This window comes from Jannaschia sp. GRR-S6-38 (assembly GCF_029853695.1).
Classification (GTDB): Bacteria; Pseudomonadota; Alphaproteobacteria; order Rhodobacterales; family Rhodobacteraceae; genus Jannaschia; species Jannaschia ovalis.
Genome location: NZ_CP122537.1, coordinates 115,343 through 225,671, shown reverse-complemented (window position 1 = coordinate 225,671; position 110,329 = coordinate 115,343). Strand labels below are relative to the sequence as shown.

General features: G+C 70.2%; 107 protein-coding genes and 1 tRNA gene (2 of these 108 cut by a window edge). 55 read left to right on the top strand and 53 right to left on the bottom strand.

Annotated features, from left to right (window positions below):
• Window positions 1-409, bottom strand: partial view of a Flp family type IVb pilin gene (locus P8627_RS01070; RefSeq protein WP_279965633.1) — the 5' portion only. Its footprint begins 272 nt before the window's first position; the window shows 409 of its 681 coding nt (coding positions 1-409); the start codon lies at window positions 407-409; its stop codon lies off the left edge, out of view.
• Between the two features lie 89 nt (window positions 410-498).
• Entirely contained in the window at window positions 499-1,188 is a 690-nt protein-coding gene (lipB, locus tag P8627_RS01065) for a lipoyl(octanoyl) transferase LipB (RefSeq protein ID WP_279965632.1), read from the bottom strand.
• Window positions 1,189-1,314: 126 nt separating this feature from the next.
• On the opposite strand from lipB, the gene P8627_RS01060 reads away from it, so the two are divergent.
• The gene (locus P8627_RS01060) at window positions 1,315-2,928 is read left to right on the top strand and encodes a peptidoglycan-binding domain-containing protein (protein WP_279965631.1); all 1,614 of its coding nucleotides are present in this window, start codon (window positions 1,315-1,317) and stop codon (window positions 2,926-2,928) included.
• Between the two features lie 126 nt (window positions 2,929-3,054).
• Window positions 3,055-3,141: transfer RNA gene (locus P8627_RS01055), tRNA-Leu, on the top strand.
• Between the two features lie 74 nt (window positions 3,142-3,215).
• On the opposite strand, the gene P8627_RS01050 is transcribed toward P8627_RS01055, so the two are convergent.
• Window positions 3,216-4,091: a 1-acyl-sn-glycerol-3-phosphate acyltransferase gene (locus tag P8627_RS01050; RefSeq protein WP_279965630.1), complete on the bottom strand. Its 876-nt coding sequence runs from the start codon at window positions 4,089-4,091 to the stop codon at window positions 3,216-3,218.
• Between the two features lie 267 nt (window positions 4,092-4,358).
• Between P8627_RS01050 and P8627_RS01045 the strand changes: the two genes are divergently transcribed.
• Complete coding sequence (locus P8627_RS01045) at window positions 4,359-4,913, top strand: DUF1269 domain-containing protein (RefSeq protein ID WP_279965629.1); 555 nt, start codon at window positions 4,359-4,361, stop codon at window positions 4,911-4,913.
• Window positions 4,914-4,968: 55 nt separating this feature from the next.
• Here the strand turns inward: P8627_RS01045 and P8627_RS01040 are convergent, their stop codons facing one another.
• On the bottom strand, window positions 4,969-6,267 hold the full coding sequence (locus P8627_RS01040; RefSeq protein WP_279965628.1) for an alpha/beta hydrolase family protein: 1,299 nt from the start codon (window positions 6,265-6,267) through the stop codon (window positions 4,969-4,971).
• Between the two features lie 121 nt (window positions 6,268-6,388).
• Entirely contained in the window at window positions 6,389-8,929 is a 2,541-nt protein-coding gene (gene pepN / locus P8627_RS01035; protein ID WP_279965627.1) for an aminopeptidase N, read from the bottom strand.
• A gap of 106 nt (window positions 8,930-9,035) precedes the next feature.
• On the opposite strand from pepN, the gene P8627_RS01030 reads away from it, so the two are divergent.
• The 6 genes from P8627_RS01030 (at window position 9,036) to P8627_RS01005 (ending at window position 14,177) form a co-directional block, all read left to right on the top strand.
• Window positions 9,036-9,995 carry a deoxyribodipyrimidine photo-lyase gene (locus P8627_RS01030; protein ID WP_279965626.1) on the top strand — a complete coding sequence of 320 codons (960 nt, stop codon included), beginning with the start codon at window positions 9,036-9,038 and terminating at the stop codon, window positions 9,993-9,995.
• Window positions 9,983-10,123: a DUF2256 domain-containing protein gene (locus tag P8627_RS01025; protein WP_279965625.1), complete on the top strand. Its 141-nt coding sequence runs from the start codon at window positions 9,983-9,985 to the stop codon at window positions 10,121-10,123. Before P8627_RS01030 ends, P8627_RS01025 begins: the two co-directional genes overlap by 13 nt.
• Window positions 10,124-10,193: 70 nt before the next feature.
• Window positions 10,194-12,419 carry a malate synthase G gene (locus tag P8627_RS01020; protein WP_279965624.1) on the top strand — a complete coding sequence of 742 codons (2,226 nt, stop codon included), beginning with the start codon at window positions 10,194-10,196 and terminating at the stop codon, window positions 12,417-12,419.
• The gene (locus P8627_RS01015; protein ID WP_279965623.1) at window positions 12,419-12,859 is read left to right on the top strand and encodes a methyltransferase family protein; all 441 of its coding nucleotides are present in this window, start codon (window positions 12,419-12,421) and stop codon (window positions 12,857-12,859) included. Before P8627_RS01020 ends, P8627_RS01015 begins: the two co-directional genes overlap by 1 nt.
• 17 nt (window positions 12,860-12,876) lie before the next feature.
• Entirely contained in the window at window positions 12,877-13,302 is a 426-nt protein-coding gene (locus P8627_RS01010) for a GlcG/HbpS family heme-binding protein (protein WP_279965622.1), read from the top strand.
• A 98-nt stretch (window positions 13,303-13,400) separates the two neighbouring features.
• Window positions 13,401-14,177, top strand: a complete 777-nt coding sequence (locus tag P8627_RS01005; RefSeq protein WP_279965621.1) for a gamma-glutamyl-gamma-aminobutyrate hydrolase family protein — start codon at window positions 13,401-13,403, stop codon at window positions 14,175-14,177.
• On the opposite strand, the gene P8627_RS01000 is transcribed toward P8627_RS01005, so the two are convergent.
• The 10 genes from P8627_RS01000 to P8627_RS00955 form a co-directional block, all read right to left on the bottom strand.
• The gene (locus tag P8627_RS01000) at window positions 14,174-14,638 is read right to left on the bottom strand and encodes a GNAT family N-acetyltransferase (protein ID WP_279965620.1); all 465 of its coding nucleotides are present in this window, start codon (window positions 14,636-14,638) and stop codon (window positions 14,174-14,176) included. The genes P8627_RS01005 and P8627_RS01000 overlap by 4 nt on opposite strands.
• Complete coding sequence (locus P8627_RS00995; protein ID WP_279965619.1) at window positions 14,638-15,516, bottom strand: amidohydrolase family protein; 879 nt, start codon at window positions 15,514-15,516, stop codon at window positions 14,638-14,640. Before P8627_RS00995 ends, P8627_RS01000 begins: the two co-directional genes overlap by 1 nt.
• Before the next feature lie 41 nt (window positions 15,517-15,557).
• Window positions 15,558-15,743 carry a hypothetical protein gene (locus P8627_RS00990; RefSeq protein WP_279965618.1) on the bottom strand — a complete coding sequence of 62 codons (186 nt, stop codon included), beginning with the start codon at window positions 15,741-15,743 and terminating at the stop codon, window positions 15,558-15,560.
• Between the two features lie 84 nt (window positions 15,744-15,827).
• The gene (locus tag P8627_RS00985) at window positions 15,828-17,426 is read right to left on the bottom strand and encodes an ATP-dependent DNA ligase (protein ID WP_279965617.1); all 1,599 of its coding nucleotides are present in this window, start codon (window positions 17,424-17,426) and stop codon (window positions 15,828-15,830) included.
• On the bottom strand, window positions 17,423-18,292 hold the full coding sequence (locus tag P8627_RS00980; RefSeq protein ID WP_279965616.1) for an alpha/beta hydrolase fold domain-containing protein: 870 nt from the start codon (window positions 18,290-18,292) through the stop codon (window positions 17,423-17,425). The genes P8627_RS00985 and P8627_RS00980 overlap by 4 nt, the downstream gene beginning before the upstream one ends.
• Window positions 18,289-19,293, bottom strand: coding sequence for a ligase-associated DNA damage response exonuclease (locus P8627_RS00975; RefSeq protein WP_279965615.1), 1,005 nt, complete (start codon window positions 19,291-19,293; stop codon window positions 18,289-18,291). The genes P8627_RS00980 and P8627_RS00975 overlap by 4 nt, the downstream gene beginning before the upstream one ends.
• Window positions 19,294-19,906: 613 nt before the next feature.
• Window positions 19,907-20,887: a FliG C-terminal domain-containing protein gene (locus P8627_RS00970; RefSeq protein ID WP_279965614.1), complete on the bottom strand. Its 981-nt coding sequence runs from the start codon at window positions 20,885-20,887 to the stop codon at window positions 19,907-19,909.
• A gap of 146 nt (window positions 20,888-21,033) precedes the next feature.
• A complete protein-coding gene (locus P8627_RS00965; RefSeq protein WP_279965613.1) occupies window positions 21,034-21,558 on the bottom strand; it encodes a tetratricopeptide repeat protein in 525 nt (174 codons plus the stop codon).
• A gap of 76 nt (window positions 21,559-21,634) precedes the next feature.
• On the bottom strand, window positions 21,635-22,546 hold the full coding sequence (argC, locus tag P8627_RS00960; protein ID WP_279965612.1) for an N-acetyl-gamma-glutamyl-phosphate reductase: 912 nt from the start codon (window positions 22,544-22,546) through the stop codon (window positions 21,635-21,637).
• 67 nt (window positions 22,547-22,613) lie between these two features.
• Window positions 22,614-23,561 (bottom strand): nuclear transport factor 2 family protein, encoded by a 948-nt coding sequence (locus P8627_RS00955; protein WP_279965611.1) that lies wholly within the window; start codon window positions 23,559-23,561, stop codon window positions 22,614-22,616.
• Between the two features lie 206 nt (window positions 23,562-23,767).
• Here P8627_RS00955 and P8627_RS00950 point away from each other — a divergent pair, with 206 nt between their 5' ends.
• Together P8627_RS00950 and P8627_RS00945 are read left to right on the top strand one after the other, a co-directional pair.
• Window positions 23,768-24,988: an ABC transporter substrate-binding protein gene (locus tag P8627_RS00950; protein WP_279965610.1), complete on the top strand. Its 1,221-nt coding sequence runs from the start codon at window positions 23,768-23,770 to the stop codon at window positions 24,986-24,988.
• A gap of 177 nt (window positions 24,989-25,165) precedes the next feature.
• Window positions 25,166-26,224 carry a Hint domain-containing protein gene (locus P8627_RS00945; RefSeq protein ID WP_279965609.1) on the top strand — a complete coding sequence of 353 codons (1,059 nt, stop codon included), beginning with the start codon at window positions 25,166-25,168 and terminating at the stop codon, window positions 26,222-26,224.
• On the opposite strand, the gene P8627_RS00940 is transcribed toward P8627_RS00945, so the two are convergent.
• Window positions 26,221-28,281 carry a molybdopterin-containing oxidoreductase family protein gene (locus P8627_RS00940; protein WP_279965608.1) on the bottom strand — a complete coding sequence of 687 codons (2,061 nt, stop codon included), beginning with the start codon at window positions 28,279-28,281 and terminating at the stop codon, window positions 26,221-26,223. The genes P8627_RS00945 and P8627_RS00940 overlap by 4 nt on opposite strands.
• A 159-nt stretch (window positions 28,282-28,440) precedes the next feature.
• Between P8627_RS00940 and P8627_RS00935 the strand changes: the two genes are divergently transcribed.
• From P8627_RS00935 to P8627_RS00915, 5 genes are all read left to right on the top strand, one after another.
• Window positions 28,441-29,460, top strand: a complete 1,020-nt coding sequence (locus tag P8627_RS00935; protein ID WP_279965607.1) for a carbohydrate ABC transporter permease — start codon at window positions 28,441-28,443, stop codon at window positions 29,458-29,460.
• Between the two features lie 4 nt (window positions 29,461-29,464).
• On the top strand, window positions 29,465-30,628 hold the full coding sequence (locus P8627_RS00930) for a carbohydrate ABC transporter permease (protein ID WP_279965606.1): 1,164 nt from the start codon (window positions 29,465-29,467) through the stop codon (window positions 30,626-30,628).
• A gap of 104 nt (window positions 30,629-30,732) precedes the next feature.
• On the top strand, window positions 30,733-31,542 hold the full coding sequence (locus P8627_RS00925) for a TIGR00282 family metallophosphoesterase (protein WP_279965605.1): 810 nt from the start codon (window positions 30,733-30,735) through the stop codon (window positions 31,540-31,542).
• Window positions 31,543-31,693: 151 nt separating this feature from the next.
• Window positions 31,694-33,475, top strand: a complete 1,782-nt coding sequence (locus P8627_RS00920; protein ID WP_279965604.1) for an SLC13 family permease — start codon at window positions 31,694-31,696, stop codon at window positions 33,473-33,475.
• 20 nt (window positions 33,476-33,495) lie between these two features.
• The gene (locus P8627_RS00915) at window positions 33,496-33,939 is read left to right on the top strand and encodes a hypothetical protein (protein ID WP_279965603.1); all 444 of its coding nucleotides are present in this window, start codon (window positions 33,496-33,498) and stop codon (window positions 33,937-33,939) included.
• A gap of 13 nt (window positions 33,940-33,952) precedes the next feature.
• On the opposite strand, the gene P8627_RS00910 is transcribed toward P8627_RS00915, so the two are convergent.
• Window positions 33,953-34,942 carry a phosphoadenosine phosphosulfate reductase gene (locus P8627_RS00910; protein WP_279965602.1) on the bottom strand — a complete coding sequence of 330 codons (990 nt, stop codon included), beginning with the start codon at window positions 34,940-34,942 and terminating at the stop codon, window positions 33,953-33,955.
• Between the two features lie 157 nt (window positions 34,943-35,099).
• Here P8627_RS00910 and P8627_RS00905 point away from each other — a divergent pair, with 157 nt between their 5' ends.
• Together P8627_RS00905 and P8627_RS00900 are read left to right on the top strand one after the other, a co-directional pair.
• A complete protein-coding gene (locus tag P8627_RS00905) occupies window positions 35,100-36,140 on the top strand; it encodes a glycosyltransferase family 2 protein (RefSeq protein ID WP_279965601.1) in 1,041 nt (346 codons plus the stop codon).
• Window positions 36,137-38,401 carry a glycosyltransferase family 2 protein gene (locus P8627_RS00900; protein ID WP_279965600.1) on the top strand — a complete coding sequence of 755 codons (2,265 nt, stop codon included), beginning with the start codon at window positions 36,137-36,139 and terminating at the stop codon, window positions 38,399-38,401. Before P8627_RS00905 ends, P8627_RS00900 begins: the two co-directional genes overlap by 4 nt.
• A gap of 9 nt (window positions 38,402-38,410) precedes the next feature.
• On the opposite strand, the gene P8627_RS00895 is transcribed toward P8627_RS00900, so the two are convergent.
• Together P8627_RS00895 and P8627_RS00890 are read right to left on the bottom strand one after the other, a co-directional pair.
• The gene (locus tag P8627_RS00895; RefSeq protein WP_279965599.1) at window positions 38,411-39,400 is read right to left on the bottom strand and encodes a hypothetical protein; all 990 of its coding nucleotides are present in this window, start codon (window positions 39,398-39,400) and stop codon (window positions 38,411-38,413) included.
• Window positions 39,397-41,040, bottom strand: coding sequence for an AMP-binding protein (locus tag P8627_RS00890; protein WP_279965598.1), 1,644 nt, complete (start codon window positions 41,038-41,040; stop codon window positions 39,397-39,399). Before P8627_RS00890 ends, P8627_RS00895 begins: the two co-directional genes overlap by 4 nt.
• Window positions 41,041-41,115: 75 nt before the next feature.
• Between P8627_RS00890 and P8627_RS00885 the strand changes: the two genes are divergently transcribed.
• Window positions 41,116-42,009 (top strand): DMT family transporter, encoded by an 894-nt coding sequence (locus tag P8627_RS00885; protein WP_279965597.1) that lies wholly within the window; start codon window positions 41,116-41,118, stop codon window positions 42,007-42,009.
• The gene (locus tag P8627_RS00880; protein WP_279965596.1) at window positions 42,006-42,644 is read left to right on the top strand and encodes a Type II secretory pathway, pullulanase PulA; all 639 of its coding nucleotides are present in this window, start codon (window positions 42,006-42,008) and stop codon (window positions 42,642-42,644) included. The genes P8627_RS00885 and P8627_RS00880 overlap by 4 nt, the downstream gene beginning before the upstream one ends.
• Before the next feature lie 236 nt (window positions 42,645-42,880).
• On the opposite strand, the gene P8627_RS00875 is transcribed toward P8627_RS00880, so the two are convergent.
• The 9 genes from P8627_RS00875 to P8627_RS00835 all read right to left on the bottom strand — a co-directional run bounded on the left by P8627_RS00875 (window position 42,881) and on the right by P8627_RS00835 (window position 51,322).
• On the bottom strand, window positions 42,881-45,073 hold the full coding sequence (locus P8627_RS00875) for a 3-hydroxyacyl-CoA dehydrogenase NAD-binding domain-containing protein (protein WP_279965595.1): 2,193 nt from the start codon (window positions 45,071-45,073) through the stop codon (window positions 42,881-42,883).
• 25 nt (window positions 45,074-45,098) lie between these two features.
• Window positions 45,099-45,545 carry a hypothetical protein gene (locus P8627_RS00870; protein ID WP_279965594.1) on the bottom strand — a complete coding sequence of 149 codons (447 nt, stop codon included), beginning with the start codon at window positions 45,543-45,545 and terminating at the stop codon, window positions 45,099-45,101.
• A gap of 3 nt (window positions 45,546-45,548) precedes the next feature.
• Complete coding sequence (locus tag P8627_RS00865; RefSeq protein WP_279965593.1) at window positions 45,549-46,760, bottom strand: acetyl-CoA C-acetyltransferase; 1,212 nt, start codon at window positions 46,758-46,760, stop codon at window positions 45,549-45,551.
• An 11-nt stretch (window positions 46,761-46,771) separates the two neighbouring features.
• Window positions 46,772-47,407, bottom strand: a complete 636-nt coding sequence (locus tag P8627_RS00860) for a glutathione S-transferase family protein (protein WP_279965592.1) — start codon at window positions 47,405-47,407, stop codon at window positions 46,772-46,774.
• A gap of 81 nt (window positions 47,408-47,488) precedes the next feature.
• Window positions 47,489-47,716: a hypothetical protein gene (locus tag P8627_RS00855; RefSeq protein ID WP_279965591.1), complete on the bottom strand. Its 228-nt coding sequence runs from the start codon at window positions 47,714-47,716 to the stop codon at window positions 47,489-47,491.
• Window positions 47,717-47,723: 7 nt separating this feature from the next.
• The gene (locus P8627_RS00850; RefSeq protein WP_279965590.1) at window positions 47,724-49,502 is read right to left on the bottom strand and encodes an acyl-CoA dehydrogenase C-terminal domain-containing protein; all 1,779 of its coding nucleotides are present in this window, start codon (window positions 49,500-49,502) and stop codon (window positions 47,724-47,726) included.
• Between the two features lie 70 nt (window positions 49,503-49,572).
• A complete protein-coding gene (locus P8627_RS00845; protein WP_279965589.1) occupies window positions 49,573-49,968 on the bottom strand; it encodes a MerR family transcriptional regulator in 396 nt (131 codons plus the stop codon).
• Between the two features lie 317 nt (window positions 49,969-50,285).
• Window positions 50,286-50,711 carry a GFA family protein gene (locus P8627_RS00840; RefSeq protein ID WP_279965588.1) on the bottom strand — a complete coding sequence of 142 codons (426 nt, stop codon included), beginning with the start codon at window positions 50,709-50,711 and terminating at the stop codon, window positions 50,286-50,288.
• Window positions 50,712-50,944: 233 nt separating this feature from the next.
• On the bottom strand, window positions 50,945-51,322 hold the full coding sequence (locus P8627_RS00835; RefSeq protein ID WP_279965587.1) for a MerR family transcriptional regulator: 378 nt from the start codon (window positions 51,320-51,322) through the stop codon (window positions 50,945-50,947).
• 93 nt (window positions 51,323-51,415) lie between these two features.
• Between P8627_RS00835 and P8627_RS00830 the strand changes: the two genes are divergently transcribed.
• From P8627_RS00830 to P8627_RS00820, 3 genes are read left to right on the top strand one after another with little or no spacing between them, the layout of a single operon-like run.
• Window positions 51,416-51,880, top strand: coding sequence for a PaaI family thioesterase (locus tag P8627_RS00830; protein WP_279965586.1), 465 nt, complete (start codon window positions 51,416-51,418; stop codon window positions 51,878-51,880).
• Entirely contained in the window at window positions 51,877-52,386 is a 510-nt protein-coding gene (locus tag P8627_RS00825; RefSeq protein WP_279965585.1) for a PaaI family thioesterase, read from the top strand. Before P8627_RS00830 ends, P8627_RS00825 begins: the two co-directional genes overlap by 4 nt.
• Entirely contained in the window at window positions 52,379-53,722 is a 1,344-nt protein-coding gene (locus P8627_RS00820) for an MATE family efflux transporter (protein WP_279965584.1), read from the top strand. Before P8627_RS00825 ends, P8627_RS00820 begins: the two co-directional genes overlap by 8 nt.
• A 34-nt stretch (window positions 53,723-53,756) precedes the next feature.
• On the opposite strand, the gene P8627_RS00815 is transcribed toward P8627_RS00820, so the two are convergent.
• Together P8627_RS00815 and P8627_RS00810 are read right to left on the bottom strand one after the other, a co-directional pair.
• A complete protein-coding gene (locus tag P8627_RS00815; protein WP_279965583.1) occupies window positions 53,757-54,800 on the bottom strand; it encodes a quinone-dependent dihydroorotate dehydrogenase in 1,044 nt (347 codons plus the stop codon).
• Window positions 54,797-55,132 carry a DUF952 domain-containing protein gene (locus P8627_RS00810; protein ID WP_279965582.1) on the bottom strand — a complete coding sequence of 112 codons (336 nt, stop codon included), beginning with the start codon at window positions 55,130-55,132 and terminating at the stop codon, window positions 54,797-54,799. Before P8627_RS00810 ends, P8627_RS00815 begins: the two co-directional genes overlap by 4 nt.
• 119 nt (window positions 55,133-55,251) lie before the next feature.
• Between P8627_RS00810 and P8627_RS00805 the strand changes: the two genes are divergently transcribed.
• The 3 genes from P8627_RS00805 to P8627_RS00795 all read left to right on the top strand — a co-directional run bounded on the left by P8627_RS00805 (window position 55,252) and on the right by P8627_RS00795 (window position 58,736).
• Entirely contained in the window at window positions 55,252-56,829 is a 1,578-nt protein-coding gene (locus tag P8627_RS00805) for a bifunctional metallophosphatase/5'-nucleotidase (RefSeq protein WP_407932957.1), read from the top strand.
• 148 nt (window positions 56,830-56,977) lie between these two features.
• Window positions 56,978-58,081: a histidine kinase dimerization/phosphoacceptor domain -containing protein gene (locus P8627_RS00800; RefSeq protein WP_279965581.1), complete on the top strand. Its 1,104-nt coding sequence runs from the start codon at window positions 56,978-56,980 to the stop codon at window positions 58,079-58,081.
• Between the two features lie 4 nt (window positions 58,082-58,085).
• Window positions 58,086-58,736, top strand: a complete 651-nt coding sequence (locus P8627_RS00795) for an SOS response-associated peptidase (protein WP_279965580.1) — start codon at window positions 58,086-58,088, stop codon at window positions 58,734-58,736.
• A 235-nt stretch (window positions 58,737-58,971) separates the two neighbouring features.
• On the opposite strand, the gene thrS is transcribed toward P8627_RS00795, so the two are convergent.
• Window positions 58,972-60,924: a threonine--tRNA ligase gene (thrS, locus tag P8627_RS00790; RefSeq protein ID WP_279965579.1), complete on the bottom strand. Its 1,953-nt coding sequence runs from the start codon at window positions 60,922-60,924 to the stop codon at window positions 58,972-58,974.
• A gap of 147 nt (window positions 60,925-61,071) precedes the next feature.
• On the opposite strand from thrS, the gene P8627_RS00785 reads away from it, so the two are divergent.
• The 4 genes from P8627_RS00785 (at window position 61,072) to P8627_RS00770 (ending at window position 67,685) form a co-directional block, all read left to right on the top strand.
• On the top strand, window positions 61,072-61,920 hold the full coding sequence (locus P8627_RS00785; protein ID WP_279965578.1) for a universal stress protein: 849 nt from the start codon (window positions 61,072-61,074) through the stop codon (window positions 61,918-61,920).
• An 82-nt stretch (window positions 61,921-62,002) separates the two neighbouring features.
• Complete coding sequence (gene guaB / locus P8627_RS00780) at window positions 62,003-63,451, top strand: IMP dehydrogenase (protein ID WP_279965577.1); 1,449 nt, start codon at window positions 62,003-62,005, stop codon at window positions 63,449-63,451.
• Window positions 63,452-63,460: 9 nt separating this feature from the next.
• The gene (locus P8627_RS00775; protein ID WP_279965576.1) at window positions 63,461-64,639 is read left to right on the top strand and encodes an RsmB/NOP family class I SAM-dependent RNA methyltransferase; all 1,179 of its coding nucleotides are present in this window, start codon (window positions 63,461-63,463) and stop codon (window positions 64,637-64,639) included.
• Window positions 64,640-64,868: 229 nt separating this feature from the next.
• Window positions 64,869-67,685: an ATP-binding protein gene (locus P8627_RS00770; protein WP_407932989.1), complete on the top strand. Its 2,817-nt coding sequence runs from the start codon at window positions 64,869-64,871 to the stop codon at window positions 67,683-67,685.
• A gap of 734 nt (window positions 67,686-68,419) precedes the next feature.
• On the opposite strand, the gene P8627_RS00765 is transcribed toward P8627_RS00770, so the two are convergent.
• Window positions 68,420-69,001 carry a gamma-glutamyl kinase gene (locus tag P8627_RS00765; RefSeq protein WP_279965574.1) on the bottom strand — a complete coding sequence of 194 codons (582 nt, stop codon included), beginning with the start codon at window positions 68,999-69,001 and terminating at the stop codon, window positions 68,420-68,422.
• A 174-nt stretch (window positions 69,002-69,175) separates the two neighbouring features.
• On the opposite strand from P8627_RS00765, the gene recA reads away from it, so the two are divergent.
• Together recA and alaS are read left to right on the top strand one after the other, a co-directional pair.
• Complete coding sequence (recA, locus tag P8627_RS00760) at window positions 69,176-70,246, top strand: recombinase RecA (protein WP_279965573.1); 1,071 nt, start codon at window positions 69,176-69,178, stop codon at window positions 70,244-70,246.
• A gap of 119 nt (window positions 70,247-70,365) precedes the next feature.
• Complete coding sequence (alaS, locus tag P8627_RS00755) at window positions 70,366-73,014, top strand: alanine--tRNA ligase (protein WP_279965572.1); 2,649 nt, start codon at window positions 70,366-70,368, stop codon at window positions 73,012-73,014.
• Here alaS and P8627_RS00750 read toward each other — a convergent pair.
• The 8 genes from P8627_RS00750 to P8627_RS00715 form a co-directional block, all read right to left on the bottom strand.
• The gene (locus P8627_RS00750; protein WP_279965571.1) at window positions 73,011-73,331 is read right to left on the bottom strand and encodes a DMT family transporter; all 321 of its coding nucleotides are present in this window, start codon (window positions 73,329-73,331) and stop codon (window positions 73,011-73,013) included. The two genes, alaS and P8627_RS00750, sit on opposite strands and share 4 nt — an antisense overlap.
• A gap of 1 nt (window position 73,332) precedes the next feature.
• Window positions 73,333-73,953, bottom strand: coding sequence for a YitT family protein (locus tag P8627_RS00745; RefSeq protein WP_279965570.1), 621 nt, complete (start codon window positions 73,951-73,953; stop codon window positions 73,333-73,335).
• Window positions 73,954-74,080: 127 nt separating this feature from the next.
• Window positions 74,081-75,289, bottom strand: a complete 1,209-nt coding sequence (locus P8627_RS00740) for an NADP-dependent isocitrate dehydrogenase (protein WP_279965569.1) — start codon at window positions 75,287-75,289, stop codon at window positions 74,081-74,083.
• A 280-nt stretch (window positions 75,290-75,569) separates the two neighbouring features.
• On the bottom strand, window positions 75,570-75,992 hold the full coding sequence (locus tag P8627_RS00735; RefSeq protein WP_279965568.1) for a DUF7282 domain-containing protein: 423 nt from the start codon (window positions 75,990-75,992) through the stop codon (window positions 75,570-75,572).
• 89 nt (window positions 75,993-76,081) lie between these two features.
• Complete coding sequence (locus P8627_RS00730; protein ID WP_279965567.1) at window positions 76,082-76,765, bottom strand: VIT1/CCC1 transporter family protein; 684 nt, start codon at window positions 76,763-76,765, stop codon at window positions 76,082-76,084.
• A gap of 5 nt (window positions 76,766-76,770) precedes the next feature.
• A complete protein-coding gene (locus tag P8627_RS00725) occupies window positions 76,771-77,355 on the bottom strand; it encodes an HD domain-containing protein (protein ID WP_279965566.1) in 585 nt (194 codons plus the stop codon).
• Window positions 77,348-77,581: a hypothetical protein gene (locus tag P8627_RS00720; protein ID WP_279965565.1), complete on the bottom strand. Its 234-nt coding sequence runs from the start codon at window positions 77,579-77,581 to the stop codon at window positions 77,348-77,350. The genes P8627_RS00725 and P8627_RS00720 overlap by 8 nt, the downstream gene beginning before the upstream one ends.
• A 10-nt stretch (window positions 77,582-77,591) precedes the next feature.
• Entirely contained in the window at window positions 77,592-78,245 is a 654-nt protein-coding gene (locus P8627_RS00715; protein ID WP_279965564.1) for an alpha/beta hydrolase, read from the bottom strand.
• 116 nt (window positions 78,246-78,361) lie between these two features.
• On the opposite strand from P8627_RS00715, the gene iscR reads away from it, so the two are divergent.
• From iscR to P8627_RS00665, 10 genes are all read left to right on the top strand, one after another.
• Entirely contained in the window at window positions 78,362-78,820 is a 459-nt protein-coding gene (gene iscR, locus P8627_RS00710; protein ID WP_279965563.1) for a Fe-S cluster assembly transcriptional regulator IscR, read from the top strand.
• Window positions 78,821-78,911: 91 nt separating this feature from the next.
• Entirely contained in the window at window positions 78,912-79,949 is a 1,038-nt protein-coding gene (locus tag P8627_RS00705; protein WP_279965562.1) for a cysteine desulfurase family protein, read from the top strand.
• The gene (gene sufB / locus P8627_RS00700) at window positions 79,946-81,457 is read left to right on the top strand and encodes a Fe-S cluster assembly protein SufB (protein ID WP_279965561.1); all 1,512 of its coding nucleotides are present in this window, start codon (window positions 79,946-79,948) and stop codon (window positions 81,455-81,457) included. The genes P8627_RS00705 and sufB overlap by 4 nt, the downstream gene beginning before the upstream one ends.
• On the top strand, window positions 81,457-82,248 hold the full coding sequence (locus tag P8627_RS00695) for an FkbM family methyltransferase (RefSeq protein ID WP_279965560.1): 792 nt from the start codon (window positions 81,457-81,459) through the stop codon (window positions 82,246-82,248). Before sufB ends, P8627_RS00695 begins: the two co-directional genes overlap by 1 nt.
• Before the next feature lie 38 nt (window positions 82,249-82,286).
• The gene (gene sufC, locus P8627_RS00690; RefSeq protein WP_279965559.1) at window positions 82,287-83,042 is read left to right on the top strand and encodes a Fe-S cluster assembly ATPase SufC; all 756 of its coding nucleotides are present in this window, start codon (window positions 82,287-82,289) and stop codon (window positions 83,040-83,042) included.
• Window positions 83,039-84,295, top strand: coding sequence for a SufB/SufD family protein (locus P8627_RS00685; RefSeq protein WP_279965558.1), 1,257 nt, complete (start codon window positions 83,039-83,041; stop codon window positions 84,293-84,295). Before sufC ends, P8627_RS00685 begins: the two co-directional genes overlap by 4 nt.
• The gene (locus tag P8627_RS00680) at window positions 84,295-84,792 is read left to right on the top strand and encodes a YIP1 family protein (RefSeq protein ID WP_279965557.1); all 498 of its coding nucleotides are present in this window, start codon (window positions 84,295-84,297) and stop codon (window positions 84,790-84,792) included. The genes P8627_RS00685 and P8627_RS00680 overlap by 1 nt, the downstream gene beginning before the upstream one ends.
• On the top strand, window positions 84,785-86,005 hold the full coding sequence (locus tag P8627_RS00675) for a cysteine desulfurase (RefSeq protein ID WP_279965556.1): 1,221 nt from the start codon (window positions 84,785-84,787) through the stop codon (window positions 86,003-86,005). Before P8627_RS00680 ends, P8627_RS00675 begins: the two co-directional genes overlap by 8 nt.
• A gap of 121 nt (window positions 86,006-86,126) precedes the next feature.
• Window positions 86,127-88,841 (top strand): [protein-PII] uridylyltransferase family protein, encoded by a 2,715-nt coding sequence (locus tag P8627_RS00670; protein ID WP_279965555.1) that lies wholly within the window; start codon window positions 86,127-86,129, stop codon window positions 88,839-88,841.
• A 39-nt stretch (window positions 88,842-88,880) separates the two neighbouring features.
• A complete protein-coding gene (locus P8627_RS00665) occupies window positions 88,881-89,129 on the top strand; it encodes a hypothetical protein (protein WP_279967519.1) in 249 nt (82 codons plus the stop codon).
• On the opposite strand, the gene P8627_RS00660 is transcribed toward P8627_RS00665, so the two are convergent.
• Window positions 89,126-90,148 (bottom strand): GlxA family transcriptional regulator, encoded by a 1,023-nt coding sequence (locus tag P8627_RS00660; RefSeq protein ID WP_279965554.1) that lies wholly within the window; start codon window positions 90,146-90,148, stop codon window positions 89,126-89,128. The genes P8627_RS00665 and P8627_RS00660 overlap by 4 nt on opposite strands.
• A 149-nt stretch (window positions 90,149-90,297) precedes the next feature.
• Here P8627_RS00660 and P8627_RS00655 point away from each other — a divergent pair, with 149 nt between their 5' ends.
• Complete coding sequence (locus P8627_RS00655; RefSeq protein ID WP_407932956.1) at window positions 90,298-91,662, top strand: class II 3-deoxy-7-phosphoheptulonate synthase; 1,365 nt, start codon at window positions 90,298-90,300, stop codon at window positions 91,660-91,662.
• Between the two features lie 22 nt (window positions 91,663-91,684).
• On the opposite strand, the gene P8627_RS00650 is transcribed toward P8627_RS00655, so the two are convergent.
• Window positions 91,685-92,071: a SpoIIAA family protein gene (locus P8627_RS00650; protein ID WP_279965552.1), complete on the bottom strand. Its 387-nt coding sequence runs from the start codon at window positions 92,069-92,071 to the stop codon at window positions 91,685-91,687.
• A 58-nt stretch (window positions 92,072-92,129) separates the two neighbouring features.
• Window positions 92,130-92,810 (bottom strand): PAS domain-containing protein, encoded by a 681-nt coding sequence (locus P8627_RS00645; protein WP_279965551.1) that lies wholly within the window; start codon window positions 92,808-92,810, stop codon window positions 92,130-92,132.
• Window positions 92,811-92,991: 181 nt separating this feature from the next.
• Between P8627_RS00645 and P8627_RS00640 the strand changes: the two genes are divergently transcribed.
• Genes P8627_RS00640 through P8627_RS00630 form a run of 3 tightly spaced genes read left to right on the top strand, consistent with a single transcriptional unit; the run spans window position 92,992 to window position 95,026 of the window.
• The gene (locus P8627_RS00640; RefSeq protein WP_279965550.1) at window positions 92,992-93,840 is read left to right on the top strand and encodes a YicC/YloC family endoribonuclease; all 849 of its coding nucleotides are present in this window, start codon (window positions 92,992-92,994) and stop codon (window positions 93,838-93,840) included.
• A 17-nt stretch (window positions 93,841-93,857) separates the two neighbouring features.
• Complete coding sequence (gmk, locus tag P8627_RS00635; RefSeq protein WP_407932988.1) at window positions 93,858-94,511, top strand: guanylate kinase; 654 nt, start codon at window positions 93,858-93,860, stop codon at window positions 94,509-94,511.
• On the top strand, window positions 94,508-95,026 hold the full coding sequence (locus P8627_RS00630) for a gamma carbonic anhydrase family protein (RefSeq protein WP_279965549.1): 519 nt from the start codon (window positions 94,508-94,510) through the stop codon (window positions 95,024-95,026). The genes gmk and P8627_RS00630 overlap by 4 nt, the downstream gene beginning before the upstream one ends.
• A 41-nt stretch (window positions 95,027-95,067) precedes the next feature.
• Here the strand turns inward: P8627_RS00630 and P8627_RS00625 are convergent, their stop codons facing one another.
• Complete coding sequence (locus tag P8627_RS00625; RefSeq protein WP_279965548.1) at window positions 95,068-95,631, bottom strand: histidine phosphotransferase family protein; 564 nt, start codon at window positions 95,629-95,631, stop codon at window positions 95,068-95,070.
• A 129-nt stretch (window positions 95,632-95,760) separates the two neighbouring features.
• Between P8627_RS00625 and P8627_RS00620 the strand changes: the two genes are divergently transcribed.
• The 3 genes from P8627_RS00620 (at window position 95,761) to P8627_RS00610 (ending at window position 97,551) form a co-directional block, all read left to right on the top strand.
• Window positions 95,761-95,907 (top strand): DUF3553 domain-containing protein, encoded by a 147-nt coding sequence (locus tag P8627_RS00620; RefSeq protein WP_279967516.1) that lies wholly within the window; start codon window positions 95,761-95,763, stop codon window positions 95,905-95,907.
• Between the two features lie 112 nt (window positions 95,908-96,019).
• Window positions 96,020-96,724: a GNAT family N-acetyltransferase gene (locus P8627_RS00615; protein ID WP_279965547.1), complete on the top strand. Its 705-nt coding sequence runs from the start codon at window positions 96,020-96,022 to the stop codon at window positions 96,722-96,724.
• A complete protein-coding gene (locus tag P8627_RS00610) occupies window positions 96,721-97,551 on the top strand; it encodes a lysophospholipid acyltransferase family protein (protein ID WP_279965546.1) in 831 nt (276 codons plus the stop codon). The genes P8627_RS00615 and P8627_RS00610 overlap by 4 nt, the downstream gene beginning before the upstream one ends.
• On the opposite strand, the gene P8627_RS00605 is transcribed toward P8627_RS00610, so the two are convergent.
• The gene (locus P8627_RS00605) at window positions 97,523-98,131 is read right to left on the bottom strand and encodes a thiamine phosphate synthase (protein WP_279965545.1); all 609 of its coding nucleotides are present in this window, start codon (window positions 98,129-98,131) and stop codon (window positions 97,523-97,525) included. The two genes, P8627_RS00610 and P8627_RS00605, sit on opposite strands and share 29 nt — an antisense overlap.
• A gap of 133 nt (window positions 98,132-98,264) precedes the next feature.
• Between P8627_RS00605 and P8627_RS00600 the strand changes: the two genes are divergently transcribed.
• From P8627_RS00600 to P8627_RS00590, 3 genes are all read left to right on the top strand, one after another.
• Window positions 98,265-99,005: an RNA methyltransferase gene (locus P8627_RS00600; RefSeq protein ID WP_279965544.1), complete on the top strand. Its 741-nt coding sequence runs from the start codon at window positions 98,265-98,267 to the stop codon at window positions 99,003-99,005.
• A 76-nt stretch (window positions 99,006-99,081) separates the two neighbouring features.
• Window positions 99,082-100,212 carry a heme A synthase gene (ctaA, locus tag P8627_RS00595; RefSeq protein WP_279965543.1) on the top strand — a complete coding sequence of 377 codons (1,131 nt, stop codon included), beginning with the start codon at window positions 99,082-99,084 and terminating at the stop codon, window positions 100,210-100,212.
• Complete coding sequence (locus tag P8627_RS00590) at window positions 100,212-101,678, top strand: carboxypeptidase M32 (RefSeq protein WP_279965542.1); 1,467 nt, start codon at window positions 100,212-100,214, stop codon at window positions 101,676-101,678. The genes ctaA and P8627_RS00590 overlap by 1 nt, the downstream gene beginning before the upstream one ends.
• A gap of 12 nt (window positions 101,679-101,690) precedes the next feature.
• Here P8627_RS00590 and P8627_RS00585 read toward each other — a convergent pair whose 3' ends face one another.
• The 5 genes from P8627_RS00585 to P8627_RS00565 form a co-directional block, all read right to left on the bottom strand.
• Window positions 101,691-103,694: an ASKHA domain-containing protein gene (locus P8627_RS00585; RefSeq protein ID WP_279965541.1), complete on the bottom strand. Its 2,004-nt coding sequence runs from the start codon at window positions 103,692-103,694 to the stop codon at window positions 101,691-101,693.
• A gap of 71 nt (window positions 103,695-103,765) precedes the next feature.
• The gene (locus tag P8627_RS00580) at window positions 103,766-104,005 is read right to left on the bottom strand and encodes an N-(5'-phosphoribosyl)anthranilate isomerase (RefSeq protein WP_279965540.1); all 240 of its coding nucleotides are present in this window, start codon (window positions 104,003-104,005) and stop codon (window positions 103,766-103,768) included.
• A 42-nt stretch (window positions 104,006-104,047) separates the two neighbouring features.
• On the bottom strand, window positions 104,048-105,034 hold the full coding sequence (locus tag P8627_RS00575; protein WP_279965539.1) for a methyltetrahydrofolate cobalamin methyltransferase: 987 nt from the start codon (window positions 105,032-105,034) through the stop codon (window positions 104,048-104,050).
• Window positions 105,031-105,933 (bottom strand): methylenetetrahydrofolate reductase, encoded by a 903-nt coding sequence (locus tag P8627_RS00570; RefSeq protein ID WP_279965538.1) that lies wholly within the window; start codon window positions 105,931-105,933, stop codon window positions 105,031-105,033. The genes P8627_RS00575 and P8627_RS00570 overlap by 4 nt, the downstream gene beginning before the upstream one ends.
• Window positions 105,933-106,238, bottom strand: a complete 306-nt coding sequence (locus tag P8627_RS00565; protein WP_279965537.1) for a virulence factor — start codon at window positions 106,236-106,238, stop codon at window positions 105,933-105,935. Before P8627_RS00565 ends, P8627_RS00570 begins: the two co-directional genes overlap by 1 nt.
• Before the next feature lie 228 nt (window positions 106,239-106,466).
• On the opposite strand from P8627_RS00565, the gene P8627_RS00560 reads away from it, so the two are divergent.
• The gene (locus P8627_RS00560; RefSeq protein ID WP_279965536.1) at window positions 106,467-107,618 is read left to right on the top strand and encodes a Ppx/GppA phosphatase family protein; all 1,152 of its coding nucleotides are present in this window, start codon (window positions 106,467-106,469) and stop codon (window positions 107,616-107,618) included.
• A 43-nt stretch (window positions 107,619-107,661) separates the two neighbouring features.
• On the top strand, window positions 107,662-108,426 hold the full coding sequence (locus tag P8627_RS00555) for an RlmE family RNA methyltransferase (protein ID WP_279965535.1): 765 nt from the start codon (window positions 107,662-107,664) through the stop codon (window positions 108,424-108,426).
• Here the strand turns inward: P8627_RS00555 and P8627_RS00550 are convergent.
• The 3 genes from P8627_RS00550 to P8627_RS00540 are packed head-to-tail and all read right to left on the bottom strand — an operon-like array spanning window position 108,376 to window position 109,802.
• Window positions 108,376-108,789: an MAPEG family protein gene (locus tag P8627_RS00550; RefSeq protein WP_279965534.1), complete on the bottom strand. Its 414-nt coding sequence runs from the start codon at window positions 108,787-108,789 to the stop codon at window positions 108,376-108,378. The genes P8627_RS00555 and P8627_RS00550 overlap by 51 nt on opposite strands.
• Window positions 108,786-109,526: an ArsR/SmtB family transcription factor gene (locus tag P8627_RS00545; RefSeq protein WP_279965533.1), complete on the bottom strand. Its 741-nt coding sequence runs from the start codon at window positions 109,524-109,526 to the stop codon at window positions 108,786-108,788. The genes P8627_RS00550 and P8627_RS00545 overlap by 4 nt, the downstream gene beginning before the upstream one ends.
• A gap of 60 nt (window positions 109,527-109,586) precedes the next feature.
• The gene (locus P8627_RS00540; protein WP_279965532.1) at window positions 109,587-109,802 is read right to left on the bottom strand and encodes a hypothetical protein; all 216 of its coding nucleotides are present in this window, start codon (window positions 109,800-109,802) and stop codon (window positions 109,587-109,589) included.
• Window positions 109,803-109,910: 108 nt separating this feature from the next.
• Between P8627_RS00540 and P8627_RS00535 the strand changes: the two genes are divergently transcribed.
• Window positions 109,911-110,329: the 5' portion of an alpha/beta hydrolase gene (locus P8627_RS00535; protein WP_279965531.1), read on the top strand. The gene runs 328 nt beyond the window's last position; only the first 419 of its 747 coding nucleotides appear in the window; the start codon lies at window positions 109,911-109,913; its stop codon lies off the right edge, out of view.

The following is a 110,329-nucleotide window of genomic DNA, read 5'->3' as shown; positions in this document are numbered from 1 at the left end:
TGATGGCGAGATTTCCGGGCGACTCGCCCATGTCGAGAAACTGGTTGCCGTCGAAGGCCTCGATCCCGTTATGGCCGCTGTTCTTGATCTCGAATTTCTCGCCATTGGTCGAGGTCCAGCCGTCGATCTCGGTCGCGGCGAACCCCCATTCGGCGGTGGGAAGGCCGAGCACCGTTTCGAAGGAGCCGTTGGAGATGTCGACGCTGAGGAATTCCGCGTCGCTCTCGCCGGTGACGGCCTCGGAGACGGTCGAGGCGAAGACGCGCAACCCGCCGTTGACGAGGTCGGTGCTGGCGATGGCGATGGCGGCGCCGAGCGCGGTCAGCAGGACCCATTCCACGGTGATCGCGCCGTCTTCGGAACGGGCGAAGCGGTGCAGGAGGGGGACGCTGGCTTGCGGGCTGGGCATGTGTCGGCCTTCGGTCAATCCCCCGATCTATGGTGCCCGACCATGGCCCAAAGATGATCGATCCGTGGCTTAAATAGGCCCATCGGGCATCAGTCGCCCGTTCCGCCCGCCACCGTTTCCAGGCGCCGCCGATCGAGGGACGCGGCGAAGGTCCGGCGCAGCGCGTCGTCGAGATCGGCCATCGTCACCGGCAGGCCCAGATCGACCAGCGATGTCACGCCGTGCCCTTGGATGCCGCAGGGGACGATGCCGTCGAAATGGCCCAGATCCGGTTCGACATTGATCGAGAGCCCGTGGAAGCTGACCCAGCGGCGCAGGCGGATGCCGATCGCGGCGATCTTGTCCTCGCGCGGGGTGCCGTCGGGCAAGGGCGGCTTGTCGGGACGCTCGACCCAGACGCCGACGCGGCCCTCGCGGATGACGCCGGTGACGCCGAACTCGGCCAGCGCGGCGATCACCCAGGCCTCCAGATCGGCCACGAAGGCGCGCACGTCGCGGCCGCGCGCGGCCACGTCGAGCATGGTGTAGACGACGCGCTGGCCGGGGCCGTGATAGGTGTATTGCCCGCCGCGCCGCGCCTCGTGGACGGGAAAGCGGTCGGGCTGGCGCAGGTCTTCCGGCCGCGCCGAGGTGCCGGCGGTGTAGAGCGGCGGATGCTCGAGCAGCCAGAGCGCCTCGTTCGCGGTGCCCGCACGGATCGCGGCGACGCGGGCCTCCATCTCGGAGAGCGCGGTCGCGTAGGCGACGGGCGCGTCGGAGGTGATCCAGTCCGGTGTCATGGGGCGAATTAGGGGGCGCACCGGGGGCTTGGCAAGCCTGCACGAATATTGGGCACCGCGGCATTTCCCCTAGGGCAGCCTGCGATTCTGCCGCAGAATCGACCGGTGTTCTGCTTGGAGAGTGACATGTTTACCAAACCGATCCTGACGGCCGTCACCGCGGCGGCCGTGGCGATGCCCGTGCCCGCGATGGCCGGCAGCAACGATTTCGCAGCCGGCCTGGTGGGCGGAATCATCGGCGGCGCGCTGGTCAATTCGCAGCGCCAGCAGCCCCGGACGACGACCCGCAGCACAACGGTCCGCCGCTCGACCTCGAGCCGCAGCGGCATTTCCAGCACCGAGCGTGCGCAGAACCGCGAGGTCCAGACGGCGCTCAACTATTTCGGCTTCAATGCCGGCACGCCCGACGGCGTGCTGGGCCGCAAGTCCCGCACGGCCGTGTCGGGCATGCAGGCCTTCCTGTCGCTGCCCGTCGACGGCACGCTGTCGAGCTTCGAGCGCGACATCCTGCTGGGCGCGCATGCCCGGGCGCTGTCGGGCAATCCCGAGACGATGCGCCTGGTCTCGACCTCGCCCCTGGGCGCGCGCGCGGCGCTTCAGGCGCAGCACGCGATGATGACCGGCGGCGGCGCGCCCGCGCAGCGCATGACCGGCTATCCCGGCCTGCCGCTGGAGGTGAGCCGGGCCGTGGACGAGATCGCCGCCTCCTCCGACCCCTCGGCGGAGCAGCTTCTGCAGCGCGCGGGCTTCGTGCAGCTGGCCGATCTGAACGGCGACGGCAACAATGACTACATCCTGGACACCTCGGTGTCGGGCTCGTCCTTCTGGTGCTCGGCGGCGCAGTGCAAGGCGCTGGTCTTCGTCTCGACGCCCGACGGCTATGCCCGCAACGACATGCTGGCGCATGGGCCGACCGCCGCCAGCTTCGAATGCATGGGCGCGTCCTGCCGGCTGGCGGATGACGGCGACCCGGTGATGGCCGCCGCGCCCGAACCTGCGGCGCCCGACGCCACGGTGGAGGTGGCGAGCCCCGCCCTGCCGGTCTTCGGCGCGGCCCCAGCGGCCACGCTGTCGCTGGCCAGCCATTGCGGCAAGGTGAACCTGCTGACCGCCACGCGCGGCGGTTTCATCGACGCGGCCGCCGGCGGCGAGCCCGAGGTCGCGCTGGCCGAGCAATTCTGCCTGGCGCGCAACTTCGCCGTCGATGCGGGCGAGCAGATCATGACCGGCATGCCCGGCGTCACGATGCAGAGCGTGCAGGCGCAATGCGCGGCTTTCGGGCCCACCATGGCGGCGCAGATCGGCGCCCTGTCGACCGCGCCGCGCCCGGCGGTGATGCAGGAGGTCGCGGGCTTCGTGCTGGGCACCGGCATGTCGCAGGAGCAGCTGCGCACCACCGCGACGCTCTGCCTGGCGGCGGGCTACGCGGCCGACGATCTGGACGTGGCGCTGGGCGCGGCGCTCCTGATGGTGGCGCTGGGCTCGGCCCCGCATGCGGAGCTGCTGGGCCACCACCTGCAATCGGGCTTCGGCACGGCGGAGCGGCCCGACCTGGCCGCCGCCTGGTACGGCACCGCGATCGAGGCGCTGAAGGGCGGCACCACGCCGGTCTTCGCGCCGAACCAGGCCGGGCGCACCGAATTGCTGACCTGGGCGGCGAGCGGGGTCGGGCAGGGCGCGGCGGCGGCGCAGCCGGTGCCCGCGGCGCTGCCGAATTTCGGGACGGCGGCCACGGACTGACGGGCCGCCTTCTTGCGACGGGCCGAGGATGGCCGGGCGCGGCGCTTTCGGGCGGCGGGGCGAAATCGGGGCTTCCCTTTCGCGCCGCCGCCCGCTAATCCCCGCGCCACGTTCCGAGGGCGTCACGCGGTCGTGGCGGAATTGGTAGACGCGCAGCGTTGAGGTCGCTGTGGGGTAACACCCGTGGAAGTTCGAGTCTTCTCGACCGCACCACCGCCCGACGAACACGAGAGCGCCGCCCCGAGGGGCGGCGTTTCGCGTTTCGGGGTGGGGCGGTCAGGGCCGGGTCAGGCCGTCGTGCGGGCGCCCCAGCGGCGCCAGGCGGGGCGGGTCTCGGTCAGCTTGATCTCGCCGTGGCGCTGGTTGCCCAGCGCGAGCGTCGCGTCGCGCAGCACTTCGATCCCCTCATGCGCGTCCTTCGGCAGCGCCGCGCCGTCGAGCGGGCGGCCGATGGTGACGTGGTAGGGCTGCACGTCCTTGTTCAGCGTCTCGTGGAACAGCGTGATGTCGCGCAGCGTCGGGTGGATCGCGTCGAAGCCGTAGAACATCGCCGAGTTGCGGGCGCGGATATGGACGGGGATGACCGGCAACTCGAACTTGCGGGCGATCATCGCGGCCGAGGCCATCCAGGGACGCTCGTGCAGGCGCAGCCCGCGGCGCTTGGCCAACCGACCCGAGGGGAAGATCACGCCAAGCCGCTCCTCGGCGAAGCAGGCGCGGGTCTGGGTCATCGTCTCGCGGGTCTTGGAGACGGTGCGCTTGTCCTCGCGCCATTCGACGGGGACGATCATCCGCTCGAATTGCGGCAGGACGCGCAGGATGTCGCTGTTGGCGTAGTAGAACGCGTCGGTCCGGCGCCGCGACAGCAGGTCGTGCAGGATGATGCCGTCGGCGATGCCGGTCGGATGGTTCGCCACGATCATGGCCGAGCCGCCCGCGGGCACGTTCTCGAGCCCTTCGACACTGACCCGCCGGGCGATGCGGCGCGCCAGATCGGCCATGATCTGGTCCACGGGCTTGTCGACGTAATGCGTGCCGATTTCGACCGAGCGCTCGTAGGCCAGTAGCCGGCCCAGCACCTTCCAGGCCGCGCGGGCGGTCAGGGTCGGCTCGAAGAGCCAGGGCGCGCGCTCGGCGATCAGCGGATCGAGACGGTCTTTCATGGCGCCCCCCTCAACACGGGTTTGTATCGGGGCCGTGACAGTCCCGGTCGCACAACGCCGCCGATATAGGCAGCGTTCCTACAATTCTACCGCGAAATGGGCGGCCACGTCACGCGCGGGGCGGGCCTGCGGCGGATCGGCGCCCGCGGGCCGCGCGCCCGGCGCCGTCCGGGGACGCGGCGTTTCGTCCGGGCGGGCCCGGGGAACCCGCGCGGGGGGATCGGGATTTCCGCATTAGACTGCAAACACAGACGAAAGGAGTTCGACATGGCCGATCTCATCGCCATTCGTTTCCAGGACCAATCCCGCGCCGAGGAAGCGCTGAAGAAGGCCGGGGAGGCGCAGAAGCAGCATCTCGTCGATCTGGCCGACGCCGTGATCGTGTCGAAGGATACCGACGGGCGCGTGACGCTGAAGCAGAGCTTCAACACCGTGGCGGCCGGCGCGACCACCGGCGGCATGTGGGGCACGCTGATCGGGCTGGTCTTCCTGAACCCGCTGCTGGGTCTCGCCGTGGGCGCGGCCTCGGGCGCTCTGTCGGGTTATCTGACAGATTTCGGCATCAATGACGACATGATGAAGCGCATGGGGCAGGAGCTGCCCGACGGCTCGTCGGCGCTGTTCGTGCTGGTGCGCAAGGCCACGCCGGACCGCGTGCTGCCCGAGCTGCGCGAGTTGGGCGGTGAGGTGTTCCACACGTCGCTGTCGCGCGAACAGGAGGACCGCCTCCGCGAGGCGCTGTCGGGCGAGGCCGAGCGGCGGATGTCGCGGGGCGAGCCGCTGGTCGACGGGGTGCGCGACGACACACCGAACGCGGCCTGATCCGCGCCAGATCGAAGACGGGACGGCCGGGCGCATTGCCCGGCCGTTCCTGCGTCTACTTCCCCGCCGCGCGCCGCTCCAGGCGCAGCCCGTGGGCGCTGCGGTCGGCGAACCCCTTCCAGTAGCTGTGATCGGGCCCTTCCGTCCCGTCCTCGGCGCGGTCGATCACCCCATCGGCGGCCAGTTCGACCAGGTCCAGATATTCCGCCTTCTCCGCCTCGCCCTTGAGATTCAAGTCCATGAAGGCGGTCACGAAATGCTGCAGGATGTTGTTCATCCGGACATTGTCCCAGACCGCGTCGGCATAATGGTCGAAATGGTACTCGCCGGTCGCCTCGGAGACCTGCCACGCGGCCTCGGGGGCGGGCATCGGCGCGGCCGCGTTGTGGTTGGCGTTCTCGAAGGTCAGGAGCAGGCGGTCGGTGCCGGTCGTCTCCTCGAAGATCTGCCGGATCGCGGGGTATGAGCTGACATCGTCCACGCCGCCCGCCACGATCATCAGCGGCTTCGCGACCCCGGCCAGCCCCGCGGCATCCCAGAAGTCGCGGTTGCGGCCCCAGGGCCCGATGGCGACCACCGCCTTCACCGCCGGATCGGCCAGCGCGGCGTGTGCGTCCGCGCCCGCGGCGTTGCGGGCCAAAAGTTCGCCCGGGGCATTGTACCAGCTGGGCTCCCGCCGTTCGATCGCCGCTTGCGAGAGCCCGCCGCCCGCGTAGATCAGCGCGCCGTAGCCGCCCATCGAGTAGCCGACGATGCCGACCGCGTCGTCGTCGATCATCGCACCGACCGGGTGGTCGGCCCAGCCGGTCAAAGCGTCGACCATGAAGGCCTGGTCCACCGGCCGGTTCACCAGGGTCGAGGGAAAGACGCCCATGTCCTGGTACATTGAATCCGGATGGTCGAGCGAGGCCACGACATAGCCCTTGGAGGCGAGGTTCTCGCCCAGATGGCTCATCAGGAAGCGATTGCCGGGATAGCCGTGGCTGATGACGACCAGCGGGAAGGTGCCGCCCGCGGCCTGCGCCTCGCGCGCGGCGCGCCCCGTCAGCGTCACCTCGGTCGCGCCGTCGCGCATCAGCGCGGTGTAGTCGGTGCCGGGTTCGGTGCCCTCCGCGGCCGGGTACCAGATCTCGGCCGTGATGGTGCGGTCGGCGGTGGGGGCCGCGTCATCGGTCGCGCGCACCACGTCGATGCGGTCCGGATCGGTGAAGGATTGCGTCGTCACGCCGACCGGCCGCGCGCCGTAGGGCGCGAGTTCCGGCGCGTCGGGGCGCATCCCGTCGATCGGGTTCTGCGCGACGGCAGGCAGGGCCAGTCCAAGGGCCACGGCCGGCGCAAGGGTCAGATATCTCATGCTCTCTCCTCCCGGGATGAGGGGCGGAGAGTGCCACGCGCGCGGCGGGGAACAAGCCGTTTCGCACCTTCCCCGGGGGCAGGCACGGGCGGAGGGCGGGTTTGCGCCGAGCGCCGCCGCCTCAGCCCAGCATCCGGTCCGTCATCTCGCGCAGGTCGCGGCTGGAGGCGGCGTCGCGCATCCGCTCCAGCGCGGCGCGCATCAGCGTCTGCCGGTCGGCATCGTAGCGGCGCCAGGTCTCGAAGGCGGCGGACATGCGCGCGGCGGTCTGCGGGTTGCTGGCATCCAGCGTGATCAGCCAATCGGCAAGTAGCGCGTAGCCCGCCCCGTCGGCGCGGTGGAAGCCCGCCGGGTTGCCCGCGGACAGCCCGCCCAGCACGGCGCGGAAGCGGTTCGGGTTCGACGCGTCGAAATCCGCGCGCTGGGTCAGCGCCTCGGCCTGCGCGACCGCCTCGGACGGATCGGCATGGGCGACCTGCGCCATGAACCATTTGTCCATCACCAGGCGGTCGTGCTTCCAGTCTTGTTCGAACGCGGCGGCGACGGAGGTGTCGCGCGCCTCGAGCAGGCAGGTGAAGGCGGCCATGCGGTCGGTCATGTTGTCGGCCGCCGCATAGGCCGCGCGGGCCGCGTCGCCGCCGTCGCGCAGGGTCTGGAGCCGCAGAAGCGTCGCGCCGAGCGCGCGCTTTCCGGCATCCGCGGCGCGCGGATCGTAGGGGCCGGGCACGGCCATGGCCGCGCGCAGGGCGGGCAGGTCGTCCGCCAGACGGTCGGCGATGGCGCGCTGGGCCGATTTGCGCGCCGCGTGGATGCGGTCGGGGTCGGGCACCACGGAGGCCGCGTGCAGCGATCCGGCGAGGTCGTCCTCGGAGGGCAGCGCGAGCGCGAGCGCGCGGAAGGCCGGATCGGCGGCCTCGTCGGTGGCCAGCCTGTGCAGCGCGTCGAGCCAGCCCGCGTCGAAGCCCGCGCCATCTGTCACCGCGGCCATCAGACGCGACTTCGACAGCATCCGCCCGGCTTCCCAACGGATGAACGGGTCGGTGTCATGCGCCAGAAGGATCAGCCGGTCGGCATCGGTCTGGTCGTGCTGCAGGATGACCGGGGCGGAGAAGCCGCGCAGCATCGACAGGATGGGCTTCTCGTCGAGGTCGAATTCCAGCCGGTCCGTCGCGGTGTCGAGGGCGTGGATGCGCGTCGCCTGGATCTCGCGCCCGTCGCGGCCCAGCAGGCCGAAGGCCAGCGGGATCACCAGCGGCGCCTTGTTGGGCTGGTCCGGCGTCTGCGGCGTTTCCTGTTTCAGGTCAATTCTGTAGCGGCCATTCTTGAAGTCCTCGCGAACGGTGACGACGGGCGTTCCGGCCTGCGAATACCACAGCTTGAACTGCGACAGGTCGCGGCCCGTCGCCTCGGCGAAGCAGTCGAGCCAATCCTCGATGGTGCAGGCCTCGCCGTCGTGACGCTCGAAATAGAGCGCGCAGCCGGCGGCATAGCCCTCGGGCCCGACCAGCCGGCGCAGCATGCCGATCACCTCGGCGCCCTTCTCGTAGACGGTGGCGGTGTAGAAGTTGTTGATCTCCACGAAGCTCTCGGGCCGGACCGGATGGGCGAGGGGGCCGGCATCCTCGCGGAACTGCCGGGCGCGCAGGGTCAGCACGTCGCCGATCCGTTGCACGGCGGCGGAGCGTTCGTCCTGCATGAACTGCTGGTCGCGGAAGACGGTCAGGCCCTCCTTGAGGCAGAGCTGGAACCAGTCGCGGCAGGTGATGCGGTTGCCGGTCCAGTTGTGGAAATACTCGTGCGCGACGATGCGCTCGATATTGGCGTAGTCGGAGTCGGTCGCGGTTTCCGGCGAGGCGAGCACGTAGCGGGAGTTGAAGATGTTCAGCCCCTTGTTCTCCATCGCGCCCATGTTGAAGTCGTCGACCGCCACGATGTTGAAGACGGACAAGTCGTAGGCGCGCCCGTAGACGCGCTCGTCCCAGAGCATCGACCGTTTCAGCGCATCGAGCGCGTAGCCCGTGCGCCCCTCGTCGCCGGGCCGGACCCAGACGTTCAGCGCGACCTCGCGGCCCTCCACCGTGGTGAACCGGTCCGAGGTGGCGACCAGGTTCCCGGCGACCAGCGCAAACAGGTATGTGGGCTTGAGCCAGGGGTCGTGCCACTTGCCGGGCGCGACCTCGTCGCCATTGGACAGGCGCACGGGCAGGTCGGCTTCGATCTCGACATCGTAGGTCGCCATCACGTCCGGTCGGTCCAGCATCCAGGTGATTCGGCGGAAGCCCTCGGCCTCGCATTGCGTGCAATACATGCCGCCCGACATATAGAGCCCTTCCAGCGCCTTATTGGTCTCGGGCGCGATCTCGGCCTCGGTCTCGAGGATGAAGCGGTCGGGCGCGTCGTGCAGCGTGAGGGCGGTGTCGGTCAGCGTGTAGCGCGACGGATCCAGCGCCGCGCCGTCCATCGCAATCGAGATCAGCTTGAGCTGCTCGCCGTCCAGCACCATCTCACCCGGCTCGCGCCGCTCGCAGGTCAGGCGCGCGCGGATGCGGGTGGCCAGCGGGTCGAGGCGGAAATGCAGGTCGACATGCGTGACCGTGACCGGCGGCGGCGCGTAGTCGGCGAGGTATTTCGGCTGCGGGGCGGTGGGGGCGGCGTCGCGCATGAAGGTCTCCTTTGCATGGCAGAGCTAGGACGTGCATGGCGCCGGCGCCACCCCCGGCCGGATGCGCGGGCTGGACAGCGGTGTTCGCATTCTGTTCCAAGGCAGGATGGCGCCGCCCGTCTCCATCCTGTCGCTGAACCACGCCTTGCGCCTGCCGGCGCGGCCGCGCGGGCCGGCCGTGGCCGTCTTCGCGGTGGAGCCCGCGCGCTGGGCCCGGCCCGAGGCCTCGGCGCGGCAATGGCGCTTCGTGGCCGAATGGCTGGTCGAGCTGCGCGCGGGGCTGGACGCGCGCGGCGTGCCGCTGGTCGTGCGGCGGGGTCCGGAAGCCGAGGTGATCGCGGCCATCCGGGCCGCGCCCGATGCCGCGCCGGGGTCGATCCCCGAGGCGGCGGCGCTGGGCCTGGGCTTCGACCCCTGCCCGCGGCGGCAGCGGGGTGGGGCGGCGGCGCTGGCGGCGGCGCGCGGCGACGCGGCCCGGATGGCGGCGCACCGGGCCTGGGGCTGCGTGCCCGTCCGCGGGCGCGCGAGGTTGGCGGCGTTGGCGGGTGCCCATGCGCTGGACAGCCGGCCGCTGCTCGGGGTCGCGGCGCCCGCATCCGCGGATGACGCGGGTTTCGCGGCCTGGGCGGCGGGGCGAACGGGCTGGAGTATCGTCGATGCGGCTATGCGGCGGGCCCGAGCGAGCGGGGTCTTCGCGCCGGGCGCGGCGGAGCTGGCGCAGGCGCTGGCCGTGCATGTCCAGGGGATCGAATGGCGGCGCGCAGGGACGCATCTGGCGCGGCTCTCGACCGGGTTCGACTCCGCGCCGTTCTGGCTGGCGATGCAGGATGCCGCGGGCCTGACGAATGCGGATCCGGGGCGCCTGCTCGCGCGGCTGGCGCGCGGGGCGCCGTCCGGCGGGGCCGATGCGCTGCGGGCCGCGCGGGCCGGGCTTGCCCGGCGGCGCGCCTGTCCCATCTTCCAAGGCTCCGCCCGCGACCTGGCCATGCGCCTGGGCCGGCCGGAACCGAAGCCCCGCCGCGCCGACGCGCGCCAGATCGAGATGGACCTGCCATGGCCCGAATGACCCGCAAGAGCGACCTGCCGCAGAAGACCTGCGCCGCCTGCGGGCGGCCCTTCGCCTGGCGCAAGAAATGGGCGAAGGTCTGGGACGAGGTGAAATACTGCTCGGACGCCTGTCGGCGAAAGCGGTAAGATTTTCTAACCAATCTTGATTGTCGCGGCGTCAAACTTGCGCTAGCTCCCCGGCAGCAGAGGGAGGGACATGATGTCGCGCACGGAACGTTACGGCCTTCAGGTCGCCGAGGAACTGGCCGAGTTCATCGAAAACGAGGCGCTGCCGGGCACCGGCATCGAGGCGGATGACTTCTGGGCCGGCTTCGCGGCACTGGCGGGCGACCTGGCCCCGAAGAACGCGGCCTTCCTGGCCGAGCGCGCGGCGATCCAGGCGAAGATCGACGATTGGCACAAGGCGCGCGCGGGCCAGCCGCATGACGCCGAAGCCTACCGCGCCTTCCTGGAGAAGATCGGCTATCTCGTGCCCGAGGGCCCCGACTTCACCATCACCACCGAGAACGTCGACCCCGAGATCGCGTCGACGCCCGGCCCGCAGCTCGTCGTGCCGATCACCAATGCGCGCTACGCGCTGAACGCCGCGAATGCGCGCTGGGGCAACCTCTTCGACGCGCTCTACGGCACCGACGCGCTGGGCGACCTGCCGGCGGGCAAGGGCTACGACCCGGCGCGCGGCCAGCGGGTGATCGCGCGGGCCAAGGAATTCCTCGACCAGGCGGTGCCGCTCCACGCCGGCTCCTGGGCGGATGTGGTGGGGCTGCGCCTGCGCGACGGCCAGCTCAAGGCGGTGATCCTGAACGACCAGGACTGGCGGCAGGCGAACACCACCGTCTGGGAGGAGCCGGGCCTGCAATCGGCCCCGCCCGTGGGCATGGAGGTCGACCTGGCCGAGCCGGGCGCCTTCCGCGGCTGGGTGACCGATGGCGACACGGTCCGCATCCTGCTGGTCCATCACGGGCTGGGCATCGTGCCGGTCATCACGCGGGACGGCGATATCGGCCGCGACGACGCGATGGGACTGGACGCGCTGCACCTGGAATCCGCCGTCTCCGCGATCATGGATTGCGAGGATTCGGTCGCCTGCGTCGATGCCGAGGATAAGGTCCTGGCCTATCGCAACTGGCTGGGCCTGATGCGCGGCGACCTGTCCGAGGAGGTGACGAAGAGCGGGCGCAGCTTCACCCGCAAGCTGAACCCCGACATGGAGTTCAACACGCCGGGGGGCGAGGTGATCACGGTCAAGGGCCGGGCGCTGATGCTGGTGCGCAACGTGGGCCACCTGATGACCAATCCGGCGATCCTGATGGCGGACGGTGCGGAGATCCCCGAGGGGCTGATGGACGCGGCGATCACGACGCTGATCGCGATGCACGACCTCCGGAAGACGGACGGGCCGCGCAACTCGGTCCATGGCTCGGTCTATGTCGTGAAGCCCAAGATGCACGGGCCCGCCGAGGTGGCCTTCGCCGACGAGATCTTCACCCGGGTCGAGGCGCTGCTGGGCCTGCCCGCGAACACCGTCAAGCTGGGCATCATGGACGAGGAGCGGCGCACCTCGGCCAATCTGAAGGAATGCATCCGCGCCGCGCGAGCGCGGGTGGCCTTCATCAATACGGGCTTCCTCGACCGCACCGGTGATGAGATCCACACCTCGATGGAAGCCGGGCCGATGCTGCCCAAGGGCGAGATGAAATCGACGCCCTGGATCGCCGCCTACGAGGATCGCAACGTCGATATCGGGCTGGCCTGCGGGCTGAAGGGCCGGGCGCAGATCGGCAAGGGCATGTGGGCCATGCCCGACCTGATGGCCGCGATGCTGAAGGAGAAGATCGGCCATCCGGAGGCCGGCGCGACCTGCGCCTGGGTGCCGTCGCCGACGGCGGCGACGCTGCATGCCACGCATTACCACAAGGTCGACGTGCTGGCGCGCCAGGACGCGCTGGCCGCCGGCGGGCCGCGCGGCACGCTGAAGGACCTGCTGACCATCCCGGTGATGGAGGGGCGCAACCTCTCGGATGACGAGGTCACGCGCGAGATCGAGAATAACGCCCAGGGCATCCTGGGCTACGTGGTGCGCTGGGTCGACCAAGGGGTCGGCTGCTCGAAGGTGCCCGATATCCACGATGTGGGCCTGATGGAGGACCGCGCGACCTGCCGGATCTCCAGCCAGGCGCTGGCCAACTGGCTGCATCACGGGGTGGTGTCGAAGGACCAGGTCGAGGCCGGGATGCGCAAGATGGCCGCCAAGGTCGATGCGCAGAACGCCGGCGACCCGAGCTACACGCCGATGGCGCCGGGCTTCGACGGCGTGGCCTACAAGGCGGCGCAGGACCTGGTCTTCGAGGGACGGGTGCAGCCCTCGGGCTATACCGAGCCGGTCCTGCACCGTCGCCGGCTGGAGCTGAAGGCCGGCTGATGTCGGTCCGGGATTTTCCCGACATCCCCCCGGTCTGGGCGGCGGGCTGTTTCGCCGCCCAGTTCGCCCTGTCGCTCCTGCCCGGGCCCGCGCCGCGCGCGGCCCCGCTGGGCTGGGCGCTGATCGCGGCGGGGCTGGTGCTGATCGCGTGGTCGGCCTGGTGGTTCTGGCGCAAATCCACCAGCATCGAGCCGCGCGAAGTGCCGCGCCGCCTGATCGTCGAGGGGCCGTTCCGACTGAACCGCAACCCGATCTACACCGGCATGGCGCTGGCGCTGGCCGGCACGGGGGTCCTGCTACAATCGCTGCTGGCGGTACTTCTGGTGCTGCCCTTCCTGCTCGTCATCACCCGCCGCTTCGTCCTGGGTGAGGAGGCGGCGCTGCGCGCGGCCTTCGGCCCCGAGGCGGAGGCCTATCTGAACCGAACCCGCCGCTGGTAACTCCGAAAGGACCCGCCATGACCGAGATCACTCACGACCAGGCGCGCACCATCATCGACGCCACGCTCGCCAAGGGCGCCGCGATGGGGCTGAAGCCGCTCTCCGTCATCGTGCTGGACGCGGGCGGGCACCCGAAGGCCTTCGCGCGGGCCGACGGCGCCTCGCCCGGGCGCTTCGCGATCGCGCAGGGCAAGGCCTATGGCGCGGTGATGCTGGGCATGGCGGGGCAGGCGCAAATGGCGCGGGCCGAGGCCCAGGCCTATTTCATGTCCGCGGTGAACGGCGTCTTCGGCGGGCAGGTCGTGCCGGTGCCGGGCGGGCTGCTGGTTCGCGCGGATGGGGTCGTAATCGGCGCGGTGGGCGTGACCGGCGACACCTCCGACAATGATGCCGAGGCCGGGATGGCCGGGATCGCGGCGGCCGGGTTGGACGGCGAGGCCTGAGCGCAGACCTGCGCCCGCGCAGCCGCGACCCTGCGCAAGCGGGGGTTTTCGTGGCGCCCGCGGCCCGGTATTCGTTCGCGTCAAACGAAAGGATCGTCATGCGCCCGCTCGTCGGCATCATCTCGAACAGCTACCTGATCAACGATCAGTACCCGGCCCATGCCAACGGGACGATGAACACCGATGCCGTGGCGCATGTCTCGGACGCGATCGCGCTGACCTTTCCCGCCTGTCCCGACGCCAGCCGCATCGAGGAGCTGCTGGAGGTATTCGACGGCTTCCTGTTCACCGGCGGGCGGCCCAACGTCCATCCCGAGGAATACGGCCATGCCGAGACCGAGGCGCATGGCGCCTTCGATCGCAAGCGCGACGCGGTGGCCCTGCCGCTGATCCGGGCCTGCGTCGCGCGGGGGCAGCCCATCCTCGGGCTCTGCCGCGGGTTCCAGGAGCTGGCGGTCGCCATGGGCTCGACTCTGCATCCCGAGATCCGCGACCTGCCGGGCCGGATGAACCACCGGATGCCGCCGGACGGCACCATCGAGGAGAAATTCGCGCTGCGCCACGAGGTGCATCTGACGCCGGGCGGGCCCTTTGCGCGGCTTCTGGGGGCGGAGACGGTGATGACCAACACGCTGCACGGGCAGGGCATCGACGAGGCCGGGCCGCGCATCGTGATCGACGGGCGCGCGCCGGACGGCACGCCGGAGGCGATCTATGTCGACGGCGCGCCGGGCTTCGCGATGGCGGTGCAATGGCACCCGGAATACAAGGCCGCCGACGACCCGGTGTCGCGCCCCCTTTTCGAAGCGTTCGGCGCCGCCTGCCGGGCGTGGAAGGCGGGCCGCGTGGCCACGCCGATGGCGAAGGCCGGCTAGCGCCAGAGCGCCGAGTCGCGCCAGACCGCCGGCACGCGCAGCTTGCCCGACAGGGCCCCGGTCCGGATCGCCTGCCAGGCGGGCGCCCATTCCTCGGGCAATGCGTAGGGCGGGGCGACCGCGTCCTCCCGCGTGAAGCCGAACCGCCCGTAGAACCCCGGATCGCCCAGCACGCAGACCGGATCGGGCCGAACGGCCGCCAGCGCAGCAGTGACCAGCACGCGGCCCCGGCCACGGCCTTGCCTCTCGGGCGCGACGGCGACGGGGCCCAGCAGCCAGACCGGCGCGTCGCCCACGCGGCAGGGCGTCAGCGCCGCATGCGCTTCGAGCGCGCCGTCGCAGACATGGCGGACCGCGGGATCGGCGGCCAGCGCGGCCACGAGCCCGGTCAGGTCCTCGTCCGGGAAGGCCGCGGCGTAGAGCGCGCGCAGCTCCTCACCCCCGGGGCAGCGGAGCTCCATCAGAACCCGAAGAGCCGGGCGGGATTGCGCACCAGCACGGCCTCGCGGGTGTCGTCGTCGGGGCAGACCCGGTCCAGCGCATCGAGCGCCACCGCCGCCGGGGCGGCCCGCGCGTCGCCCAGCATGATATGCGGCCAGTCCGAGCCCCAGAGACAGCGCAGCGGGTTGGCCTCGAGAAGCGCGGCCACATGCGCGTCGGCGGCGTCGAAGGGCGCGGGGCAATGGCGATAGAGCGCCGAGAGCTTCACCCAGAGATTGCCGTGATCGAGCGTGTCGCGCAGCGCGCGGAAGCCCGGCTCGTCGATCCCCGCGGCGAGATCCGGCCAGCCGATGTGATCGAGCACCATCGGCACCGGCAGGGCGCGGATGCGGGGGGCGAGATCGGCCATGTGGCGATCGGCGCGCAGCAGCATCTGGACGTGCAGCCCGCGATCCGCGAGGCGCGGGGCCATCGCCTCGACGCCCTCCCAGCTCAGCACGCCGCCATGGACGTAGTTGAGCCGCACGCCCTCGATCCCCTGCGCCACCAGATCGTCGAGATCGGCGTCGCTGGCCGCGTCGTCCACCAGCCCGATGCCGCGCGTCGTCTCGCGGCCCAGCGCCTCGATGCCGCGCGCCACGAGGCTGTTGTCGGTGCCGAAGAGGATCGACTGGACGATCACCGTCCGCTCGATCCCCAGCGCGGCCATCTGCACGCGATAGGCGTCGAGATAGGCGTCGAAATCCCAGCCGTCCGCGGGATCCTCGGCGCGCTTGTCCCACAGTTCCGCTTCGCCCGCCGCGCCAAGCAGGTGAATATGCGTGTCGCAGGTGCCCGCCGGCGCGGGGCGATCGGGCGCGATTGGATCGGGGGGCGGGGCGGAGCGGGGCAGGGCCATGCGCCGCAGGCTGGGCCTGCGGCCCCAGAGCGTCCAGAAGCTCAGGTCTGGCGCGGCCCGTTCTGCTGGCGCAGCACGAGACGGATACGATCCCACGCCTTCTGGTTCTCGAGATGGCCCTCGGCCTTCTCCTCGGCGGCGCGCTGGGCCGCGATGGCTTCGGCCCGTGGTCCGGCCACCTCGTGCAACTGACGGGCGTGCCGAATGACGTCGCTTTGACGAAGCATGGTCTTTCCTCCCTCAGGTCTGACGCTTGGCACCCTAACACATTCGAAACCCGAAGAATTGATTGTCGTCAAAACCGGCAAAGTTCAGCCGTATTGTTCCAGCATCTGCAACAAATCGCCGTGGGTATTGGCCTCCTGGCCGGGCTTGTCCCGCCGCCAGCGCAGCATGCGTGGAAAGCGCAGCGCGACGCCAGATTTGTGCCGGGTCGAGCGCTGGATGCCTTCGAAACCGATTTCGAACACCTGTTCGGGCGGCACCTGCCGCACCGGCCCGAAGCGCTGCAGCGTGTTGCGGCGGACCCAATGGGTGATCTGGCGGAATTCCGCGTCCGTGAGGCCGGAATAGGCCTTCGTGAAGGGCACGAGCTCGTTTCCCTTCCAGACGGCGAAGGTGAAGTCGGTGTAGAGATTCGCCCGTCGGCCGTGACCGGCCTGCGCGTAGACCATGACCGCGTCGATGGTCAGCGGGTCTAGCTTCCATTTCCACCAATCGCCCTTCTTGCGGCCGACATGGTAGGGGCTGGCCTTGCGCTTGAGCATCATCCCCTCGGCGCCGGCCTCGCGCGCGGCGGCGCGAATTTCGCCCAGCGCGTCCCAATCGTCGAAAGGGGCCAGCCGCGAGAGGTTGACCGGCGCGTCCGCGGGCAGGTCGGCGGCGAGCGCCTCCAGCCGTTCGCGGCGCTCGGCAAAGGGGCGGGCGCGAATATCCTCGCCCGCATGCTCCAGCAGGTCGTAGGCGCGCAGGATCACCGGCGCCTCGGCCAGCAGCTTTTTCGGAACGGTCTTGCGCCCGATCCGGGGCTGCAGCGCGGCGAAGCTGCGCGGCATCGCGGCAGCGGCGTCCCAGACCAGCACCTCGCCGTCGAGCACCGTGCCGTCGGGCAGGAAATCGACCGCGCGGGCGAATTCGGGGAAGCGGTCGGTCATCAGCTCCTCGCCCCGGCTCCAGAGATGGTGCTGGCCGCCGCGCAGGATGAGCTGGCCGCGGATGCCGTCCCATTTCCACTCCGCCAGCCAGTCGTCGGGATCGCCCAGCGCCTCGGGCCCGTCCTCGACTCCGTAGGCCAGGCAGAACGGATAGGGGCGACTGAGATCGGCCTCCGGGTCCGGGGCCTCGATCAGCGCGGCGTAGCTCGTGGCCTCGGGCGTCCAGCCGCCCATCAGGCGGTGGGCGAGCTCGGCCTCCGCGATCCCGGTGGCCTGCGCCAGCGCGCGGGTCATCAGCTTCTGGCTGACGCCCACGCGGAAGCCGCCGGTGATGAGCTTGTTGAAGACGAAGCGCTCCGCCCCGGCGAGCTGGTCCCAGGCGGCCTCGATCACGCGGCGCTTCTCGGGCTCCTCGGCCTTCGAGAGCGCGCGGATCTCGCCGATCCAGTCGGCGAGGCTGCGCTCGGACCTGTCCTTCGGGTCGGGCAGGACGAGGTGGATCGTCTCGGCCAGGTCGCCCACCACGTCGTAGCTGGCGCGGAACAGCCACATCGGCAGGCCCGCGATCTCGGCCGCCCATTCGGCCAGCCGCGTGGCCGTCACCGTGCGCTTGGGCCGGCGCCCCGACAGAAGCGCGATGGTCCAGAGCCGGTCGGCATCCGGCGCCTCGCGGAAATATGCGGCCAGCGCCTCGGTCTTGGCGCCGGTCTTGGTGGTCTGGTCCAGCGCGGTGAAGAGGGCGGCGAAGCGCTTCATGTGCGAAGGAACGCGGCCATGGCGTCGACGGCGCGGTCGGCCTTGGGCGTGCGGCCCACGGCCAGCTGCCAGACATGCGGGACGCCGGCTTCCTTCTCGACGCGGACCGGCGCGCCGAACTCGCGCAGCCGCGCGGCGATCGCGTCGGCGTCGCGTTCGAGGTACTCGCCCCGCGCGGCCTGGATCAGGACGGGCGGCGCGCCCGCGAAGCGCGCGCGGATCGGCGAGGCGCGCGGATCGGTCGGATCGGCCCCCGCGAGATAGTCGCGCGCCGCGCGCCGCAGCAGCCGCTGGGGCAACAGCATCTCGTCGCAATCCGGCGGCGCGGCGCGGTCGGGCCGCAGGTCGCAGGCGGGCGAGGCGAGGACGAGATGGGTCGGGCGCACGCCTTCGGGCAGGAGCAGTCCCAGCGCGGCCAGCGCCAGCGTGCCGCCCGCGCTGTCGCCGCCCAGCGCGAAGGGCCCGTCCGCGGCCACGGCGCGCAGGACGGCCACGCAATCCTCCAGCCCCGCGGGGAAGGGATGCTCGGGCGCGAGACGGTAATCGGGCAGGATCACGCGATATCCCGTCCGCGCGGCGAGCCCGTGGGCGAGGCTGCGATAGTTGCGGGGCGAGCCGATGACGAAGGCGCCGCCATGCAGCCAGACCAGCGTGCCCGCGGGCTTCTCGGGCGCCACGGTCAGGCAGGGCAGGCCGGCGATGCGCGCCTGCGCCTCGTGGATGCCCGGCGCCCGCAGCGGCCGGGGCGCGGCCAGCGTCATGCCCAGCCGCTGCACCGTCCAGGGCAAGGGCAGCGCGAGGAAGGGCCGGGCGCCGTAGCGCGCCGACAGGACCAGCGCCCGGTCGCGCCAGGACCCGCCGCTCATGCCTCGGCCTCCTCGGTCTCGAGGAGTTCGTCGCCGAACTCGGTCTGCACGATCCGCGCCTCGTAGCCCTGGCTTTCCAGCCAGTCGCGGAAGGTGCTGGTATAGCCGTGGGTGGCGAAGATGCGGCTGGCCCCGGTTTCCTTCACGGCCGCGTTCAGCCCCTTCCAGTCGGCATGGTCGCTGACGACGAAGCCGCGGTCGGCGGACCGCCGGCGGCGCACCCCGCGCAACGCCATCCAGCCCGAGGCGATGCCCTGGCTGGCCCGGCCGAAGCGCCGCGCCCAGGGCTGCGCCAGCGCGCCGGGCGGCGCGATCACCAGCGCGCCGGCATGGGCCTTCAGGTCGGTCTCGGCGGTGACGCGGATCGTGGCGGGCAGCTCCACGCCCTGCGCGCGCAGCACCTCGTTGGTGTTCTCGACGGCGCCATGGGTCAGGATCGGGCCGATCGACGGGTCGACCATCGTCATCACCCGCTGCGCCTTGCCGAGCGAATAGGCCCCGATAAGCGAGAACCGCCCGGCGTCGCGATTGGCGCGCCACCAGTCGTCGATCTGGGCGCGCAGTTCGGTCTCGGGGGCCCAGTCGAAGACCGGCAGGCCGAAGGTGCATTCGGTGATGAAGGCGTGGCAGCGCACGGGCTCCCACGGCTCGGACAGCGCGTCTGGCGCGGTCTTGTAGTCGCCCGAGACCACCCAGACCTCGCCCTTGTGCTCGACACGGATCTGCGCGCTGCCGGGGACGTGGCCGGCGGGGTGGAAGCTGACGCGGACGCCGCCGATCTCGCGCGTCTCGCCGAAGGCGATGCCCTCGGCGGTGATGTCGCCCAGGCGGTGGCGCATGACGGGCAGGGCGGCATCGGTGGCGAGGTAGCGGCGGTGGCCGGGATAGGCGTGATCGGCATGGCCATGCGTGACGAGCGCGCGGTCGACCGGGCGCCACGGATCGATATGGAACCCGCCCGCGGGGCACCAGATGCCGTCATCGGTGAATTCCAGAACCATACCGCCTCCCTTCGAGGCTGCGAGCTAGCGCGCCCCGGGCGCGGGAACAGTCGCGGGACCGTGCGGCGGAGGCAAGGCGGTTGCCGGGGGCTGTCGCGGCGATGTGGCTGCGGGTGGGGCGACGGGCAGGCGCCGCCGGCCGTTGGCGCGGGCAGGGCGGGGGAGACGAACGCGGTTCGGCGCAATCGGGTGCTTCGTTCGAGCGGTTGGCGTTGAGCCGACGCCCGCGGGCCGCATGGGGTTGTCGGGTCGCTCGCAGATGGGGGGAGCGGGTGGCCCGCTGCACGGCAGGGGGCTCCGGAAGCCGGGCCACGGAGGATGCTGGGGCGACGCGTCGGCGCACGCGGTGGGCGGATTCAGCCAAGGGGGCCGGGGCCCCGCCGCCATGGTCACCTCCCGGTCCCGATGGCCCAGCGGTGACGACGGCGGCCAGACAGGACGCGCCACATACCGGATCCGCCGGGCTCGCTTCGGAGGAGCGCCGCCAGATCTTGGAGAAACCTTGCCTATGCGTTGCGACAAAGCGGGGGGACCAGCCGCATCAAAGCCCCGACGGGATCGCGCGGCGCCCCGGCCCCGCCGCGCGCGGATGGGCGCGCCCCGGGGTCGGGGGTCACTCCGTCTCGTCCGCCTCGCCCGCCACGACCAGCATGATCTCCCCCGCCTCCTCCAACTCGCGGATTGAGGCGACCACGGCGGCCATCGCGGCCTCCGCCTCGTCGGGTGCGATCTTTCCGCGTTCGGCGATCTCGTCGCGGATCTGGTCGGCAAGGCGGCTGGAGATCGCGCCGAGGATAAAATCGACCACCGGCGCCATCGCCTCGCCCGCCCCGCCGATCGCGGCGACGACCTGCGCGTTTTCCACCCCGCGCAGGACTTTCGGCACGTCCCGGGGATCGACGCGATCGGGAATGTTCTCGAAGCTGAAGACGGCCGCGCGAACGCGGGCGGCGAAGGGGGCGTCGACGGCATCGAGCCGGTCCATCAGGTCGCGGCGCAGGCCCGAGGTCGCGGCGTTCAGGATCTGGCCCACGCGCGCCACGCTGTCGCCGGCGAAGGCCGGGGCGGGCACGTTCGAGGATTGCAGGCCCAGCGCGCGGCCGATCCGGGCGACGGCGTCGGGCGTCACCTCCTCGGTGCGGGCGAAGGCGGCGGCGATGGCCTCGGCGCGCGGCTTGTCCATCAGCGCGAGCAGGCCGGCGGCGCGGGGCGGCGGCAGCTTCGACAGAAGGACCGCGCAGACCTCCTCGCTTTCATGGGCCATGATGGCGACGAGCCCCTCGTCGGGCTGGCCCGCCACGTCCTGCCAGATCGCGTCGCCGGCCGGCGGGTCGAGGCCCAGATCGGCGACGAGGCTCTCCAGCACCTCGGGGGCGAGGGCCGCGTCGAGACGGGCGATCACCTTGGCCGGATCGCGGGGAAAATGCAGGCCGATCGAATCGAGCTCGGCGGCGAATTCGGCCACGACCGCGGCCAGCGTCGCGCGGTCGATGAAGCGGAGCCCGGCCATGTCGGAGACGAGCGCGCGCTGCTGGTCGGGCGGCAGGTCGCGCAGCCCCGGATCGAGCCCGCCGGAGACGAGAAGCTGGATCACGACCGCCGCCTTCTGGCGCGGCGTGAGACGGCGCCCCGGCGGCGGGGGCGGCATCGAAGTCGGGGCAAGATCCATGACGCGGGCGGGCTCCGGCTGGGTGCGGCCGGTATGCCCGCCCGGGTCTTAACGAAGCGTTGCGCCGGGCGTCAGTAAGCGGCGCGCCCGGTCTCGACCGTCCGGGCCAGCATCCGCTCGGGATAGGTGCCGCGGCCGCCCGCCTCGCGGATCATGGCAAGCTGCAGGCGCGCCGCGTCGATGCGCCCGGCCTCGGCCAGGCCCTGGCCCATGTAGCTGCGCGCGAGGAAGTTCTGCGGATCGAGCGACAGTGCCGCCTCGTAGAACACCATCGCGCGCGGCAGGTCGCCCGCCTTGCGCGTCGCGAAGCCGCGAACGGTCAGCGCGTCGGTCGTCTCGGGCGCGTCCAGCGCGGCGAGGACGCGCAGCGCGTCTTCGGGCCGGCCGAAGCTCGCCAGTTCGCGCGCGGCCTCGATCCGGGTGGCGTCGTCGAGCGAGGAGCTTTGCGGGTCGACGCATGCGCCCTTGTCGGCGTCCCAGACCTGCGCGCCGGTGCAATCGGCGGAGGTCTGGGTCTGCGTGGCGGGTTCGGACCCGGCGGCGAAGGCCGCGAGCGGCAGGAGGGTGGCGAGCGCGGCGAGGGATACGATCTTCATGGCGGAAGCTCCGGTTGGGACATTCCGCATGGTAAGGCGCGCGCGCCGCGCGACAATCACGATCGGGTGACGGGCCTCAGATCAGGCCCGCCGTCTCCTCGGCGCCGATCATCAGGTTGAGGTTTTGGACCGCCGTCCCCGAGGCGCCTTTGCCCAGGTTGTCCAGCACCGCCGCGACCGTCACGCGGGCATTGCCGTCGCCCTGGACGCTGATCGCCATGCGGTTGGTGCCGTTGAGCGCTTGAGGGTCGATCCGCTCGCCCGGCATCTCGACGGAGACGAAGGGATCGCCCGCGTAGAATTCGCGCAGCGCGGCCTCGATCCGGGCATAGCCGGCGATGCCGCCGGGCAGCAGGTCGGCATGCAGGTGCAGCTGCACCGCCATGCCCTGCGCGTAGGCCCCGACGGCCGGCTGGAACAGCGGCTTGCGGTCGAGCCCGCCATAGCGCGCGATCTCGGGCAGGTGCTTGTGACCCTGGCTCAGCGCGTAGAGGTAATAGGCCGGCGCCGCGCCGCGTTCGAACTCGGCGATCAGCGCCTTGCCGCCACCCGTGTAGCCCGAAACGCCGGTCAGGACGACGCCGTGATCGGGCGGTAGGATCTCGGCATCGGTCAGCGGCCGCAGCATCGAGATGGCGGCGGTGGCGAAACAGCCGACATTGGCGACGTGGCGCGCGTCGCGGATGCGGTCGCGCTGGCCGGGCAGTTCCGGCATGCCGTAAACCCAGTCGGCGGCGACGCGATGCGCCGTCGAGGCGTCGATGATGCGCGTGTCGCCCGCCATCGCCACGGCGGCGCGGGCGGCGTCGTCGGGCAGGCAGAGGATCGCGACATCGGCTTGGGCGAAGGCGTCGCGCCGGGCGGCATCGTCCTTGCGCGTGGCCTCGTCCAGCTGGACGAGACGGATGTCGTCGCGCCCCGCCAGCCGGTCGCGGATCTGCAGGCCGGTGGTTCCCGCCTCGCCGTCGATGAACACTGCCGTCGTCATGCGCGCCTCCCTTGGCTCGGGGGCCGGGATAGGGCGCGGGAGGGGGCGGTGCAAGCCGGCTGCGCGCTCAGCGCAGGATGTCCTGGCCCATCTGCCGCCAGAGATCGACATAGTCGAGCAGCACCCAATTCTCGGCGATCCGGCCCCGCGCGCAGCGGTAGAAATCCATGACCCGGAGGGTGAGCGCGCGCCCGCTGGGCGCGGCGCCGAGATAGGGGCCGCGATGGGTCATCGTCATTGAGGGCCAGCCCGAGACCGCGGCATAGGGCCCGTCGCCGATCCGGCAGTAATGGTTGCCGCCCCGACGGTCCGGAAAGGCGGCGAGAAAGGCGGCGCGGTGGTGATCGACGAAGCCGTCCCAGCGGAAGGTCGAGCCGATGCCGCCCGGCCCGTACCACAGGAAGTCCTCGGCCCAGGTGCCGTCCGGCCCGATCTGCCCGGGCGAGGCGGCGGTGGCGGGATCGAAGACGTGCAGGTCGCCCAGCATCCGCTCGACCAGCCGCAGGCTGTCGGCGCCGCCCGCGGGATCGGGGCAGATGCCGTCATGCGTCGCGGGGCCGGGAAAGAGCATCTCGGAGCCCAAGCCCTCGGGGAACGGGTCCCGGCCGGCCTGGCGCATGAGGTCGGGCAGGTCGAGAATGACATGCGCCCGGGTGATGCGCCCTGCGGCGTCGATCTGGTGGAACGCGCCCGCGCGCAGGAAGGCCAACCGGTCGGAGGGCGCGACCCCCCAGAGCGGCGCGACATGGCGGCCGACGTAATGGCCCAACGTGGCGACCCAGCGCCCGCCCGGCGCGCGGGTGCTGTCGCCGCCGATGACAATCTCGTCGCGGGGATGCAGGCCTGAGAGCGCCGCGCGCAGGGGCGCGACGACATCGGCCATTATCGCCTCTGTCCCGTCCACCCGGTCGACCGGCGCCATCATCTCGAACACGGCCTCCGGCGCCAGCACGCCGGGATCTCCGGCGAGCAGCGCGGCCAGCCCCCGGCGGGTCGTGGCGCGGAAATCGGTCATCGAACCCTCCGTCAACTTAAGGCTTGCGCGGTCGCAAACGCCGGCGCTAGCGTTCCTGCAATCGTATGCATGGATCGGTCTGGCATGATGCCGCGTCCCGCGAAAGGCGCTTTCGGTTGGACCTGCCGGGCCGCCATGCCAAATTCGATCCCGACGGGTCGCGCGCCAGAACGCGGCCCTCGAAGAGACAACAAGGGAGATCACCGATGCTGACCAAGAAGATCGCGCTGGCCGGGGCGCTGGCCCTGATGGGCACCGCGGCCGCGGCCGATTGCGCCTTCGAGAACGAGACGCCGATCCGCAGCCTTTCGGCCGGGTTCGAGGCCTGGAAGGCCGTGACGGACGCGATGGCCGAATGCGGCAACGTGCAGGCCGAGCTGGACCAGGAGTTCCGCACCAAGCAGCCCGCCGCCTTCGCCGCGGACCCGTCGCTCTACGAGATCGGGGGCGTGTCGAACGGCACCGTCACGCCGCTGCTGAACGAGGGCACGATCCGTCCGCTCGACGACCTGGTCGAGAAATACGGCGAGAACCTTTCCGCCAACCAGCTGATCCGCGTGAACGGCGACGTCATGGCCATCGCGATGATGGTGAACACGCAGCACCTGATGTACCGCACCGACATCTTCGAGGATCTGGGTCTCGAGGTGCCGACCACCTATGACGAGGTGCTGGAGGCCGCCGCTGCCATCCAGGAGGCGGGCGTGGTCGAGTACCCGCTGGGCGCGACCATGGCGTCGGGCTGGAACCTCGCGCAGGATTTCAACAACATGTTCCTCGGCTTCGGCGGGACCTTCTACAACGACGACTCGACCCCGGCGGTGAATTCCGAAGCGGGGGTCCAGGCGCTCGAAATGATGAAGGCGCTCACCGAATACATGGATCCGGAATACCTCGTCAGCGACTCGACCTACGTCCAGCAGCAGTTCCAGCAGGGCAAGATCGCGATGGCGAACCTCTGGGCCAGCCGCGGCGGCGCGATGGATGACGCGGCCGAGAGCCAGGTCGTGGGTCTCGTCGGCTCGGCCGCTGCCCCCCGCGCCACGGCAGACGGCCCGCCCGCCACGACGCTCTGGTGGGACGGGATCGTGGTCGCCCGCAACATCCCCGACGAGGCCGCCGATGCCGCCTTCCGCGTCGCGATGGAGGGGCTGGATCAGGAGATGGTGCAGGCCAGCAACGACGACGCGATCTGGCTGGTCTCGGGCTACGAGCCGTCGGACATGGCGGCGGGCGCCATCGCCACGGCGACGGCCGATCCCGCGCCGATCAGCTATCCCTCGACCAGCCAGATGGGCCTGATGCACACCGCGCTGGGCAACGAGCTGCCGGCCTTCTTCACCGGGGAGCGTTCGGCGGAGGAGACACTGGCCGCGGTGGAGGAATCCTACATCGCGCAGGCCAAGGAAGCCGGCCTCCTGGAATGACCTGACCGATCACGACCCCGAGGGGCCCGGTCGCCAGCGGCGGCCGGGCCCCTTCGCGTTCCGGAGGAGGGCGCGTGCGACGAAAATCCGGCCAGCAAGAGGTTCGGTTCATCATTGCGAATTAGGAAGGCCACGACGTCGCAGGATGTGGCCCCCGAATTCATGATGCGCTGACCCATGGCCGTTCATTTCTCGGAAATCGGGTATACCGACGCCCCGCCGAATTTCTTCGAGGTCGCCGCGCCGGCCGGCACGGACATGTCCGGCTATTCCATCGCGATCTACGGCGCGTCGGGCGTCCTGCAGACGACGATGACCTTCGGGACGCCGGATGCGACGATGTTCGGCCAGGATGTCTATTCCTTCGACGAAAGCTCGCCGGGCTACGCGGAATACGGGGCGAGCGAGGCGCTGGCGCTGGTCGATGGCGACGGCAACGTCGTCCAGTTCGTGTCCTTCGAGGGCAAGACCGTCACACCGGGTTCGGGCCCGGCCGCCGGGGTGACGAGCGAGGATCTCGGCTTCCTTGAATCCGGCGAGACCTTCGAGACCCGGGACGGCGGCGCGACCTATTCCGCGCAATCCGCGCCGAACCAGGGAACCGTGCCCTGCTTCGCGCGGGGCACCCTGATCGCGACCCCCGAGGGGCCGCGCCCGGTGGAGGCGCTGCGCCCGGGGGACCGCGTCACGACGGTGGATCGGGGGGCGCAGCCGGTCGTCTGGGCGTGGTCGGGCCCGCAGATGCTGGCGGCGGTGGCGGCGGATGCGCGACCGATCCTCATCGCGGCGGGCGCGCTGGGTCCCGGGCGCCCGGCCCGCGACCTGGTGGTTTCGCCGCAGCACCGGGTTCTCGTGGGCGGCTTGGGGCAGATGATGGCCCTTTTCGCGGGCGAACGGCTCGTCGCGGCCAAGGCGCTGACCGCGTTGCCAGGGGTCCGGTTCATGCGCGGTCGGCGGGCGGTGGACTGGGTGCACCTGGCCTTCGCGCGGCACGAGCTGATCCTCGCCGAAGGCTGCATCGCGGAGTCGCTGCTGCTGCGACGCATGGTCTGGGCGGGCCTGAACGCGGCGGATCGCCGGGCCTTGCGGACGCTGTTCGGCTGCATCCCCGCGGGGTCCGATTGCGCGAACGGGCCGCCCGCCCGGGTGATCCTGCGCGTGGCCGAGGCGCAGGGGATCCTCCGGCGCGCAAAGGGCGGCGTCCGGGACGCGGGTCCGGAGCGCATGGCCGGCTAGTCTGCGGGGTCCGGTCCGGCGGCGGGGTCCGGCCCAAGCGCCCGCAGGCGGACCCGCGCGCCGAAGCGGCTTTGTCCGACCGAGAAGGGAAAGGCGTCGAGCGCCGTATCGGGCAGCACGGCCGCGCCGTCGGTCAGCGCATTCAGCCCGGGCCAGCCGTCGCGGATCCACACCGCGCCGGGCGGCATGCGCGGCGTGACCTTGGCACGCGCCCGGAAGGCGCCGCGGGTATTGGCGACCTCAATCGCGCTGCCATCGGCGACCCCGTGCCGCGCGGCATCGGCGGGCGCGATCCAGAGATCGGGCGCGTCCTCGCGCGCCGCGAGCGTCGGCAGGGCGCGGGCGTGGTCGTAGAAGGCGTGGAAATGCGCGAAGGTGCGGCCATGCGCGAGCCGGAGGCCGTCGCCCTCCGCCGTGTCCGGGCATTCGGGCAGCGCGGGCAGGCCCATCGCGGCGGCGCGGGCCGAGACGAACTCGATCTTGCCCGAGGGCGTGGTGAATTCGCGCGTCGGATAGGCCACGTCGGAGACCTTCAGCCGCACGCGCCCGCCGGCGGCGCGCAGATCCGCCACGGTGGTATGACCGGTCGCGGGATGGTCGAGCGCCGCGTCCATCGCCGCCTCCTGATCGGGCCAGGGATAGACATCGGCGACGCCCAGCCGCTCGGCCAGGCCGCGATAGATCGCATCGGCCGGCCGGGCCGCGCCCGCGGCAGGCAGCGCGCGGTCGGAGAGGTGGATATGCGTGTTGGTCGACTTGGCGCCGATCTCCTCCAGCCAGATGGTCGAGGGCAGGACGATATCGGCCGCTTCGCGCATCGTCTGGTTGGGGAAGATGTCGTGGAAGACGACCAGCTCGGCCCGGGCCAGCGCCGCGCGGACCCGGTTGCTGTCGGGGAATGACGACAGGATGTTCGAGCCGATCGAGACCAGCACCTTGATCGCACCGCTTTCCAGCGCCGCGACGATCGCCTCCATCTGGTTGGGAATGCGCCGCGGGGCCGTGCGGCGATCGGCGGCCGACAGATCGGCGAAGCCCGCGCCGTGGCTGCGCCCGCCATGCCGGGGCCCGAGCCCACCGCCGGGCCGCCCGTAATCGCCGGTCAGCGCGGGCAGGCAGGCGATGGCGCGCGCGGCCTGCCAGCCGTTGTCGCCCTTGTGCAGCGACGAGCCGCCCATGACGATCATCGCCGGACGGGTGGCGGCGTAGCGGCGGGCCAGCGCCGCGATCCGCTCGGCGGGCAGGCCGGTCCGCGCCGCGGCCCAGTCGGGCGTCATCGGAGCGAGGTGCCGGGCCAGCTCGGCGAAGCCCAGGGTGTGTTCGGCGACGAGTTCGGCATCGTGGCGCCCCTCCGCCACGATCACGTGCATCATCGCCAGCGCCAGCGCCGTATCCGAGCCGGGACGCAGAAGGATCACCTCGTCGGCCAGCGCCGAGGCTTCGGTGCGGCGGATGTCGATGGCGACCACATGCGCCCCACGCCGCTTGGCGATCTCGACATGGCGCATCGTGTTGGCCTGGCTGACGGTGTTGGCAGCCCAGAGGATCACGAGCTCGGAATTGGCCGACATGTCCTCCTTCGTGGAGGTCTCGATCGCACCGGTCAGGCCCGCCCCGAAGGCGCCGAGGCCCCAGCAGACCATGGCGGGGTTCCAGCCTTCGCAGCCGTAGAGATTGACGAAGCGGTCCATTTGCGCGCGCTTGAGCCCGAAGGCGTAGTCGTTGGCCCAGTTGCCGTGGCCCTGCCAGAAGCCGACCGCCCCGGGGCCCACGGCGCGCATCGTCGCGGCGATGGCGTCCAGCGCGGCATCCCAGTCGGTCGCATGCCAGTCGCCGCCGCGGCGCGACCGCATGAGCGGGGTCAGCAGGCGCCGGTCGTTGCCCACGATCTCATGCGCCGCCTTGCCGCGCATGCAGAGAAACCCCTCGCTGTCGGGGTTGCTGACGTCGCCCGCGATCCCGACCAGCCGGTCATCCGCGACCGTCACCGTCATCCCGCACAGCGTCGGATGGCAGTTCATCGGGCACATCGTCGTGACGGTTCGCTGTCGCGGCATGGCGCGCCCTCCCGGCTTGCGTGATGCTGGGGTGAGCCTGCCCGAAGCCGGGGCCCGGGGCCAGCGCAGGGGCCGACGGAGCGCGCCAAAGAAACCGGGTGACAGTCGCCGAATACCTATGCAACGCTTTCCGCGATCCAGCCGCCGGGGGGCACCGAGGTGAAGTTTCGCACGTTCGCGCTGTTCGTCGGGCCGTCGATCCTGCTGATGGTGCTGTTCATCGCTTTTCCGCTGGCGATGGTGCTAATCAACTCCTTCCAGGTCACCAACCCCGTCTTCACCACCCAATCGGTCGAGACCTGCACCCCCGGCTTCCTGACCCAGACCTGCACCACCGAGATCAAGACGATCCCGGTGCTGGACGAGGCCGGCAAGACCGTCACGCGGACCGAATGGGTGGGGCTGTCGAGCTATGCCAACGTGCTGGGCGGCGACCGCGCGTTGCGGGCGCTAAGCGATTTCGACCTGGGCGCCCTGTTGCAGATCGATTTCTGGAAGGCGCTGCGCTTCACCGTGACCTTCACACTGATCACGCTGCCCCTGGTGATCGGGCTGGGCCTCGCCATCGCGGTGGTCGTCAACAACGCGGCGCGGGCGCTCAAGGGGCCGGTGATCTTCGTGTCGCTTCTGCCCTTCATCATCACGCCAGTGATCGGCGCGCTGTCGATCCGCTGGCTGTTCTACGGCGACGGCATCGTCACGGTCTGGCTCGAGGCGCTCTTCGCGACGGACCTGTCGATCGCGGCCAATGGCTGGGCGATCGAGTTCCTGATGATGTTCTACCGCGTCTGGCACGTCGCGCCCTTCGCCTTCGTGATCTTCTATGCGGGGCTGCAGACGGTGAACCAGGACACGCTGGAATCGGCGATCATCGACGGCGCCTCGCGCTGGGAGCGGTTGCGCTACGTCGTCATCCCGCACCTGATGCCGCTGATCGTCTTCGTGACGCTGATCCACCTGATGGACGCCTATCGCGCCTTCGAGGAGGTGATCGGCTTCTCGTCGCAGAGCTACCGGATCACGCTGCAATACCTGACCTACGACTACCTGACGCCCGACGACTCGGGGAACCGGGCGGTCAGCTCGGCCTCGGCCTCGGCGATGCTGACGATGATCGGGGTCGTCATCCTGCTGGCCGCGCCGCTGCGGCGCACCTGGCGCGACCACCGAGGGAGCTGAGCCGATGTCCGACGCCTCCCTGCCGCGCGCGATGCGCCAGCCGGCCACGCTGAAGGCCGCGTCGAACGCCTTCCTCCTGGTCTGGCTGTTCCTGGCGGCGTTCCCGCTGTTCTGGATCCTGGCGATGAGCTTCAAGTCGCCGGTCGACGCCTTCTCCTCCTCGGCCTGGGAGGTGATCCGCGGCCCGCGCACGCTGTCCGACGGCAACGGGCTGTCGCTGGTCGACATCGCGCTGGGGATCGCCGTGTTCTGGCTGTCGGTGAAGGCCGCGACGCGCTGGCTGATGCCGATGGCGGCGGGCGACGGGACGCTGCAGCGCATCTTCAGCTGGGCCGTGATCGCGCTCGGGTTCGCGGTCCTCTTCGTCATCGGCTTCTTCGTCGCCGTGCCCTGGGTCGCGGGCCCGCTCGAGGCGCTGCTCGGCCCGCTGGGCCGCCCGGTGTTGGGGCTGACGACCCAGCATTACGAGGCGGTCTGGGTCGAGAACGCCTTCTACGAGAACTTCCAGAACTCGCTGATCGTGACCTTCGGCGTGGTCTCGGTCTCGCTGACGGTGGGGACGTTGGCGGGCTACGGGCTAGCGCGGTCGGGCTCGACGCTGGCCTTCTGGATCCTGATCGTGGCGCTGGTCTTCCGCGCGCTGCCGCATTCGGTGCTGGTGGCGGGCTACCTGCCGGTCTTCATCAACTCCGCCGAGATCCTGCGCCCGATCCTGGGCGAGAACGCCCCCACGCTCTACGGCCAGCCGCTGGCGGTGATCGCGGTGCTGGTCTCGATCAACCAGCCCTTCACGATCTGGATGCTGCGCTCGTTCTTCCAGAACATCCCCGTCGATCTGGACGAAAGCGCGCGCGTCGATGGCTGCACCCATTTCCAGGCCTTCCGCTGGGTGATCATGCCGGTGATGTGGCCGGGCGTCATCACGACGGGGCTGTTCAGCTTTCTGCTGGCCTATAACGACTTCCTCGTGACCTCGCTCCTGCTGGATGCGTCGAACCAGACCATGGTCCCGGCCATCGCGGGCTATTTCAACCGCGAGACGACGACGACCGACCAGGTCGAGGCGGTGGCCGCCGCCGTGTCGATCACCGCGCCGCTGTTCCTTCTGGTGATGATCTTCCAGCGCCAGATCGTCTCGGGGCTGACGGCGGGGGCGGTGAAGGGCTGAACCGGCCCGCGCGCGTCCCCGACGGATTTCGGGCCGGGGGACGGATGGAACCGGACCCTGCGAAAGGGCTTTCCCAAGCTCGCGGCCCGGCCTAGGTCGGCATCATGCGAATTCTGTTTCTCGGCGATGTGATGGGGCGGTCGGGCCGCAATGCCGTGGCCGAGCGGCTGCCCGGCCTGCGCGCCGATTGGCAGCTCGATGCGGTGGTGGTCAACGGCGAGAACGCCTCCTCCGGGCGGGGGCTGAACGCCGCGCAGGCCAACGCGCTGTTCGAGGCCGGCGCGGATGTCGTCACGCTGGGCGACCACGCCTTCGACCAGAAGGACATGATGCAGGCGATCGAGGGCGATCCGCGCATCCTGCGGCCGGTGAACTACGCGAAATCCGCCCCCGGACGCGGCGCCCGGATCTACGAGATCGGCGGCCGCAAGCTGCTGGTGGCGCAGGTGCTGGGCCGGGTTTTCATGTCGCGCAGCTACGACGATCCCTTCGCGGTGATGGAGACGATCCTCAAGGGTCAGACGCTGGGCAAGACGGTCGACGCGATCCTCGTCGACATGCATTGCGAGGCGACGTCGGAGAAGATGGCGATGGGCCATTTCTGCGACGGGCGCGCCAGCATCGTGGTCGGCACCCACACCCATGTGCCCACGGCCGATGCCTGCATCCTGCCCGGCGGCACCGCCTACCAGACCGATGCTGGCATGTGCGGCGACTACGATTCGGTGATCGGCATGCAGAAGGCCGAGCCGCTGCGCCGCTTCGTGATCGGGATGCCGAAGGACCGGTTCGAGCCCGCGCTGGGCGAGGCCACGCTTTGCGGGCTTTTCGTCGAGACCGACGACGCGACGGGTCTGGCGAAGACCATCGCGCAGGTCCGCGTCGGCGGCCGGCTGGGGCAGGCGGGGCCGTGATGGGCTCGATTCCGTTCGCACGTCGCCCGTCGGCCGGCGTCCGGCCGAAGCCGCTCCATCAGCGCGCGGGGGTCTCCGCGGCCACCTCCTTCGCGGTGGCGCAACCGGTGGCGGGGCTTGGGCGTCCGGTCCGACCAAAGGGGCGCGCCGCATGACCTGGCTCGACATTCCGCAGGAGGCGCAGGCCTGGATCACGCTCGCCACGCTCGTGGTGATGCTCGGCCTCTTCGTCCGCGAGGTCTATCCGACGGAGGTCGTGGCCATGGGCGGCGCGGGGTTCCTGCTGGCGCTGGGCATCCTGCCCTATGACGCCGGCGTGGAGGTGCTGTCGAACCCCGCGCCCTGGACCATCGCCGCGATGTTCCTGCTGATGGGGGCGCTGGTGCGCACGGGCGCGCTGGACTGGTTCACCCGCTACGCCGAAGCGCGCGCATCGACGCGGCCCCGGCTGGCGATCGGGCTTCTGCTGCTCTTCGTGCTGGTCGCCTCGGCTTTCGTCGCCAACACGCCGGTCGTCGTCGTGATGATCCCGGTCTTCGTGCAACTGGCCCGGGCGATGGAGCTTGCGCCCTCGAAGCTGCTGATCCCCCTGTCCTACGCCTCGATCCTCGGCGGCACGATCACCCTGATCGGGACGTCCACCAACCTGCTGGTCGACGGCGTGGCCCGGGCGCGGGGGCTCGAGGCCTTCTCGATCTTCGAGGTCGCGCCGCTGGCCATCCCGCTCTCGGTGGTGGGCATGGCCTATCTCTACCTCGTCGGCCGGCACCTGCTGCCCGAGCGGACATCGATGGCGCAGATGCTGGGCGGCAACCGCAAGGCGCAGAAATTCTTCGCCGAAGCCGTCATCCCGCCCGATTCCAACCTGATCGGGCGCGAGGTGACGGGCGTGAAGCTGTTCCAGCGCGAGGGCGTCCGGCTGATCGACGTGGTGCGCGGCGACCGCTCGCTCCGCCGCGCGCTCAAGGGCGTGGTCCTGCAGGTGGGCGACCGCGTCATCCTGCGCACCGAGATCGCCGAGCTTTTAACGCTGCAGCGCAACCCTGATCTCAAGCGCATCGACCAGGTCGGCGCGGTCGAGACGAAGACGGTCGAGGTGCTGATCACGCCGGACGCGAAGATGGTCGGGCGGCGGCTCGGCGCGCTGCGTCTGCGGCGCCGCTACGGGGTCTATCCGCTGGCGCTGCACCGGCGCGACCGCAACGTGTCGGGACCGCTCGACGATGTCGTCGTCCGGGTCGGGGACACGCTGCTGATCGAGGGGGCGGCCGAAGACATCCAGCGCATGTCGGCGGAGCTGAATCTCGTGGATGTCAGCACGCCGTCGGACCGTGCCTTCCGGCGCGAGCGCGCCTGGATCCCGGTGGCCGCCGTGGCGGGGATCGTCGCGCTCTCGGCGCTGGACCTCGCGCCGATCCTGGCGCTCGCGGTGATGGGGGCGGTGATCGTCCTGATGACGCGTTCCGTCGATGCCGACGAGGCCTTCGGCTTCGTCGACGGACGGCTTCTGGCGATGATCTTCGCGATGCTGGCCGTCGGCGCGGCGCTCGAGGCGTCGGGCGCGGTCGAGATGATCGTCGATGCGGTGGCGCCCTTTCTGGAAGGTGCGCCGGGCCCGCTTCTGGTGCTGGCGGTGTTCGGGCTGACGACGATCCTGACCGAAACCGTGTCGAACAACGCCGTCGCCGTGGTCGTGACCCCCGTCGCCATCGCGCTGGGCGAGGCGCTGGGCGTCGACCCGCGGCCGCTGGTGGTGGCGGTGATGGTGGGGGCCAGCTGTGCCTTCTCGACACCGATCGGCTACCAGACGAACATGCTGGTTTACGGCCCGGGGGGCTACCGGTTTACGGACTTCCTGAAAGTCGGTATCGGCATGAACATCATCGTCGCGCTGGTCTCGGCGGTCCTGATCCCGGTGATCTGGCCGCTGTGAACCCCCAGGAGAATATGCCCATGCGCCCAAGCCTCGCCGTCCTCGCTCCGCTTGCCCTGGCCGCGTGCCAGCCCCTCGGGTCCGAGACCGGCGGCGGCGGGTTCGACATCCCACCGGGCGAGGTGCGCGTCGCGGGTGTGCAGGCGTCGGGCAGCCGCGTGACCCTCGCCATGTCGAACGGGACGCGCTGCATCGGGCTGCGCCCCGAGGGCACGCAGAGCGGCTGGTCCGGCGTCACCGGCGATTGCGGCTTCGCGCTGCCCTATGACGTGACCTTCAAGCAGGGCGGCGCACCGACGCGCTTCACCATCGAGGATCCGGCGGGTGCGATGAGCACGGACGGCGCGCTGGTGCCGCGGGCCGAGGTCTACGTGACGGATGTCGACGGCGTGCGCCGGCTCTTCATCGCGCCGCTCGGGCCGGGGACGCGGCTGACGACGGCGCCGGCCGCCGCCGCGAGCTAGGCCCGGCGGGCCGTCACTCGCCCGCCAGCAGCATCGCCCCGCGGGGCCGCAGCGACAGGCCGGCCGGGGCCGCGTGGCCCTGCTCCTCCAGGCGGACCAGCGCGTCGTTGAGGCGCCGCCGCGCGGCGGCGTTCTCGCCATTCCGCAGGATATAGCCGGCCAGCAGGGCGGTCAGCCACGGCCGGTTCATCCCGTCGAGCTTGCGCATCAGGCCGGCCTGGTAGCCCGGATCGTGCCGCCGCCGGCGCCAGAGCTCGGCAAATCCCGCCCGGGTCAGCTGGCCGTTCCCCGCCATCGCGACGACCCGGTCCAGGATCCCGATCTCGCGCAGGCGGGCCCAGATATCCTCGCCCGCATGGGGGGTGTTGAGGCGCAGGACGTGGTCGCCCTGGAACAGGCTCGCATGCATCGCGTCCGCCGCCCGCGTCGGGTCGGTGATCAGGTAGACCTGCGCCGCCGCCTCGATCATCTGTGCGGCGTTGCCGTAGCGGCTGGTGAAGTCGAGCGCGCGGCTCGAACGGAAGCGGCCTTCCCAGGGCGCGACCTCGCGGTCGAGCGTGGCATAGGGCTGGACCAGGCAGACGATCGCGCCGGGCGCGGCCACGCTGTAGGCACCCGCGGCATAGGCGCCGATCCCCCCGCCCGCGAAGATCACGCGCGCGTAATCGTCGAAGACGCCGTCATCCGTCAGCTGGTCGAAATAGGCATAGAGGGCCGGATCCCGGAACCAGGTCCGCCCGTCGCACATCACCGTCAGGGTCGACCACCGGCGCTTGCGCAAGAGCTTCGTCGACCAGGGAAGCCCCCCGGGCGTCTGGCGCAGCTGGTCCAGGTCCTCGAAGGACACGAGCAGCGTGTCGTTGCCCGATCGCCGCAGCACCATGTGATCGTCGCCCAGCGCCCGCAATTCGCCGTCCCGCCCGGCCGCCGCGGCTTCGAGCGCGGCGCGGTGATCCGTCCGGGAAAGCGCCGGTCCGGCGGATGCGAGGCTGTCGTCGGGCATCAAGGCCTCCGGTGCGTTGGGTCGCGTGATGGCGACAATAGCGCATCGACCGGGGCGATTCAGTCGCAAAATCGGCCCGGTCGCTTGATATTCCCCCCCGATTGTTCCCGTATCTGCCTCATTCTCGCCATTGATCCGTGACAATCGCCGAGGCCGAATGACGATCACCGTGGTGACCTGCCTGCGCGACGAGGGGCCGTTCCTGACCGAATGGCTGGCGCATCTGCGCGCGCTGGGCGTGGACCGGATCCTGGCCTTCACCAATGATTGCGCCGACGGGACCGAGGCGGTTCTGGACGCGCTCGCGCCGGCCGGCGTGACGCATGTTCCGCAGGGCGCGATCGCCGATCAGCCGGGCCAGACGCCGCAATGGCGCGCGATGGCGGCGGCTTGGGACCATCCGGCCTGCGACGCCGACTGGCTGCTGCATCTCGATCCCGACGAATACATCGCGCTGGAGGGCGCCGCGGACCTGCCCGGCCTGATCGCGGCCAACGCGGGCGCGCAGGCCATCGCGCTGCCCTGGCGGCTCTTCGGCTGGTCGGGCCGCGTGGCGGCGGGCGAGGGCACGACGCCCGAGCGGTTCCGCCGCGCCGCCCCGGCCGGGCTGGCCTATCCGGCGCTGGGCAGCTTCATCAAGACGCTGTTCCACCGCGAGGGGCCCTTCACCGGCTTCGGCATCCACCGGCCGAGGCAATCCGCGGTGCCGGTGTTTCACGACGATTGCGGGCGACCCGATCCCGAGCTCGCCGCCGCGCAGGGCCGCATCCTGCTCTGGCGCGGCGGCGCGGCGCCCGCGGGCCGCATGGTGCAGCTCAACCACTACTCCGTCCGCTCGGTCGAGGAGTTCCTGGTCAAGCGCGAACGGGGCCTCCCCAACCGCGTGGGCAAGCCGATCGATCTGACCTATTGGGTCGAGCGCAATTTCAACCAGGTCGAGGACGATATGATCGCGCCGCAACTGCCCGCGATGGGCGTCGAGCTGGCGCGGCTGCGGGCCTTGCCGGGCCTGGCCGGGGCCGAAACCGCGAGCCGCGCCTGGCACGCCGCGCGGCTGAAGGCGATCCTCGCCACGCCCGAGGGGGCGACGCTGGCCGGGCGGCTGGTGCTGGCCGGCGGCAGCCATGCGCCCGATGCGGCGCTGGGCCGGCGGCTGATCGCGATGCGCCGCCGGGCCGAGGCGGGGGCCGCGGCATGATCCACGAGCGGCGGCTGGCGGGAACGACGATTGGCGCGCTGCGGGTGATCGAGCTGCTGGCCGATGGCGAGACCTTCCGGCTGTTCCTGGGGGCGGGGGCCAATCCGAAGGCGATCCGGCCGGTGCCGGGGACGACGCCCGAGCGCGTACAGCTGGTCGGCGGCGCGCTGATCGTGCGCGGGACGCTGCAGGGCGCGGTGCTGTCGCTGCCCATGGGCGACGGGCCGGCGCTGCCCGCGCCCTCGGCGCCCGAGCCCGCGCTGCGCGCGCCCTCGGCGCCCGAGCCCGCGCTCCTCGCCGGTCGCCGCGTCCTCATGGGCCAGCGCAACGGCGAGACGCCGGAGCTGGTCGCCGATTGGCTGCGCTACCATGCCGAGACGCAGGGCGCGGATGCCGCGCTGATCGTCGACCGGACGCGGCCCGGTGAGGCCCCGCTGACTGATGCGCTGCGCGCCATGGATGCGGTGCCGGGCATGGCGGCGGTGGTCGTGGTGACATCGCCCGTGCCGCTGGGCCGCGGCCCGTCGGAGCGGCACCCGATCACGGCGCCGGACGCGCCTGGCAAGGACCGCATGACGGTGCCCGCCGATGACGACTGGACCGCGCCGCTGAGCGAGATGGCGCTGTGGGAGGCGCTGCGCTGGCGCTTCCTGACCGAGGCGCGCGCCGTGGCCTTCCTCGACGTCTCGGACCTGCTCGCGCCCGCGTCGCCGGGTCGCCGCGCCTTCGACCTGATCGAAGGGGCGGAGCCGCCGGTCGTGCCGCTTCTGGGCCGCCGGGTCTTTCCGTGGCGCATCCGCAAGGGTCGGGCGCCGGCCTTCGGCGACCATGTCTGCGACCAGTTCGACAATCCGCGCGGCAACCGCCGCTGGGTGGCCGACCCGCGCCGCGTGCCCGAGGAGGAGCCCTTCCGCCTGGTCCGCGTGGGCGGGCTGAAGCCCGATCCGCTGAAATCGGCCTTCTTCCTGCGCTGCATGGGCGCGCGGGTGAACGAGGATCTGGGCCTGCCGCTGGCGCCAAAGGCCGGGCTGGTGGTCGATGATGACCTGCTGGCGCTGGCGCGGGACGGGTTCGCCGCCGATCCGATCCTGCCCCCCGTCTCGCAGGACAAGGGCGGCGCGCATCTGCCGGCCAGCGTGCCGGGGCGCACGGCCATCGTGACCTGCATGAAGAACGAGGGGCCCTTCATCCTCGAATGGATCGCCTATCACCGGGCGATCGGGGTGGACGATTTTCTGATCTACACCAACGACTGCACCGACGGCACCGACCGCATGCTGGACCTTTTGCAGGCGCAGGGCATCGTCCAGCATCGCGAGAACCCGTTCCGCGAGATGGAGGACATGAAGCCCCAGCACGCCGCGCTGGCCGCGGCGGAGTCCGAGCCGGTCATGGCGCGGGCGGGCTGGGCCATCTGCATGGATGTGGACGAGTTCATCTCGGTCCATGCCGGGGACGGGCATCTGCGCGACCTCTACGCGGCGGTGGGCGACGCCAACATGATCTCGCTGACCTGGCGGCTGTTCGGCAACGCCGATCTCGAGAGTTTCGAGGACGCATCGACGCTCGCCCGCTTCGACCGCTGCGCGCCCGAGCTGATCCGCAAGCCGCACCAGGCCTGGGGTTTCAAGACGCTGTTCCGGAACGTGGGCACCTACAAGAAGATGGGCGTGCATCGCCCCAAAGGCCTGCGCCCCGATCTCTGGGAGCAGATCAGCTGGGTCAACGGCTCGGGCCAGCCGATGCCGAAGGAGATGCTGCGCACCGGCTGGCGCTCGACGCTGGAGACGTACGGCTACGACCTCGTGACGCTGAACCATTACGCGGTGCGCGACGCCGAAAGCTTCCTCGTCAAGCGCGACCGGGGCCGGGTGAACCATGTCGAGCGCGACCAGGGTCTGGGCTACTGGTTTCGTATGAACAACAACGCCGAACGCGACACGGCGATCCAGCGTATGATCCCGGCGATGGCGGCCGAGCTGGAGGCGCTGCGCGCGCTCCCGGGCGTGGCCGCGCAACATGCGGCCTGCGTCGCCGCCCACCGCGCGAGGATCGCCGAGCTGAAGGCGACGGAGGGCTTCGCGGCCATCTATGACGAGCTCAGGTCCGAGCGGATGCGCCGGCTGTCGCGGATGCACGCGCATTTCGGGGCCAATGTCTTCCTTGCGGGCCCCGATGCGGTGCCCGACGCGGTGGCGATGGCCGACCATCCCGAGGATTTCTTCTTCACCGTGGGCGAGGTGGAGGAGACGGCGCATTAGGCGCGCGCGTCAGCCGTCGCAGATCCCCTGCAGGCTGAGCCAGGTCGTGTCGTCGAGCACGGGCGGCAGGTCCGCAGCACCGGGCGCGCCGGCGGGCAGCCCCGCGTCGCGCGCGAAGGGCGCCCAGTCGAGGCGCGCCGCCGCGAAGCCGTCCCGCAGGAGCGCGGCATCGGCCAGCGCCGGGTCCGAGAGCAGCAAGCCCTCGACATGGCCCGCGATCGCCTCCTCCGTCACCTCGCCCGAGGCCAGCAGGCGCATCAGGTCGAACGGGCCGAGCCCGGCCAGCAGATCGCGCAGCGGCGGCTCCAGCCGAGCGGTGAGGGCGGTGGCGAGCAGGTGGCCCGCAGCGACGGCGGGCTCGTCCTGCGTCACCAGCACGCTGTCGGACAGGACGAACAGGTCGCCCGGCAGGGCGAGCGCGGGCTGGGGCAGGTCGCGCAGCACCGCGAGGCGCATGTCGGCGCCGGGCACGAGCCGTGCTTCGAGGATATCCAGCGCCTCGGCCCCCAGGATCGCGTCGCAGGGCGGGCCGGTCAGCGCCGTCAGCTCGGTCAGAAGCCGCTGGCCGATCTCGGCGCGTTGCGGGGCGGGCATCATGCGCGCCGCCTGGTCGCGCATCGCGCCTGGCAGCCAGATCGCGACGAGCCCGGCGGCGAAGCCGAGGCCCAGCCCGATCAGCACGCGGCGCAGCGCGCCCGGCCGGCGCCGGCCCATCGCGACGGCGGCCGCGAGCCGCTCCAGCGCGGCGACCATCTCGGGCTCGGCGATCTCCAGCTCCTCGCCCGCGCCGGGGGCCGGGACGTAGCGGGCCGGCATCTCGCCGGGGTTGAGCCGTTCCAGCGCGGGCAGCGACCAATGGCTGAGTGCCGCGCCTGCGCGGTCCTGCACCACGAGCTCGGCCTCGCCGATCGCGATATAGACCTCGCGGCGCTGGGCACCGGCCGTCTCGCGCCAGAGCGCGACGGTCTCGAAGCGGTCGATCCCCTCGAGCGCGGTCAAGCGGATGCCGCCTCCGCTTCGTCGCGGACCTGCTTGCGCAGGACGAATTTCTGGATCTTGCCGGTCGACGTCTTGGGCAGGGGGCCGAAGACCACCGCCTTGGGCGTCTTGAATCCGGCCAAACGCTCGCGCGCGAAGGCGATCAGCTCCGCCTCGTTGGCCGTCGCGCCATCCTTCAGCTCGACGAAGGCGCAGGGCACCTCGCCCCATTTCTCGTCCGGCTTGGCCACCACGGCACAGAGCGAGACGGCGTCGTGATGCATCAGGCAGCCCTCGACCTCGACCGAGGAGACGTTCTCGCCGCCCGAAATGATGATGTCCTTCGCCCGGTCGGCGATCTGGATGTAGCCGTCGGGATGCTTGACCGCGATGTCGCCCGAGCGGAACCAGCCGCCCGCGAACGCCTCGGCCGTGGCCTCGGGATTGCGATAGTAGCCTTTCATCACGGCATTGCCGCGCATCGCGATCTCGCCCTGCGTCCGGCCGTCGGCGGGCACGGGGGCGCCGTCGTCGCCGAAGACCTCGACGCCTTCCATCATCGGGAAGGCCACGCCCTGCCGCGCCTTGAGCTGGGCGCGCGCCTCGGGCGCCTCGCCGGACCAGAGGTCGTCCTGCCAGACATTCTCGACGACATGGCCGTAGGTCTCGGTCAGGCCGTAGACATGAGTGACGTTGAAGCCGAGCGCTTCCATCTTGCCTAGCGTCGCGGCGGGCGGCGGGGCGCCGGCGGTATAGACCTCGACCACGTGGTCGAACGCGCGGCGTTCCGCGGCCGGGGCGTTGACCAGCGCGTTCAGCACGATGGGCGCGCCGCCGAAATGGGTCACGCCCTCGTCGGCGATGGCGTCGTAGATATCCTTGGCGGTGACGTCGCGCAGGCAGATCACCGTGCCGCCGACCAGCGGCATCATCCAGGTGTGGCACCAGCCGTTGCAGTGAAAGAGCGGCACCACGACCAGCACGCGCGGATGCAGCACGATGCGCCAGCTGACGACCGTGCCCATGGTGATCAGGTAGGCGCCGCGATGGTGGTAGACGACGCCCTTGGGCCGTCCGGTCGTGCCCGAGGTGTAGTTGAGTGCGAGGCTTTCCCATTCGTCCTGCGGCATGATCCAATCGAAGCCGGGATCGGCGGCGGCCAGCCGCTCCTCGTATTGAAGGTGCCGGCCGGAGGCGGGGAAGCCCGCCGCGGGATCGGGCACCTCGACGATCTCGGGCGGGTTGTCTAGCCGGGCGCAGGCGTCTTCCGCGAGGTCGAGGAATTGCGTGTCGACAAGCAGGACCTTGGCGCCGCCGTGATCGAGGATGTAGGCGACCGTGTCGGTGTCGAGCCGGGTGTTGATGGTGTTGAGCACCGCGCCGCAGGCGGGCACGCCGAAGCTCGCCTCGACCTGCGCGGGGATGTTGGGCAGGAGCGTCGCCACGACGTCGCCCGGCTCGATCCCCATGCCGGCCAGCATCGCCGCCTGGCGCGTCACGCGGTCGCGCAGATCGGCATAGCTGAACCGGCGGTCGCGGTAGACCACGGCCTCGCGCGCCGGCCAGATCGCGGCCGCACGGTTGAGATGGGACAGCGGCGTCAGCGCCACATGGTTCGCCGGGCCGCGGTCCAGCCCGCTTTCGTCCGCCATCCAGCCCATCTGCCCACCTCCGCGTTGCGTGTCCCCGCAGGGACCGCGATAGTGACGCGGGCAGGCGTCGGAGGACAAGCCCGGATGGAGAATAGAACCCTGGCGGCGGCGGGCGCGATCCTGGCGGCGATGACCGTGATCGGCTTCATCGACCAGTATATCCGCCTGCTGGCCGACGCCTCCAGCCTGTGGACCTTCCACCTGCTGCGCACGGCGATGATGTGGGCGCTGGTGCTGGGCTGGCTGGTCCTGGCCGCGCGGGGCATCCGGGTGGTGCGCTGGCGCGGCGTCCTGGCGCGCTCGGCGCTGATGTCGACGGCGATGATCGTCTATTTCGGCGCCTTGGGCTTCATGCCGGTGGCGCAGGTCGCGGCAGGGCTGTTCACGGCGCCGATCTGGGTTTTGATCCTGTCGGTGGCCTTCTTCGGCCAGCGCATCGGGGCGGCGCGCATCCTCGCCGTGATCCTGGGCTTCGCGGGCGTGATCCTCGTGGTGGCGCCCGACCCGGCGCAGGTCTCGCCTTTCGTCTTCGCGCCGGTCGTCGCCGGCGCCTTCTACGCGCTGGCGGTGATCGCCACGCGCGAATGGTGCCGGGACGAGAGCGCGCTGGTCCTGTCGATGGGCATCTTCAGCTTCATGGGCCTCTGGGCGCTGGGCGGGATCGCGGTGCTGGCGCTCGCGGGCGAGACCGGCGGCTTCCTCGGCCGCGGCTTCGTGCCGCCGACGGCGACGGTCTGGGCGGTCTGCGCGCTGCAGGCGGGGGGCAGCCTGCTGGCGGTGATCCTGCTGACGCGGGGCTACCAGCTGGCCGAGGCCTCGGTCGTGTCGGTCTTCGAATATTCGGTGCTCGCGACCTCGGCGCTGTTCGGCTTCCTCGTCTGGGGCGAGACGATGGGGCCGGGGGGGCTGCTGGGCCTCGCGCTGATCGCGGGGGCGGGTTCGGTCATCGCGCTGCGCGGGCGGCGGGTGCCGGCGTGATCCTGTCGCCGGGGCGCGGCTATGTCTTCGTGCATGCGCCGAAGACTGGCGGCACCGCGATGACGCTGGCGCTGGAAGCGCGGGCCCGGGCCGACGACATCCTGATCGGGGACACGCCCAAGGCGGTCCGGCGGCGCCGGCGGATCGCGGGGGCGCAGACGGCGGGCCGGCTGTGGAAGCATTCGACGCTGGCCGATGTGCGCGGCCTGCTGCCCGACAGCGTTCTGGACGGGCTGCGCCCGGTGATGCTGGTGCGCAATCCCTGGGACCGGATGGTGAGCTATTACCACTGGCTGCGCGCGCAGGATTTCGACCACCCCGCCGTGGCGGCGGCCCGCGCGAAGAGCTTCGGCGATTTCGTGATGGACGCGGAGGTGGGCGAGAGCTTTCGCCGCCAGCCCTTCGCCAGCTACGTCGCGGGCGGGCGCGATCCGATCTTCCTCCGGCTGGAGCATCTGGACGCCGACCTGCCGGCCTTCGCCGCGCTGCTGGGATTCCGGCCGGAGATGCCGCATGCCAACCGCTCTGACCGTGCGGCCGATTGGCGGGGCTATTACGATGCGCGGACCCGCGCGCAGGTGGGCGCGGTCTGCGCCGAGGATATCGCGCGCTTCGGCTACGCTTTCGACGGCTAAGGCCTGCGTGCGCCGCGGGATGCCGGCCTCGAGGGCCCGCGATCCCGCATCCGGCGCTGTCTTCCCCGTATCCCGTCTCGCGGGGGGGCTTCGCGCGGTGGCATGACACCGGATTCGGGCGGGGATGTGGAACGGGCCTGCCGCGGATGCGGAAACGTCGGGGCGCGCGGAGCCGCCCTCACGAAAAAGCCCCGCCGCCCGGTGGGACGACGGGGCGATCGCGGGCGGAGCCGGGATCAGGCGGCTTTCGCAGCCGCCTCGCCGTAGAAGCTGCGGCCGTCCGCGGCCATGTCGCGCAGCATCTTGGGCGTCTCGAACCGGGCGCCGTGCGCGGCGGTCAGCGCCTCGGTCGTCTCGACCGCCCAGTCGGCGCCGACGATGTCGAGCCAGGAGAACGGGCCGCCCGACCAGGGCGCGAAGCCCCAGCCGAGGATGGCGCCCACGTCGCCCTCGCGGATATCCTCCAGCACGCCTTCCTCCAGCGCGCGGACGGCTTCGAGCACCTGCGCGAAGAGCAGGCGGTTCTGCACCTCGTGCAGGTCGGGCTGGTCATCGGACACCGCGTAGCGCTGCGAGATGCCGTCCCAGAGAAGCTGACGCTTCCCCTTCTCGTCATACTCGTAGAAGCCCGCGTTCGACTTGCGGCCGAGGCGGCCCTCGTCGGCCATCCAGAACAGCACCTCGTCCACCGCCTCGTCCGGATAGGCGTCGCCCATCGCGGCCTTGGTGGCCTTGGCGATCTTCACGCCCAGGTCGATCGAGGTCTCGTCGACCAGCTGCAGCGGGCCGAGCGGCATGCCGACCAGCTTGGCCGCGTTCTCGATCAGGGCGGGTTCGACGCCTTCCTTCACCATGCGGATCCCCTCGTTGATGTAGGGGATGATGCAGCGGTTAGCGTAGAAGAAGCGCGCGTCGTTGACGACGATCGGCGTCTTGCGGATCTGGCGCACGAAGTCGAGCGCCTTGGCCACGGCCACGTCGCCGGTCTTCGCGCCCTTGATGATCTCGACCAGCAGCATCTTGTCGACGGGCGAGAAGAAGTGGATGCCGATGAACTGCTCGGGCCGTTCGCTGGCCTTTGCCAGCTCGGTGATCGGCAGGGTCGAGGTGTTGGTTGCGAAGATGCAGTCCGGGCCGACCACGGCCTCGACCTTCTTCGTCATCTCGGCCTTGACGCCCACATCCTCGAACACGGCCTCGACGATCAGGTCGCAGCCCTTCAGCGCGTCGAGATCGGTCGTGGCGGTGATGCGGCCCAAGACCTCGTCCTTCTTCTCGGCCGTGACCTTCTTGCGCGACATCCCCTTGTCGAGGATGCCCTCGGAATAGGCCTTGCCCTTGTCGGCGGCGGCCTGTTCGCGGTCGATCAGCACGACCTCGATCCCGGCCTGCGCGCTGACATAGGCGATGCCCGCGCCCATCATGCCGGCGCCGAGGATGCCCACCTTGGACACCTTCTGATCGGGCACATCGGGGCGGTTCGCGCCCTTCTCCAGTGCTTCCTTGTTGATGAAGAGCGAGCGGATCATCGCCTCGGAGGAGGGGTTCATCAGCACATGGGTGAACCAGCGCGCCTCGATCTTCAGCGCGGTGTCGAAGGGCACGAGCGCGCCTTCATAGACCGCCGACAGCAGCGCCTTGGCGGCCGGATAGACCCCTTGCGTCTTCCCGTTCACCATCGCCGAGGCGCCGACGAAGGTCATGAAGCCCGCCGGGTGATAGGGCGCGCCGCCCGGCATCTTGTAGCCCTTCGCGTCCCAGGGCTTGACGATGTCCTTGTCGGTGGCCTGCAGCACCCAGGCCTTCGCGGCGGCGAGCGGGTCCTCGACCACCTCGTCGATCAGGCCCGCCGCGGCGGCCTTCTTCGGGTCCGAGAGCTTGCCCTCCAGAAGAAAGGGCGAGGCCGCCATCGCGCCCATCTTGCGCGCGAGGCGCGTGGTGCCACCCATGCCGGGGAAGATGCCGACCATGATCTCGGGCAGGCCGATCTTGGCCTTCGGATTGTCGGCGCAGAAGATGCGGTGGCAGGCCAGCGGGATCTCCAGCCCGATGCCCAGCGCGGTGCCGGGCAGGGCGCAGGCGACGGGCTTGCCGCCGGTCAGCTTCTTGGGGTCCATGCCCGCGCGCTCGATCTTGCGCAGGATGCCATGGCTGCGCATCAGCCCCTCGAAGAGACCATTCTCGGGCTCGTCGCCGGCGCTGGCCTTCATCTTGGCGATGACGTTGAGGTCCATGCCGCCGGCGAAGCTGTCCGCCTTGCCGGAGGTGATGACGATGCCCTTCACGGCGTCGTCGCCCAGCGCTTGCGTGACGCAGGCGTCGAGATCGTCCCAGCCTTCGAGGCTGAGCACGTTCATCGACTTGTCCTTCACGTCCCAGGTGATGGTGGCGACGCCGTCCGCGTCGGTCTGCATGGTGAAATCGGCCATGGGGCTTCTCCCTTTCGTCAGGGGTTCAGGTGTCGGAGCCGTCGCCCGCGCGGGCGTTCGGCAAGAGGATGGGCCAGCGCGTGTCGGCCACCACTTCGGAGGTGGCCGAGACCTGCCAGGCGCCGTCATCGGCGCGCCGCAGGGTCAGCTGGTTGCGATAGGGCGGTACGAGGCGGACGCCGTTGCGCAGGATGTGCGAAGTGTGTTCGCCGACGATTTCGTTCTCGCCGGTGAACTGCGCCTCGTCGACGATCCGGATGTAATCGGTCGCGCCGTTGCCCTTGAGCGAAGCCTGCATCCCCTCGACGGTCGAGATCATTTCGGCCTCGGTGGCGATGCGGATCTGGCCGCTCATGGTGCGCACGGCGTGGGGCAGGGGGATGAGGCGCAGGACCGTGTCGGAATTGCCCTCCAGGATGGCGCGGGACAGCACGTCCAGCACCTCCTGATAGATGTCCCGCGCCTCGGCCATGCCTCAGACCCGCTCGATGATGGTGGCCGCGCCCATGCCCGAGGCGACGCAGAGCGTGGCGAGACCGGTTTCCTTGTCCGCGCGCTCCATCTCGTCGAGCAGGGTGCCGATGATGATCGCGCCCGAGGCGCCCAACGGGTGGCCCATGGCGATGGCGCCGCCATTGACGTTGAGCTTGGCGTGATCGACCTCGAAGCGCTGCATGAAGCGCAACACCACCGAGGAGAAGGCCTCGTTGACCTCGAAAAGGTCGATATCGTCGATAGCCATTCCGGCATCGCCGAGGATCTTCTCGGTCACCGGGACGGGGCCGGTCAGCATGATCGTCGGATCGGTGCCGATCTTGGCGGTGGCCCGGATCCGCGCCCGCGGCTTGAGGCCCCATTTCTCGCCGAATTCCTTGGAGCCGATCAGCACGCCCGCGGCGCCGTCCACGATGCCCGAGGAGTTCCCGGCATGGTGGATGTGGTTGATCTTCTCGAGATGCGGGTACTTCATCAGCGCGATCTTGTCGAAGCCGGGCATGGTGGTGCCCATCGCCTCGAAGGCGGGGTTCAGCGCGCCCAGCGTCTGCATGTCGGTGCCGGGGCGCATGTATTCGTCATGGTCGAGGATCGCCAACCCGTTCACGTCGCGCACGGTGATGACCGAGCGGTCGAAGCGGTGGTCGTCCCAGGCGGCCTTGGCGCGCTTCTGGCTCTGCATCGCGAAGGCGTCGGCCTGATCGCGCGTGATGCCGTACTCGGTCGCGATGATGTCGGCCGAGATTCCCTGCGGGACGAAATAGCTGTTCATCGCGATGGAGGGATCGACCGCGATGGCCGCCCCGTCCGAGCCCATGGCCACGCGGGACATGCACTCGACCCCGCCGGCGATATAGCCGTCGCCCGCGCCGCCGCGCACCTGGTTGGCGGCCAGGTTCACGGCTTCCATGCCGGAGGCGCAGAAGCGGTTGATCGACAGGCCCGGGATCGCCTCGTGCAGCTTCGAGGCCAGCACGGCGGTCCGCGCGAGGCAGCCGCCCTGTTCGGCGACCTGCGTCGCGTTGCCCCAGATCACGTCCTCGACGGCGTGGCCCTCGAGCCCCGCGCGGTCGGCGAGCGCATCGAGCACCTGCGCCGAGAGGCGTGCGGCGGTGACCTCGTGCAGGCTGCCATCGGGCCGCCCCTTGCCGCGCGGCGTGCGGACGGCGTCGTAGATATAGGCTTCGGTCATTCGGACCTCCTTCATTGGCCGCGGTCGGACGGCCGACCGGGCATCAGATCGTAAGGGTGTTTCCAGCCGGGCAGGGCCGCGATGCGGTCGAGCCAGGCGTCGATGGCGGGCCAGTCCGCGCGGTCGAAGCCGAACGGTTCTGGGTAATAGAGATAGCCGCAGCAGGAGAGATCGGCATTGGTCGGGCCGTCGCCCACGATCCAGTCCCGGCCGGCGAGATGCGCGTCGAGCGTCTGGTAGGCGGCCCGGAGGCGGCCCTGCAGGAAGGCGATGACCTCCGCCGGGCGCTTGGCCTCGGGCAGGAAGTTCATCAGGAAGCGGGTCTGGCCGGCGACCGAGCTGAGCTTGTGATTGTCCCACAGCACCCAGCGCAGCACCTGGTAGCGGTCATCGCCCGCGCCGCCGAAGCGGCCCGTGCGGTCGGTGATCCATTGCTGGATCGCGCCGGACTGGCTGAGGCGGAAATCGCCCTCGACCAGAAGCGGCGCCTCGCCCATCGGGTTCGCGGCCCGCCATTCCGGCGTGCGTGCCTGACCGCCGAAGAAATCCACGAAGACCGGCTCCCAGTCGAGGCCGGACAGCTCCAGCGCCAGCGCGGCCTTGTAGGAATTGCCGCTCTCGCCGAAGCAGTGAAGCTGGATCGTCATGGCGTCGCCTCCTCCCCGAGGTCTGCGCGTTCGTACCGGCGGTTCCGCCGCCCGCCGCCTGTGGCGCGGGCGCGGCGGTGCTCAGTCCGCCGCACCCTTCTCCGCCCGCTTCTCCAGCATCGCCTTGTGCAGCGACAGCCGGTGCGGAAGGTTTTCCTTGTGCGTCACGCTTTCGAGGTTCTCGAACAGAAACGACAGCGCCTCGCCCTCGTCCAGCCCCGTCTCCTCGGCGAAGCGGCGAAGCCGGCGGTAGCCGGCCTCGCTCATCTGCGCCTGGAAGCGGCGGGTCAGGCGGCGGGGGCGCGGCATCGGCGCCTCAGAACGCGCTGGCCTTCAGACCCATGATCGTCTCGGGCCCGGTCTGAATCCGCGCAAGATGCATCCCCGTCGCCGGAAGCTGGCGCTGCATGTAGTAGCGGCCCGTGGCGATCTTGGCTTCGAGGAAGTCGCGATCCGCGCCGTCTTGCTTGAGCAGCGCGCCCGCCTCCTTGGCCATCCGCGCCCACATCAGCCCCAGGCAGACATGGCCGAACATGGTCATGAAGTCATACGAGCCCGCGAGCGCCGCGTTCGGGTTCTTCATGCCGTTCTGCATGAAGTACATGCCCGCCGCCTGCAGATCCTTCGACGCCGCCTTCAGCGGCTCGAGGAAGCCGCCCTTCAGCGTCTCGTCCTCGGCGTTCTCCTTGCAGAAGGTCTTCACCATGTCGAAGAAGGCCATGACGTGCTTGCCGCCGTCCTGCGCGAGCTTGCGGCCCACGAGGTCCAGCGCCTGAACGCCGTTGGCGCCCTCGTAGATCATCGCGATCCGCGCGTCGCGGGCGAATTGCGACATGCCCCATTCCTCGATGTAGCCATGCCCGCCATAGACCTGCTGCGCGGCGGTGGCGTATTCGAAGCCCTTGTCGGTCAGGAAGCCCTTGATGATCGGGGTCAGCAGCGAGATCAGGCCGTCGGCGTCCTTGTCCTCGTTGCGATGCGCGCGGTCGATCATCTGCGCGCCCCAGAAGGTGAAGGCGCGGGCGCCTTCCACGAAGGACTTCTGGTCCATCAGGTTGCGACGGATGTCGGGATGCACGATCAGCGGATCGGCCGGGCCGTCGGGGTTCTTCGCGCCGGTCACGTCGCGGCCCTGCAGGCGGTCGATCGCATAGGCGAGCGCGTTCTGATACGCGATCTCCGCCTGGGCGTAGCCCTGAAGGCCGACGCCGAGGCGGGCCTCGTTCATCATCGTGAACATGGCGCGCATGCCCTTGTGCTCGGTCCCGAGCAGGTAGCCCTCGGCCTCGTCGTAATTCATCACGCAGGTCGAGTTGCCGTGGATGCCCATCTTCTCCTCGATCTTGCCGACCGAGACGCCGTTGCGGGCGCCGAGCGAGCCGTCCTCGTTGACGAGGAACTTCGGCACGATGAAGAGCGAGACGCCCTTGATGCCCTCGGGGCCGCCCTGGATCTTGGCCAGCACGAGGTGGACGATGTTGTCGGCCATGTCGTGGTCGCCGGCGGAGATGAAGATCTTCTGGCCGGTGATCTTGTAGCTGCCGTCATCCTGCGGCACCGCCTTGGTGCGCATCATGCCCAGATCGGTACCGGCATGCGGCTCGGTCAGGTTCATGGTGCCGGTCCACTCGCAGGTGGTCAGCTTGGGCAGCCATTTCTGCTTCTGCGCGTCGGTGCCGTGGGCGTGGATCGCCGAATAGGCGCCGTGGGTCAGGCCCTGGTACATGTTGAAGGCCATGTTGGCCGAAGACAGGATCTCGCCCACCGCGGTCTGCATGAGGTAGGGCAGGCCCTGGCCGCCATACTCCGGATCGCAGTCCAGCGCCGTCCAGCCGCCGTCGCGGACCTGGTCGAAGGCCTCCTTGAAGCCCTCGGGGGTGCGCACGACGCCGTTCTCCAGCGTGCAGCCCTGCGTGTCGCCCACCACGTTGAGCGGGTGCAGGACCTCCTGCGCCAGCTTGCCGGCCTCTTCCAGCACGGCGCCGGTGAAGTCGCGGTCCATTTCGTCATAGCCCGGGATGGACTGTTCGGAGGCTTTCAGCACGTCGTGGAGGACGAACTGCATGTCCTTGGTCGGGGCGGTATAGCTGGGCATCGTAATCTCCCTGATCGTGTGGCGGGGGCGGGCGCGCCGCCCCGAATTATCCTTGGTGTCTGGCGTCCGGTCAGCCGGCCTTGCGGCCCTGCATCTCGGCCATCATCTGCTCGCCCCACCGAAGCTGCTCCTCGAGCTCGGCGATGGCGGCGTTCAGCTCGTCGCGCTGGGCGATCATACCGCTCAGCCGGTCGCGGCCGATCTCGTAGCTGCGGGCGAGTTGGGTGTATTGCCCGTCGCCCAGATCGTAGAGATCGAGCAGCTGGCGGATCTGTTCCAGCGAGAAGCCGAAGCGCTTGCCGCGCAGGATCAGCTTGAGCCGGGCCCGGTCACGCCGGGTGAACCAGCGGCGCTGGCCCTCGCGCTGCGGGAAGAGAAGTTCCTTCGCCTCGTAGAAGCGAAGCGTCCGGGGCGTGACGTCGAAATCGTCACACATCTGCCGGATCGTCATCAGGTCGGTCGACATCCAGTATTCCTTGGTCTGCAGGTTTGCTGGCCCGAAAATCGGAAGGTTGCGGGGGGGATACAAGAACGGGTGACGTTGACGTAACCACGACGTTACGTCACCCGCAGAGTGACGTAACTTCCGGTCGCGTCAAGCAGGCGAGACGAAAGATTCTCGACCTTCAGGGCGGTCCCGGGGGCGCAAGGTGACCCCGGGAAAAGCGGCGGTTCGGGCCGCTGTCGGAGAGGCGACCCGGACGGGATCTGAGTCGGTTCGTTTGCCTTGCGCCTCCGATACCGGCCTGGTCCGCGGTGCGGGGCATGGCGGACCCGTCGAAGTCAATCCGACGGCGGAGCGAATGCGGCATAGACCTCGGCGGCGGTCATGGTCTCGGTCTCGTCGGCCAACGTGTAGAAGGGCGGCTTCTCATCGATGAAGACCTGCAGGGAAAGCCGCAGGCCTGACTGGTCATCGAGCAATCCCACGGCAATCTGGAATTCGTCGCTGTCGATGAGGTGATAGAATAGATTGGACCCGCATTTGCTGCAGAAGGCGCGTTCGGCCCAGTCGGAGGACCGGAACCTGGTGATGCTGTCCTCGCCCTCGAAAGTCGCGTTCGTGCACGACACCTCGAAATAAGGCCCCGACGACCAGCGACGGCACATGTCGCAATGGCACGCGGCCACCTTGGGGTCGCTTGCGGTGCATCGAAATCGGACCGCGCCGCACAGACATTTTCCCGTCAGATCCACGTCCTGCGCCATGTGTCTTCCTCCCTCCAGTCGGCCACGGGTTTGCCGCAGAGGATCCTAGCACACTGATCCGAGACGACGTCGGGTCTGGACGTCTTCCAAACGGTGGCACCCAGAACCGGTCACAGAGGGCTCGGAGCCACTGGCTGCGCCGAAACCGAAACATGCGCTTCAGAGCGAGATAGATGTCAGGAATGGGCAGACCGGGCCGTCTCAGCTTGCCATTGCGGCACGACCCAGACGGCTCACCCCTTGGCGTCGAGGTCGCGCTTCACGCCGTCGCGCAGCTCCTTGAGCTCGTTGATCGCCTCGTCGAGATGCTGGCGGCGTTCGGCCAGTTCGGCGAGCTGCTTGTCGGCGAGGTCGATCCAGACGCGCATCTGCGTGCGGCCCTCGGGATCGGCGTCGTAGAGCTCCAGCCATTGGCGGATCTCCTCCAGCGAGAAGCCGAATTTCCGGCCCCGCAGGATCAGCGTCATCCGCGCGATCTCGCGCGGGCCGTAGAACCGCCCCCGGCCTTCGCGTTCGGGACGCAGGAGTTCGATATATTCGTAATGGCGCAGCGTGCGCGGCGTGACCTCGAACCGCCCGCACATCTGCTTGAAGTCCAAACGCTCCGACATGGCTCCTCCCTTGCGTAAACCTTGGCATGCGGTTTTCGGGCTGTCCATCGGGGGACTTGTGGCGGCGCGGACGGGCGGGCAAGGCTGCGGCCCATGACCGATCTGACCGATATGTCCGGCGGGGACGAAGCCGCCCGGGACCGCGCCGCGCGCCAATTCATCGCGGCCCTTCCGCATTGCCGCGCGCTGGCCATGAACGTCGAAAGCGTCTCGGCCGGGCGCGCCACCGTGGCGATGCCCTATGACGAGAAGCTGGTGGGCGATCCGGCGACCGGGGTGATTCACGGCGGCGCGGTGTCGGCGCTGATGGATACCTGCGGCGGCGCCGCGGTGCTCTGCCACCCGTCGCAGCCGCGATCGACCGCGACGCTGGATCTTCGCATCGACTACATGCGCGCGGCGCGGCCCGGGCAGCGCATCGTCGCGCACGCCGTCTGCCACCACGTCACCCGGTCGGTCGCCTTCGTGCGGGCCGAGGCCTTCGACGAGGAGGATGCGGGCCCGGTTGCCGTGGCCAATGGCGCCTTCAGCGTCTCCTTCCCGGAGCGGACGTCGTGAACCGCCCCGCCCCCGAGCCGATCCAAATCGTCAAGCAGCGCCGCGACGGCGCCTTGCGCGCGCTGGTCGAGGGCGTGCCGTATGTCCGCTTCATGGGCATCAGCTTCGACCGGCGCGGGGACGAGCTGACCGGCATCCTGCGCTTCGATGACAAGCTCATCGGGAACCCCGCGCTGCCCGCGCTGCACGGCGGGGTGACCGCGGCCTTCCTGGAGGTCACGGCCATCGTCACCCTGTCCTGGGCGATGCTCTGGGACGACCTGGAGGCCGGGCGGCTGGACCCCGCGACGCTGAGCCACGAGACGCTGCCGCGCCTGCCCAAGACCATCGACTTCACGGTGGACTACCTGCGCTCCGGCCTGCCGCGCGACGCCTATGCGCGGGCACGGCTGAACCGCTCGGGCCGCCGCTATGCCAGCGTCCAGGTCGAGGGCTGGCAGGACAACCGCGACCGCCTCTTCGCGCAGGGCACCGGCCATTTCCTGATGCCACGCCAGGATGGCTGAGGCCGAGGCCGCGGGCCCGCCGGGATCGGTTCTCAGCCACCGCCGCGTCCTCAGGATCGCCGTGCCCGTGGTGCTGTCGAACGCGACCGTGCCGATCCTCGGCGCGGTGGACACGGGCGTGGTGGGCCAGCTGGGCGAGGCCGCGCCGATCGGCGCGGTGGGGATCGGCGCGATCGTCCTGTCCTCGGTCTACTGGATCTTCGGCTTCCTGCGCATGGGAACGACGGGTCTGGCCGCGCAGGCGCTGGGCGCGGGCGACCGGACCGAGCTCGTCGCGCTTCTGAGCCGGGCGCTGCTGATCGCGGCCGCGGCCGGGGCGGTGCTGATCGCGGGGCAGGTGCTGATCTTCGCCGGCGCCTTCGCCGTCTCGCCGGCCGAGCCCGTCGTCGAGGCGCTGGCGCGCGACTACATGGCGATCCGCATCTGGTCCTCGCCCGCCGCCATCGCCGTCTACGGGCTGACCGGCTGGCTGATCGCGCAGGAGCGGACCGGCGCGGTGCTGGTCGTGCAGGTGGCGATGAACGGCGCCAACATCCTGCTCGACCTCGTCTTCGTGCTGGGCTTCGACTGGGGCGTGACCGGCGTCGCCTGGGCCACCTTCCTGGCCGAGTGGTCGGGGGCGGCGCTGGGGCTCTGGTTCTGCCGCGACGCCTTCGCCACGCCCGCCTGGCGCGACCGGGCACGCGTGCTGGACGCCGCGCGGCTGAAGCACATGGCGGCGGTGAATACGGACATCCTGATCCGCTCGGTCCTGCTGCAGGCGACCTTCGTCAGCTTCCTGCTCTGGGGCGCGGATTTCGGCACGGTGACGCTGGCCGCCAACCAGGTGCTGCTGCAATTCCTCTACATCACGGCCTACGCGCTGGACGGCTTCGCCTTCGCGGCCGAGGCGCTGGTGGGCCGTTTCTTCGGCGCGGGCGACCGGGCGCGGCTGCGCCGGTCGGTGCTGCTGACGGGCGGCTGGGGGGTGGCGACGGTGGCGATGCTGAGTCTGGGCTTCGCCTTGGGCGGCGGCTGGATCGTGGATCTGATGGCGAAGGACACGGACGTGCAGGCCGCCGCGCGCGCCTTCCTGCCCTGGATGGTGGCGGCGCCGCTGATCGGCGTGGCCGCCTGGATGCTGGATGGCGTCTTCATCGGCGCGACCCGGTCGCGCGACATGCGCAACATGATGATCGTGAGCTTCGTCGTCTATCTGGCCGCGCTGGCGCTGCTGGTCCCCACGTTCGCGAATCACGGGCTCTGGGCCGCGCTGATGACCAGCTTCGCGGTCCGCGGCCTGACGCTCGGCGCGCGCTATCCGGCGCTGGAGCGGGCGGCGGGCGCCGCCCCCTGACCCCCGAGGTATTGCATGCCAGAGGACGTCGCGGTCAGAGCCAGCGGTCGCGATCCGTCCCCACCGCCTCGGCGACGTTCTCGAACCCGTCCCGCGCGAGCAGCCGGTCGAGCCCGGTGGCGAGCGTCGCGGCGAGCTCGGGGCCCGCATAGACCAGCCCGGTATAGAGCTGCACCGCCGTCGCCCCCGCGCGGATCTTGTCATAGGCCTGCCGCGGCGTGGCGATGCCGCCCACGCCGACCAGCGGCATGTCGGGCATCAGCGCCGAGAGGCGGGCCAGCACGCGGGTGGAACGCTCGAAGAGGGGTTGCCCGGACAGGCCCCCCGCCTCGGCCGCGTGCCGCGAGCGCAGGCCGGTGCGGTCGAGCGTCGTGTTGGTCGCGATGATGGCGTCGACGCTTGCCGCGGCCTCCGCCAGCTCCTCGAGCTCGGCCGGGGACAGGTCGGGCGCGATCTTAAGGAAGACGGGCACCCGCCGGGGCAGGGCGTCGCGGGCGTCCATCACCCCCGCGAGCAGCGCGCGCAGCGCCGCCGCGCCCTGCAGGTCGCGCAGCTTCTCGGTATTGGGCGAGGAGACATTGACCGTCGCGAAATCGACATGCGGGCCGCAAGTCGCCAGGACCGAGGCGAAATCGGCGGCGCGGTCGGCGCTGTCCTTGTTGGCCCCGAGGTTGAGCCCGACGATCGAGCCGCGCGGGCGGGCGGCCAGGCGGGCGGCGATGGCCGCGGCCCCATCATTGTTGAAGCCGAAGCGGTTGATCGCAGCGCGGTCCTCGGTCAGGCGGAAGAGCCGCGGCCGGGGGTTGCCGGGCTGCGGGCGCGGCGTGGCGGCGCCGACCTCCAGCCAGCCGAAGGCTGTGCGCGCCAGCGCATCCAGCGCCACGGCGTTCTTGTCGAAACCCGCGGCGAGCCCGATCGGATTGGGCAGGTCGAGCCCCGCGAGCGTGACGCGCAGCCGGTCGGAGCTCAGCGGCCCGCCGCGCGGCCCCAGCCCCGCGCGCAGCGCCGCGAGCGCGAGGCCATGCGCGCGCTCGGGCTCGAAGCGGCGGAGCGCGGCGAGGGCGAGGCGGTCGATCATTCCATGCCGGCGGGGAAGACGTGGCGGCCATCGGCCAGGGGTAGGGGCTGGGCCCATTCCACCTGATCTACGCGCAGCGGCGCGTAGAGATGCGGGAAGTCCTGCCCGCCGCGCGACGGCTCCCAATGCAGGTCGGATCCGAGCCGCTTTTCGTCCACGGCGATCAGCCAGAGCCCCTCGACGCCCGCGAAATGCCTCGCCGCCGTCTCGGCGACCTGCGCGGCGGTGGAGAAATGGATATAGCGGTCCTCGCGGTCGATGGGCGCGCCCAGCGTGCTGCCATCCGCGCGGAGCGCCTCCCATTCGGGCGTTCGGAAGAGCTTGTAGATCATGGCCGGCGGGATGCCGCGCGGATGTCCCGGCGTCAAGCGCGCCCCGCCGCCATATGGTTTTGACAACCCCGTGCCAGCAGCGCAGCATCCGCCACATCCAAACTAGGGGGTTTGACCTGATGCACCGTTTCCTGACCGCCACCGCCGCGCTGGCCCTGACCGCGGGCAGCGCCGCCGCCGACGCGCATGCGGCCTACACGCTTCACATCCTGCACATCAACGACCTGCACAGCCGGATCGAGCCGGTCAGCAAGTATGACGGCACCTGCTCCGCCGAAGACGACGCGGCGGGTGAATGCTTCGGTGGCGTGGCCCGTATCAAGACCTTCATCGACGGCAAGCGCGCCGAGCTCGAGGGCGAGAACGTCCTGGTCCTCGATGCCGGGGATCAGTTCCAGGGCAGCCTGATGTACACGACGTACAAGGGCGACGTGGAAGCCGAGATGATGAATGCCATCGGCTTCGACGCGATGGCGGTCGGCAATCACGAATTCGACGACGGTCCCGAGCAGCTCGCCGAATTCGCCGGCGAGGTCGACGTGCCGATCATCTCGGGCAATCTGGACCTCAGCCAGTCCAACGTCCTGGGCGAGGAGCAGGTGGGCGATCATCTGATCGTCGATCTCGGCGGCGCCCGTGTCGGCATCGTCTCGGCGCTGGCGACCGACACGGTCGAGACTTCCAGCCCCGGACCGAACATCATCTTCCAGGACGAGATCGACGCGCTGCAGGCGGATGTCGACACGTTGACGGAAATGGGCGTCGACAAGATCATCGCGCTGACCCATGTCGGTCTGCCGGCCGACCGTCGCATCGCCGAGGCCGTGACCGGTCTGGATGCGATCGTGGGCGGGCATAGCCACACGCGTTTCTCGAACACCGAGGAGGGGGCCGAGGCCTATCCGACGACGGTCAACGGCGTGCCCATCGTGCAGGCCTATGCCTACTCCAAGTATGTGGGCCACCTGACGCTGGCCTTCGACGAGGAGGGCAACGTGATCGACGCCTCGGGCGACACCACGCTGCTCGACGCCTCCGTGGAAGCGGATGCCGCGATCTCCGCCCGCGTGGCCGAGCTGGCCGGACCGATCGAGGAGTTGAAGAGCACCGTGATCGGCGAGGCCGCCGATTTCATCGAGGGCGACCGCACGGTCTGCCGGGCGCAGGAATGCGCGATGGGCAACCTCGTGGCCGACGCCATGCTCGACCGCGTGGCCGACCAGGGCATCGCCATCGCCATCGCCAATGGCGGCGGTCTGCGCGCCTCGATCGACGCGGGCGAGATCACCATGGGCGAGGTGCTGACGGTGCTGCCGTTCCAGAACACGCTGGCGACCTTCACCGCCACGGGCGAGACGATCCTCGCTGCGCTGGAGAACGGCGTCAGCCAGATTGAGGAAGGCGCGGGCCGCTTCCCGCAGGTCGCGGGCATGAGCTTCGCCTTCGACGCCTCGGCCGAGCCCGGCAGCCGCGTGAGCGACGTCATGGTGGGCGGCGAGCCGATCGATCCGGCCGCGACCTACGGCGTGGTGACCAACAACTACGTCCGCAACGGCGGCGACGGCTACGCGATGTTCGAGGCCGCCGCGGATGCCTATGACTTCGGCCCCGGGCTCGAGGTCGTGGTGGCCGATTACATCGCCGCGCTGGGCGGCACCTACACGCCCTATACGGACGGGCGCATCACGGTGAACTGAACACTGTTCCGCGACAGGACCGCCCCGCCCTTGCGGGGCGGTCCGACCCGAAGCGCTTGTCGCGCCTCGTGCCGCTCTCTAGGGTCGGTTGGACCCCGCGGCATCGGACCTTCCCGACGCCGCGCGCGGCTGCAAGACGGAGCGTGACATGCTGGCCCCGCGCCACCCCCGGACGCCCGAGCGTCTCGCCGCGATCGAGCGTTACCGGCTGGGCCAGCAGGCGCAGGACGGGACGCTGGACGGCCTCGTCCGGCTGGCCTCGCACATCACCGGCTGCCCGGTCGCGCTGGTCTCGATCGTCCACGCGGAAGCGCAGATCTTCGAGGCCCGGATCGGCACCGACCTGACCCAGACCGGGCTGGAAGCCTCGGTCTGCTCGCACACGATCCTGGGCGCCGACCTCCTGGAGATTGAGGACATGCGCACCGATCTCCGGACCGCCGACAACCCGCTCGTCACCGACCCCGCGGATCCGTTCCTGTTCTATGCGGGCGCGCCGATCACGACGGCGGACGGCCTGCCGCTGGGCAGCTTCTGCGTGCTCGACCGCAAGCCGCGCCGCCTCGACGCCGCGCAGCGCGAGGCGCTGAGCATTCTCGCCAACCAGGTGATGCAGCGCCTCGACCTCCAGGAGGCGCTGCGCCAGCAGGACGCCCTGCGCCGGGAGGTGGACCACCGCGTCAAGAACAGCCTCGCCAATGTCGCGGTCCTGGCCCGCCAGGCCGCCCGCCAGGCCGAGGGCGCCGAGGCGCGCGATGCGCTGACCACAATCGAACGCCGGATCCGCGTCATGGCCGAGCTGCATGCCGATCTCTATCGCGCCGACGATCCCGATGCGCCGATCGCGGCGGGCGCCTATCTCACCCGCATCGTCAGCTTCCTGCGCGACGTTGCGCCGCCCGATGTCGAGCTGGACGCGACCTTCGAGCCGCTTTCGCTGAGCTCCGGCCGCGCGTCGGCGCTGGGGGTTCTGGTCAACGAACTGGCCAGCAACGCCTTCAAGCACGCCTTCCCGAACGGCCGGGGCGGGCATATCCGCTTCCGGGGGGAGGTGGTCGAGGGCGACCGCTACCGGCTGACCTGCGTGGATGACGGCATCGGCGCCGCGGGAACCGGCGACGGCGACAAGCCCGGCCTGGGCCAGCGGATCATGCGGGCCACGGCCTCGCAGCTCGACGGGGCGCTGACGCTGGAAGCCCGCGATGACGGCTATCGCGGCGAGATGCTGTTCCCGCTGCGCCCGCCGATGTGACCCGATGTGCGGCCGCTACGCCCTGACCCTGCCGCAGGACGCGATGGTCCAGCTCTTCCAGGCGACCCCGGCGAATGACCTGCCCGAGGGCCCGAACTGGAACATTTGCCCCACGGTGCAGGTGCCCGTGGTGACCGCCGGCCGACGGCTGGTCTCGATGCGCTGGGGCTTCATCCCGCATTGGTACAAATCGCCCACCGACGGGCCGCTGATCATCAATGCGCGCGCCGAGGGCGTGGCCGAGAAGCCCGCCTTCCGCAAGGCCATGCGCGAACGGCGCTGCCTGCTGCCGGCCTCGGGCTTCTACGAATGGACGAAGGATGCCGACGGCAATCGGCTGCCCTGGTATTTCCACCCCTCCGAGGGTGACGCGCTGGCCTTCGCGGGGATCTGGCAGGATTGGGGCCCGGAGAACCTGTCGACCTGCGCCATCGTCACGACCGCCGCCGGGCCGACCATGTCCGAGATCCACCACCGCGAGCCCGTCACGCTGGCCGAGGCCGATTGGGCCACCTGGCTGGGCGAGACCGACGCGAAGGCCGCGCCCTTGATGCGCGCGGCGCCCGAAGGGCGGCTCGAGCGGCACCGCGTTGCGACGGCGGTCAATTCCAACCGCGCCAGCGGACCGGAGCTGATCGAACCGCTGGAGCCGTGAGCGCTGGCCGGAAAGGGATCGACCCGCGCGATGCGCGGGCCGACCAGTCTTCGGGAGAGTAGGCGGCGGGTCAGCCCGGGGATCGCAAGGGGGGAGGATGAAGATCGACCCGAACCCAGTCCGTCGCCATGACCAAGCTTTGCGCCGAAATGTGGCGCGAATGCGGCCCTGAGGGGGTCATATCGGGACAATCAAACCCTTCGGTCCGATTGTCCCCCGTCCGGAAACGCCGCCGTCAGGCCGGGCGCAGGTCCGGCGGGGTCGCCTCGGCGCCCAGCTCGGTCGCCACGTCGCCGAGCGGGCGCACCGCCGTGGCCTTCTCGCCCAGCCGGCGCAGCGTGACCGTCCGGTTCTCGACCTCCTGCCGGCCGATGGCGAGGATGACGGGCACCTTGCCCAGCGAATGCTCGCGGACCTTGTAGTTGATCTTCTCGTTGCGGATGTCGGCCTCGGCGCGGACGCCCGCGCGGGTCAGCGCGGCAACGACCTCCTGCACATAATCGTCGGCCTCGGACACGATCGAGGCGACCACGACCTGCCGCGGGGCCAGCCAGAAGGGCAGGCGGCCGGCATGTTCCTCGATCAGGATGCCGATGAACCGCTCGAAGCTGCCCAGCGTCGCGCGGTGCAGCATGACCGGGCGGTGCCGGTTGCCATCCTCGGCGATATAGCTGGCGTCGAGGCGCTCGGGCAGGACGAAATCAACCTGATGCGTGCCGCATTGCCAGTCGCGCCCGATCGCGTCGGTCAGAACGAATTCCAGCTTCGGGCCGTAGAAGGCGCCCTCGCCGGGATTGATCTCGGGCTCGATCCCGGCCGCCCGGGTGGCCGACAGGAGGGCCTCCTCGGCCTTGTCCCAGACCGCGTCGGAGCCGGCGCGGGTTTCGGGCCGGTCGGAGAACTTCACCTTGAAGTGCTCGAAGCCCAGATCGCGATAGACGCCCGACAAGAAGTCGATGAACCGCGCGGTCTCGGCCTCGATCTGGTCCTCGCGGCAGAAGATATGCGCGTCGTCCTGCGTGAAGCCCCGCACCCGCATGATGCCGTGCAAAGCCCCCGAGGGCTCGTAGCGGTTGCAGGACCCGAACTCGGCCATGCGCAGCGGCAGGTCGCGATAGCTCTTGAGGCCCTGCTTGAAGATCTCGACATGGCAGGGGCAGTTCATTGGCTTGAGGGCGTTCACGGCCTTCTCGCGCGCATGCTCCTCGTCGACCTCGACGATGAACATGTGGTCTTGGTACTTGTCCCAGTGGCCCGACGCCTCCCACAGCTTGCGGTCCACGACCTGCGGGGTGTTCACCTCCACATAGCCGCCTGCGCGCTGGCGGCGGCGCATGTAGTCCTGAAGCTCAGTGTAGATGGTCCAGCCGTTGGGATGCCAGAACACCTGGCCCGGCGCCTCCTCCTGCATGTGGTAGAGATCCATCTCGCGGCCCAGCCGGCGGTGGTCGCGGGCCTCGGCCTCCTCGAGGAACTTCAGATGCGCCTTCAGGTCGTCGCGGTTGCGGAAGGCGATGCCGTAGATCCGCTGAAGCTGCGGCCGAGTGTTGTCGCCCAGCCAGTAGGCCGAGGAGACGCGGGTCAGCTTGAATGCGTCCGCGGGCAGCTGGCCGGTATGCTGCAGGTGCGGGCCCCGGCAGAGATCCTGCCAGTCGCCGTGCCAGTACATCCGGATGGGCTCGTCCCCCGGGATGCGGTCGATCAGCTCGACCTTGAAGGGCTCGCCCGCCGCCTCGTAATGCGCGCGCGCGCGGTCGCGCTCCCAGACCTCGGTGCGGACGGGATCGCGCGCGGCGACGATGCGCTTCATCTCGGCCTCGATCCGGCCCAGATCCTCGGGGGTGAATGGCTCGGCGCGGTCGAAATCGTAGAACCAGCCGAAATCGCGCACCGGGCCGATGGTGACCTTCACATCCGGCCAGATCGTCTGGACCGCGCGCGCCATCACGTGGGCGAAGTCGTGACGGATTAGCTCCAGCGCCGGGGCCTCGTCCTGCATCGTGTTGATCGCGATGGTGGCGTCCGCCTGGATCGGCCAGGCCAGGTCCCAGTGGGCGCCGTCGACCTGCGCCGAAATCGCCTTCTTCGACAACGACTTGGAGATATCGGCCGCGACCTCGGCCGGGGTGATGCCGGCGGGGACGTCGCGCGCGTTGCCATCGGGGAAGGTGAGGGTGATCTGGGACATGTCTGTCCTCCGTCTGTTCGGCGCCCACGGAACGCCCGGCTGCGGGTACGTGGCGCCGCTTCTGGCGGCAGGCTTGATCCGCGTCAAGGCGGCGGGGCATGCCTGGGGCGCAGGATCGTGAAGCTCATTTGAAAGGGAGTTGCCCCCATGTCCCCCATCCTCGTCGCCACGGATCTCAGTGCGCGCTCCGACCGCGCGGTCATGCGCGCCGCCCATCTGGCGCGCGACACCGGCGCCCCGCTGCACATCGTGCATATCGTCGACGACGATCTGCCCGCCGCGGTCCTGCAGCAGCAGTCCGAGGCCGCCGAGGAGGCGCTGCGCACGATGGTGGCGGCGACGCCCGATCTCAAGGACGTGCCGATCGAGATCGATGTCGAGGTGGGCCACCTGACGCGGCTCGTCCCGACGCTTGCGCGCGAGCGGGACGTGGGCCTCGTCGTGCTGGGCACGCATCGGGCGCGGGCGGTGTCGGATCTCTTCGCGCAGCCCACGCTGGCGCAGCTTCTCAAGGGCGTGGACCGGCCGATCCTCGTCGCGATCGGGCGGCCCGAGACGACGTGGAAGCGCGTGCTGCTGGGTTGGGATTTCTCGCCGGCGGGCGATGCCGCCGTCGCGCTGCTGCGCAAGCTCGCGCCCGACGCGGAACTGACGATCATGCATGCCTGGCAGGACCCGTATATGGGGGCGCCCTATGCCTTCGACGTGGGCGCGATCGGCGGCGTCGAGGCCCAGGTGCGCGCCGAGACCGCCGAGCGGCTGGAGAAGGCCGCGGCCGAGGTCGATTGGCCCAGCGAGGTGCATCACGAGGTCGCGGGCGGCGCGGCGGCCAATGTGCTGATGCGTCACGCCAACGAGCGCGACACCGACCTGCTCTGCATCGGGCGGCACTCGCGCGCGGGGCTGGCGCGCTTCCTTCTGGGCGAGACGGCCCAGACGGTCGCCCTGAACGCCGATTGCGACGTGCTGATCGCACCACCGGCGCCCGAGCACTGACGCCGGGCCGCGCGGGGCTTGTCACGGCTCGCCCCGCGTGAAACAGGAAAGCGCCAACCGACATCCCCGAACGGAGACCCCGATGGAGATTCGCGAGGCCCTGACCTTCGACGACGTCCTGCTTCTGCCCGCCGAAAGCCGCGTGCTGCCCGGCACCGCCGACACGCGGACGCGCGTGACGAAATCCATCGCGCTGAACATCCCGCTGCTCAGCTCGGCCATGGACACGGTGACCGAGGCGCGGATGGCCATCGCCATGGCGCAGGCCGGCGGCATGGGGGTGATCCACCGCAATCTCGACGTGCTGGCCCAGGCCGACGAGGTGCGCCGCGTGAAGCGCTTCGAGAGCGGCGTGGTCTACAACCCCGTCACGCTGACCCCCGACCAGACGCTCGCCGACGCCAAGGCCCTGCAGGACCGCTACCGCGTCACCGGCTTTCCGGTCGTGGACGCGGGCGGCCGGGTGCTGGGCATCGTCACCAATCGCGACATGCGCTTCGCAACCGACGACTCGACGCCGGTTCATGCGATGATGACCTCCGAGAACCTCGCCGTCCTTCAGGAGCCGGTCGACACCGCCGAGGCGCGCAGCCTCATGCATGCCCGCCGGATCGAGAAGCTCCTTGTGCTCAACGCCGCGGGCCGGCTGACCGGCCTGATGACGATCAAGGATCTGGAGCAGGCGGTGCTGAACCCGCAGGCCTGCAAGGACCAGCTGGGCCGGCTGCGCGTCGCCGCGGCGACCACCGTGGGCGACGCCGGGTTCGAGCGGTCCGAGGCGCTGATCGACGCGGGCTGCGACCTGATCGTCGTCGACACCGCGCATGGCCATTCCGAAGGCGTCGGCATCGCCGTCGACCGGATCAAGCGGCTGTCGAACGACGTGCAGGTCGTCGCCGGCAACGTCGCCACGGCCGAGGGCGCGCGCGCCCTGATCGGCAGCGGCGCGGATGCGGTCAAGGTTGGGATCGGGCCCGGATCGATCTGCACCACGCGAGTCGTCGCGGGCGTGGGCGTGCCGCAGATGACCGCCATCATGGACGCGGCCGGTGCCGCGGGCGATGTGCCGGTCATCGCCGATGGCGGCATCAAGTTCTCGGGTGATTTCGCCAAGGCCATCGCGGCGGGCGCGTCCTGCGCGATGGTCGGCTCGATGATCGCGGGCACCGACGAGAGCCCGGGCGAGGTGATCCTCTACCAGGGCCGCAGCTTCAAATCCTATCGCGGCATGGGCTCGCTCGGGGCGATGGCGCGCGGCTCGGCGGACCGGTATTTCCAGAAGGACGCGGCCTCCGACAAGCTGGTGCCCGAGGGGATCGAGGGGCAGGTGCCCTACAAGGGGTCCGCCGGCGCGGTGATCCATCAGCTCGTGGGCGGCCTGCGCGCGGCGATGGGCTATACCGGCTGCGCCACGGTCGACGAGATGCGGACGAATTGCCAATTCGTGAAGATCACCGGCGCGGGGCTGAAGGAAAGCCACGTCCACGATGTCCAGATCACGCGCGAAAGCCCGAATTACCGCGGTGCCTGAGGCCCGGCCGTGACCCCCGGCGCGCGCGTCCAGGCGGCGATCGAGGTCCTGGACCAGGTGCTGCGCGGCGCCGCGGCGGAACGGGCGCTGACGGCCTGGGCGCGCGGCGCGCGCTATGCGGGCTCGAAGGACCGCGCCGCCGTGCGCGACCATGTGTTCGACGCGCTGCGCCGGCTGCGCAGCGCGGCCTGGGCCGGCGGGCAGGGCGATGTCGCGCCCTCCGGGATGTCGGCCCGCGCCGTGATGGCCGGGCTGCTGGCCGGGCTGGGCGCCGATCTGGCCGCCCTGTTCGACGGGCAGGGCCACGCGCCCGCACCGCTCGACCCGCTGCCCGATCCGGGCCCCGCGCCCGCTGGCGTCCGGCTGGACCTGCCCGACTGGCTGCTGCCGCTCTTCACTGATGCCCTGGGCCCCGATGCCGAAGCGGTGGCGCTGGCCCTGCGCGACCGTGCGCCGGTGATCCTGCGCGCCAACACGGCCCGGATCGATCGCGACGCGCTGGTGGCCGCGCTTCTCTCGGGGGGCGTCGCGGCCGCGGCCCATCCCCTGTCGCCGAGCGCCGTCCTCCTCGCCGGCGCGCCGCGTGGCTTGCAGGGCCTGCCCGCCTTCACGGAAGGCCTGTTCGAATTTCAGGACGCGGGTAGCCAGGCCCTGGTCGACCGCCTGCCGTTCGCATCCGGCGCGCGGATTCTGGATCTTTGTGCAGGCGGCGGCGGCAAGGCCCTGGCCTATGCGGCCCGCTCCGGGGAACCGGTCCATGTCCACGATGCCGATCCCTCCCGGATGCGCGATCTGCCCGCCCGCGCCGCGCGCGCCGGTGCCGACCTGCGCCCGTGCCCCGATCCGGAGGCCGTGGCGCCCTTCGACGGCATCATCGCCGACGTGCCTTGCTCGGGCTCCGGCAGCTGGCGCCGCGCGCCCGAGGCCAAGTGGCGCCTGACCCCGGATCGCCTGTCCGATCTGCAGGCCACGCAGGATGCGATCCTCGACCGCGCGCGGTCGCTTCTGCGCCCCGGCGGCTGGATCGGCTACATGACCTGCTCGCTGCTCGCCTCCGAGAACGACGACCGCGTGGCGGCTGCCTCGCGGCGGCACGGCGACCTGCAATGCGACGCGACCTGGCGCTGCATGCCGCGCGACGGGGCGGACGGATTCTTCCTCGCGATCCTGCGGCGCGGGCAGGGCTAGGGGCGGCCCGGAACCCGTGCTAGCGTCGCCACATCCGCCGCGGATCGGGCTTGCGTTAAGCCGGCCTTAACACTTCCGCGCGATAGAGCCTGCGACCTTCGGGGGCGATCCCCGGATCGGTCTGATCGAGGGGATGGCGTGCTTGGCTGAACTGGCGTTGACATTGCGGCGGCTGCGGGCGGGCTCGGGCGTCTTTCTCGTGGTGGCGCTGGGGGCGGTCGCCGCCTCCATGGCGGGGGCGCCGATTTCGCAGCCCTTCATGATGGCCATCGCCGGGGCGCTGGCCGCGATCTTCCTCGCGGTCCAGGCGGCGTCCTGGCTCACCGCCCGCGCGGCGGAGCGCAAATTGCGGATCGTCCTCGACTTCCTCGAATTCGACAGCGCGCCGGGCTTCTGCACCGATACGCATGGCGTGATCTTCGCGCAGAACCGCTCGGCCGTGGACCGCTTCGGCAACCAGGACGGCGCGACCATGACCCGCGCGCTTGAGCCGCTCTTCGCCAGCCCCGATGCGGTGGTCCACCGCCTCAAGACCGCGGCCGAAACGGCGAGCGCCACGCGCGAGGATGTCGTGACCCGGCGCGGCCATGTGCGGATCGCGGTCCACGCCGTACCCGGCGGCCATCTCTGGCGGCTGGAGGATCTGGTCGATCGCCCGCCGCGGGCCGCCGACGGGATCGGCCTGCCGATGCTGACCTTCGGCCCCTCCGGCACGATCCTCTACATGAACGAAAGCCTGCGCAGCATGACCGGCCAGCGTGCCAAGCGCGTCCGGGACCTCTTCGACGACCATCCGCTGCAGAACGGCGTGGTGAACACGCTCCGCACGCGCGACGGGGCGGAGCGGGTTCGCGTCGTCCTCTCGGCGCCCGTGAACGGCCGGCAGGAGGTCTTCGTCCTTCCCGCGGGCGAGGATTCCGACGGTCGCGTCGCCTTCGACGCCTTGCCGGTGGCGCTCCTGCGGCTCGATCCGCGCGGCCATGTCGTCGCCGCCAACCGCGCCGCCCGCGAGTTGCTGCCGCCCTCCGCCGGCGGCGACGAACGCCGGCTCGCGGCCATGGTCGAGGGGCTGGGACGGTCGATCAGCGAATGGGTGACCGAAGCCTCGGCCGGGCGCGGGCTCAACCGCTCCGAGGTGGTGCGCGTGACCGGCGCCGAGACCGAGACGTTTCTGCAGATCACGCTCGGGCGCCCGGTCGGCGACGGCGAGGCCGGGCTGATCGCCGTCCTCAACGACGCGACCGAGCTCAAGACGATGGAGGCGCAATTCGTCCAGAGCCAGAAGATGCAGGCGATCGGCCAGCTCGCCGGCGGCGTCGCGCATGATTTCAACAACCTGCTGACCGCGATCTCGGGGCATTGCGACCTTCTGCTCCTGCGCCATGGCGAAGGCGACGAGGATCACGCCGACCTCACGCAGATCACGCAGAACGCCAACCGGGCCGCGGCGCTCGTGGGACAGCTCCTCGCCTTCTCGCGCAAGCAGACGCTCGAGATGCAGGATATCGACCTGCGCGACACGCTGGGCGACCTGACCCATCTGCTCAACCGCCTCGTGGGCGAGCGGATCACCCTGCGGCTCAGCCACGATCCGGCGCTGATCCCGATCCGCGGCGACCGCCGGCAGCTCGAGCAGGTGCTGATGAACCTCGTCGTGAACGCGCGCGACGCGATGCCCGAGGGCGGCGAGATCCGGATCGAGACGCGCTGCCGGTTCCTCGACGCGCCGATGCATCGCGACCGCGTCACCGTTCCGGCGGGACAATACGTCGTCATCACCGTGTCCGACGAGGGCTGCGGCATCCCGGAAGACGCGCTCGCCCGCATCTTCGAGCCCTTCTTCACCACGAAGCGGCCCGGCGAGGGCACCGGCCTGGGCCTGTCGATGGCCTATGGGATCATCAAGCAATCCGGCGGCTATATCTTCGCCGATAGCGAGGCCGAGCGCGGCACGGTCTTCAGCCTGTACTTCCCGGCCATCGGCGAGGTCGCGGCAAACGCGCAGATCGACCTGCTCGCGCCCGTTATGCCCGAAGTCCTGCAACCCGCGCGACCCGTGCCCGACGAGGCACCGGCGCTGCGCCTCGTCGAGATGGGGTTCGGCAACCACGCCGCACCGGCATCGGCCCCGGCGGCTCTGGCGGGCGAAGATGCCGAGGCCCGCGCCTCGGAGGCCAGGGAAACACCGGCCGCCGCGTCCTCGGCCGACGTGACGGGCGCGACGCCGGGCGAGGTCCGCCCGGATCTCGAGCTGGACGCGGTCTCGCATGGCGTGGCCTCGGCCGATGCAGACGCAGATCAGGACGACGAGGCGCCCAATGGCGCGACGCCTTCCGAGCCCGCCGAGGACGTGCATCTCCGGGCCGGGATCGCGGAGATCTGCGCGGTGCAGACCGATGATCGTGCGGAGGAAGTATCCGACCGTGAGATGCCGGTGGCGGAGATGTCCGAGCAGGCCGCGTCGGACCCCACGAGCGCCGATCAGCCCTGCGACTCATCGACCGCCGCAGAAATGGACGCGCCCGCCGACGTGGCCGCGCGGCGGGCGGAGCCGGATTGCGGCGTGCCGGAGGCCGAGGACGCGGAAACCCGCGATGCGGACTGCGTGGACCCCGAGGGCCCGGCGGCGACCGCGGATGGCGCATCGCCCCCATCCCGAGACGACATGCCCGAGCGGGCCCGCGACCCGCTGGTCCTGCTCGTCGAGGACGAGGCGCCGGTCCGGGCTTTCGCATCCCGCGCCTTGCGGCTCAGAGGTTATTCCGTGCTGGAGGCGGCTTCGGCCGAGGATGCGCTGAAGACGCTCGAGGACGAGGGGCTGGAGGTCGATCTCTTCGTGACGGATGTGATGATGCCCGGTCTCGATGGCCCGACCTGGGTCCGACGCGCCCTGCAATCGCGGCCCGACGTCCGGACGATCTTCGTGTCGGGCTACACGCAGGACGCCCTCTCCGAGACCAGCGCGCCGATCCCGAACGCCACCTTCCTCGCCAAACCGTTCTCGCTCTCGGAGCTGACCCGGACGGTGGAACGCGCCCTGGCCTGACGACTGGGCGCGGTGGCGCTCAGGGAGCGGCGCTTTCCATCAACAGCGCCCCATTTCGTTCCCTTGAGCCTATAGGCGACCGGGCGCCAGGAGGGATCGGCCTCGGCCTGCGTCTCGAAGTCCGCACGGACCGGCCTCCAGGCCAGTCCAGTTCCGTTCGATCCACGGCCAAGTCGAGCGTTGCAGGGGGGTGGCGGTGGTGCGCACGATCCAGCCTTGCTCCGAGCCGAAGGCGCTTGGTCAGCAGCCGATCCGAAATCGGCGCGGCCATCCCGGTCTCGGCCGCGCGCACTAGCTGCAGCCCCCACGGACGGGGAGGAGCGCGCCGGGCATCACGTCGGCCTTCGAGCCGCGGATCTGCTGAGGCGCCGGGGCTTCTCAACTGACTCTCGGGGTGTTGCCCGATGATCGAAACCGCATTCGCCCCGACGGCTGGCTTATCGACGTGATCCGAGCGCGGCGAGATCCGTTGGCACATATTTCTCCGACGCCTCGGAACCCCGGGCGACTGTGGATCCGTTGCGGAGGCCCGAGTGCATCGCGCCTTGGGCGGCGGGTGACTGGATCCTGTGCCCGGGCGGAGAGCTCGGCATTGGATCGCGGACCGATGTCGGACTACGGCGAGGATCGGCGCGGGACTGCGCAACCTCGTCGCGCGGTTCCGGGCCTGCGGTGCGGGAACGGCCCGACCTGTCCGCCGATGCCGACGCGCATCGCCCCAACCGACCTCGCCCCTAGCCCTGAAGCGAATTCCAGAGGTTGAAATCCGCCGCGCGCTCTCGCCGCAGCCTGGCCTCCGTTTCGGGCAACAGGTCGGTCCGCCCGGCGGGCGAGACGTTCGCGCGGGGCAGGGCGATCTCCTCGCCGATTCGATCCTGCAGGAAGCCGACCAGATCGGGCATCCGGTCGTGGCGAAACAGGTGATCGACGCCGCCCTGGAGAAACTGGGCCTGCGAGCCTACGCGGGCGAAATCGGGGGCGGGATCCGAGAGATGGGCCGCGACGAACGCATCGAAATCCATCCCGGTGGTGGAGTTGGGCTGACCGTCGAGCTGGGGCCGGGAGCGGTAGCGATACCAGCTGCCCAACCAGTCGCGCGGCTCGCGCATCACCGCGATCAGCTCCATCGGCCGGCGGCCCTTCTGCTCGAAGAACTCCGCCAATTCGCGGCGATACTTGCGCACCGTGCAATGCTTGAGCCCCGGCGGATTGACGATCGCGGCATCGGCGCGCGGCGCGAGCGCGGCCTCGAGCGCCGTCGTCCCCGTCTTCGGCACGGCCAGCAGAACCACCCGTGCCTTCCAGAATACCAGCATCCGCTCCCCGCCGCCCCTTGCGTCAATCGTTTCTTAACCGCGATCCGGCTAAGCCGATTGCATCGCATTTCGCTTGATTTTGTTCTGCGTCCGTTCCATAGGGTCAGCAGAACATCAGGTGAACGCAAACCCAGATTGCTGCCCCGGTGGCAGCGTGCAACAAGGGCGGACGATATGGCAACGGCGAACCTACTCGACATGAGCGACAAGCGCGGCGGCGACAAGCAGAAGGCTCTGGATTCGGCCCTGGCACAGATCGAACGGCAGTTCGGCAAGGGCTCGATCATGAAGCTGGGCGGCGACAACGTCCTCAAGGATATCGAGGCGACCTCGACGGGCTCGCTCGGGCTCGATATCGCGCTGGGCATCGGCGGCCTGCCCAAGGGCCGGATCATCGAGATCTACGGCCCCGAAAGCTCCGGCAAGACGACGCTGACGCTGCACGCGGTGGCCGAGGAGCAGAAGAAGGGCGGCGTCTGCGCCTTCGTCGATGCCGAGCATGCGCTCGATCCGCAATACGCCCGCAAGCTGGGGGTCGACCTGGACGAGCTTCTGATCTCGCAGCCCGACACCGGCGAGCAGGCGCTCGAGATCACCGACACGCTGGTGCGCTCCGGCGCCGTCTCGATGGTCGTGGTCGACTCGGTCGCGGCGCTGACGCCGAAATCCGAGCTCGAAGGCGACATGGGCGACAGCTCGGTCGGCGTGCATGCCCGCCTGATGAGCCAGGCCATGCGCAAGCTGACGGGCTCGATCAGCCGCTCCAACTGCATGGTCATCTTCATCAACCAGATCCGGATGAAGATCGGCGTGATGTTCGGCTCGCCCGAGACGACGACGGGCGGCAACGCGCTGAAATTCTACTCCTCCGTCCGGCTCGACATCCGTCGCATCGGCTCGATCAAGGATCGCGACGAGGTCGTGGGCAACCAAACCAAGGTGAAGATCGTCAAGAACAAGGTCGCGCCGCCCTTCAAGGTGGTCGAGTTCGACATCATGTTCGGCGAGGGCATCTCGAAGACCGGCGAGCTTCTCGATCTCGGCGTGAAGGCCGGCGTGGTCGAGAAGTCGGGCGCCTGGTTCAGCTATGGCGACGAGCGGATCGGTCAGGGCCGCGAGAATTCCAAGCAATTCCTCAAGGACAATCCCGCCGTCGCCGAGGAGATCGAGGACAAGATCCGCGCCGCGCATGGCCTGGATTTCCAGATGTCCAAGACCGACCAGGACGAGGGCCTCGACGAGTAACGGCACGGGCCCCGTCCGGACCGACCTAGGGGGCCGTTCGCGGCCCCTTTCTCGTGGGCCCACTGGACGGCCAATCGGGGCGGGGCTAGGAGAGGCGCGCATCTTCGAGAGGGACGACAATGGCCAGCCTGAACGACATCCGCAGCACCTTCCTCGATTACTTCGCGGGGCAGGGACATGCCGTGGTCGACAGCTCGCCGCTGGTCCCGCGCAACGACCCGACGCTGATGTTCACCAATTCCGGGATGGTGCAGTTCAAGAACGTCTTTACCGGGGTCGAGCATCGCGACTACAACCGCGCCACGACCAGCCAGAAATGCGTGCGCGCCGGCGGCAAGCACAACGACCTGGACAATGTCGGCTATACCGCGCGCCACCATACCTTCTTCGAAATGCTGGGGAATTTCAGCTTCGGGGATTACTTCAAGGCCGAGGCCATCCCCTTCGCATGGGAGCTTCTGACCCGCGAATTCGACATCCCCGCCGACCGGATGCTGGTCACGATCTACCACACCGACGACGAGGCGGCCGCGATCTGGAAGAAGGTCGCGGGCCTGCCCGACGAGCGGATCATCCGCATCGCCTCGGACGACAATTTCTGGCGCATGGGCCCGACCGGCCCCTGCGGCCCCTGCACCGAGATCTTCTTCGATCATGGCGAGGGCATCCCGGGCGGCCCGCCGGGCAGCCCGGAGGAGGATGGCGACCGGTTCATCGAGATCTGGAACCTTGTCTTCATGCAGAACGAGCAATTCGCCGACGGCACGATGATGCCGCTCGACATGCAGTCGATCGACACCGGCATGGGGCTGGAACGGATCGGCGCGCTCCTGCAGGGCAAGCACGACAATTACGACACCGACGTGATGCGTGCCCTGATCGAGGCTTCGGCCGATGCCTCGGGCACCGAACCGGACGGCCCGGCGCGGATGCATCACCGGGTGATCGCCGATCACCTGCGCTCGACCGCCTTCCTGATCGCGGACGGGGTCATGCCGTCCAACGAGGGACGCGGCTACGTGCTGCGCCGGATCATGCGCCGCGCGATGCGCCACGCCCACCAGGCCGGCGCCGCCGAGCCGCTGATGCACCGGCTGGTGCCCGCGCTCGTGCGCCAGATGGGCGCGCATTACGGCGAGCTGGTCCGCGCCAAGACCCTGATCGAGGAGACGCTGCGCGGCGAGGAGGAGCGGTTCCGCTCGACGCTCGACCGGGGGTTGCGGCTGCTGGAGGACGAGGTGGCGAAGCTGCCGGGTGGCGGGACGCTGCCCGGTGCGGCCGCCTTCAAGCTCTACGACACCTATGGCTTCCCGCTGGACCTGACGCAGGACGCGCTGCGCGAGAAGGGGCTGCGCGTCGACCAGGACGGCTTCGACGCCGCGATGGCCGAGCAGAAGGCCCGCGCGCGCGCGGCCTGGTCGGGCTCGGGCGAGCAGGCCGATGCCGCGATCTGGTTCGACCTGGCCGAGGAGCACGGCGCGACCGAGTTCGTGGGCTACGACACCGAAAGGGCCGAGGGCCAGGTGCTGGCGCTGGTGCGCGACGGGGCCGCGGTCGAGACCGCCAAGGCGGGCGAAAGCGTGGCGCTGGTCGTGAACCAGACGCCCTTCTACGCGGAGGCGGGCGGACAGGTCGGCGATACCGGCGTGGTGAAGACGGCGACGGGTCGCGCGCGGATCACGGACACGAAGAAGGCCGTCGGCGTCTTCCTGCACCAGGCCGAGATCGAGGAGGGCACGATCACGCCTGGCCAGACCGCCGAGCTTGTCGTCGATCACGGCCGCCGGACCGCGATCCGGGCCAACCACTCGGCCACTCACCTGCTGCACGAAGCGCTGCGCGAGGCGCTTGGCGATCACGTGGCGCAGCGCGGCTCGCTCAACGCGCCGGACCGGCTGCGCTTCGATTTCAGCCACGGGCAGGCGGTCTCGGCCGAGGATTTGGCGCGGATCGAGGCGGAGGTGAACGGCTTCATCCGCCAGAACGCGCCCGTTTCGACCCGGATCATGGCGCCCGACGACGCGCGCGCGCTCGGGGCGCAGGCGCTCTTCGGCGAGAAATACGGGGACGAGGTGCGCGTCGTGTCGATGGGCACGCAATCCGGCTCGGGCAAGGGATCGGACGGCGAGACCTATTCGATCGAGCTCTGCGGCGGCACGCATGTCGCGCGGACGGGCGAGATCGGGGCCTTCGTGACGCTGGGCGACCAGGCGTCCAGCGCCGGTGTCCGGCGGATCGAGGCGCTGACGGGACAGGCCGCGATGGATCACCTGCGCGCGCAGGACCGGCGGGTGAGTGAGCTCGCGAACCTCTTCAAGGCCCAGCCCGAGGAGGTGCCGGAGCGGGTCCGCGCGCTGATGGACGAACGCCGCAAGCTGCAGGCCGAGATCGCGCAGCTGCGCCGCGATGCGGCCATGGGCGAGGGCGCCGACGCGAGCGATATCAACGGGATGAAATCCGTTCTTCAGGTTATTTCGGGCGTGTCGGGCAAGGATCTCGGCCCGATGGTCGATGCGCAGAAGCAGAAGCTCGGCTCCGGCATCGTCGTGCTGATCGCGGATACGGGCGCCAAGCCCGCGGTGGCGGCCGGGGTGACCAAGGACCTGTCCGGGCGGGTCTCGGCGGTCGATCTGGTCAAGGCCGCGGTCGAGGCGCTCGGCGGGCGCGGCGGCGGCGGCCGGCCCGAGATGGCGCAGGGCGGCGGGGCCGATATCGCGCAGGCCGAGGCGGCGCTCGACGCGGTGCGCGGCGTGATCGCGGCGGCCTAGACCTTCGCAGAGAGCTGCATGACGACAATGCCCGCGACGATCAGGCCCATGCCGATCATCGCGGGCGGGTCGAGCTTCTGGCCGAAGACCAGCCAGCCGATCAGCGCGATGAGCACGATGCCGAGCCCCGACCAGATCGCGTAGGCGATGCCCACCGGGATCGTCTTGAGCACCAGCGCCAGCAGCCAGAAGGACAGCGCGTAGCCCGCCACCGTCACCAGCGACCGCGCGAGACGCGTGAAGCCGTCCGAGGCCTTCAGCGCCGAGGTGCCGATGGTTTCGGCGACGATCGCGAGGGTCAGGTAGATCCAGACCATCTCAGCGCCCGATATAGCGGTCGCGGCGGTGATTGACCGCGATGATCAGGTTCACGACGACCGCGCCCAGGAGCGACGCGGCCACGAGGACCGGATCGAGAAGCGCGAAGGCCGCCAGGAATAGGATCCCGTCGAAGCCCAGCTGCACCCAGCCGGCCTGGATGCCGAACCGCTCCTGCATCCAGAGCGCGAGGATGCCGATCCCGCCCAGCGACGCGCCGTGGCGGAAGACGGCCATGAGCCCCAGCCCGATCACCGCCCCGGCCAGCGCCGCGGCGGCGACGGGGTGGACGTAATCGAAGCGCAGCACCGTCGGCATCAGCGCCGTCAGGGCCGAGACGAGGCTGACGGCGATCACCGTCTTGACCACGAAACGCGCGCCCATGCGCGTCCAGCCCAGCCAGTAGAAGGGCAGGTTGACGAGGAAGAACCAGATCCCGAAGGGCAGGTCCGTGGCATAGGTCAGGAGCACCGCCAGACCGGCCGTCTGTCCGGTGATCAGCGCCGCTTGGGTCAGGAACAGGATCCCGAGCGCGCAGAGCGCGCAGCCCAGCGCGATGCCCTGCACGTCTTCCAGAAGGCTGTGCGGGACGGCGCGGGGCTGATGCGGTTCATTCGACATGCCGCGGCAGCTAGGCGGGCGGGCCGGGGCTGTCCAGCGGGGCGGCGCGCTTCGGCCCGCCCCGCGTCGCGCCTTTCCGGCCGTTTCGGGCGGGGCGAGGGGCAGCGCCCCCCGTCCCTCCGGGTCGTTACAGCGCGGCCTGCAGGTTTTCGTCGATCTTCTCGAGGAAGCCCATCGTGGTCAGCCATTTCTGGTCGGGGCCCACGAGCAGCGCCAGGTCCTTGGTCATGTCGCCGCTCTCGACCGTGTCGACGATGACCTTCTCCAGCGTCGCGGCGAAGTTCATCAGCTGGTCGTTGCCGTCCAGCTTGGCGCGGTGCTTGAGCCCGCCGGTCCAGGCGAAGATCGACGCGATCGAGTTGGTCGAGGTCTCCTTGCCGGCCTGGTGCTGGCGGTAATGGCGCGTGACGGTGCCGTGGGCGGCCTCGGCCTCGACGATCTTGCCGTCGGGCGTCATCAGCTGCGAGGTCATCAGGCCCAGCGAGCCGAAGCCCTGCGCCACGGTGTCGGACTGCACGTCGCCGTCGTAGTTCTTGCAGGCCCAGACATAGCCGCCGGACCACTTCATCGCGGCCGCCACCATGTCGTCGATCAGGCGGTGCTCGTAGGTCAGGCCGGCTTCGGCGAACTTGTCCTTGAACTCCTCGTCGAAGACCTTCTGGAACAGGATCATGAACTGGCCGTCATACTGCTTCAGGATCGTGTTCTTGGTGGACAGGTAGACCGGGTAGCCGCGCTTGAGCCCGTAATTGAAGGAGGCGCGGGCGAAGTCGATGATCGAGGAATCGAGATTGTACATGCCCATGTAGATGCCCGAGGAGGGCGCGTCGAAGACCTCCTCCTCGATCACGGTGCCGTCCTCGCCCACGAATTTCATCGACAGCTTGCCCGGCCCGGGGAATTTCATGTCGGTGGCGCGGTACTGGTCGCCATAGGCGTGGCGGCCGATGATGATGGGCTGGGTCCAGCCGGGCACGAGGCGGGGCACGTTCGAGCAGATGATCGGCTCGCGAAAGACGACGCCGCCCAGGATGTTGCGGATCGTGCCGTTGGGCGAGCGCCACATCTTCTTGAGGCCGAATTCCTCGACCCGCGCCTCGTCGGGGGTGATCGTGGCGCATTTCACGCCGACGCCGATCTCCTTGATCTTCTCGGCGGCGTCGATGGTGATCTGGTCGTTGGTCTCGTCGCGGCTCTCGATGCCCAGATCGTAGTAGAGCAGGTCGATATCGAGATAGGGCAGGATCAGCTTCTGCTTTATGAAGTCCCAGATGATGCGGGTCATCTCGTCGCCGTCGAGCTCGACGACGGGGTTCTCAACCTTGATCTTGGACATGGGGGCCTCTCGGTCTGGTGCGAAGTCTCGCGCGCCTCCTAGCAGGGGCGGCGCGCTCTGGAAAGACTGTATGCCGTCGCATACCACGCCGCCGCGGCAGCGCAAGATCCACGCGCCGGACAAGAAAGAACCCGGCCCCCGACGGGGGACCGGGCGGACCGCCGGTCGGGACATCGCTGTCGTCCGGGCGGCCTTCCGGAATGCAGGGGTCTGTTAAGCTACGCGCGACCCGCGCCTCCCGGAATGTCGTGGGCGGGCCGTGCGGCCCGCCGCATTGCCGTCACTGGGCGGTGATGACCGTCATCACCAGCGCGTCGTCGACGCGCACGGGGCCGTCCTCCACCGCGCCGAGCGTGTATTCGAAGATGCCGGTCCGCGTGCCCGCCGCTTCGGAATGGACCATCAGCATGAGCATCTCGCCGGGGGCGACATCCTCGGTCAGGATCGCGGCGACATCGGTGGTCTCGCCGGCGCGGATCGGGGCGTGGCCCACGACCGGTCCGGGCGCCATCGCGGCATCGGTGCGGTGCACGACCAGCCAGCCGTTCTCTCCGGCGAGGATCGAGGCGGCGGAGACGACGCCGTTGGCGACGGACTGGTCGGCGGCTGTAATCGCCGGGGCCATCGCGTGGCCTGCGGCATGGGCCGCGCCAAGGGTGAGAAGGAGCGCGGCGGCGCTGAGGGTCGTGAGCTGGATTGGCATGGAAGCCTCCCTGTTGATGACATGCGCAGTCACGACGGCGCGTCGGGAGAGTTTCAGCGCGGGCCGGAAAAATTCGCGACCGGCGGGCGTCAGGCCAATGCGGCGCCCGCGCCCCAGGCCGCGGCGGCGCAGAGCGCGCCCAGGCCCACCGTCTCGAGCAGCGACCGCCAGAGCGGGATCCCGGTCGCCCGCCAGCGCAGCAACCCGAGAAGGAGCAGCGCGGCGAGGGTCGCCAGCGCCGAGGCGCGCAGATCCGCCCCGCCCGCGCCCGACACGAAGAAAGGCAGAAGCGGGATCAGGCCGAAGGCCACGAAGGCCGCGAAGGTGACGAGCGCGCGGGCCAGCGCGCCCTCCTCGGGGGCCTGCTCGACCCCGTCGGTGGACAGGACCAGCCGAGCCGTCAGGTCGGGCGAGCGCTCGATGGCGCGCGCGGCGTCCCGCGCGGGGTCCGCGTCGAGGCCCGCGTCGCGCAGGCTCTCGGTCAGGCGGGCGACCCGGGTCTCGCGTGTCATCGCCGCGAGCCGGGTTCGCCCGGCGCGCCAGACGTCGCGCTGCGCCCGGTCCGACAGCCATTCGCCCATGCCCATGGACATCGCGTCGGCGGCCAGGTTGGCCACGCCGAAGACAATCACCGCCGCGGTCCCGATCCCGGCGACCTCGCCCGCCCCGGCCCCGGAAAAGCCCGCGACCACGGCGAAGGTCGTCACGATGCCGTCATTGCCGCCGAAGACGATCTGGCGAAGATATTCCCGAACCCCCCGCCGCGCGCCCATCGCCCTCAGCCCCCGAGCCGGAAGAAGGCCGCGATGCGCGGCGAGAGCCATTCCCAGAGCGCCGGTGCGCCATGTTCGATCTTCGCGCCGACGCGCGCGCGGACCTGGTCTTCGGTCACGTCGTAATCGGTCCAGGAGCCGCCGCCATTGGCGAGGTTGAGGTTCGGCGGCTGGAAGCGGTCGAGGGATTTGGCGAAGCGCGCATCGGCGGTCTCGGCGGTCTCGAACTCGTTCCAGAGCGCGCGGAAGGCGTTGGCCTGCGCCGGGGGCAACAGGCCGAAGATGCGGTCGGCGGCGCGCGCCTCGGCCTCGGTCGGGTCGGGGGCCGTGCCGAAGATCGGGGTGTCGCCCGCGTCGATCTCGACCAGGTCGTGGAGGATCAGCATTGCGATCACCCGGCTCGGATCCACGCCCTCGGGCGCGTGCGGCGCCAGCGTCAGCGCGAAGAGCGACAGGTGCCAGCTGTGCTCGGCGCTGTTCTCCTCGCGCGAGCCGTCGGCCAGACGCGTGGCGCGGGTCACGGATTTCAGGCGGTCGGCCTCCATCAGGAAGGCCATGCGGGCGGACAGGTCGCGATCGCCCTCAGTCATCGCCCTGCGGCTTGCCGTATTCGGCGATGCGCTTCTGCAGACGCTCGCGCGCCCGGAGCGCGGCCCGCTGGACGCGCACGGAGGTGATGAAGGCCTCCTGCAGCGTCTGCGAGCTGTCGCCCAGCGACTGCGCCATGATGCGGATGATGTCCTCGTCGCCCGTCTTCTCGACATGCGCGATCACGTCTTCCGCCAACTCGTCCGCAAGGTCTTCGGCGATGCCCATGCCCCGCTCCTCAGCGCGTCGTCTCGGTGAGGCGTCGGGAGACGTAGTCCTTCACCGTCTCGATCATCGGATCCATGTAGGGATCCTCGAAGAAGTGCCCGGCGCCCTCCATCTCCTCGTGGGTGATGGTGATGCCCTTCTGCTCGTGCAGCTTGTTGACCAGCGCCGTGGTGTCGGCGGGCGGCGCGACACGGTCGGCCGAGCCGTTGATGATCAGGCCCGAGCTGGGGCAGGGGGCGAGGAACGAGAAATCGTAGCGATCCGCGGGCGGCGAGACCGAGATGAAGCCCGTGATCTCGGGGCGGCGCATCAGGAGCTGCATGCCAATCCAGGCGCCGAAGCTGAAGCCCGCGACCCAGCAATGCTTGGAATTGGGGTTCATCGACTGCAGATAGTCGAGGGCGGAGGCCGCGTCCGACAGCTCGCCCACGCCCTGGTCGTATTCGCCCTGGCTGCGGCCCACGCCGCGGAAGTTGAAGCGCAGGACCGTGAAGCCCAGCGAATGGAAAGCGTAATGCAGGTTGTAGACGACGCGGTTGTTCATCGTGCCGCCGAATTGCGGATGCGGGTGCAGCACGATGGCAATGGGGGCGTCCTTGACCTTCTGCGGATGGTAGCGGCCTTCGAGCCGACCTTCGGGTCCGGGGAAGATCACTTCGGGCATGGGGGGCGGTCCTCGCGGTTGACGGCTCGCGCGCGGCGGAGATACTGCCCGCCCGGCGGTGGGCGAGAGTTATGCGGCCCCCGCGCCGAGGTCAATCTGATGGAGAGGGCCGCGCCATGAAGCTCAGCACCAAGGGACGTTACGCGATGGTCGCGCTGGCCGATCTGGCCATGCAGCCGGAGGGCGCGCTCGCGCCGCTGGCCGATATCGCCAAGCGCCAGAGCGTGTCCCAGCCTTACCTGGAGCAGCTTTTCGTCAAGCTGCGGCGCGCGGGGCTGGTCGACTCGGTCCGCGGGCCGGGGGGCGGCTACCGGCTGGGCCGGTCCGCCACGGAAATCCGCATCTCGGACGTGCTGGCCGCGGTCGACGAAACGGTTTCCGCGCTGCACACCGGCGCCGGCGCCTCGGGCGCGTCGTCGGGCAGCCGCGCGCAGAGCATGGCGAACCGGCTGTGGGAGTCGCTCTCGGCGCATGTCTACGTCTTCCTGCACCAGACCCGCCTGTCGGATGTCGTCGAGAACGAGATGACGCCATGCCCGGCCGTGCCGTCGCTGCTGCAGGTCGTGGACGACTAGCCGAGACCGGGACGCCGCCCGTCGTCATCGGGCCCGCCCCGACGCCGCGGCGGGGGGCGGCCCCGCGAGATTTCTGACCAGAGGACACCCCATGCGCGAGCGCGTCTATCTCGACTGGAACGCCACCGCGCCCCTGCGGCCGGAGGCGCGCGCGGCGATGATCGCGGCGATGGACGTGGCGGGAAACCCGTCCTCCGTCCATGGCGAGGGGCGCGCCGCCAAGGGGCTGGTCGAGCGCGCGCGCGCCCAGGTGGCCGAGGCATTGGGCGCGCAGGGCTCGGATATCGTCTTCGTGTCGGGCGCGACGGAGGCGGCGGCCCTGGCCATGGCGGGCCGGCACCTGCAATCCGCCCCGATCGAGCACGAAGCGGTCGCCGCCTGGGGCGACGGGACGCTGCCGGTCGATGCGCAGGGCCGCGTGACGGTCGCCGATCCCGCCAGCAGCGCGCTGCAACTGGCCAACAGCGAGACCGGCGTGATCCAGGACCTGCCCGAGGGGCTGGCGGTCAGCGACATGACGCAGGGGTTCGGCAAGCTTCCGATCGCCTTCGACTGGACCGGCGTCCAGATCGGGCTGGTCAGCGCGCACAAGCTGGGCGGGCCGAAGGGCGTGGGCGCGTTGGTGATCCGGCGCGGCCTCGACCTCGCCGCGCAGATCCGCGGCGGCGGCCAGGAGATGGGCCGCCGGTCGGGCACGGAGAACGTGATCGGCATCGCGGGCTTCGGCGCGGCGGCCGCGGCGGCGGCCCGCGATCTGGAACAAGGCGCCTGGGAGCGGGTTGCGCAATTTAGAACTTTTCTAGAAACAAGCCTTGAGGGTGTCGAGGACCTGACTAAATTAGTCGGGAAAGAATCGAAACGCTTGCCGAACACCTCCTGCCTGATCACGCCCGGCTGGAAGGGCGAGACGCAGGTTATGGCGCTGGACCTGGCCGGGTTCGCCGTTTCGGCGGGATCGGCCTGCTCGAGCGGGAAAGTGCGCGAAAGCGCGGTCCTGCGGGCGATGGGCTTCGGGCCGGGCGAGGCCGATTGCGCGATCCGCGTGAGCCTCGGACCGGACGTGACGAAAGACCAGGTGGAACGGTTCGTCGAAGCCTTCCGCCGTTTGAGAGATAGGAGACGGACATGACGGCTCTGGACGATGTGCAGGTCAAGGACGGCGTCGATGCCGAAACCGTCGAGCAGGTGAAAGCCCTGTCCGGCGCCTACAAGCACGGCTGGAATACCGAGATCGAGACCGAATACGCGCCCAAGGGCCTGTCGGAGGACATCGTCCGCCTGATCTCGGAGCGCAACAACGAGCCCGAGTGGATGCTGGAGTGGCGTCTGGAGGCCTATCGCCGCTGGACCCAGATGACGGAGCCCAAATGGGCCATGGTCCAGTACCCGGAAATCGATTTCCAGGATCAGTATTACTACGCCCGGCCCACCTCGATGAAGGAAAAGCCCAAGTCGCTGGACGAGGTCGATCCGAAGCTTCTGGAGACCTACAAGAAGCTCGGCATCCCGCTGAAGGAGCAGGCGATCCTCGCCGGGGTCGAGCCCGCGCCCGAGGATCGCAAGGTCGCCGTCGACGCCGTCTTCGACAGCGTCAGCGTCGGCACCACCTTCAAGGCGGAGCTGGCCAAGGCGGGCGTGATCTTCTGCTCGATCTCGGAAGCGATCCAGGAGCATCCCGAGCTCGTGAAGAAGTATCTCGGCTCGGTCATCCCGCAATCCGACAACTACTACGCGACGCTTAATGCGGCCGTCTTCTCAGACGGGTCCTTCGTCTACATCCCGAAGAACACCCGCTGCCCGATGGAGCTGTCGACCTATTTCCGGATCAACGCCGAGAATACCGGCCAGTTCGAGCGCACGCTGATCATCGCCGAGGAAGGCTCCTACGTGTCCTATCTCGAAGGCTGCACCGCGCCGCAGCGCGACGTGGCGCAGCTGCACGCGGCCTGCGTCGAGCTGATCGCGCTCGACGATGCCGAGATCAAGTATTCGACCGTCCAGAACTGGTATCCCGGCGACGAGAACGGCAAGGGCGGGATCTACAACTTCGTCACCAAGCGCGCCGATTGCCGCGGCGCGCGGTCCAAGGTGATGTGGACCCAGGTCGAGACCGGCTCCGCCGTGACGTGGAAATACCCGTCCTGCATCCTGCGCGGCGACGACAGCCAGGGCGAGTTCTATTCCATCGCCATCGCCAACAACATGCAGCAGGCCGATACCGGCACCAAGATGGTACATCTGGGCAAGAACACGAAGTCGCGCATCGTCTCGAAGGGGATCAGCGCGGGTCGTGCCCAGAACACCTATCGCGGGCTCGTGTCGATGCATCCGAAGGCCAAGAACTCGCGCAACTACACGCAATGCGACAGCTTGCTGATCGGCAGCGAATGCGGCGCGCACACGGTTCCCTATATCGAAGTCAAGAACAACTCGAGCCGGGTGGAGCACGAGGCGACGACCTCGAAGGTCGATGACGACCAGCTCTTCTACTGCCGCTCGCGCGGCATGGACGAGGAAGAGGCCGTGGCGCTTGTCGTGAACGGCTTCTGCAAGGAAGTCCTGCAGGCCCTGCCCATGGAGTTCGCCATGGAAGCGCAGCAGCTGGTGGCGATCTCGCTGGAAGGCTCCGTCGGCTGATGGCCTTCGACGCGCAGGCGGCGCTGGGCGACGGCCGGCTGCACCCGGCCGTCCGCGCGGCGCTGGGACGTGAGGCGCGCTACGTGACCCCCCGGGGCACGCGCGTCACGCTGTCCCGGCTGCACGATCGGCCCGTCCTGTTCGTGACCAACAACATGAAGGACCGAATCCACGCGACGCAGAAGGACGGCGAATTCTACGAGCGCGCGCAGCTCGAAATAATTGCTGCGCACATGCCCGCGGGTGGCACGTTCATGGATGTCGGCGCCAATATCGGGAACCACTCGCTCTACATGCTGCTGATCGGCAGCGCGGCTCGGGTCATTCCGGTCGAGCCGAACCCGGAGGCGATCGCGCTCTACCTCGCGGCGATGCAGCTCAACGGCGTGGTGGACCGGGTGGCGCTCGACACGCTGGGATACGGCCTGGGCGCGCGGGACGAAGCGGCCTTCGTGATCTACAACCCCAAGGGCAACCTCGGGTGGACCCAGCTGAAGAAGGCCGATGGTGCGGGCGAGGGTCATCCGGTGGAGGTCCGCTCCGGCGACGGGCTGCTGGACGGGCGCCGGGTCGATTTCGTCAAGATGGATGTCGAGGGGATGGAGATGGCCGCGCTCTCCGGGCTGGAGGCCACGATCCGCCGCGATCGCCCGAAGCTGTTCGTCGAGGTCGACAGCAGAAACGCCGAGGCCTTCGAGACCCTGATGGCCGAGTGGAACTACGAGATCGGCGAGGCCTTCGCCAAGCGCAAGATCAACCAGAACTTCCTGATGGTGCCCGCCGCCGCCTGAGCGGTGTGGCCCCGGAAACCCCCGAAATAGGTGAGACAATGCTGAAGATCGAGAACCTGCACGTGAAGCTGGAAGAAGAGGACAAGGCGATCCTCAAGGGCGTCAACCTGACCGTAGAGGCCGGCAAGGTCCATGCCATCATGGGCCCCAACGGCTCCGGCAAGTCGACCCTGTCCTACGTGCTCTCGGGCCGCGACGGCTACGAGGTGACGGAAGGCTCGGCTACGATGGAGGGCGAGGAGCTGCTCGACCTCGAGCCCGAGGAGCGTGCCGCGCTGGGCCTGTTCCTTGCCTTCCAGTACCCCGTCGAGATCCCGGGCGTCGGCAACATGACCTTCATGCGCACCGCGGTGAACGCCCAGCGCAAAGCCCGCGGCGAGGACGAGCTGTCGGCCGGCGACTTCCTCAAGCTGGTGCGCGAGAAGGCCAAGACGCTGAAGATCGACGCCGACATGCTCAAGCGCCCCGTCAACGTGGGCTTCTCGGGCGGCGAGAAGAAGCGCAACGAGATCCTGCAGATGGCGATGCTGGAGCCCAAGATGTGCATCCTCGACGAGACCGATTCCGGCCTCGACGTGGACGCGATGAAGCTGGTCTCCGAAGGCGTGAATGCGCTGCGCGACGCGGGCCGCGGCTTCCTCGTCATCACCCACTACCAGCGTCTTCTGGACCACATCAAACCCGATGTGGTGCACATCATGGCCGATGGCCGGATCGTGAAGACCGGCGGGCCCGAACTCGCGCTCGAGGTCGAGAAGAACGGCTATGGCGACATCCTGAACGAGGTGGCGTGATGGTGGCGGAAGCGAAGAAAACCGCGACCGAGGACCGGCTCGCGGCCCTTGACGTGCCGCGGGACGGCGGCTGGCTGGGTGCGGCCCGCGACGACGCGCTGGGCCGGCTGCGGGCCGTGGGCTTGCCCGCGCGCCGCGACGAATACTGGCGCTACACCGATCCGCGCGCCTTCATCGCGCCCGAGCCCAAGCTAGACGCGGCCACGCAGTCGGGCGACCCCTTCGCGGGCGTCGATTGCGTCACCGTGACGGTCGAGGACGGCCGCGTCACGCTGCCCGCTGATCTGCCCGAGGGGTTGGAGCTCACCACCCTCGCGGACGCGGCGGGGGCCGACATCCATTGGGCGAAGGACCTCTATGGTAAGCTCGAGGCGATGGGCTCCCGCCCGGTGCTGCGCCCGCTGGCCATGCTGAACACCGCTGCTGCCACCGACGGGCTCCTGCTCCGCGCCACGGGCCCGGTCGCGAAGCCTGTGCATTTGCGGATGGCGGGCACGGGCGACCCGATCCTGCACCACGTTGTCAAGGTCGAGGCCGGCGCGTCCGTCACGCTGCTGGAATCGGGCACCGCCGGCGCGCGGTTCAACACCGTGGCCGAGATCGAGGTCGCCGGGACCGGCGCCTTCCACCACCTGCGCGTCCAGGGCCCCGATGCGGGGCGGCATCCGAACACGCATCTCTTCGCGCGGCTGGGCGAGGGGTCGGTCTTCAAATCCTTCACCGCCAGCGCCAACGGTCCGATGACCCGCAACGAGGCCGTGCTCGAACTGACCGGCGATGATGCCGTGGCCCATATCGCGGGCGCGGCATTGGGGTCGGGCGCGTTCCACCATGACGACACGGTTTTCGTGACCCATGACGCCGTGGGCTGCGAAAGCCGGCAGGTCTTCAAGAAGGTGCTGCGCAACGGTGCGACCGGCGTCTTCCAGGGCAAGATCCTGGTGAAAGAGGGCGCGCAGAAGACCGATGGCTACCAGATCAGCCAGTCGCTGCTTCTGGACGATGACAGCCAGTTCCTCGCCAAGCCCGAGCTCGAGATCTATGCCGACGACGTCGCCTGCTCGCACGGCTCGACGACCGGCGCGATCGACGAGACGGCGCTGTTCTACCTGCGCTCGCGCGGGGTGCCGCGGGCCAAGGCGGTCGAGCTTCTGGTCCTCAGCTTCCTGGCCGAGGCCGTGGAGGAGATCGAGGACGAGGCGCTGCGCGAGATGATGACTGAGCGGCTGGCCGACTGGGTCGCGCTGGGCTGATGTCCGTCACGACGGACATCCCCCGCTCCTGGCTGCGCCCGCGCGCGGTCATGGCCGAGCACATGGCCCGCGGCACCGGCGACAGCACCGCCTTCATCTTCCTGATGGCGGGTTGCCTGCTCTTGTTCGTGTCGCGCCTGCCGGCCCTGTCGCGCGAGGCGTTCCTGACCGGGGGCGACTTCATGCTCGCGACGGGCGGGGCGCTGATGGCGATCGTGTTCCTGCTGCCGCTCCTGATGATCGGGCTGGCCTGGATCGCGCATCTGGTGACGCGGCTCTTCGGGTCGAAGGGCCGGGCGGAAAACGCGCGCGTGGCGACCTCCTGGACCTTGCTGGCGGTGTCGCCGGCGATGCTGCTCAACGGGCTGACCGAGGGCTTCGTCGGCCCCGGCCCGGCGCTGCAGCTGGTCGGTATCGTCGCACTCGGTGGGTTTATCTGGATCTGGGTCAACACGCTCTACGTCGCGGAATGGGAGCCGGAGGAAACCCATGTTTGACGTCCAAGAGATCCGTTCGCAGTTCCCGATCCTCGCGCGCGAGGTGAACGGCAAGCCGCTGGTCTATCTCGACAACGGCGCGTCGGCGCAGAAGCCGCAGGTGGTGCTCGACACGATCCAGCGCGCTTATGGCGAGGAATATTCCAACGTCCACAGGGGCTTGCACACCCTCTCGACGATCTCGACCGAGAATTACGAGGCCGTGCGCGGGACCGTCGCGCGCTTCCTCGGCGCGCCGTCCGAGGACCACATCGTCTTCACGAGCGGAACCACCGAGGCGATCAACCTCGTCAGCTACGGCTGGGCCGCGCCGCGGATGCAGGCGGGCGACGAGATCGTGCTCTCGATCATGGAGCACCACGCCAATATCGTGCCCTGGCATTTCCTGCGCGAGCGGCTGGGCGTGAAGCTCGTCTGGGTCGAGACCGACGTGAACGGCGATCTCGATCCGCAGGCCGTGCTCGACGCGGTGACGGATCGCACCCGATTGATCGCAATCACCCATCTGTCCAACGTCCTGGGCACCGTCGTCGATGTGAAAGCCATCTGCGCCGGTGCCCGCGAGAAGGGCGTCCCGGTGCTGGTCGACGGCAGCCAGAGCGCCGTTCACATGCCTGTCGACGTGGCCGATCTGGGCTGCGACTTCTACGCGATCACGGGACATAAGCTTTATGGACCAAGTGGTTCCGGCGCGATCTTTATCCGCCCGGAGCGGATGGCGGAGATGCGGCCGTTCATGGGGGGCGGGGATATGATCCGGGAGGTGCATCGCGACACGGTGACGTGGAACGACCCGCCGATGAAGTTCGAGGCGGGGACGCCCGGCATCGTGCAGACCATCGGGATGGGCGCCGCGCTGGAATGGATGATGGACCTCGGCATGGATGCCATCGCCGCGCATGAGCGCGATCTGCGCGACTATGCGCGGACGCGGCTGGACGGGCTCAATTGGTTGAACGTCCAAGGACAAAGCGCTGGAAAGGCGGCAATTTTCTCGTTCACGCTGGAGGGGGCGGCGCATGCGCATGACATCTCGACCGTGCTCGACAAGAAGGGCGTCGCGGTGCGTGCGGGGCAGCATTGCGCCCAGCCGCTGATGGAGCATCTGGGCCTGAACGCGACCTGCCGGGCCAGTTTCGGAGTCTACAACACCCGCGCCGAGGTCGATGTGCTGGTCGACGCGCTGGAGCTCTGCCACGACCTGTTCGCCTGAAATTTCGTGGGTGATCTGCGGGTGATCCACGGGTGATCTGCGTCCGACATGTTTTGACATAGCTCGCCCGTCCCGGACGGGGCCGTTGACGGGCGGGACGACAGGTAGTCAGGTCCGCCCCATGTTCCGCGCCCGCGTCACCCGCCACCCGAGACCCTTCGATCCCGATGCTGGGGCCGAGGCCGCCGCGCGGCTGGCGCCCCCGGCCGAACTCGCGGCGCTGGTGTCTGGCGCGGCCGGGTGCAGCCCCTTCCTCGGCAGCCAGATGACCCGCGAGCGGGACTGGCTCGCCGATCTCTGGGAGGCGGACCCAGACGCCCTGCTGCAGGACCTGCTGGCCGAGGCGGGCGCGCTGGAGGGCGACCCCAAAGCTGCGCTGCGGCGTCTGAAGCGGCGGGTGGGCCTTCTGGTCGCGCTTTGCGATCTGGGTGGGGTCTGGGACGTGATGGCCGCGACCGGTGCGCTGACGCGCTTCGCCGATGTCGCGCTGGACGCGGCGCTGCGCTACGCCACCGCCCGCCACGCGCGCGGCCCGGTCACGGGCGATGGCGGGCTGGTCGCCATCGCCATGGGCAAGATGGGCGCCTTTGAGCTGAACTATTCCAGCGATATCGATCTCGTACTGCTCTTCGACGAGAGCCGCTACGACCCGGCCGATTACGGCGAGGCGCGGGCGCAGCTTCTGAAGGCCGCCCGGCTGGCGATGGCGACGATGTCGGACGTGACGGCGGATGGCTACGTCTTCCGCACCGACCTGCGCCTGCGCCCCGATCCGGCCTCGACCCCGATCGTGCTGTCGATGGAGGGGGCGGAGCGCTACTACGAGGCGATGGGCCGAGCCTGGGAACGCGCCGCCTGGATCAAGGCGCGCGCCTGCGCCGGGGCGGTCGCGGCGGGCGCGGGCTTCGTCGACCGGCTGACGCCCTTCGTCTGGCGGCGGCACCTGGATTTCGCGGCCGTGCAGGATGCGCATGACATGCGGCTGCGGATCCGCGACTCGAAGGGCTTCCACGACGCCTGGGACGTGCCGGGCCACGACGTGAAGCTGGGGCAGGGCGGCATCCGCGAGATCGAGTTCTTCACCCAGACCCACCAGATCATCGCCGGCGGCCGCGACCGCAGCCTGCGTGTCCGCCCGACGCTGGAGGGGCTGGACCGGCTGGTCGCCGCGGGCTGGGTCGGCGCGGAGGACCGCGCCGTCCTGGCCGAGAATTACCGCCACCTGCGGATGGTCGAGCACCGTTTGCAGATGGTGCAGGACGCCCAGACCCATCGCCTGCCGAAGGACGCCGACGGGTTGCGCCGGCTGGCCTGTTTCATGGGGGCGGAGGATGCCGAGGCGTTCGTGGCCGACCTGCGCGAGCGGTTTCGGGCGGTCGAGGCGATCACCGATCCGAGCTTCCGCCCCGATGCCGCGCCCGCGCCCGCGCCGGACCCGATCGAGGGGGCGGCGGCGGTCACCGATCGCTGGCCGACCTATCCCGCGCTGCGCTCGGAACGGGCGCGCACGATCTTCACGCGGCTGCGGCCCCGGCTGCTGACCGAACTGGCCCGCGCGGCGCGCCCGCCAGAGGCGCTGTCGGCCTTCGACGACTTCCTGCGCGGGCTGCCGGCGGGGGTGCAGCTCTTCTCACTCTTCGAGGCCAATCCCGAACTGACAGAGCTGATCGCCGACATCTGCGCCACGGCCCCCGACCTCGCGCGCTACCTGTCGCGCCAGCCGGGCGTGCTGGACGTGGTGATCGGCGGCAGCTTCTTCGCGGCGCTGCCCGACAGCTATGACGCGCCGGTCCCGCAGGGCGATTTCGAGACCGTGCTCGATGCGCTGCGCCGCTGGCATCGCGAGGCGCATTTCCGCATCGGCGTGCACCTGCTGCGCCGGCTGATCGAACCGGGGCAGGCGGCGGAGCAATACGCCCGGCTGGCCGAGGCGGTGCTGGCCGCCGCCTGGGACGCGGCGCGGATCGAGACCGAGCGCCGTTACGGACGCGTGCCGGGGCTGCGGCTGGCGGGGCTCGGGATGGGATCGCTGGGCGCGGGCCGGCTGACGGCGCGGTCGGACCTGGACCTCGTGGTGCTGCATGACGGCGCGACGGGCCCGTCGGACGGGCGGCGCGCGCTGGAGGCGCCGCAATGGGCCGCGCGCTTCACCCAGGTGCTGATCACCGCGCTGTCGGCGCCCACGGCGGACGGGCGGCTCTACGAAGTGGACATGCGGCTGCGCCCCTCGGGGCGGCAGGGGCCGGTCGCGACGGCCCTGTCGGGGTTTCGCAGCTACCAGGCCGAGGAGGCCTGGGTCTGGGAGCACATGGCCCTGACCCAGGCGCGCGCCGTGGCGGGCGACGCGGGCGTCGGGCGGGCCGCGATGGCGGCGCGGGCCGAGGTGCTGGCGGCGCGGCGCTTCGATGCCGAGGCCGTGCTGGACGCGCTGCGCGACATGCGGCGGCGGATCGCCGAGGCCGGGCGCGTGGGCGGCGGACTGTCGGTGAAGGCGGGGCCGGGGCGGCTGCAGGATATCGCGCTCTGCGCGCAGGCCCATGCGCTGATCGCGCGGGCGACGGTGCACGGGGTCGCGGACCAGCTCGACATGCCCGGCTGGCTGACCGCGCCCGAGCGGGCGGAGCTGGGCGCGGCGCATCGCCTGTTGTCGGACATCCAGCAGGTGCTGCGCCTGATCACCGCCGAGGATCCGCCGGGCGCGCTGGGCCAGGGCGGCTGGGACCTGCTGCGGGCGACCTGCGGCTGCAGCGATCCGGCGGCCGATTGCGATGCCGCCGCTGCGCGGGCCGCGGAGGCCATCGCCGCGGCGCTGGACCGGGGGGCGGGGGCGGGCTAGCTCACCTTGCGAACGGGTGGAGGTGAGCCGATGGCGAGGATGATGGGCGAGGGGGCCGACGATCCGAAGGGCCTGATCCGCGAGGCGTATCGCATCGAGGGGATCTCGCCCGCGGAATGCCGATCGATCTTCCTCGACTGGGCGCTGAGCGTCGAGGATGCGCGCGCCGCGATCCCGCGCCTGCTGCAGGGCCGGCCCGAGCATCCGATGACCGACGTGCTGCGCGAGGGGCTGGCCGAGGTGCCGCAGGGCCGCCGCGGCGGACGGGCGGCGCGGCTGAAGGCCTAGCCCTTCGCCGCCTGCGTGCCGCGTTCGCGGTAGGGCGTGGTGCCGTAATGCGCGCGGTAGCATTTCGAGAAATGGCTGGGCGAGGTGAAGCCGCAGGCCAGCGCCACGTTGATGATCGACATGTCGGTCTGCATCAAGAGGTTGCGCGCCTTCCCGAGCCGCAATTCCATGTAGTAGCGCTTGGGGCTGCGGTTGAGGTAGCGGCGGAACAGCCGCTCCAGCTGGCGGGTGGACATGCCGACCTGGCGGGCGAGGATCGAGGGGCTGATCGGCTCCTCGATATTCTGCTCCATCTCGCGGATGACCTGGCTGAGGCGGGGATGGCGCACGCCGATCCGCGTGGGGATCGACAGCCGCTGGGTGTCCTGGTCGGTGCGGATCGAGGAATAGATCATCTGGTCGGCCACCAGCGCGGCCAGCCCCTCGCCATGATCCTTGGCGATCAGGTGCAGCATCAGGTCGATCGAAGCGGTGCCCCCGGCGGTGGTGAGGCGCTTGCCGTCGACGGTGAAGACCGACTTGGTGAGTTCGATATCGGGGAATTCCTCGGCGAAGCTGTCGTGGTTCTCCCAGTGGATGGTGGCGCGCTTGCCGTCGAGCAGCCCCGCCACCGCCATCGTCCAGGACGCGGTGCAGAGCCCGCCGATCACGATGCCGCGGCGCGATTCGCGGCGCAGCCAGCCGATGATCCGCTTGGTGCTGGCCCGGGCCACGTCGATGCCGCCCACCAGCAGGAGCGTGTCATCGCGCCCGATCTCGTCGAGGTCGCGGTCGACCACGAAGCTGGTCCCGGCCGAGCAGGTCACCGTCCGGCCGCCATCGGCCGCGAGCTCCCAGCTGTAGAGCTGCGCGCCGGCCATGCGGTTGGCGATGCGGAGCGCGTCGACCGCGCTGGCAAAGGACATCAGCGTGAATTCGTCGAGCAGGGCGAACACGAAATGACGCGGCTTCGGCGGCAAGGTGAGCGTCAGCTCCTCCGCCCGGCCCTCCGGCCCGTCCGTTTCGTTTCCTTTCGACATGCGCGTCCTCGATCCCTTCCCCGCGCCGCACCGCATCGACGCAAAGCCGAAAGGCGCTTCGGGATCAAGAGAATTGCGGCCCGGGGTTCTGGCCGCGCGGCCGGACATGCGCTACGGATGCGCCCGGACAGACGACCGGAGAGATGGCCATGGCCTGGGCGAAGACCGACTGGAGAGCGAAACCGCGGGTGCAGATGCCCGATTACCCCGATGCCGAGGCATTGGCCGCCACCGAGGCGCGGCTGGGGAAATATCCGCCGCTGGTCTTCGCGGGCGAGGCGCGGACGCTGAAATCCGAGCTGGCCGCCGCGGGCCGCGGCGAGGCGTTCCTGCTGCAGGGCGGCGACTGCGCCGAAAGCTTCGCGGAATTCTCGGCCGACACGATCCGCGACACCTTCAAGGTGATGCTGCAGATGGCGATGGTGCTGACCTTCGGCGCCAAGGTGCCGGTGGTGAAGGTGGGCCGGATGGCCGGCCAGTTCGCCAAGCCGCGCTCGGCGCCCACCGAGGTCAAGGATGGGGTCGAGCTGCCGAGCTACCGCGGCGACATCATCAACGAGCTCGACTTCACGCCGGCCTCGCGCATCCCCGACCCGCGCAAGATGCTGGAGGCCTATACCCAGGCCGCGGCGACGCTGAACCTGCTGCGCGCCTTCTCGAAGGGCGGCTTCGCCGATGTCCACCAGGTTCACCAATGGACGCTGGGCTTCACCCAGGGTGAGCGCGCGGCGCAGTATCGCGACATGGCCGACCGCATCCAGGACACGCTGGATTTCATGACCGCCGCCGGACTGGGCGCGGACACGAATGCCGAGCTGTCGACGGTCGATTTCTACACCTCGCACGAGGCGCTGCTGCTCGAATACGAGGAGGCGCTCTGCAGCAAGGATTCGCTCACGGGCAACTGGCTGGCGGGGTCGGGTCACATGATCTGGATCGGCGACCGTACACGCCAGCCGGACGGCGCGCATGTCGAGTTCTGCCGCGGCGTGCTGAACCCGATCGGCCTGAAATGCGGCCCCTCGACCAGCGAGGAGGATCTGAAGCTCCTGATCGAGCGGCTGAACCCCGAGAACGAGATGGGCCGCCTGACGCTGATCGCGCGCTTCGGGGCGGGCCAGGTGGGCGACCACCTGCCGCGCCTGATCCGCACGGTGCAGGAGATGGGCGCCAATGTCGTCTGGTCCTGCGACGCGATGCACGGCAACACGATCAAGTCGTCCTCGGGCTACAAGACCCGGCCCTTCGACAGCGTGCTGCGCGAGGTGCAGGAATTCTTCGCCATCCACCGCGCCGAGGGCACGATCCCCGGCGGCGTGCATTTCGAGATGACCGGCCAGGACGTCACCGAATGCACCGGCGGCGTGCGCGCGGTGACTGACGAGGACCTGTCGGATCGCTATCACACGGCCTGCGACCCGCGGCTCAACGCCTCGCAATCGCTGGAGCTGGCCTTCCTGGTGGCCGAAGAGCTGTCGGGATTGCGCGCCGAGCGCCAGCGCGCGGCGTCCTGAGGGACCGTCCGGCCCGCCCCCGTCAGGGTGCGGGCTGGGCCTCGAGCCAGGTCATCGCCTGCGCCTCGTCCTCGAAGCTGGCCGCTTCGACGGGCAGGATGCTGCCCATCGCCTCGACCAGGCCGCCGGCCGCGCCGGGCGCGTTGGCGACGACGTAGTGGCGCACCTTGGCCAGCGATTGCAGCTGTGCCTTCAGGCTGTCGAGCGACAGGCCCGATCCGAACTCCGAGGTCTCGTCCGTTTGGAAGGACAGCAGCATGTCGACGGGGCCGGGGGCCGCCTCGAACACGGCGAGCATGTGCTCGGACATGGCCGTCATGTCCTCGCGCGTGACCTTGCCGGTGATCCGGAAGGCGTGGAGATGGTCGGGCGCGGTGGTGAATTCGTGGATATTGGCGCTGGCGAACATGGGGCCTCCGGGCTGGGTTCCCGAGGGTAACGGGCGGCGGGGCCCCGGCGTTCCCGTCTCACTTCACGACGCGCAGCCAGGGCACCTGCGTCTCGCGCGCCTCGAAGCGGGGCGCGGGCGCCATCTCGGGGAAGCGGTCGGTCGGCAGCGGCTGGCGATCGGGCGCGGGGGCGTCGGTGTCCCGCAGCTCGTGGCAGGTCATCGAGAAGCGCCGCGGCGGGTCCTGCACGGGCCGGTCGGTGACGACCACGCCCAGCGCCTTGGAGGGCGCGTAGCAGCGGTCGAGGAGCGGCAGGAGCAGCAGGCGCGCGCCCATGATCCCCTCCGCCCCCTCGGAGAGCCCGTCGCATTCGAGCGTGGCGGGCCGGTCGAAGACCGTCTCGATCAGCGGCTCGAGCCGGGTGCGGTCGCGCGGCTCGAACAGGGCGTGGAGCGGCAGGCCGCGCGCATCCATGCCCAGCAGGCTGTTGATGACGCGCCCGGCCAGGCGGATGCGCACCGTGCCGGGGCGGACGCGGTCCAGGATCATCGCATGGGCGAGGATCGTCCCCATGTCCTTGGGGTCGAGCGCGTCGCGACGGGGCAGGTTGCGCCCGACGCGCAGTCCCTGCCAGTAGCCGCGCGCGGTCTCGATCACCGGGGCCGGCCGCATCACCCGCAGCCGGGGCGCCGCCCTGCCGCCGCCGGATTCTCCGCTCCGTTCGTCGATTTCGCCGTCCTGCATCGCCGTCTGCCTCATCCGTTGCGGGGGCCCTGGACGCGGCGCCGCAATTGCGGCCGATCCGCGGCAACCCCCTGCCGTCTTTGACGAAACTAAGGCAGGTTGCCACAAATTGCGCGCAATTCCTTTACCGATGGTTAACGGGAGCGGGCGCGCGGGGCGCTGGACCCGGCCCGCGTCGCGGGCTAGGCCACGGGCGATGAAATCCATGACGGGATATGCCGCGCTGGACCGCGACGGCCGCCGCTGGGAGCTGCGCTCGGTCAATGCCCGCGGGCTGGACCTGCGGCTGCGCCTGCCCGAGGTGGCCGGGCTGGAGCCCGCCGCGCGGGCCGCGCTGGGCGCGGTGGCGGCGCGGGGCGGGGTGACCCTGTCGCTGCGGCTGGGCGGCGAGGCGGCGGGGGCGGCGCCGCGGCTTGATCTGGCGGGGCTGGACCGGGCGCTCGACGCGCTCTCGCAGGTCGCCGCCCGCGCCACGCAGCCGCTGGCGCCAGTCAGCGCGGCGCAGATCCTGGGCCTGCGCGGCGTCTGGGAGGCTGGCGAGGCCGATCCACCGCCGCTGGACGCGCTGGTGGCGGCCCTGGGCGAGCTGACGACTGCCTTCGCGGCGGACCGGGCGCGCGAGGGCGCGGCGCTGCGCGCGGTGCTGGCGGAGCAGGTCGACGAGATCGCGGCGCTGACCGACCGTGCCCGCGCGCTGGGCGCGGCGCGCGCCGATCACATGGCCGAAGCCTTCCGCGCCGCGCTGGCCCGCGTGGCCGAGGCCGGGCTCGATGAGCGCCGGGTCGCCACCGAGATCGCCGCGCTGGCCGTTAAGGCCGACATCGCCGAGGAGCTGGACCGGCTCGACGCGCATGTCGCCGCCGCGCGGGCGCTGCTCGACGAGACGAAACCCGCCGGCCGGCGGCTGGATTTCCTGACGCAGGAATTCAACCGCGAGGCCAACACGCTGTGCTCGAAGGCGCAGATGACCGAGATGACCGAGATCGGGTTGGCGCTGAAGGCGGTGATCGACCGCCTGCGCGAGCAGGTCCAGAACGTGGAATGAGCATGCGACGCGCCGACATGATCCAGGGAACGCGCCGGGGCCTGGCGATCATCCTCTCCAGCCCCTCGGGGGCGGGAAAATCGACGATGGCGCGGCGGCTGATGGAGTGGGATCCGACGCTCAGCTTCTCGGTCTCGGCCACGACGCGCGCGCCGCGCCCCGACGAGACGGAGGGCGTGCATTACTATTTCCGCTCGCGCGAGGCCTTCGGAAAGATGGTGCTGGACGGCGAGATGCTGGAACATGCCGAGGTCTTCGGGAACCATTACGGCAGCCCCCGCGCCCCGGTCGAGGAAGCGCTGCGCGCGGGGCGGGATGTGATCTTCGACATCGACTGGCAGGGCGGCCAGCAGATCCGCAACTCGGCGCTGGGCCGGGATGTGGTGTCGATCTTCATCCTGCCGCCCTCGATCGCCGAGCTGGAGCGGCGGCTGCAGGATCGTGGGCAGGACAGCCCGGAGGTGATCGAGGCGCGGATGGCGAAATCCGAGGCCGAGATCAGCCATTGGGCGGAATACGATTACGTGCTGGTCAACGACGATGCCGATGCCTGCGAGGCGCGGCTGCGCACGATCCTGACCGGCGAGCGACTGCGCCGCGACCGGCAGCCCTGGCTGACCGAGTTCACGCGCGGCCTGGGCGCCGAATTCCGCGAACGGGAGGCAACATGATCTATGCACTGGACGGCGTCGCGCCCGAGATCGACGCGGCGGCCTGGGTCGCGCCCGGGGCCAATGTCATCGGCCGCGTGCGGCTGGCGGCGGGGGCCAATATCTGGTTCGGCGCCACGCTGCGCGGCGACAACGAGCCGATCACTGTGGGTGCGGGCTCGAACGTGCAGGAGAATTGCGTGCTGCACACCGATATGGGCTTTCCGCTGGAGATCGGGGCCGATTGCACGATCGGGCACAAGGCGATGCTGCATGGCAGCACGATCGGCGAGGGAACGCTAGTCGGGATGGGGGCCACGGTGCTCAACGGCGCGCGGATCGGGCGCGGTTGCCTGATCGGCGCGGGCGCGCTGATCACCGAGGGCAAGGAGATCCCCGATGGGAGCCTCGTGATGGGGGCGCCCGGCAAGGTCGTGCGCGAGTTGGACGCGGCCGCGCGCGAAACGCTGCGCGACTCGGCGCGGCATTACGTGACCAAAGCGGTGCGGTTCCGGGCGGGGCTGACGCCGGTCTGAACCCGGCTTGAACCTGACCCGAGGCGGGCGCGGCGCGGCGGTCAGACGATGAGGCTCAGATGCGTCTCGTCTGCGCTGACCGAGACCGGGCGCCGCAGGTCCCGCGACAGCGCGGCAAGGATGCCGAACTGCACTTCGGAGCCCTTCAGGTCGCCCGGCAGCTCGCCCCGGCCCAGCGACATCCAGAGCGGCTGATCGATGCGCAGCCGCTTGGCGTCGACATGCATCACCCAGGCCTGGCCGTTGCGCGTGACCTCGATCTTGGCGCCCCAGGGCGTCGCCACCTCGATGCAGTTGAGCGCGAGGCAGGCGAGGCGCATCTCGGCGCGCGCATGCTCCTCGGTGTCGCGCCAGAGCACCTTGCTGCGGGTGTCGCGATACATGTCGTCGAGCACCTCGCGGATCTCGCGCGCCGCGATCCGGGCCTCGGGGGCGCCAGCGCCGAAGGCCAAGCGGAAGAACCGGATGCGCGCCACCGCGGCGTCGAGCGCGCTGCGAATGAGCGCCACCTCCTCGCCGCCCTTGCCCGACAGCTCCAGCAATTCGAGCCCGTTGCCGATCGCGCCGATCGGACTGACGAGGTCGTGGCAGAGCCGCGATCCCAAGAGGGCGACCAGATCGGGCTCGTCCCCGGCGGATCCTGCGCTAGGCTTGGCTCGTGCCCCCGACCCCTTCGCCCCCGTCAACGGAGCCGCCCCGTGAGCCGCGATCTCAACTCCATCCTCGAGCCGGGCATGCTGGTCCGCCACCCCGACGCGCCCGATTGGGGGCTGGGGCAGGTCCAGTCGAAGATCGGCGACCGGGTCACGGTCAATTTCGAGAATGCGGGCAAGCAGGTGATCGACGGGTCGCGCATCGGACTCCTTCCGGTCTTCGAGTGAACCCCGGGTGACACGCCGTAGGTTAAAGCATGGTTAACCTTGCCGCCCGCCGGGCGGCCCGGCAAGGGCCCGCCGCTTGCGCGCCGCCGCTGCTCGGACTAACCGGCGCGCCATGAGACCCCACCTGACGCTTGGCCGGACCCCGGAGGAGCTGCGCGCCGCGCTGGCGCTGCGGCGGGCGGTCTTCGTGGGCGAGATGGGCGCGCGGGACGATGGCGACGCGCATGACGCGGCCTGCGAGCATCTGGTGCTGCGCGATGCCGACCGGCCCGGGCTGGGCGCGGTGGGCACGCTGCGGCTGGCGATGGGCGCCGAATACACTGCGCGCGAGTTCGACCTGTCGCGGCTGGTCGCGACCGGGCGGCCGCTGGCCGAGGCGGGGCGCAGCTGCCTGCATCCCGACTATCGCGGCGGGACGGCGGGGCTCTACCTGTTCCGCGGGCTGCTCGACGCGCTGCGGGCGCGGGGGGTCGGCTATCTGGTGGGCACCGCCTCCTTCCCGGGGGCCGATGCGGCGCGCCACATGGAGGCGCTGCGCCGCCTGCGCCAGGAGGCGCTGGCCCCCGAGGCGCTGCGCCCGGTGGCCCACGGGCCGAACGCCGTCGCCGTGGCCGGAACCGCGCCCCGGGCCGCGATGCGCGCGGTGCCGGCGCTGATCAAGACCTACCTGCGGGCCGGGGCCTGGGTCGGCGAGGGCGCCTGGCGGGACCCGGATTTCGACACGGTCGACATCTGCATGGTGCTCGACATGGCGAAGGTCCCGGCCGGGCCCCTGCCGCGCATCGCCGCCCGGATGGAGGCCGCCGCCCCGTCATGATGTGGGATGCCGCGCCGCAGCCGACGCTGTCGCCGATCTCGCCGGCGGGCTGGCTGCGCGTGGTGCTGCGCGGATCGGTCCTGACCGTCGTGGTCTTCGGCGGACTGCTGATCCTGTTGGCCGTGCGGCTGGTCGAGCGGCCGCTTTTTGGGCTGCACCGGCCGGTCACGCCCTGGATCACGCAGGGCGTGTGCAAGGCGGCGTTCGTCATCCTTGGCATCCGGCGCGAGGTGCGGGGCGCGGTGATGCGGGGCACGGGGGCGGTGGTGTCGAACCATGCCTCCTGGCTCGACATCTTTGCGCTGAACGCGTCGAAGCGGATCTATTTCGTCTCCAAGGCCGAGGTGGCGGGCTGGCCGGGGATCGGCTGGCTGGCGCGGGCGACGGGCACGGTCTTCATCCGCCGCGACCCGCGCGAGGCGCGCGCGCAGCAGGCGCTGTTCGAGGCGCGGCTGCAGGCGGGGCACCGGCTGCTGTTCTTTCCCGAGGGCACCTCGACCGACGGGCGGCGGCTTCTGCGGTTCAAGCCCACGCTGTTCCAGGCCTTCTTCTCGCCCGCGCTGCCGGCGATGCAGGTCCAGCCGGTCACGCTGGCCTATCACGCGCCGCCGGGGACGCCGGAGGCGTTCTACGGCTGGTGGGGCGATCGCGGTTTCGCCGATCACGCGCTGCGGATGCTGGCGCAGGCGCCGCAGGGGCGCATCGCAGTGATCTATCACGCGCCGCTGCGGGTGGCGGACCATCCGGGCCGCAAGGCGCTGGCGCAGGCGGCGGAGGGTGCGGTGCGCGCGGGGCTGGTCAGCGAAGGGCTGCCGTCAGGTCGCTGAGGGCGGCGAGCGGGTCGTCGTGGCGCCAGATCTCCTCGCCCAGCGCGAAGAAATCGGTGACCGGCGCGAGCGCGGCGATGGTCGCGGCATCGAGCGCGCCCTCGGCCACGACGGGCAGCTCGATCATCTCGGACCACCAGGCGAAGAGTTCGGTCTCGGCGCGTGCGCCTGCGCCGAGCGCGGTGGGGCCGGCCGGGCCGAAGGCCACGTAATCGGCCCCCGCTTCGCCCGCGTTCATGCCGTCATGGCGCGAGGTGCCGCAGAAGGCCCCGATGATCGGGTCGGGGCCCCAGGCGGTACGCAGCTTGCGCAGGCCGCGCGTGTCGGTGAGATGGACGCCGTCGAGGCCCAGCCGCTCCGAGAGCGCGCTGTGATCGGTGATCACCAGCGGCACGTCGCGGGCATGGGCCACCTCGCGCACCGCGTCGGCGGCGCGCATCACCCGGTCCTCGTCCTTCGAAGCGAGGTCGAGCCGCAGGCAGGCCACGGGATGCGCGTCGAGCACGGCGGCGAGCCGGTCGGGAAACTCCGCCCCGAACTCGGGCGGGGTCACGAGGTAGAGCTGCGGCATTTCGGTCATCTGACGGTCCCCCGGGGTCGGCGAGGAAGTATCGCCCGGCCCCGCGCCCCGCAAGGGCGGGCCGGGAATGGTTTCGCCGCGCGGGCCGCGCGCGCGATTGCGCGGCCGCGCAACCGGCGCTATCGGGCAGGCCATGTCCGACGCCTTCGATCCGCGCCCCGCCTTCGTCCTGGTCCGCCCGCAGATGGGCGAGAATATCGGGGCGGCCGCGCGCTCGATGCTCAATTTCGGGCTGGAGGCGATGCGCGTCACCAGCCCGCGCGACGGCTGGCCGAACGAGCGGGCGGTGGCGCTGGCCTCGGGCGCGGGGCGGGTGCTGGACGGCGCGCGGATCTTCGACACGACCGCCGAGGCCGTGGCCGACTGCGCCTTCGTCTTCGCCACGACCGCGCGCGACCGCGACCTGACGAAGCCGGTCTACAGCCCGCAGGACGCCATGGCCGAGGCCCGCGCCCGCGGCGCGCGGGGCGAGCGGGTGGCGGTGCTGTTCGGGCCCGAGCGCACGGGGCTCGAGAACGACGACATCGCGCGGGCCAACGCCATCGTCTCGGTGCCGACGAACCCGGATTTCCCGTCGCTCAACCTCGCGCAATGCGTTCTGCTGATGGGCTACGAGTGGGTGCGCGAGGCGGCGCCCGCGCCGCAGGTCGCGCTGGCCGGAACCGAATGGGCCAACCAGGCCGAGATCGACGCGCTGGTCGCCCATTTCGAGGACCGGCTGGACCAGGCGGGGTTCTTCTTTCCCGAGGGCAAGGCGGCGGCGATGAAGCTGCATCTGCGCAACCTCTGGAGCCGGATGCCGCTGACCCGCGCCGACGTGCAGACCTTCCACGGCATGATGCGCCAGATGGTGCGCTGGAAAGAGCGGGGCTGACGCCGCGCGCCTGCGACAAAACAGGAGATGCAGGCGGCCCCCCGAGGGCTTAAATCGGCATCGACGGAGGATGCACATGGCGAAGCGAGCGATATTCGAGGATGTGAGCGAGGCCCGGCGCCCGGCGGCCCAGGGCGGCGTGATCGACGCGGCCCGGCGCGGCAACCGCGCGGCGGTGCGCATCTGGCTGTGGGTCCTGTTCGCGCTGGTCGTGGTGATGATTGCCGTCGGCGGTCTGACGCGGCTGACCGACTCGGGGCTTTCGATCACCGAATGGGCGCCGCTCTCGGGCGCGATCCCGCCGCTGTCGGAGGCCGATTGGCAGGCCGAGTTCGACGCCTATCGCGCGATCCCCGAATACCAGCTGCAAAACCGCGGCATGTCGATGTCCGAGTTCCAGTTCATCTATTGGTGGGAATGGGGCCACCGCCAGCTGGGCCGGGTGATCGGGCTGGTCTGGGCGCTGGGCTTCCTGGGTCTTCTGGTCACGAAATCCATTCCGCCGGGTTGGACCGGGCGGCTTCTGGCGCTGGGCGCGCTGGGCGGGCTGCAGGGCGCGATCGGCTGGTGGATGGTGGCCTCGGGCCTGACGGGCACGATGCTGGACGTGGCGTCCTACCGGCTGGCCACGCATCTGGGGCTGGCCTTCGTGATCCTGTCGCTGATCGCCTGGTACGTGCTGTCGATGTCGCGACCCGAGGGCGCGCTTCTGCAGGCGCGGCGCGACCGCGACGCGACGCTGATGAGCTGGGGCACGGTGCTGGTCGCGGGCGTCTTCCTGCAGGTGCTGATCGGCGCGCTGGTCGCGGGGATCGATGCCGGGCGCGGCTATACCGACTGGCCCTTGATGGCGGGCGGCTTCACGCCGCCGGGGATGTGGGAGCTGTCGCCCTGGTGGCGCAACCTGTTCGAGAATGACGGCACGGTGCAGTTCATCCACCGGGTGTCGGGATACGTCCTCTTCGCGGTGATCATCGTGGCCTGGTGGCGGGCGCGCCGCTCCGCCTATGTCGCGACGCGCGGAGCGTTCCTGGCCGTTCTGGCGGTGGCGGTGCTGCAGATGGTGATCGGCATCGTGACGGTGATGTACTCCGCCCCCTGGCAGCTCGCGATCCTGCACCAGTTCGGCGCCGTCGTGCTGATCTGCCTCGCCGTGCGCGCCCGGCATCGCGCCAAGTACCCGCTTCCCCAATCCGTGAGGGCCTGATGGCTGCCTATGACGATCTGATGGCCCATGCGCGCGTGACCGAGGCGCTGGGCCAGGTGGCCGGCCGCACCGGCTGGGACCAGGAGACGACCATGCCGAAGGGCGCCGCCCCGCAGCGCGCCGAGGAGATGGCCGCGCTGGAGGAGGTGCTGCACGCGCGCCGCACCGACCCGCAGGTCGGCGACTGGCTGGACGCGGCGGAGGCGCCCGACACGCAAGGCGCGGCGAACCTGCGTCTGATGCGCCGTGCTTATGTGCGCAACCGCAAGGTGCCGGGCAGGCTCGCCGCAGAGATCGCGCGCGTCACCTCGCTGGGGCAGGGCGTCTGGGCCGCGGCGCGGGCGGCCGACGACCCCGCGCCCTTCCTGCCCGTGTTGGCCGAGATCGTGCGCCTGCGCCGCGAGGAGGGGGCCGCGCTGGCCGAGGGTGGCGATGTCTATGACGCGCTGATGCAGGATTACGAGCCGGGCGCGAAATCGGACGAAATGGCCGCCATGTTCGACGCGCTGCGCCCCCGGCTGGTCGAACTGCGCGCCACCGCGCTCGACGCCGCACCCGCGCCCCGCCTGTCGGGGCATTTCCCCGAGGCCGCGCAGATCGCGCTGGCCCACGAGATCGCGCAGGCCTTCGGCTACGACCTGCAGCGCGGCCGGATCGACCGGGCGGTGCATCCCTTCTCCTCGGGCTCCGGGCTGGACGTGCGGATCACGACCCGGGTGGACGAGGCCGATCCGCTCAACTGCATCTACTCGACGATCCACGAGGTCGGGCATGCCTGCTACGAGCAGAACATCGCCGCGGACCACCGCCTGACGCCGCTGGGTCGCGGCGTTTCGATGGGCGTGCATGAAAGCCAGTCGCGCAGCTACGAGAACCAGATTGGCCGGTCCGAGGCCTATTGCGGCTGGCTCTACGGCCGGATGCGGGACCGCTTCGGCGAGATCGGCGTCGGGTCGGAGCGCGATTTCTACCGCGCGGTGAACGCGGTCCATAGCGGCTATATCCGCACCGAGGCGGACGAGCTGCATTACAACCTGCACGTCATGCTGCGCTTCGACCTGGAGCGCGCGCTGCTGCGCGGCGATCTGGACGTGGAGGATCTGGAGGCCGCCTGGAACGATCGCTACGCCGCCGATTTCGGGCAGGCGGTCGACCGGCCGTCGAACGGTTTCCTGCAGGACGTGCATTGGTCGGTCGGGCTGATGGGATATTTCCCGACCTATTCGCTGGGCAACCTCTATGCCGGGTGCCTCTTCGCGGCGCTGCGCGGCGAGCTGCCCGATCTGGACGCCGCGCTGGCGCAGGGCGACCCGTCGCCGGCGACGGGCTGGATGGCGGAGCGGCTGCAGCGCTTCGGCGGGCTGCGCGAGCCGGTGGAGACGATCGCCCATGCGACCGGCGACGCGCCCTCGGCCGAGCCGCTGCTGCGCTACCTCGAGGCGAAGTTCGGCGATCTCTACGGCTGAGGCGGCGCGGCCTCAGCGCCGCCGCCGCTTGCGCCCCTCGTTCGCGGTGTTGAAGGACACGTCCGGCAGGGTCACCGTGCCTGCCAGATGCGCGAAGGGGTCGGTCGCGTGCGGGATCGCGTTGGCGGCGACGAAATGCTCCTGGAAGCGGGGCGCGACGGCGGTCTCGACCTTCTCGATCCGGCGCACCAGCGCCTCGATATGGGCGCGCGCCGCACGGTTGCAGAGCGCCATGCGCGCGCCGTGCCCGGCGGCGTTGCCGGCGCTGGTCACGTGGTCCAGCGCGGCGTCCGGGATCATGCCCAGCACCATCGCGTGGCGCGGCGAGATATGCGCGCCGAAGGCCCCGGCCAGCACCACGCGCTCGACCCCGTCGACGCCGGCCTCGTCCATCAGGAGCCGCGCGCCCGCATAGAGCGCCGATTTCGCCAGCTGGATCGCGCGGATGTCGCCTTGGGTGACCAGGATGCGCCGGTCGCCATCCTCCCAGAGAAGGTAGCCATGCGTGCGCCCCTCGGCCACGCAGCGCGGCGTGCCGACCTGCGCGGCCGAGCCGATCAGCCCCTTGGCGTCGACGATGCCTGCCATGCGCATCTCGGCCACCGCCTCGATGATGCCCGAGCCGCAGATGCCGGTGATGCCCGTGCCTTCGGTCGCCGCGGCGAAGCCCGGATCGTCGGACCAGAGGTCGCAGCCGATGACGCGGAAGCGCGGCTCCTTCGTCGCGGGGTCGATCTCGACGCGTTCGATCGCGCCGGGCGCGGCGCGCTGGCCCGAGCTGATCTGCGCGCCTTCGAAGGCGGGGCCCGTAGGCGAGGAGCAGGCCAGGAGCCGGTCGCGATTGCCCAGCAGAAGCTCGGCATTGGTGCCCACATCGACGATCAGGGTCAGCGCCTCGGTTTTGTCGGGCGCCTCGGAAAGGGCGACCGCGGCGGCGTCGGCCCCGACATGGCCCGCGATGCAGGGCAGGATATAGGCGCGCGCGCCGGGGCCCAGCGCGGCAAGGCCGATCTCCTCCGCGCCGAGGCGCAGCGCGTCGGAGGTGGCCAGCGCGAAGGGGGCCTGGCCCAGCTCGACCGGGTCTACGCCGATCAGCAGGTGGTGCATCACCGGGTTGCAGACGATCACCGCCTCGAGGATGTCGCCCGGCGGCACCCCGGCCTCGGCGGCCAGTTCGACGGCGAGCCGGTCCAGCGCCTCGCGCACGGCGGCGGTCATCTCGACATCGCCGCCCGTGTTCATCATCGCGTAGCTGACCCGGCTCATCAGGTCCTCGCCGAAGCGGATCTGCGGGTTCATCACCCCGCCCGAGGCCAGCACCGCGCCGGTGGACAGGTCGCAGAGATGCGCCGCGATGGTGGTCGAGCCGAGATCGACGGCGAGGCCCAGCACCGGCGCCTCGCGCAGGCCGGGCCAGATGGCGGAGATCCGGTTCTCGTCGTGGTTGACCGCGACGGTGACCTGCCAGCCGCCCTTGCGCAGCGCGGCCTGCAAACCGCGCAGGAGGGCCAGGGGGACCGCGAGGTCCCGCAGGTCCCATTGATCGGCCAGCGCCGCGCGCAGCCGCTCCAGGTCGCCCGAGGGGGCGTCCATGTCGGGCTCCTCGACGGTGACCATGTGGAGGCGGGTCGCGGGGTCCATGACGATGGCGCGCCCGCTCGCGGCCTTGCGCACGACCTGCCGGTGGACCTGGCTTTCGGGCGGCACGTCGATCACCACGTCGCCCTGCACCGTGGCTTGGCAGCCGAGGCGGCGGCCGGGCTTGAGCCCGCGCTTCTCGTCGTAGCGGCGCTCGACCGCGTTCACGGCGGAAAGAGCGTCGGGCGCGACGGTCACGCCGAGTTTCGGGAAGGATCCGCTGCCGGGCTGAACCTGGCATTTCGAGCAGATGCCCCGCCCGCCGCAGACCGAATCGAGATCGACACCCAGCGCGCGCGCGGCCTGCAGGACGGGCGTGCCGGACGGGAAATGCCCGCGCTTGCCCGAGGGCATGAAGATGACGAGGGGGTCGGTCATATCGAGGCCCTACGATCTTTCATGCGAAAGATCGGTACGATTGTTCGAACGAACAATCGTCTGGGAAGGACTCAGCAGATCACCCGAAGCCCGCCGCCATTGCAGATCACGATGAGCTGGCCGCCGGTTTCGATGAGGTGAAAGCCGCGGCGCCGGACCTCCGCCTCGAAAATCGCGCGCCCGACCTCCCGCTCCACCCAGCGCGCCGAGCGGCGCACCACGCCGCCGCGCTGCGCCGCGCGGGCGCCGAAGACCTGCCGCACCCAGGGCGCGGAGGGAACGGGAAGGGCAGGGCGCAGCGGGACTGTCATGACGCGATCCTGCACGGGCCATGCTTGACGAATGGTAAAGGGTCACGCCCGGCGCCGTCCGCCGCGGCGGCCGCCGGAGCGCGCGCCGGAGGCCTGCGCGGCGCGGGCGGCTTCGGGGAAGGGCATGCCGGCGCGCACCGCGTCGAGCACGCGGCTGAGCCCGATCCATTTGCCGCCATTGGCGTCGTGGTTCATCAGCATGTTGGCCGCCGACACTGCCTCCATCTCGACCGAGCGGATCGGGTTCATGATCGCGCTGGTCATGCCCGCGCCGATGGCCATGGGCAGGAAGGCCGCGTTGACGCCGTGGCGATTGGGCAGGCCGAAGCTGATGTTCGAGGCGCCGCAAGTGGTGTTGACGCCCAGTTCCTCGCGCAGGCGGCGGACGAGGGCGAAGACCTGCTGGCCCGCGCTGGCCATGGCGCCGATGGGCATGACCAGCGGGTCGACGACGATGTCATGCGCCGGGATGCCGAAATCGGCGGCCCGCTCGACGATCTTCTTGGCGACGGCGAAGCGTACGTCGGGATCCTCGCTGATGCCGGTATCGTCGTTCGAGATCGCCACCACGGGGACATTGTATTTCTTCACCAGCGGCAGGACGAGCTCGAGCCGGTCCTCCTCGCCGGTGACGGAGTTGAGCAGCGGGCGGCCCTCCGCCGCCTCGAGTCCGTTCTCGAGCGCGCCGGGCACGGAGCTGTCGATGCAGAGCGGCACGTCCACCAGCGCCTGCACCCTCTCGACCAGCGCCTTCATCAGCATCGGCTCGACGAAATTGTTGTCGGCGTAGCGCGGATCCTCGGCCATCTTGTTGGTGAAGACGGCGCCGGAATTGACGTCGAGCACCATCGCGCCGCAGGCCACCTGGTCGAGCGCGTCCTTCTCGACGGTCGAGAAATCGTCCATCTCGAGCTCGGCCGCGAGCTTCTTGCGGCCCGTCGGGTTGATGCGCTCGCCGATGACGCAGAACGGCTCGTCGAAGCCGATCACGACGGTTTTCGTCTTCGATTCCAGTACGGTGCGGGTCATTCTTGATCCTTGGAATTCGCGTCGAGCCAGCTGGCCGACGCCTTGATCCCGCCCAGCGGGAAGATGTGGACGCCTTCGATGGCGAACTCCGGATGGGCCGCTTTGTGGGCGGCCAAGTCGGAGAGGAACTCGGTCGGCTCGAAGGGCAGGAGCAGCTTGGTGACATCGGCGGCGCGGCGTTGCAGGACCCGCAGGGAAGGGCCCACGCCGCAGGCGATGGCGAACTTGATCAGCGTCTGCAGCTTGGCAGGACCGGCCACGCCGATATGAACCGGCAGGTCGACGCCCGCGGCGCGGATCGCCTCGGCCCATTCGATGACCGGGCCGGCCTCGAAGCAGAATTGCGTGGCGATGGCCATCTTCGCGTCGGTGCGCCGGGCGAATTCGGTCTTCCAGCGCAGCGCCTCGGAGACGCCCGCCTCGCCGCCATCGGGGTCGATGTCGCGGTTGCCCTCGGGGTGGCCGGCGACGTGCAGCCGCTCGAACCCGTCGAAGGCGCCGGAGCCCAGAAGCTGCATCGAGGTCTCGAAATCGCCCGCGGCTTGCGGGACGCCGCCGGCGAGGATCAGGCCCTGCCGCGCATCGGCCTCGCCGCGGTAGCGCGCGATCCAGTCGTCGAGCGTGGCGCGGTCCGCGATGATGCGGGCGGGGAAATGCGGCATCGGCTCCATCCCCTCGGCGCGCAGCCGCGCGGCCGTGGCGACCATGTCGGCGATGGGCGTGCCGTCGATATGGGCGATGTAGACGCGGGTGCCGCGGGGCAGGATGGCGGCGAAATCCTCGACCTTTTCGGCGGTGCGGGGCATGACCTCGATCGAGGCGCCCTGCAGGAAGGCGGGCAGATGCGCATCGCGGGGCGGCGTGGCGGGGGCCGGGCGCAGGAAATTCAGAAGCGCCATCAGACGCGTTCCTCGGTGCCGCCGGCCAGGGCCGCGGCCTTCAGTCGTTCGGGTGTCCATTCGGCCTCCAGCGCGGCGGCGCGGGCGGCGGCGACGGCCGCGTCCTCGCCTTCGGTCTCACCCTCGGCCACCTTGCGCCAATCGGCGAGATAGGCGTCGGTTTCCGACGCGCCCGAGCGCATCGCGGCGCGGTCGATCGCCTGCTCGAAGCGTTCCGACAGCGGCAGCTTCGCCGCCCGGCGCCCCTTGCCGACAAGCACCTGGGCGGGGATGTCCCGCCAATAGACGACCGTGACCTGCGGCATCAGACCCCCCTTCGCTTCGGTGGTCCACAGATAGGGCGCGCGCGCCCGCGGACGCGCCGCTTTTCGACGTGGTGGCGCCCGATGGCGACACGCCCCGCTCCTACCCGGTCCGCGCGCGGCGGGCGAGGGGGGCGCATCGTCGAATCCCTCATGGTGGAGTTGAACAAAGCTTGTGTGATCGTCGCATTGCCGCTTAAGGTCGGGGCAACCTGACATGCGGAGGCCATGATGCCACCGGACGATCCGGCCCCCGGGGCCGGGCCCGACGCCGGCGCGATCCGCGCCGCCGGGTCCGCGCCCGTGGCGCCCCTCTCCTCCGGGCCCCGGCCCGACCCCGCGGAGCTCTATGCCGCGCTGGATCTCGGCACGAATTCGTGCCGGATGCTGATCGCGCAGCCCAAGGGCAACCAGCTCCACGTCGTCGACAGCTTCTCGAAATCGGTGCAGCTCGGGAACGGGCTGGAGGCGTCTGGCCTGCTGTCCCGCTCGTCCATGGCGCGCACGATCGGCGCGCTGAAGATCTGCCGCCGCAAGCTGGAAACCCATGACGTACAGCGCATGCGGCTGGTGGCGACCGAGGCCTGCCGCCGCGCGGGCAACGCGGGCGAGTTCATCAAGCTGGTCGAGCGCGAGACCGGGCTGCCGCTGGAGATCATCGAGCCCGAGGAGGAGGCGCGGCTCGCCGTCGTGTCCTGCGCACCGCTGGTGTCCTCGAAGGCCGAGCAGCTTCTGGTCGTCGATATCGGCGGCGGCTCGACCGAGCTGGTCTGGATCGACCTGACCCGCGTGCCCCGCCACGAGCGGGCGCGCGCCATCATGCGGCTGCATGCGGGCTTCCAGGGCGTGGCCGACGACCCGTTCCCGCGCGCCAAGGTGGTGGACTGGATCAGCATCCCGCTGGGCGTCGCCACGCTGAAGGACCAGTTCCGCGACGTGACCGACGACGCCGCGCGCTTCGCGCTGATGTCGTGGCATTTCGAGGAATGCCTGGCCGAGTTCAGCCCCTATGAGGACGCCGCCGGCGACAGCGATCCGGGGTTCCAGATCATTGGCACCTCGGGCACGGTGACGACCGTCGCGGCCACCCATCTGAACTTGCGCCGCTACGACCGCAACAAGGTGGATGGGCTGCGCATGACGACCCAGCAGATCGACCGGGTGATCCGCGGCTATCTCGCCATGGGGCCGGATGGGCGGCGCAACGACCCGCGCATCGGCCGCGACCGCCACGCGCTGATCATGTCTGGCGCGGCGATCCTGCAGGCGCTGCTGCGGGTCTGGCCCACGGACCGGCTGTCGGTCGCGGACCGGGGCCTGCGCGAGGGGCTGCTCTATGCGCAGATGTCGGCGGATGGCGTGTTGGACGACGGGCCCTACTGAGCCGGGCGTTGGCTTCCCGGCGCGGCGCGGCTAAGGGCGGGCGATGGCGAAGAAACCGATCAAGAACACCTCCGGCCGCGGACGGCGCGACCTGACCGTGAAGGTCAAGACCGCGCGAGGGCGCAAGCTGTCCTCGAAGCTATGGCTGGAGCGGCAGCTCAACGACCCTTACGTGCAGCGCGCGCGGGCCGAGGGCTATCGCGGCCGCGCCGCGTTCAAGATCATGGAACTCGACGACAAGTACCGCTTCCTGGTGCCCGGCGCGCGCGTCGTGGATCTGGGCTGCGCGCCAGGGGGCTGGCTGCAGGTGGCGGTGCCGCGGATCAATTCCGACGGGGCGAACCCGAAGAAGGCACAGGGCCGCATCATCGGGCTGGACTTGCAGGAGGTCGAGCCGGTGCCCGGGGCCGAGATCCACGTGCTCGATTTCATGGCCGACGGTGCGGACGACATCGTGAAGGGCTGGCTGGGCGGCGAGGCGGATGTGGTCATGTCGGACATGGCCGCCGCCTCTTCGGGGCACAAGCAGACCGACCATTTGCGGATCATCGCGCTCTGCGAAGCGGCGGCCGAGCTGGCCTTCGACGTGCTGGCGCCCGGCGGCACCTTCGTAGCCAAGGTGCTGGCCGGCGGGGCCGAGGGCGACCTGCAGAAGCGGCTGAAGTCGAACTTCGCGAAGGTGGCGAACGTCAAGCCCGGCGCGAGCCGGGCCGACAGTTCGGAGAAATTCGTCGTCGCGCAGGGCTTCCGCGGCCGGTCAGGCCAGGAGGATGGCCCCGGCGACCACGAGGATGCAGACCCAGCCTGAGACGAAGATGATCGGGCGCAGCGGCATCCGCGCCACCCCGGTGATCATCCCCGCCGCATGGGCCAGGCGCAGGGCGAAGAAGACGCCCGTCGCCCAGACCGTCGCCCCGTTCGAGATGCCCGCCGCATGCGCGATCAGCACCAACGCCAGCATCGGCAGGAACTGCTCCAGCAGGTTGAGATGGGCGCGGAAGGCGCGCCGCACCCAGGGCCGCTGCAGGTTGGGATCCATCGGCGTGCGGAACGGGTCGGTCCCGTCGGGCCAGGTGCCCGGGGCGGCGGTGTTGATGCCCACGATGTATGGAATCCACAGCGATCCGGCCAGGATCGCGGTCCAGGTCATCCACCAGAGTTCCGGGGTCATGCCGCGCCCTCCGAGAAGCGGACCGACTCGCCCGTCTCGAGCCAGGTCTTGAGCCCGGCGACCAGCCGTTCCCAGCCTTCGACATAGCCCTCGCCACCGGGCGGGATATCGTAATGCTCGATCGTCAGGCGGCAGAACTCCCCCTGCGGGTCGATCAGCCAGACGAAGCGCGAGGCCGGGATGTCGGGGGCCCATTTCGGCTCGAACGTGGCCTCGATCCGGGTCTTGGGCGTCAGGCTCCGCTCGCGGCAGACCAGCATGTCGCTGCCATCGGGCAGCTTGTAGACCAGCGCGTCGCCGTCGCGGACCGCCTCTGGGGTGAAGGGGTGGTAGTGGCGCGCCGCCTCGGCCTGGGTCAGCGCGTCCCAGAGCGCGTCCTGCGTGCAGCGGATGAACGTGCTCATCACGTAATCGGGTTTCGGTTCCATGGTGCCCTCCAGTCGAGCCTTGAGATCGAGCACCCCCCGGACGGCAGGCGCCATCTTGTAGGGTTCGATCCAGCGCCCGAGGGCTTCCGCCAGCGGGACCGCGTTGAGGTAGTGATGGGTGAAGCGCCCGCGCTTCACCCGCGTCACCAGCCCCGCCTCCTCCAAGACCTTCAGGTGCTTGGCGGTGCCGAAGCGCGACATCGGCAGCGCCGCCTCGAGCTGGGACAGCGTCTGCCCGTCTTCCCGCCGCAACGCGTCGAGAAGGTCGCGCCGCGACGGATCGGCGAGGGCCTTGAAGACCGAATCCATGGCATTCTGATAGGTGACTATCTGGTCACTTGTCAAGACATGTGACTTGCGGGTCTCATGTCATTCCTTCGGCGCCTCGTTGCCGCGGATGCGCTTCTCGCGCAGCTCGTCGGTGGCGAAATCGTCGGCGCCCTTCGCCGGCTTGTCGTATTTCGTCTTGCCGCCCTCGGGCCGGCGCGCGGCCTCGCTCTCGCCATAGGGGTTGCCCTTGTCGCCGCCGGGGCGGTGGGGGCTTTCGGGCATCGGCTGCTGGCCGTCGGGATTGTCTTTGACCATCGGGTCCTCCTTTCGCGCCCAACGCCCGGCGGGCCCCATCGGGTCCCCGGCGCTTGCAAGCCGCCGCGCCATCGGGTCCAAGCTCGCGGAACCACGAGGGAGGCGCCGATGCCCGATCACATCACCCGCGCGGGCCGCCGGCTCGCCTATCACGCCACGCCGGGGCGGGGGCCGGGCGTCGTCTTCCTGGGCGGGTTCAAGTCGGACATGCAGGGCACCAAGGCCGTCGCGCTGGAGGAGTGGGCCCGGACGGAGGGCCGGGCCTTCCTGCGGCTCGACTATTCCGGGCATGGCGAGTCGGAGGGCGCCTTTGAAGAGGGCACGATCGGCGACTGGACGGCGGATGCGCTGGCGGTGATCGACGCCGCCACGACGGGGCCGCAGGTCCTGCTCGGCTCGTCCATGGGCGGCTGGATCGCGCTTTTGATCGCGCGGGACCGGCCCGAACTGGTCGCGGGGCTGGTGACCATCGCCGCTGCGCCCGATTTCACCGAGGACGGGTTCTGGGCCGGGTTCGACGCCGATCA

What these genes read in the sequence shown, in the direction of transcription:
- P8627_RS00735 (WP_279965568.1), bottom strand. Translation starts at nt 75,992, where the DNA reads ATGCCAATCCAGCTCACGACCCTCAGCGCCGCCGCGCTCCTTCTCACC.
- sufC (WP_279965559.1), top strand. Translation starts at nt 82,287, where the DNA reads ATGCTGAAGATCGAGAACCTGCACGTGAAGCTGGAAGAAGAGGACAAG.
- P8627_RS00905 (WP_279965601.1), top strand. Translation starts at nt 35,100, where the DNA reads ATGACGATCACCGTGGTGACCTGCCTGCGCGACGAGGGGCCGTTCCTG.
- P8627_RS00650 (WP_279965552.1), bottom strand. Translation starts at nt 92,071, where the DNA reads ATGTTCGCCAGCGCCAATATCCACGAATTCACCACCGCGCCCGACCAT.
- P8627_RS00920 (WP_279965604.1), top strand. Translation starts at nt 31,694, where the DNA reads ATGACCTGGCTCGACATTCCGCAGGAGGCGCAGGCCTGGATCACGCTC.
- argC (WP_279965612.1), bottom strand. Translation starts at nt 22,546, where the DNA reads ATGACGACGGCAGTGTTCATCGACGGCGAGGCGGGAACCACCGGCCTG.
- sufB (WP_279965561.1), top strand. Translation starts at nt 79,946, where the DNA reads ATGACGGCTCTGGACGATGTGCAGGTCAAGGACGGCGTCGATGCCGAA.
- P8627_RS00995 (WP_279965619.1), bottom strand. Translation starts at nt 15,516, where the DNA reads ATGGCCCTGCCCCGCTCCGCCCCGCCCCCCGATCCAATCGCGCCCGAT.
- P8627_RS00865 (WP_279965593.1), bottom strand. Translation starts at nt 46,760, where the DNA reads ATGACCGAAGCCTATATCTACGACGCCGTCCGCACGCCGCGCGGCAAG.
- P8627_RS00680 (WP_279965557.1), top strand. Translation starts at nt 84,295, where the DNA reads ATGTCCGTCACGACGGACATCCCCCGCTCCTGGCTGCGCCCGCGCGCG.
- P8627_RS00870 (WP_279965594.1), bottom strand. Translation starts at nt 45,545, where the DNA reads ATGGCCGAGGCGCGGGACATCTATCAGGAGGTGCTGGACGTGCTGTCC.
- P8627_RS00770 (WP_407932989.1), top strand. Translation starts at nt 64,869, where the DNA reads ATGGCGGGGGCGCCGATTTCGCAGCCCTTCATGATGGCCATCGCCGGG.
- P8627_RS00540 (WP_279965532.1), bottom strand. Translation starts at nt 109,802, where the DNA reads ATGGTCAAAGACAATCCCGACGGCCAGCAGCCGATGCCCGAAAGCCCC.
- P8627_RS00655 (WP_407932956.1), top strand. Translation starts at nt 90,298, where the DNA reads ATGGCCTGGGCGAAGACCGACTGGAGAGCGAAACCGCGGGTGCAGATG.
- P8627_RS00805 (WP_407932957.1), top strand. Translation starts at nt 55,252, where the DNA reads ATGCACCGTTTCCTGACCGCCACCGCCGCGCTGGCCCTGACCGCGGGC.
- P8627_RS00885 (WP_279965597.1), top strand. Translation starts at nt 41,116, where the DNA reads ATGGAGAATAGAACCCTGGCGGCGGCGGGCGCGATCCTGGCGGCGATG.
- P8627_RS00670 (WP_279965555.1), top strand. Translation starts at nt 86,127, where the DNA reads ATGTTCCGCGCCCGCGTCACCCGCCACCCGAGACCCTTCGATCCCGAT.
- P8627_RS00910 (WP_279965602.1), bottom strand. Translation starts at nt 34,942, where the DNA reads ATGCCCGACGACAGCCTCGCATCCGCCGGACCGGCGCTTTCCCGGACG.
- P8627_RS00600 (WP_279965544.1), top strand. Translation starts at nt 98,265, where the DNA reads ATGTCCGACGCCTTCGATCCGCGCCCCGCCTTCGTCCTGGTCCGCCCG.
- P8627_RS00565 (WP_279965537.1), bottom strand. Translation starts at nt 106,238, where the DNA reads ATGCCGCAGGTCACGGTCGTCTATTGGCGGGACATCCCCGCCCAGGTG.
- P8627_RS01050 (WP_279965630.1), bottom strand. Translation starts at nt 4,091, where the DNA reads ATGAAAGACCGTCTCGATCCGCTGATCGCCGAGCGCGCGCCCTGGCTC.
- P8627_RS00645 (WP_279965551.1), bottom strand. Translation starts at nt 92,810, where the DNA reads ATGAGGCAGACGGCGATGCAGGACGGCGAAATCGACGAACGGAGCGGA.
- P8627_RS00915 (WP_279965603.1), top strand. Translation starts at nt 33,496, where the DNA reads ATGCGCCCAAGCCTCGCCGTCCTCGCTCCGCTTGCCCTGGCCGCGTGC.
- P8627_RS00765 (WP_279965574.1), bottom strand. Translation starts at nt 69,001, where the DNA reads ATGCTGGTATTCTGGAAGGCACGGGTGGTTCTGCTGGCCGTGCCGAAG.
- guaB (WP_279965577.1), top strand. Translation starts at nt 62,003, where the DNA reads ATGGAGATTCGCGAGGCCCTGACCTTCGACGACGTCCTGCTTCTGCCC.
- P8627_RS01045 (WP_279965629.1), top strand. Translation starts at nt 4,359, where the DNA reads ATGGCCGATCTCATCGCCATTCGTTTCCAGGACCAATCCCGCGCCGAG.
- P8627_RS00950 (WP_279965610.1), top strand. Translation starts at nt 23,768, where the DNA reads ATGCTGACCAAGAAGATCGCGCTGGCCGGGGCGCTGGCCCTGATGGGC.
- P8627_RS00660 (WP_279965554.1), bottom strand. Translation starts at nt 90,148, where the DNA reads ATGTCGAAAGGAAACGAAACGGACGGGCCGGAGGGCCGGGCGGAGGAG.
- P8627_RS00855 (WP_279965591.1), bottom strand. Translation starts at nt 47,716, where the DNA reads ATGCCGCGCCCCCGCCGCCTGACCCGCCGCTTCCAGGCGCAGATGAGC.
- P8627_RS01020 (WP_279965624.1), top strand. Translation starts at nt 10,194, where the DNA reads ATGATGTCGCGCACGGAACGTTACGGCCTTCAGGTCGCCGAGGAACTG.
- P8627_RS00830 (WP_279965586.1), top strand. Translation starts at nt 51,416, where the DNA reads ATGACCGATCTGACCGATATGTCCGGCGGGGACGAAGCCGCCCGGGAC.
- P8627_RS00985 (WP_279965617.1), bottom strand. Translation starts at nt 17,426, where the DNA reads ATGAAGCGCTTCGCCGCCCTCTTCACCGCGCTGGACCAGACCACCAAG.
- P8627_RS00955 (WP_279965611.1), bottom strand. Translation starts at nt 23,561, where the DNA reads ATGACCGATTTCCGCGCCACGACCCGCCGGGGGCTGGCCGCGCTGCTC.
- P8627_RS00860 (WP_279965592.1), bottom strand. Translation starts at nt 47,407, where the DNA reads ATGACGATCCAGCTTCACTGCTTCGGCGAGAGCGGCAATTCCTACAAG.
- P8627_RS00875 (WP_279965595.1), bottom strand. Translation starts at nt 45,073, where the DNA reads ATGGCCGATTTCACCATGCAGACCGACGCGGACGGCGTCGCCACCATC.
- P8627_RS00745 (WP_279965570.1), bottom strand. Translation starts at nt 73,953, where the DNA reads ATGTCGAATGAACCGCATCAGCCCCGCGCCGTCCCGCACAGCCTTCTG.
- P8627_RS00835 (WP_279965587.1), bottom strand. Translation starts at nt 51,322, where the DNA reads ATGTCGGAGCGTTTGGACTTCAAGCAGATGTGCGGGCGGTTCGAGGTC.
- P8627_RS00695 (WP_279965560.1), top strand. Translation starts at nt 81,457, where the DNA reads ATGGCCTTCGACGCGCAGGCGGCGCTGGGCGACGGCCGGCTGCACCCG.
- pepN (WP_279965627.1), bottom strand. Translation starts at nt 8,929, where the DNA reads ATGCGCGACGCCGCCCCCACCGCCCCGCAGCCGAAATACCTCGCCGAC.
- P8627_RS00845 (WP_279965589.1), bottom strand. Translation starts at nt 49,968, where the DNA reads ATGTCGACCGACCTGATGACGATCCGGCAGATGTGTGACGATTTCGAC.
- P8627_RS00665 (WP_279967519.1), top strand. Translation starts at nt 88,881, where the DNA reads ATGATGGGCGAGGGGGCCGACGATCCGAAGGGCCTGATCCGCGAGGCG.
- P8627_RS00590 (WP_279965542.1), top strand. Translation starts at nt 100,212, where the DNA reads ATGGCTGCCTATGACGATCTGATGGCCCATGCGCGCGTGACCGAGGCG.
- P8627_RS00965 (WP_279965613.1), bottom strand. Translation starts at nt 21,558, where the DNA reads ATGAAGATCGTATCCCTCGCCGCGCTCGCCACCCTCCTGCCGCTCGCG.
- P8627_RS00930 (WP_279965606.1), top strand. Translation starts at nt 29,465, where the DNA reads ATGTCCGACGCCTCCCTGCCGCGCGCGATGCGCCAGCCGGCCACGCTG.
- P8627_RS01010 (WP_279965622.1), top strand. Translation starts at nt 12,877, where the DNA reads ATGACCGAGATCACTCACGACCAGGCGCGCACCATCATCGACGCCACG.
- thrS (WP_279965579.1), bottom strand. Translation starts at nt 60,924, where the DNA reads ATGTCCCAGATCACCCTCACCTTCCCCGATGGCAACGCGCGCGACGTC.
- P8627_RS00550 (WP_279965534.1), bottom strand. Translation starts at nt 108,789, where the DNA reads ATGACCCCGGAACTCTGGTGGATGACCTGGACCGCGATCCTGGCCGGA.
- P8627_RS00890 (WP_279965598.1), bottom strand. Translation starts at nt 41,040, where the DNA reads ATGGGCTGGATGGCGGACGAAAGCGGGCTGGACCGCGGCCCGGCGAAC.
- iscR (WP_279965563.1), top strand. Translation starts at nt 78,362, where the DNA reads ATGAAGCTCAGCACCAAGGGACGTTACGCGATGGTCGCGCTGGCCGAT.
- P8627_RS00605 (WP_279965545.1), bottom strand. Translation starts at nt 98,131, where the DNA reads ATGACCGAAATGCCGCAGCTCTACCTCGTGACCCCGCCCGAGTTCGGG.
- P8627_RS00545 (WP_279965533.1), bottom strand. Translation starts at nt 109,526, where the DNA reads ATGGATTCGGTCTTCAAGGCCCTCGCCGATCCGTCGCGGCGCGACCTT.
- P8627_RS00940 (WP_279965608.1), bottom strand. Translation starts at nt 28,281, where the DNA reads ATGCCGCGACAGCGAACCGTCACGACGATGTGCCCGATGAACTGCCAT.
- P8627_RS01015 (WP_279965623.1), top strand. Translation starts at nt 12,419, where the DNA reads ATGTCGGTCCGGGATTTTCCCGACATCCCCCCGGTCTGGGCGGCGGGC.
- P8627_RS01000 (WP_279965620.1), bottom strand. Translation starts at nt 14,638, where the DNA reads ATGGAGCTCCGCTGCCCCGGGGGTGAGGAGCTGCGCGCGCTCTACGCC.
- P8627_RS01060 (WP_279965631.1), top strand. Translation starts at nt 1,315, where the DNA reads ATGTTTACCAAACCGATCCTGACGGCCGTCACCGCGGCGGCCGTGGCG.
- P8627_RS00715 (WP_279965564.1), bottom strand. Translation starts at nt 78,245, where the DNA reads ATGCCCGAAGTGATCTTCCCCGGACCCGAAGGTCGGCTCGAAGGCCGC.
- ctaA (WP_279965543.1), top strand. Translation starts at nt 99,082, where the DNA reads ATGGCGAAGCGAGCGATATTCGAGGATGTGAGCGAGGCCCGGCGCCCG.
- P8627_RS00800 (WP_279965581.1), top strand. Translation starts at nt 56,978, where the DNA reads ATGCTGGCCCCGCGCCACCCCCGGACGCCCGAGCGTCTCGCCGCGATC.
- P8627_RS00795 (WP_279965580.1), top strand. Translation starts at nt 58,086, where the DNA reads ATGTGCGGCCGCTACGCCCTGACCCTGCCGCAGGACGCGATGGTCCAG.
- alaS (WP_279965572.1), top strand. Translation starts at nt 70,366, where the DNA reads ATGGCCAGCCTGAACGACATCCGCAGCACCTTCCTCGATTACTTCGCG.
- P8627_RS00980 (WP_279965616.1), bottom strand. Translation starts at nt 18,292, where the DNA reads ATGAGCGGCGGGTCCTGGCGCGACCGGGCGCTGGTCCTGTCGGCGCGC.
- P8627_RS01040 (WP_279965628.1), bottom strand. Translation starts at nt 6,267, where the DNA reads ATGAGATATCTGACCCTTGCGCCGGCCGTGGCCCTTGGACTGGCCCTG.
- P8627_RS00615 (WP_279965547.1), top strand. Translation starts at nt 96,020, where the DNA reads ATGAGACCCCACCTGACGCTTGGCCGGACCCCGGAGGAGCTGCGCGCC.
- P8627_RS00820 (WP_279965584.1), top strand. Translation starts at nt 52,379, where the DNA reads ATGGCTGAGGCCGAGGCCGCGGGCCCGCCGGGATCGGTTCTCAGCCAC.
- P8627_RS00555 (WP_279965535.1), top strand. Translation starts at nt 107,662, where the DNA reads ATGGCGAAGAAACCGATCAAGAACACCTCCGGCCGCGGACGGCGCGAC.
- P8627_RS00945 (WP_279965609.1), top strand. Translation starts at nt 25,166, where the DNA reads ATGGCCGTTCATTTCTCGGAAATCGGGTATACCGACGCCCCGCCGAAT.
- P8627_RS00850 (WP_279965590.1), bottom strand. Translation starts at nt 49,502, where the DNA reads ATGCCCAGCTATACCGCCCCGACCAAGGACATGCAGTTCGTCCTCCAC.
- P8627_RS00725 (WP_279965566.1), bottom strand. Translation starts at nt 77,355, where the DNA reads ATGACTGAGGGCGATCGCGACCTGTCCGCCCGCATGGCCTTCCTGATG.
- P8627_RS00990 (WP_279965618.1), bottom strand. Translation starts at nt 15,743, where the DNA reads ATGCTTCGTCAAAGCGACGTCATTCGGCACGCCCGTCAGTTGCACGAG.
- P8627_RS00675 (WP_279965556.1), top strand. Translation starts at nt 84,785, where the DNA reads ATGTTTGACGTCCAAGAGATCCGTTCGCAGTTCCCGATCCTCGCGCGC.
- P8627_RS01025 (WP_279965625.1), top strand. Translation starts at nt 9,983, where the DNA reads ATGGCCCGAATGACCCGCAAGAGCGACCTGCCGCAGAAGACCTGCGCC.
- P8627_RS00560 (WP_279965536.1), top strand. Translation starts at nt 106,467, where the DNA reads ATGCCACCGGACGATCCGGCCCCCGGGGCCGGGCCCGACGCCGGCGCG.
- P8627_RS00620 (WP_279967516.1), top strand. Translation starts at nt 95,761, where the DNA reads ATGCTGGTCCGCCACCCCGACGCGCCCGATTGGGGGCTGGGGCAGGTC.
- P8627_RS00720 (WP_279965565.1), bottom strand. Translation starts at nt 77,581, where the DNA reads ATGGGCATCGCCGAAGACCTTGCGGACGAGTTGGCGGAAGACGTGATC.
- lipB (WP_279965632.1), bottom strand. Translation starts at nt 1,188, where the DNA reads ATGACACCGGACTGGATCACCTCCGACGCGCCCGTCGCCTACGCGACC.
- P8627_RS00610 (WP_279965546.1), top strand. Translation starts at nt 96,721, where the DNA reads ATGATGTGGGATGCCGCGCCGCAGCCGACGCTGTCGCCGATCTCGCCG.
- recA (WP_279965573.1), top strand. Translation starts at nt 69,176, where the DNA reads ATGGCAACGGCGAACCTACTCGACATGAGCGACAAGCGCGGCGGCGAC.
- P8627_RS00705 (WP_279965562.1), top strand. Translation starts at nt 78,912, where the DNA reads ATGCGCGAGCGCGTCTATCTCGACTGGAACGCCACCGCGCCCCTGCGG.
- P8627_RS00740 (WP_279965569.1), bottom strand. Translation starts at nt 75,289, where the DNA reads ATGTCCAAGATCAAGGTTGAGAACCCCGTCGTCGAGCTCGACGGCGAC.
- P8627_RS00810 (WP_279965582.1), bottom strand. Translation starts at nt 55,132, where the DNA reads ATGATCTACAAGCTCTTCCGAACGCCCGAATGGGAGGCGCTCCGCGCG.
- P8627_RS01005 (WP_279965621.1), top strand. Translation starts at nt 13,401, where the DNA reads ATGCGCCCGCTCGTCGGCATCATCTCGAACAGCTACCTGATCAACGAT.
- gmk (WP_407932988.1), top strand. Translation starts at nt 93,858, where the DNA reads ATGATCCAGGGAACGCGCCGGGGCCTGGCGATCATCCTCTCCAGCCCC.
- P8627_RS00580 (WP_279965540.1), bottom strand. Translation starts at nt 104,005, where the DNA reads ATGACAGTCCCGCTGCGCCCTGCCCTTCCCGTTCCCTCCGCGCCCTGG.
- P8627_RS00750 (WP_279965571.1), bottom strand. Translation starts at nt 73,331, where the DNA reads ATGGTCTGGATCTACCTGACCCTCGCGATCGTCGCCGAAACCATCGGC.
- P8627_RS00785 (WP_279965578.1), top strand. Translation starts at nt 61,072, where the DNA reads ATGTCCCCCATCCTCGTCGCCACGGATCTCAGTGCGCGCTCCGACCGC.
- P8627_RS00630 (WP_279965549.1), top strand. Translation starts at nt 94,508, where the DNA reads ATGATCTATGCACTGGACGGCGTCGCGCCCGAGATCGACGCGGCGGCC.
- P8627_RS00840 (WP_279965588.1), bottom strand. Translation starts at nt 50,711, where the DNA reads ATGGCGCAGGACGTGGATCTGACGGGAAAATGTCTGTGCGGCGCGGTC.
- P8627_RS00575 (WP_279965539.1), bottom strand. Translation starts at nt 105,034, where the DNA reads ATGACCCGCACCGTACTGGAATCGAAGACGAAAACCGTCGTGATCGGC.
- P8627_RS00640 (WP_279965550.1), top strand. Translation starts at nt 92,992, where the DNA reads ATGAAATCCATGACGGGATATGCCGCGCTGGACCGCGACGGCCGCCGC.
- P8627_RS00570 (WP_279965538.1), bottom strand. Translation starts at nt 105,933, where the DNA reads ATGGCGCTTCTGAATTTCCTGCGCCCGGCCCCCGCCACGCCGCCCCGC.
- P8627_RS01030 (WP_279965626.1), top strand. Translation starts at nt 9,036, where the DNA reads ATGGCGCCGCCCGTCTCCATCCTGTCGCTGAACCACGCCTTGCGCCTG.
- P8627_RS00925 (WP_279965605.1), top strand. Translation starts at nt 30,733, where the DNA reads ATGCGAATTCTGTTTCTCGGCGATGTGATGGGGCGGTCGGGCCGCAAT.
- P8627_RS00815 (WP_279965583.1), bottom strand. Translation starts at nt 54,800, where the DNA reads ATGATCGACCGCCTCGCCCTCGCCGCGCTCCGCCGCTTCGAGCCCGAG.
- P8627_RS00975 (WP_279965615.1), bottom strand. Translation starts at nt 19,293, where the DNA reads ATGGTTCTGGAATTCACCGATGACGGCATCTGGTGCCCCGCGGGCGGG.
- P8627_RS00730 (WP_279965567.1), bottom strand. Translation starts at nt 76,765, where the DNA reads ATGGGCGCGCGGCGGGGGGTTCGGGAATATCTTCGCCAGATCGTCTTC.
- P8627_RS00900 (WP_279965600.1), top strand. Translation starts at nt 36,137, where the DNA reads ATGATCCACGAGCGGCGGCTGGCGGGAACGACGATTGGCGCGCTGCGG.
- P8627_RS00585 (WP_279965541.1), bottom strand. Translation starts at nt 103,694, where the DNA reads ATGACCGACCCCCTCGTCATCTTCATGCCCTCGGGCAAGCGCGGGCAT.